The sequence below is a fragment of the Nocardia sp. NPDC055165 genome (genome assembly GCF_053606985.1).
The window spans coordinates 563,665-674,531 of the sequence record NZ_JBSGSS010000001.1 but is presented as its reverse complement, the minus strand read 5'-3'; the positions used below and the strand labels follow the sequence as shown (position 1 = coordinate 674,531).

Genomic DNA, 110,867 nt, shown 5'->3' with positions numbered 1-110,867 from the left:
GCCTGCCCGGTCTCATCCAGTCGATGACGCGGGCGATTCCGCAGACCGGGCCCGGCCTCACCTGCTCGCACGGTGACGCCACCGCACCGCCACCGCTGCAAGTGCTCATCGCCGGACAGGGGATCGTGCTGTGTCACCGATAACGCGCCGACGCGCCATCAACGATCCCCGCGCCGGTGAATTGCGCTGGGGGATAGCGGGAATGTGCGCCGCGGTACTGCTCCTGGTCGCGATCGGTGTCGTCTATGTCACCGGAACCACCTCGCAGAGAACCTATTCCGCCGACCTGACAGAGGCGGGTTCGGTCCGCGTCGGCGACGATGTGCGGCTCGCCGGGATCCCCGTCGGGAAAGTGACCTCGCTGGACCTGCTGCCCGACCGGGTCCGGATGAGGTTCACCGTCGCCGCCGACGCGTTCATCGGCGATCAGACCACCCTCGATATCCGGATGCTGACCTTTGTCGGCGGCTACTACGTGGCGGTACTGCCCGCGGGCACGCAACCGCTGGGTGATGCGGTGCTGCCCGCGCAGCGAGTGATCGTGCCCTACAACCTGACCCGGGCATTCCAGGACGCGGTGGAGCCGGTGCGCCGCATCGACGGCGAGGTCTTCCGGCGCGATCTCGCCGCGCTGTCCACCGCGATCGACACGAGCCCGGACGCGGTGCGCTCGGCCGTGCGCGCCGCCGGTGACGTGGTCGCGATCCTGGACGAGCAGAACGCGGACATCTCGCGCACCCTGTCCATCGCCGACGAGTACCTCAGCGCACTGCGGGCCAACGCCGATGTGCTGGCGAACCTGATCATCACCCTCGGCACGCTCGAGCAGATCATCCAGACCAACAAGGTGGTGGTCGCGGATTCCCTGATCGATCTGGCGGTCGTGCTGAAACAGGTCACGCCGCTCGGACGCGCGTGGGATGCCTCGATCCAGCAGCGGGTGGCCCCGCTCGCCGCGGCGGTCCCCGCGCTCGAAGAGCTCGGCACGCGCCTGGGCGCCCTGTTCGATTCCGTACGCGCACTGGAGGAGCGGTTGCTCCCGCTGCTCCCACCGGGCGGCGGGGTGAGTGTCGATCAGTCCGGGACGACGATCCAGCTGCCCGCCGTCTGCGTGCCACTGCCGGGGGGCGGCTGTTGATATCGAAACAGCTACTCGGATCGCGTGGGCTGATGTCGGTCGCGGTGGTTCTGACTCTCGTCCTCGCCGGTGCACTGGGTCTGCGACTGAGTACACCGAACCCGCCGATGCGGGCCTACTGCGCCGCAATGCCCGACAGCATCGGACTTTACGAAGGCAGCGCCGTCACGGTGCTGGGGGTGCAGGTCGGGCGGGTCACCGGCATCAGCGTCGACGGGGCCTCGGCGCGCGTCGAATTCACCGTCCGCGCCGATCGGAAGCTGCCGATCGAGGTCGGGGCGGTGACGGTCAGCGACACCTTGATCGCCGACCGCCGACTGGCCCTCATCGGCAACGAACCTGTCGGGCCGGGCTGGAATTCGAGCGCGTGCATCACCAAAACCCTGACGCCCAAGAGCCTCACGCAGACCTTCGACGCCCTCGCCGGTCTGGCCGACCAGCTCAACGGCGCGGGCGATCCGGCGCAGCGGACCGCCCTCGGCGCCGGGATCACGGCCCTGGAACGCGCAACGGCGGGGACGGGCGAGCAGATCAACGACGTCATCGTGGCGCTGAGCCGGGCACTGGCCGCACCCGATGCGGCGATCGGTCACCTCGGGCAGTTGCTCGACGCGCTCACCGAGCTCGCCCACCGCGCACGCGGTGGCTGGTCGCAGGTGGAGACGACGGTGACCGGGTTGCCGCAGACTTTCAACGACATCGTCACCATCGCCTTTCCGCCGGTCATCGCGATCGTCGCCACTCTCGCCGATCTGCTGCCCCAGCTCAACGATGTGATCATGATGTTCGGCTCGCCCGGACTGCGCGCACTGGACGCGGTGCCCGACCTGTCGCGGATGATCGCGGCGGGGGTCGGCTCGCTGGCCGACGTGATCGCGATGGCGCCTGCCGTCGCCGGTGGCTTCGCCGGTGCTGTCGACCCGGCCACCGGCGCGCTGACCATCGGCTACGCGCCGCCGAAACTCGCACTCGCCCAGCAGGACTCGGACCGGATCTGCGCGGCCGTGCAGGTCGTCACCGGGCAGCCGTGCCTGCCTTCGGACGGCGGTGCGATGACGATTCCCGCGATGCCCGTCCTACTGGGAGCGGTGAGCGCCCGATGAAACGTGTCGCCCTGTTCGTCCTCGCGGTGCTGTTCGCCGCCACCGGTTGCGGATTCCAGCCCGCCGATCTGCCCGTGCCGGGAGCCGATGTCGGCGGACCCACCTATCCGCTGCGGATCGAGTTCGCCGACGTTCTCAATCTCCCGCAGGGCGCCAAGGTGATCGCGGCGGGTGTCCGCGTCGGCGGGCTCACCGGCGTCACCCTGGTCGACCCCGTCCCCGGCACGGCGGAGCGGGCCGCCGTGCCCGGGTATGCCGTCGTCGATGTCGAGATCCAGCGGTCGGTCCGGCTCCCGGTGGGCACCACCGCCGAACTGCGCCAGGAGACGCCGCTGGGCGACGTCCACATCGCCCTGAGCGAGCCCGCCGACCCGACCGCGGGCGAGTTGACAGCGGGCGCGACCATCCCGCTCGAAGACACCACCCAGTCGCCGCCGATCGAGGACATCCTGGCCGGATTGTCCACCTTCATCGGCAGCGGTGCGGTGACCGACTTCCAGGACATCGTGCGCACGACGAACGGGGTATTCCCCGACGACCCGCGCGAAACAGCGCGAATCGCAGACACTCTCGGAGCCGACATCACCGACCTCGGCGACCACCTGAACTCGGTCGACGCCCTGCTCGACGGCCTGGAAGCCACCGTCGACGACGGGATGCGGCACAACCTGCCGATTCTCGACGAGCTACTCACCCCCTACGGCGTCCAGCACACCACCGATGCGGTGAACACCCAGATCAGCGTCATCTTCGTGCTGACCGCCCTCGGCCCGGTCGCGCCGAGCGTCCAGTGGCTCGGCCCGCTGCTGTCCTCCCTGGACGACACCACCCGCGCCGTGGTGCCCATGCTGCTCGGCAGCCGCCCCCTCGACACCGACGCGCCCTCGAACATGAAGGCGCTCATCGACCTGATCAACACCGACCTGGTCCCGTTCGCACAGCACGGACCCGAGATCGACCTGTCGATCACGCCCGGCGACCACACCGCCCGGATCGTCGACTCCCTGCGAATGATCGGTCTGGTGCGATGAACCTTCGTGCGACAGTGTCACTTTCGGCGATCATGGCGGTGCTGGTCTTCGGGGTCGGGTACATGTCGCTCGGTGTGCTCCGGCTCGATCCGCGCATCAGCTTCCGCACCGCGGATCTGCGGCTGGCGCACTCGGGCGGGCTGGCGCCGAACTCGCCGGTCCTGCTCTCCGGTGTCCAGGTCGGGCGCACCGAGTCGGTGCGCAAACAGGACGGGGGTGTGCTCGTCCGGTTGCGGATCGACAGTCGCTACCGCATCCCGGTGTCCAGCGATGTCCGCATCGAGCAGCTGTCGGCGCTGGGCGAGCCCTACATCGCCTTCGCACCGGAGTCAGGGGCGGGCCCGTATCTCGAGGACGGCCAGGTCGTCGCGGCGGACCGCGTCCACCTGCCGACGACCATCACCGCGCTCTCGGCCCGGCTGGTCGAGCTGCTCGACCAGCTCCGACCCGAGACGATCGCGAACCTGGTCGACACCTTCGATCGCGCGCTCGCCGGTACCGACGCCGCGATGGGGACGCTGCAGCGGTCATCGACGCTGCTCGCGGCGACGTTGCTCAGCCGCACCGAGGCGATCCGGCAGCTGTTCGCCGATATCCAAGCCCTCGGTGGTGACATGGCGTGGCTCGGGCCGTCGCTCGCCACGGCGGGCCCGCTGTTCGGCGAGTTCGGTGTCACGCTGAACGCGATCGTCGAGTCCGGTGCGGAGCTGGTGGAAAGCCGCCCGGTCGAGGACTACTTCACCGGCGACGGCCTTGTCCCCTTCCTCGACAACCTCACCGTCCTGATCACCGAGATCGGCCCGAGTATCGCCCCGCTGGGACAGCTTCTCGGGCCGGTGGTCACCGACGCGGTCCATCGGACGCCGGCCATCGACATCAGCACCCTGATCGACCAAGCACTGCAGAACGTGGACGCCGACGGCACCGTGCATTTCCGCCTCGGCGTCAAATAGCCGGACAAAGGACTGACCATGAGTACAGCGACCGAAGTAGAAGCCACCGCCGCCGACGAACAGACACCGCGCACCGTCTCCGTCCGGCTCTCGACCGTCCTGGTCAGCGGCACGATCGGGGTGCTCGTCGCCGCGGTCGTCACGTTCGCGGCGCTGTATTTCTCGGCGCGGGCGACGATCGCCGAGCGCGACGCGCGCGCGGCCGACGCCGAGCGCGTGGAGCAGATCGCGACCGGCTACGGCGTCGGCGCGTCCACGATCGACTACCGCGACGTGCCTGCCTGGTTCGCCCGGCTCAAGACCGGCACCACCGGGTCTCTGGCCGCCAAATTCGACGCCACCGCACCGCAGTTGGAGCAGATCCTGCTCCCGCTGCAGTGGACGTCGAAGGCGAACCCGCTCTCGGCGAAGGTGATCTCGGAAGCCGGCGGCATCTACAAGGTCAATGCCTACCTCGACGTGGTCTCCACCAGCGCCCAGACGCCAGAGGGAACGCGGACCACCGTCACCTATTCGCTCACCGTCGACCGGAATTCCGACTGGCAGATCACCGAGGTGGGTGGCCTGCAGAACGCCCTGCCGACGAAATGATCAGTAGGCGATGAAGAGGATCTCGTCCGGGGTGTAGTCGTGGCCGGGGTGGTTCGCGGCCAGGTGCTCTTGGGTCTGCTTGATCAGATCGGCCTCGTCGGTGCCGCGAATGCTGACGCCACAGGGGCAGTTGAGACGAGTCTTCATCGATGTTCTCCTTGGGTTCCGGCTATCCGAGCATCTTTCCGGACAGTAGTCCGGATTGTATTCCAGGTCATGTGTTAGCGTCACCCGCATGGGAGCTGTAGACGAGATCTCCGCCGGTACCAGCGACCTGTTCGCCCTCGCCGAACAGACCGTCGGATTCATGCCGCCGGAGGAGGGACAGGCGCTCTACACGGCCGCCCGCGCGTACGCGGGTGACGGAATCATCATGGAGATCGGCACCTACTGCGGCAAGTCGACCGTCTATCTCGGTGCCGCGGCCCGCGAAACCGGTGCCACCGTGTGCACCGTCGACCACCACCGTGGCTCCGAGGAGCATCAGCCGGGCTGGGAGTACCACGACACCAGCATGATCGACCCGGAGACCGGCGTCTTCGACACCGTGACCCCGTTCCGGCGCACCATGATTCGCGCGGGTCTCACCGACACGGTGACCGCGATCATCGGCTCGTCGAGTGCCGCCGCCCGCATCTGGCGGGCCCCGCTGCGCATGCTGTTCATCGACGGCGGCCACACCGAGGAGGCCGCCCAGCGTGACTACGACAACTGGGTGCACTGGGTGGCCGGTGGCGGGCTGCTCGCCATTCACGACGTCTTCCCCGATCCCGCCGACGGTGGTCGCGCGCCGTACAACATCTATCGACGCGCGATCGACAGCGGCAAGTTCCGCGAACTCTCGGTCACCGGTTCGCTGCGCATCCTGCAGCGAACCGCCGCGTGTAACTGAGCCGGATCACCGGGGGCGTGCGTCGCGGAAGATGCCGTTGCCCGCGGTGGTGCGGCTGAGGGCGTCGGCGGCGAGTACGACCGCCGCCGCGGTCCACGTGGTGCGCTCCTCGGGCCAGCGCTTGCCGTCGGTGAAAACGAGTCCGGTCCAATAGGATCCGTCCGATTCGCGCAGATGCTGCATCGCGGTGAACAGTGTGCTCGCGGCGGCGGTGTCGCCGATGGCATCGAGGGCGAGCACCAGTTCGCAGGTCTCGGCGCCGGTGACCCACGGTGCGTCGGACACGCAGCGAATGCCGAGATCGGCGACCACGAATTCGTTCCAGTGCCGCGCTATCCGGTCCGCGGCCGCCGCGCCGCGCACCGCGCCGCCGAGGATCGGGTAGTACCAGTCCATGGAGTAACGGCTCTTGTCCAGGAACGCTTCCGGATGATGGCGCAGGGCGTTGCCGAGCCGGCTGCGAGCCGCCGCCCAATCCGGTCGCGGGTCGCCCACCCGCTCGGCGAGGGTCACCGCACAGCCGAGGCTGTGGAAGATGCTGGAGCAGCCGGTCAGCAGAGCTTCTCCCGATGATCCGGATTCGCCGGCCGACCAATGGATCTCGCCGTGCTCGCCGCGTTGCAGCCCGAGGACGAAGTCGATGCCTGCGCGGACCGTCGGCCACATCTCCGCGGCGAACCCGGTATCGCCGGTGATCGTGAGGGCGTGCAGAACACCGGTCGCCAGGTAGGCGCAGAAGTTGGTGTCGGCGTCGTGGTTCTCGATCACGCCCGCGCGTACCTGCGTGGGCCACGACCCATCGGAGCGCTGCGATTTCGCCGACCAGATGTAGGCCTCACGGGCCACGTCCCACAACCCGCCCACGGTGAGCGCCATCGCGGACTCGATGTGATCCCACGGATCGGTGTGGCCGCCGCTGAACCAGGGGATCGCACCGTCGGGTTCCTGTGCGGCGGCGATGGATTCGGCGGTCTGCCGGATCTCACGCGCGGAGACGACCCCGGGAACGGCCGGTAGCTCAACGGGCATCGCCGCGCACCGCCGGTTTCGTGAAGTAGAGCGCGACCGACTTGCCGACCAGCGGATTCAGCACACGTTCGGCGGTGCGCGTGAGCGCGGGCGCCGACATCATGTCCCACACCAGCATGCGGTGATAGGCGCTCACCAGCGGGTGCTTGTCATTGCGCACGCCGACAGCGCATTTCAGCCACCAGAAGGGTGCGTGCAGCGCGTGCGCGAAGTCCTGGTGGTGGTAGCGCAGACCGCGCGCGGTGATCTTGTCGCGCAGCTCGTCGGCGCGATAGATGCGGACGTGACCGCCCTCGTTGGCGTGGTACTCGTCCGAGAGGGCCCAGCAGATGCGTTCGGGCAGCCAGCGCGGCACCGTGACCGCCAGCGCGCCCCCGGGTTTGACCACCCGCGCCAGTTCGGCGATCGCCTGTGTGTCCTGCGGGACGTGCTCGAGGATCTCCGAGGCGATGACCACGTCGAATTCGTCGTTGCCGTAGGGCAGGTCGAGCGCGTCGCCGCGCACGGTCTCGGCCTTGGCGTACTCCGGCGCCTCGCCCGCCGCGGCCATGGCCTCGAACATGATGTCGACATCGGCCAGGTCGGCGGCGTTCTGGTCGAACGCGACGACGTCGGCTCCGCGGCGGTAGGCCTCGAAGGAATGTCTGCCCGCGCCGCAGCCGATGTCGATCACCCGTGATCCGGGGCCGATGCCCAAGCGGTCGAAATCGACGGTCAACATGAGGCCTCCAGGTGCTGCGCGGGGTCGGGCGGTGCCGTCATCGGGCGGTGCCCGGCGGGGTAGGGGAGTGGCGGGTGATCGCCTGGTCATAGATCGCGAGTGTTTGCGCGGCAACGGCCGACCAGCTGAACAGTTCGAGAACGCGGACACGACCCGCCGCGCCGAGGCGCTCGCGCCGGTCGGGATCGTCGAGCAGTTCGCCGAGCACCCGGGTCAGTGCGTCCACATCGCCTGGCTCGACCAGCTCGGCGCACTCGCCGACGACCTCGGGCAGCGCGCCTGCCCGGCTGGCGACCAGCGGTGTCGCGCTGGCCATCGCCTCGACGGCGGGCAGCGAAAACCCCTCGTACATCGACGGAATGCAGGCGATCTCGGCAGAGGCGAGCAACTCGGCGAGCTGCTCGTCGCTCATTCCGCTGACCGGGGTGACGATATCGGCGATACCGAGTTCGGCGATCAGCTTCTCGGTGGGGCCGTTCGGTTCCAGCTTCGCGACCAGCCGGAGCTCGACATCGCAGGTATGGCGCAGCCGGGCCACGGCTCTCAGCAGGTGTGCGATGCCCTTGAGCGGCTTGTCGGCACTCGCGACCGCGACGATGCGCCCGCGCACCCGCGGTGTCTCGCGCGGCCGGAACAGGTCGGTGTCCACGCCGAGGGGGACGGTATGCAACTGTCCGGGCCGCACGCCGAAGTCCTGCGCGATATCGGCGGCCGAAGACGAGGACACCGTGATGAGGTCCGGAATCTGCTGTGCCACTTGCTGTTGCATGCCGAGGAAGCCGTACCATCGCCGCACGAACAGCTTGCGCCGCCACGGGGTCGCGGCCAGATCGACTGCGCGGTCGCGAGTGATCGGATGGTGGACGGTCGCCACCAGCGGCAACCGCTCGGCGATGGTGAGCAGACCGTAGCCCAGGCACTGATTGTCGTGCACCACATCGAATTCCGTGGCGCGCGCGGCCAGCAGCTTGGCCACCCGCAAGCTGAACGTGCGCGGTTCGGGGAACCCGGCCGTCCACATGGTGGCGAGCTCGAGCAGGTCGACACGGTCCCGGATCTCGCGGGGATGCGGTGTGCGAAAAGGGTCTTCGTCGCGGTACAGGTCCAGGCTCGGCACCTCGGTGAGCCGCACCCGCGGGTCGAGATCCTCGGGATAGGGCTGGCCGGAGAACACCTCGACCTGGTGACCGAGATCGACGAGCCCCTGACTCAGGTACCGGACATAGACACCCTGCCCGCCGCAATGCGCCTTGCTCCGATATGACAGCAGCGCGATCCGCATCAGTGCACCGTTCCCGACTCGTAGCTGACCTGCCAGTGTTTGATGCCGTTGATCCAACCCGATCGCAGCCGCTGTGGCTCCGAAATCTGGGACAGATCGGGCATCACGTCGGCGATGGCATTGAAGATCAGCTCGATCTCGAGCCGGGCCAGGTTCGCGCCGACACAGAAGTGCGCGCCGGTGCCGCCGAACCCCAGATGCGGATTGGGGTCTCGCGAGATGTCGAAGCGGAACGGGCTCTCGAAGGCATCTTCGTCGAAATTGGCCGAGCTGTAGAACAATCCGACGCGCTGACCGGCGCGGATGAGTTGCCCGCCGAGCTCGGTGTCGGCGGTCGCGGTGCGCTGGAACACCGTCACCGGCGTCGCCCAGCGCACGATCTCGTCGGGCGCGGTCCGTGGCCGCTGCCGCTTGTAGAGCTCCCACTGATCCGGATTGTCGATGAACGCCTTCATCCCGTGGGTGATGGCGTTGCGGGTGGTCTCGTTGCCCGCGACCGCGAGCAGGATCACGAAGAACCCGAACTCGTCGGAGCCCAGCGCCTCCCCGTCGAGATCGGCGTGCACGAGCCTGCTGACGATGTCGTCGGCGGGATCGGTGCGGCGCTGCTCGGCCATGTTCCAGGCGTAGCCGAGGATCTCCATCGCCGCGGTGGACGAGGCGTCGGTGGTCGTGGCGTCGCCGTACTCCGGGTCGTCGTAGTTGAGCATCTGATTCGACCAGTCGAACAGCTTGCGGCGGTCCTGCTGGGGGACGCCGACGAGTTCGGCGATGGCTTGCAGCGGAAGCTCACACGCCACCTGTTCGACGAAATCACCACCACCGGCCGCGCGCGCCGCGGCCACGATCGCGCCCGCTCGTTCGGTCAACGCCGCGCGCAACCCCTCGACCGCGCGCGGCGTGAACCCTTTGGCGATGATGCGCCGGATCTTGGTGTGTTTGGGCGGATCCATGTTCAGCAGCAGGGCGCCGGTGAGTTCGATCTGCTCGGGTGTCACCTCGCCGGGCAACCGGATCACCGAGCCCTTTCGCTCGGAGGAGAACAGCTCCGGATTGCGCGAAACCTCCTTGATGTCCTCGTGTTTGGTGATCACCCAGTAGCCGCCGTCGCGGAAGCCGCCCGATTGCTCGTCGGTCTGGGCGTTCCACCACACCGGTGCGGTCCGGCGGAGCTCGGCGAATTCCTGGACGGGGTTGCGGGATTCCCACAGGGCCGGATCGGTGAAATCGAATCCGGTGGGGATGGATGTCGCGGACACAGTGACCTCCGCTCGCGCTCAGCGCTGCCTGCGGCGGTAGCGGACGCGGCAGGGCTGCTGCAACTGCACCACCATCTTCGAATGGTCGTTGCGGTAGGTGTCCGACGGCTGTGCGAGCTCGAACTCCCAGTCCCGCAGCAGAATCGAGAAGATCGCCTTGAGCTGCATGAGCGCGAACGGCGCGCCGACACAGCGGTGCCTGCCCGCGCCGAACGGAATCCAGGTCCAGCGGTTGAGGATGTCGTCCTGGCGTGGGTCGAGATAGCGTGCGGGATCGAAGGCGTCCGGGTCGGGGAAGTCCTCCGGAATCCGGTTGGAGACCGCGGGGGTGGCGGCCACCATGTCGCCGGGCTCTATGCGGTGCCCGCACACCTCGAACTCACCGCGCGCCAGGCGCATGAGGATGATCAGCGGCGGATGCAGTCGCAGTGTCTCCTTGAGCGCGGCTTCCAGATTCGGAATCTGGCGCAGCGCATGGTGACTCACGTCGGCGCCGTCGGCGTAGAGCTCGTCGAGTTCGGTGACCACCCCGGCCAGTGTCTCGGGGTGGCGCAGCAGTTCGATGATCGTCCAGGCCGCGGTGCCCGAGGTGGTGTGGTGGCCGGCGAACATCATCGAGATGAAGATGCCGGTGATCTCGCTGGCCGAGAACCGCAGCGCCCCGTTCTCGTCCTTCACCGAGATGAGGACATCGAGCATGTCGCGATCGTCTTTGCTGGTGGGCGGATTCGCCTCGCGTTGATCCATGATCGCCTGCACCAGCTCGACCAGCGCCGCGCGCGCCGCGTCACGCCGGACGAAACTCTCGATCGGCGCGTACGGGTCCACGTAGGCCAGGGCGTCGGTGCCCTGCTCGAGCTCGTGATAGAGATGCGCGAAACGTCCGTCGAGCTGATTGCGGAACTTCACCCCGATCAGACACGCCGAAGAGGTGTAGATGGTCAGCTCGGCGAAGAACTCGAGCAGATCGATCTCGCCCTCGTCGTCCCACTGCGCGACCATCTGATCCACTTCACGGGCGATGGTGCCCGCGTGCCCGCGCATGTGATCCGCGCGCAGCGCCTGGTTGTGCAGCATCTCCTTGCGGCGCTCGGGGGGTGCGTCGAACACCACGCCCTCACCGAAGATCGGCTTCATGAAGGGGTAGGCCGCGCCCTGGTCGAGATCGTCGTCGCCGGCCCGGAAGAAGAATTCGTTGGCCTCGGCGCCGGACAACAGGACGACATCACGTCCGGCGAGCTCGAAGGATCCGACATCGCCGCACTCGGCGCGAACGCGTCGCATCAGGGCGATCGGATCGGTACGGAACTCGGCCAGGTGCCCGTGTTCGTCCTCGCCTCCGGACACGCGCTGCGGTTTGACCAGCGTCATTGGAAAGTCCTTCCCGGAATACTGTCCAGACACTAAATGGACATGTGTCTGGACAGTACTACGGTTTCCGGATGCGCGACAAGGTTCGCACCGAATCCGGCGGACGGTGTGTCAGCTGTCGGTGGCGGGCGTGGCCAGCAATCGTCGCGCGCAGATCTCGAGCAGATCGGCGACTTGCGCGTAGGACAGCAGGCCCATCCCGCCCTGGAGAAGCGCCCCGGAGTACAGCAATTCGAGCGCGGCCAGGCTCTCTGGATCCTTGGTGCCGAGGGCGTCGCCGAGCCGGTGGCGGATCTCGCGCCCGATGCGCACGCGGAGGTGCCGCACGTCGGGATCATCGCCGAGCATGGCGCTGCTGACCGCCCCGGCCAGTGCGGGTTCATCGGCCACCAGCATCGAGACCTGGCGAAGAACGGCGACCACGCGCGCGGTCTGGTCGGCCTCGCCGGTCTCCAGCGGTGGCATGGCGACCAATCGCCGCCAGAACACCTCGGAGATCAAGTGTTCCTTGGAGGAGAAATACGTGTAGGCGGTGGCGGTGCCGACGCCCGCCGACGCGGCGACGAGCCGGATCGTCGTCCCCGAATAGCCCTCGCGCGACAGCACATCGACGGCGGCGACGGTCAGGCGGTCCACCGTATCGGCCTGCTTTTCGGTCAAGCGTCGTCGAGTTGCTTCGATGCCGGTAGGCGCGATTTCGGACATGTGTCTGGATGGTACTACAGCCTGGTGTACGGACCAATGAACGAGCCATGGCCTTGCGTCTGATCGATAAACCGAACTATATTCCGTACACCTGTCCAGACACGTATCGGAGCCTCGCTATGAACGGCCTCGTCCCCGCCGAAGGCACACCACTGTTGATCGGCGGCAAGTTGATCCCGGGTGGCTCCGGTGTCTTCGCGACCATCAATCCCGCCACCGAGGAGGTGCTCGGCTACGCCGCCGACGCCTCCGGCGCCGACATGGAGGCGGCCATCGCCGCGGCGCGCACCGCCTTCGACGAGACGCAGTGGTCACGCGACCCGAAGTTCCGCGCGCACTGCCTGCGCCAGCTGCGCGACGTACTGGGCGAGCACCTCGAGGAACTGCGGGCGATCACGATCGCCGAGGTCGGCACACCGGTCATGCTCACCAGCGGGCCGCAGCTGGAAGGGCCGATCGCGGACCTGTCCTACGCCGCCGACCTGGCCGAGAACTACACGTGGGAAACCGATCTCGGCACCAGGGACCTGATGGGTATCGCCAGTCGCCGGGTGATCCGGCGCGAGGCCGTCGGTGTCGTCGGCGCCATCACGCCGTGGAACTTCCCGCACCAGATCAACCTGGCCAAGATCGGGCCCGCGCTGGCCGCGGGCAACACCGTGGTGCTCAAGCCCGCTCCGGACACACCCTGGTGCGCGGCGGTGCTGGGCCCGCTCATCGCCGAGCACACCGACATCCCGGCCGGGGTGATCAATATCGTCACCTCCTCCGATCACGGCCTCGGCGCACAGCTGGTCCTCGATCCGCGGGTCGACATGATCACCTTCACCGGCTCGACCCAGACCGGTCGCTCGGTGATGGTGGGCGCGTCGGCGACGCTCAAGCGCACCTTCCTCGAACTGGGCGGCAAATCCGCTGCGATCGTGCTCGACGACGCCGACATCGCTGCCGCCGCGAGCTACACCGCGTTCACCGTCGCCGTCCACGCGGGCCAGGGGTGCGCCCTCACCACGCGGCTGCTGGTGCCGCGCGAGTCCTACGACGCCGCGGTCACCGCCGCGGCGGGTGCGCTCCGCGGCCTGGCTGCCGGTGACCCGACCAACCCGGGAACCGTCTGCGGGCCCGTGATTTCCGAGCGTCAGCGAGCCCGGGTGGAGCGCTATCTCGAGATCGCCCGCACCGAAGGCGGACGGATCGAGGTCGGCGGCGGCAGGCCCGCGGACAAGGAACGCGGGTACTTCATCGAACCGACGCTGATCAGCGGACTCGACAACACCGCGACCGTCGCGCAGGAGGAGATCTTCGGGCCCGTGCTCGTCGTGATTCCACACGACGGCGACGACGACGCGATCCGGCTGGCCAACGAATCGCCCTACGGCCTGTCGGGTTCGGTGTGGGGCACCGACCCCGACCGGCTCGACCGGGTCGTCTCGGGGGTGCGCACCGGGACTCTGAGCGTCAACGGCGGCCTCTGGTACCACGCGGACGCGCCGTTCGGCGGTTACAAGCAGTCCGGCATCGGCCGGGAGATGGGCGTCGCCGGTTTCGAGGAATACCTCGAAACCAAGCTGATCGCCACCCCCGCCTGACCTCACCGACCCCATTCACACTCAGGAGCTGAACACCATGGCACGTTTCACCGGTCGCACCGCGATCGTCACCGGCGCCGCGCAGGGCATCGGCGCGGTCTACGCGAGCGCACTGGCCGCCGAAGGCGCCAATGTCGTTGTCGCCGACCTCAATGCCGAGCGCGGCGAGGAGGTGGCCAAGCAGATCGTCGCCGACGGCGGGGTCGCGGCCTTCCGTCGCGTCGATGTCGCCGATCCCGAATCCGCTGTCGCACTGGCGGAGTTCACCGTCGCCGAGTTCGGCGCGATCAACCACCTGGTCAACAACGCGGCCATCTACGGCGAGATGAAGCTCGATCTGCTGCTCACCGTGCCGTGGGACTACTACAAGAAGTTCATGGGCGTGAACTTCGACGGCGCGCTCAATGTGACGCGCGCGGTCTGGCAGCCGATGATCGCGGCGGGTGGCGGCTCGATCGTCAACCAATCATCCACCGCCGCATGGCTGTACTCGGGGTTCTACGGGTTGGCCAAGGTCGGTATCAACGGCCTCACCCAGCAACTCGCCACCGAGCTGGGTGGTTCGCGGATCAGGGTGAACGCCATCGCGCCCGGTCCGATCGATACCGAGGCCACCCAGACCGTGACGCCGGGAAACATGGTCAAGGACATGGTCAAGCGCATCCCGATCAAGCGGATGGGCACCCCGCAGGACCTGGTCGGTGCCTGCCTGTATCTGCTGTCGGACGAGGCGAGCTGGGTGACCGGCCAGATCCTCAACGTCGACGGCGGGCAGATCATCCGATGACGACCGAATCCGTCAGCGCCCCGGTCGGATTCATCGGACTGGGCAATATGGGCGCGCCGATCGCGCGGCGGCTGCTGGACTGGCCGGGCGGGCTCACGGTCTGCGATGTCAGGCCGGAGGTCATCGAGCCGTTCGTCGACGCGGGTGCGCGTGCGGTCGCCGAGCCGGCGCAGGTCGCGACGCACGCGCGGATCATCTGCGTGACGGTCATCGACGATGCGCAGGTGACCGAGGTGCTCACCGGCCCATCGGGAATTCTGCGTACCGCGGCACCGGGCACGGTGGTTGCCGTGCACTCCACCATCAGCGACCGGACGGCGCAGGAGCTGGCCGCCCGGTGCGCCGAGCACGAGGTCGAATTCGTCGACGCGCCCGTCAGCGGTGGCGCACCCGGCGCGACCCGGGGGAGCCTGGCCGTGATGGTCGGCGGTAGCGCCGCCGCGGTGGACCGGATCCGGCCGCCGTTCGGGTGCTTCGCCGACCTCGTCGTGCACGCCGGTCCGGTCGGCGCGGGAACACGAATGAAGCTGGCGCGCAATCTCCTTCACTTCATCTCGTTCACCGCGGCCACCGAGGCGCAGCGCCTGGCCGAGGCCGCCGGGCTCAGTCTCACCGCACTCGGCAAGGTGGTCCGCCACTCCGACGCGGTGACCGGTGGGCCGGGTGCGATCATGCTGCGCGACACCACCGCGCCGATCGACCCCGACGACTTCTGGTTCCCCATCCTGGGCCATGTGCGCGATCTCGGCGAGAAGGACCTCTCGCTCGCGCTCGACCTCGGCGACCGGCTCGCGGTCGACCTGCCGCTGGCGCAACTGGCCCTCGCCCGTCTCGCCGAGGGACTCGGCGTCGCCGAACCCGCGCTCGACAAGGAGATCTCATGACCGCCCACGGAGAAACCCCCGCCGACGTCCGCAAGCGCGGCCTGGCCAAGATGGCCGAGGTCTACGGCTGGGAATTCGAGGACGGCCCCGGCGAGCACTTCGCCGTCACCGCCGACCACCTGTTCGCCGACATCTGGTCGCGGCCGGCCCTGACCGTGCGCGAGCGACGGCTGCTGCTGCTCGGGGCACTCACCGCGCAGGGCAATGTCGATGTCGCCGAGATCCAGATCGGCGCCGCTCTGCGCAACGGGGAGCTGTCCGAGGAACAGTTGCGGGAGATCGCCCTGTTCCTGTGCCACTATGTCGGCTGGCCCGCGGGGACGAAGCTCGACGGCACCGTCGGCAAGGTGATCGCGCAGGAGCGTCGCAAGAAATGATCGACCCCGTTATCGCCGATCCGCGATCGCTGTAGCGTGCGGACGATGGTTATGCCGAAGAATCAGCCGAAAGGGCTGAACTCGCCGATGACGACCCGGATCATCCGATACGGGTCGCGCGCACAGGCGTGGGTCTATCGCCGCACCAACGGCCGCGTCGGCGGTACCTGGCGCATCGGTGCCGGGTTCCGCAGCCCGGTGCCGACGCTGCTGCTCGAACATCGAGGTCGCAAGTCCGGCAAGATCTTCGCCGCGCCGCTGCTCTATCTCGTCGACGGCGATGACCTGGTCATCGTCGGCTCCCAGGGCGGCCTCGCGAATCATCCGCAGTGGTATCGGAACCTGCTCGCGGATCCGAACGCCCATGTCCGGATCCGCAGCGAGCACTATCCGGTGCTGGCCCGCGTGGCCGACGCCGGCGAGCGTCAGCGCCTGTGGCCGTTGCTGACCGGTCTCTACGCCGATTTCGATGCCTACCAGTCCTGGACCGACCGCGAGATTCCGGTCGTGATCCTGTCGCGCACCTGAGCCCTCAGTCGGCCGCGAGCCGGTCGTCGTAGGCACGACGGGCATCGCGGTCGACATCGATGAAGGTGCGGTGCACGCCCAGCCGCCGAGCCATGAACTCACCGAACGGGCGCGGGGTCAGCTTGTTGACGGCGGCGAGAACACCTGCCGTGCGGGTGACCGAGACACGTCGGCGTGGCCGGGCGATCAGGGCGGCGACCGCGGCGGCGACGTCGGTGGGTTCGGCGAGCAACGCACGCGGAGCGCGAGTTCCGGCGATCATCTCGGTGCGGGTGAACGTCGGCAGCACCGCGGAGAACCGCACGCCGGTGCCGCGGTGTTCCAGGCGCATGGTTTCGGTGAAGCTGAGCACCGCCTGCTTGCTCGCGCAGTAGGTGGCCATTCCCGGCGTCGGGTTCTCACCCGCCATCGAGGCCATGTTCACGATGTGGCCGCGGCCGCGGGTGAGCATCGGGGGCAGCGCGAGCTTGGTCCCGAGCAGGACCCCGTAGACATTGATGCCGAGAATCCGGCGGGTGATCTCGTCGGACTCCTCGGTGAACCGGCCGACCGGCATGACGCCCGCGTTGTTGATCAGCACATCGACAGGGCCGCAGGTCTTTTCGACCTCGGCGAGGAAGCTCGCGAACGACGCGGGTTCGGTGACGTCGAGGTACCGCGCCATGGTCGCGCCTATCTCGGCCCCGGTACTCGCGACCGTGCTCGCATCGATATCGCCGAGGGCGACCACCGCCCCGGCCCCGGCCAGTTCGCTCGCCACCGCACGTCCGATGCCGCGCGCACCGCCGGTGACAACGACTACTTTGCCTGCGATGGACGGCGTGTTCGATGCATCAGACATGTGTCCAGATTGTATTCTGGACAGGGTTACGAATCAACCCCGGCCCCCGCGCCGCCATGGTCTGGTTCACCGACGCCGCGGGACTGGCGAGTAACATCCGGACGCATGTCTGAAAGCGATTCCATCAGCCTCGAAGCGACCCGGCGTCGATTGACCGGGAAGCAGGCCGACACCGTCGAACGGCTGACCAGGGCCGCGCTGGTGGTGCTGACACGCGATGGCTTCTCCGGCATGACGATCCGGCTGGTCGCCGCGGAGGCGGGCGTCGCCACCGCGACCGCGTACACCTACTTCTCCTCCAAGGAGCACCTGGTCGCCGAGATCTTCTGGCGGCGCCTGCTGGCCTCGCACTCGCCCGCGAGCGAGGACCCCGACCCGACGGTGCGAGTGCTGGCCGAGCTGCGCAACATCGCACTGCTGGTGGCCGAGGAACAAGAGTTGTCCGGTGCGGTCACCGGCGCGCTGCTGGGCTCGGACCCGGATGTCGAACACCTGCGCACCCGCATCGGCATCGAGATCCGCGGCAGACTCGCGCGCGCACTCGGCCCCGACGCCGACAACGAGGTCATCGAATGGCTCGAGATCATCTACGCGGGCGCGCTGGTGCGGGCGGGCATGGGCTACGAGTCGTACACCGAAATCGCCGACCGCATCGAACGAGCCGCACTGAGGATCCTGCGCACCGCCTGACAGTCAGGGTTCGAAGCTCACCAGCATCTGTTCCAGCGCGGCCTGATCGGGACCGACGAACGGCGCGGCCTGCGGCGCCTCGGCAAGCATGTCCCAGTACTGCGACGTGCGTCCCCCCGCGGGCGGAAGATGTGTACTGAGGATCCGTCGCGGGTCGAAGGCGCGCATCGCTGACACGGTGGCGAGGTATTTGCCCTCGTCCACGACGTGCACCCACGGGCTGTCCACCGCCGCCCAGAGATGCTGTGCCGCGCGAATCGCGGCCGACGGCGTGTAACCCACATCGTCGGCAGTCGCGAGTTCGGCGCTGGGCAGCGGAGCGCCGAAACAGTCAGAGGTGAAGCATGATTCGCTGCGTTCATCGTAGAACCCGACAGTGCTCGGATTGTCGAACAACGGTGGGCGAAACGCGGTGAGGCGTCGGTCGCCGACATCGAGGGACTGCCCCGGGTTCAGCAGGTACACACGATCCATCGGGACCGGTCGAGCGCACGACATGATGCCCAGGCCGGCGAATGTCGTGATCAGCCGGGCGTTCGGGGCGGCATCGAGCAGGTCGAACAGCGATCCGGTGTGGTCGCGATCGGGATGGGTGAGCCAGATCCATTCCACGTCGGCTGGATCCACGATCGAACTCAGTGCCGCCATGAACCCGCGGTCGGGAAGGCTGAGACCGGTGTCGACGACGACAGGTTCCGCCGCGTGCAGAACGTAGGCGTTGACCGGGATATGGCCGATGCCGGGGACCTCCAGTTCATCGGCGAGAACAGTGATGTCGTGCTGGATTCGATTGATACGCATGATGTTTCCTCAATCCTCGACATCGACCCGGATGATCGAGCGCGCGATGACGGCGAGGTCGTCGGCGGTCGGGTCGTAGCCGCGCGTGACCTTCAGCCCGAGTTCGAAGGGGCTGGCGCCGTCGTCCATGGCCGCTCGCATCGCGGCGCCGACTCGGGCAGGCGCGGCATCGAGGAGCACGGCGTGACCGTGGCGGATCTGCCCGCGATGGGTGATGGTGACGGGCGCGCCGCCGACCAGATTGTGGCGCCATGGTCGCTCGGTGAAGATCAGCGTCTCGTCGTCGACATGGTGCAGGCAGACCGGGATCCGCAGCGTGCGGCCGGTGCGGCGGCCGGTGAATTCGACCATTCCCTGCCGGCGAATGCGACTGCCGAGCAATCGCGTCGCCAAGATTCGCCGCACGACAGGATTGATCAGGCGCATCAATTGCGGTGGTGGCGGACTGAGGCGCACAGGTGTGGTTCCGGTATTCGTCATACACCGAGGCTAGGAATATCCCGGTCGCCGCGACATTCCACAAATCTGGTATTTCCCCTGGTCCGGCCGCGGCCTACCGTTGATCTGTGAGCACGGATGCGAGGCAACGCGCCGCCGACAAGATCGGGCGGTTGTGCCGAGAGCCGCACGATCTGGTGTCGCTGTGGCAGGAGACGACGGAGGTGCTGGCCACCGCCGTCCCGCACTACTGGACGCCGTGCTGGTACACCCTCGATCCCGCGTCGCTGCTGATGACCAGTCATTTCCATCTCGGCCTCGCCGAGTTTCCGCCGCAGTGGCTGGCCGCGGAATACGGCGAGGAACGCCACGGCATCGTCGATGTGGTCAGGTCGGCGACCGGACTGTCGACCTTGCACGAAACCGTCGGCGGCGACCCGTCGAAAAGTGAACGGTGGCAACGCAATATGACGATGGGTGGGGACCAGGAATTGATCGCGCGACTGCGCACCCGATCCGGCGAGGTGTGGGGAGCGCTCGCGCTCTATCGCGAGCCCGGCGCCGCGATGTTCGACGCCACCGAGAAGGAGTTCGTGGCCACCGTAGCGCCGACCCTGGCCGACGGCGTGCGCCGGGCGCTGCTGATCGGGCAGGCAGGCGAACCCGAATACGCGGACTCGCCAGGTCTGCTGGTGCTCAACTCGGCGTGGGAGGTCGAATCGGCCAGTGCCGGGGTGCGGCGCTGGCTGTCGGACCTCCCCGACGGCGACTGGGACCGGGAGAAACTGCCCAGTGCGGTGATCACACTCGCCGCCCGCGCGTTCCGCAACGCGGCGGACGACCGACCCGACGAGGTACTCGTGTCCCGAGCGCTGACCAGGTCGGGAACCTGGGTGGTGTTGCACGGCGCCCGCCTGACCTCGTCAGCACAGACCAGGGTCGCGGTGATCATCGAACCGGCCCACCCCAGCCGCATCTACCCGCTGCTGATGTCGGCCTATGGGCTCACCGAGCGTGAACGCGACGTCACCCGGCTGGTGCTCCAGGGTGCCTCGACCTCGCAGATCGCCCACGACATGACCGTGTCCGCCCACACCGTGCAGCAGCATCTGAAGAGCATTTTCGACAAGACCGGCGTCCACAGCCGGCGAGACCTGGTCGCCAAGGTGTTCTTCACCCACTACGAACCCCGCTTCCGGGACAACGAGCAGCGCGTCACCGTCACGAAACCGATCCGGGGTGGGCCCTGGCCGACGTACTGACCTAGGTGCCGACGGCGGTGGCGAGCAGGACGCGCAATTCTTCGACGACCTCGTCGAGCGCGGTAGTCGACCGGTGGACACGGCACAGGATCACCGCGCCTTCGACGCTCGCGATCGCCATCGTGGCCAAGCGTTCGGCGCGTGCCGGTGCGACGCCTTCCGCGGCGATCGCGACGGCCAGGGTGTCGTGCCAACGCTGCAGGATGGCGGCGACCTCGGGTTGCAGGTGGCGGTCCTCGGGTGCCCCGCCTACCGCCACCGACACCACCGGACAGCCCGCCTCGAAATCGGACGTCAGCAGGATCGCCGTCCAGAACTCGGCGATCCCGGCCAGCACCCCCGCGGCGCCCCGCTCGGCGGCCGCCTCGATGAGAGCGCTGATCGTATCGCCTGCGAGAGTGAGCGATTCGGTCATGATCTGGGCGCGCCCGCCGGGGAAGTGGTGATACACCGAGCCCCGCGGAGCGCTACTGCGGGCGAGTACCGCGTCGACGGTCACGCCCGCCGCGCCGCGTTCGCGCAGCAGTTCGATCGCGCTGCCCAGCATCTTCTGCCGAGTGTTGGTACGAGCTCCCACCGTCAGGCCTCCTTCACCGGCGCCGTCAGCACCTCGATACGGGCGGGAACGTTCTTGTGCCAGGGGCTGCCGAAGAACTTGTCGCGTCGCGACGTCGAGGTCAGCGTATTGAGCGCGACACCGACGACTGCGTCCGCGCCCGGATAGGCGACACCCATGCCGTTGGGGAGTGAAATGTGTCCTGCCTGCATCATCTCGCTGATCTCGATCGACGTGGTCGCCGAACCGGATTCGGTGACCACACGCACCCTATCGCCGGTGCTCAGCGCGAGCCGCTCGGCATCGGCCACCGCGATCCGCAGAGCGCCCTCACGGTCGCGGCGGCGCCAATCCGGGTTGCGGATGATCACGTTCGCCGTGAACGCGCGCCGCTCACCGGCGGACAGGGTGAACGGGTACTCCTCGCTGGTGTAGTCGGGGTCGACCGCGCAGACCGCGCGAAGTTCGTCGAGCAGTTCCGGGATGGCGGCGTGGATCTTGCCGTCGGCGTGCTGGATGTAGCGCCACGCGTCCTCGTAGCGGTCATCGGAGAACATCACCCCTTCCGGGTGCGCGCGCACAGCCTCGAACAACTCCTCGGCCTGCCCGAACCCGGATCCGGTGAACCCCGCCCTGGCCACGGCGTCGGGCTGGGAGATCACGCACAGCAGCGCGAATCCCCATGCCAGCGCCAGCGCGGCTTCCCCCTCCGGAAGGCTCGCGCCCAAGGTCCGGTACAGCAGATACGGTGTCAGCCCGGCCAGTTCGGGGCGCGCCTTCAGTGTGGAGAACAGTGCGAGCGCGAACGCCTCCCGGCTCACCCGCGCCGCCGCGGCCAGCTCCGCCAGCAGCCGGGGCTCGACCACACCGAGACGGTCGATCACCGCACCGTAGATCTCGGGTTCGGGACGGGTGCCCGGCAACGGCGCCATCAACGGCGCGCGCACCTGAAAGCTGTTGTGCGGGAAGTGCAGCGTGAACAGCGACGCCTCGTACTTCTCGAACTGGCTCGCCGCGGGCAGCACATAGTCGGCCTGGCGAGCGGTCTCGGTCATCGCCACATCGACGACCACCGACAGCTCCAGCGACCGCATCGCCGCCACGAATCGCGCCGAATCCGCCAGCGAGTGCGCGGGATTCGACGAATCGATCCACATAGCCCGCAACCGGTCGGGGTGGTCGGCGAGGATCTCGTCGGCGATGGAGTTGCACGGGATCAGGCCGTTGAGAATCCGGGCCCCGGAAACCGGTGTGCGCGTGGGGCTGTCGGCCATGCTCAGCTTGTCCGCGATCGTGCGGGCGATCGGCACCGCCACAGCGTCGAAGAACACGTCGAGCGTGGTACTCGCCGTCAGCCCGGCCACATTCCGCGAGATCGCGCCACGCCCAGCGGTAGCGGCGATCAACCGGCGCGCGGGCGTGGCACCGTAGCGCATCGCCACGGTCGCGACACCGCGCCGCACGCGCTGTGCCCTACCCGCCCCGGCCGCCCTCGGGATGGCGTGCCAGCGGCCGGCGAGCGGGAACATCCATGAATGAATATGGACCCCGCCGGGTTTGGCGAAGTTGCCGGTCAGGATCCACAGCATCTTGTTCAGGTAGGCGACCAGGGTGCTGTTGGGGGACTGCTGCACGCCGAGGTCCTCATAGGTGGCGACGCTCTTCGCGGCGGCGATCCGGCGCGCGACGGTGCGGATCAGCGTCTCGTCGAGACCGCAGCGGTGCGCGTTCGCGCTGATGTCGACCGCCCGCAACGCTCGCAACACTGGTTCGGCACCGGTCGTGTGTTCGGCCAACCACCCCTCGTTGTGCAGGTTCTCCTGCACCAGCGTCGCCGCGATCGCCGACACGCACCAGGCGTCGGTGCCCGGCTTGACCTGCAGGTGATAGTCGGCCAGCGCCGCGGTCTCGCTGACGCGCGGGTCGATGACGATCATCATCCGGTTCGGATCCCGCGCGATCTCGCGCAGTACCGGCCGCGCCTGCGCGATGCCGTGGGACTGCCAGGGGTTCTTGCCGACGAAGATCGCGACCTCGGTGTGCTCGAAATCGCCGGTGGTGTGATTGCCGTAGAGCTGGGAATCGACCCAGGATTCGCCGGTCTTCTCCTGCGCCAACGCATTCGACATATACCGGCCACCGACTGCGTGATACAGCGCCCGGCCGTAGGCGCCACCGAGGTGATTGCCCTGCCCGCCCCCGCCGTAGAAGAAGATCGACTCGCCCCCGTGCGCGTCACGAACCCCGGCGAGCTTGGCGGCGATCTCGTCGAGCGCGGTATCCCAGTCGATCGGCTCGTACGTGCCGTCGGCGGTGCGCCGCAGTGGAGTGTCGATGCGGTGCGCGCCCGCCTGGTACTTGTCGAGGCGCAGCGGCTTCTCACACGTGTAGCCCGCTGACCCCGGATGTTGTTTGTCGCCACGAATCTTCACCAGGTTGCGGCCATCTGTCTGGATCTCGAGGCCACAGTTGCATTCACAGAGAATGCAGGCCGTCTTGCGCCACTGCGCGGTCTCGGCGGTGTTGTCATCGGATTCCGGGCTGGTCAGACGCATGCTATGCAGTATTGCATAGAACAGGTCATCGGCGCGGGCTGCTGGCGATCAATACGGTCGATGACCTGGTCTTTCGCGTCGACCGACACGAATCGGTGGTCGTTACGCCGAACAGTCCGGTGGTAGAGATTTTGTGACGAGCGCCGCAAGTTTGCTAGGACTATTGCCGGGAACACAGTCCGCGTCTCATGATGGTCTTCTGACCAACTTGATGCCGAGGAACTGCTGTGACGCACTTCGCTGCCCGCCTCAACGAACTCTTCGACAACCCCTCGGGTCCGGACGTGCGTCAGTGCACAAACCGTCAAGTGGCGCGCATGCTCCAGGCTGCCGGTCACAGTATTTCCGCACCGTATCTGTCCCAGCTACGGTCCGGGAATCGCGAGAATCCCTCGGCGAAAACTGTTTCGGCGCTGGCGGAGTACTTCCAGGTCACGCCCGATTACTTCTTCCTCACCCCGCATCACGGCGTCGACGATCACACACTCATCCGAGCCCTCGAACTCGAGGAACCGCGCGCCCTGCTGCTGCGTGCTGTCGGCTTGTCGAGTGAGGCCATGGACATCCTCGTCGCGATGGCCGAGCGTCTCCGCGTCAGTGACAGATTGCTCGCCATTTGCCTCGACGATTGACCTAGCGGTCCGCGCACTGGATCACCGCAACCGCTCGTCCGAAGATCTTCCTGCCGTCCTGTGTGGCGGTGACCGCGATCGTCGCGGTCTTGCGGTCTGCGTCGACCGCCTTCACTCTGCCGGTGTATTCGACGATCGCTCCGCTGTCGCAGACATAGACCGGGCTGGTCAATCGCACCGCGTATTCGGTCACCACACCGGGACCGCCCGCCCATGAGGTCACGTACCCTGCGCCGATCCCGATCATCAGCATGCCCTGTGCGACAGGCGATTCCAGATTCACCGACGCTGCCGCCTCCTTGCTCCAGTGGATGGGGTTCGGGTCGCCGGCCACGCCCGCGTAGTTGACCAGGTCACCCAGCGTCACAGCCACGATCCTGGGCGGGAGCTCGTCGCCGACAGCGACGGTGCTGAACGGCACCATATTCCGGCCCGGGTCCGCGGTCGGTGCCGGGCGCGGTGGCGCGGCACGGTCGGGTGTGTGGTGTTGTCGCGGAATCGAGGAGCCATGACGGAAGTTCTGCATCAGCAGTCGGTCGCATATTCGCGCGGCGGCGAGGTTCATTTCCCGCCGGCCGACGAATGACGTGCGGATGGTGACGACTTCCTTGCCGTACTGGTCGGTGACCGCACACTTGAATCCGAACATGTCGCCCCCGAACGCTTTACGGCGCGATTCGAGTCCGACCTCGAAGCGCAACGAATCGCCCGCGAGGATCGGCCTGTTGACGATGAGGCCGTGGTCGGTCTGCATGATCTGGCTCAGGTCATAACCTTCGGCCACGCGATCGAACATCTCGATCTGGGCCAGAAACGCGGGGATCGAGACGAAGGTCAACGGCGCGACCAGGCCACCGTAACCGTGGTCTTCAGCCGCTCGCTCGCAGCGGTGAGCGGGATGATCATCCTGAACCGCACGGGCGAACTCCCGGATCTTCTCGCGCCCGACGACATAGCAGTCGCCGGTTCGATAGGACTGCCCGACCGTCGTCGCGGAGGCGACCGAATCGGCGGGTGAATCGAGCAACCTGGAGTCGTCTGGAGTTGTCCGCACACTCAGCAAAGTAACCAATAGTTAGCCTGGCGAGCGATATTTGCTGTTCTCAGAGTGTCGCGGTCTGATCGATCTGCTCGCGCAAGATGTCGCCGTGCCCTGCGTGGCGGGCGAATTCCTCGATCATGGCGAGCAGAGTCCACCGCATGCTGACAGTCCCCTCACGGGGATTGTGCTTGGTGTCGTCCAGGTCGAACCGGGCGGCGATCGCCCGTGATCGGCTGCTCGCACGCTCGAACTCCGCGATGACATCGGCCAGCGACTCGTCGTCGGCCACAGCGAACGTGCCCTCGTCGCGTTTCGAGTACCCGTCGCATTCGGCTTCGTCGAGCCCCGCCCAGAACCGCTGGAACCAGATCCGCTCCGCGGCGGCGGCATGTTTGATCAAGGAAATCGGTGTCGTTAGCGACGCGACAAGCCGTCGCCGAGCGTCGGCATCGGACAACCCGCATGCGGTCGCGATGAGCGCTTCACGGTTGCGATCGAGTGTGTTCTCGATGATCGTTCGCTCGGCGCCGGTGGTAATTATGTTGGTAACCATGGACTTTCACTCCATTCTCTTGCCGATCGAAGGCTCGGGGGTGTCTGGCAGTCGGCAGGGCACGGCTCGGTGGGCTCAACACGGCCAGTGACGGAGGCGAACCAGGGGAGGGGAAATCTGATGTGTTTCGTCGCGGAACGCGCGCTGACCAAGGCGATGCGGGTCGATCTTCACCGCAGCCGATACCGGTCGAGCGCCGAAGAGCTCGACGCCGCCTGCCGTCAGTCTGTCATGTCACTGGGGTTTCTGTGCGATTCGGCCAAACCACATCAAATCTCGGGACACAAGAAAACCCCCTCCGACCCAGGTCAGAGGGGGTTTTCACTGTCGGGCTGACAGGATTTGAACCTGCGACCACCTGACCCCCAGTCAGGTGCGCTACCAAGCTGCGCCACAGCCCGTTCTTGCCCCCGTCTCCGGGTGCTCGAAAAGATTACCTCACCTCTTGGTGAAGGTACTAATCGGCTGGTAGGGGCACCTTTTTGTCGATCCGGAAGAGTGTCGGCGTCTTGCGCCGAAGCCCACAACCGCGCCGAGTTCGTAGGGATCCCATAGAAGTCTGTGCGTGTCAGGAGCCCGACCTTGCCAGAGCGTTCATGGCTTGTGCGCGCGAGTCGGTTCGTGTGGCCCTCGGACGTGACGTGCGCCCGTTCGGCGCATTCTCGCGGCGGTCACGCCTCCGCCTGTGCACCGTGTTTCCTGGGCGTGGCTGTTGCCGCAAACTGCCCGCAGGCCATGGGCGTTCATCTGTCTATGGTGACAAGCAGGTGCGGTGTGCCGTCAGCGCACGCGGACCTTGGAGGTGGTGGGCCGGCAAGCGGCCAGCATGAGCATCAGCTGTTGGGCGAGATCGCGTGGTCGAGTTACCGCGAACGGCACGCGCGTCGATTCGGAATGGGCGCCGTCGATTTCGTGCCTGATCAGCCAACTATCTGACGCTTGCCGGCCCGGGAGTGGAGACGGCTGGCCGTGTTGGTGGTTTGTGGGTTCGGCAGTCGATGCTTCCGTCAGCTCGGTCGTGGCGGGTGCCGTGTCGGTTTGCCGTGGGGCCGTTGCCGCGATCGTATGATGACCCGACTTACTCACTTGTCCCGTCCATCGTTGGAGAGACCTGAATGTCAAACATGAAGTGGCGCGTGTTCGGTACGTCGGTGCTGATAGCGAGTGCCACGGCCATGATCTCGTCAGGGCCTGCGATGGCGGAGCCGCAGGGCTGCACACTGGACCGATCGTGGGGCGGAGCGAGTGCCCATTGTGGAGGCGATGGGACCTATATTCTGGAGGTCGACTGTTTCGGCGTGAGCGTGTCCGGTGGGCAGCCGTTCGGGCCGTACTACAAGTCAGTCGTCGGTCATACAGATCCGACTTTGGACCCGATCTTCACCTACCCGCAGCGGAACTGCATGAACCCTTTGACGCTCGGGCAGGTCGGTATTGCTACCGATGCGCGTATTACGTTGGTGCCCACTCGGCCCGCTCCGTCGAACGCTTACGAATAGTGATCAGCGTGGAACCTGGGTTTGCGTCACAACGTTTCGGCGTTCACAGAGGTAATCTTTTCGAGCACCCGGAGACGGGGGCAAGAACGGGCTGTGGCGCAGCTTGGTAGCGCACCTGACTGGGGGTCAGGTGGTCGCAGGTTCAAATCCTGTCAGCCCGACAGTGAAAACCCCCTCTGACCTCGGTCGGAGGGGGTTTCTTGTGTCCCGAGATTTGACGTGGTTTGGCCAAATCCCACAGAAACCCCACGTTTTGAACCTGAACGACTGTCCAGTCGTCTCGCGGGGCCGCTCAATCGGGGTCGCCGGAGAGGCGGTCGATGTGGTCGGTCGACGTGGCTGTCGCGGCTTTTATCCAACGACTGACCGCGCGCCGAGCTTCAGGGGATCGCCTCCTCCGGAGGAGAGAACGGACCACTGGATCGAGGGGAGTTGACACCGCAGCGCGGACCTCTTCGATGTGCGTTACTCGGATTGGGGGAGCACGGTGCATGGCGACCTTTTCAGACCGGCCGGACGATGGAGATGCCGGTCTGCGTCGTCGCACAGGAGATCAATGAACAACCCATTCGAATCAACAAACGGTGGCGCGTGCCAGCTCAGTCTTGAGTCCACTCACCGCCGGAGTACTCGGCGCGCAGATTCGCCCGCAGCTCGGCCTGCTCAGTCTCCCGCTCGGCGGCCAGCGGTGCGATCTGCATCGTGTAGTCGTCCTGGTCCTGCTCCGACCAGCTCATGCGACAATCAAGTGCTACTCCGGCGTGAGCTCTTCCGCCCAGCGGCGGCACTCCTCCAACGAGAACCCCGCACGGCGTCCCACAGGGTCAACGCCGTCGCGGTCGCGGGTCAGCCACCAGAACCCTTTCCGGAAGGTCGCGAACATCCCGTTGCCCACGGGGTGCGGGCCAACCGTGGCGGCCCACTGGCGGCACTCGTCTATGGTGGCGGCCAGGTATCGGCCTATCGGTTCCTTACCCTCGCGATCTGAGGTCACCCGCCACCAGCCGTGATACCGGTTCGCCCACATGCCATTTGCGAGGATGACCGGCCCAATTATGTCGACGAGCTCGGCCAGGCCAAGGCTGCGACAACATCCGCGTCCAGGGCCGCCAACTCCTGTGCTGTGCGATCATCGGTCACATCGACCCGTTCGCCGGTCGCGGAACGATACGACCCGCCGTGACGAGCAGTTCCCACGCCGCGGCCTTCCGCGCGCATTGCCACCGTTCACACGTCCGATGGTTTTGCATCACCGTGTGGGCTTGATCGTCTGTCAGCGGTCCGGCTGGTGCGGAGTGATCGAGCACCGGCGAGGGCCTGCCTTGTTGTTCGGCCTCTTGCGCCAGGCGGGCGATGATGTCCCACACCGTCGGCTGTTTCGGCACGGCCGTTGTCTGCCCCCACATGGTGGCCCTCTCTCTCAAGGGTTGGTGTCCCCCCGCCGCCGGGGATGAGGGTCACCCGGCGGCGCGGCTGAATTCAGCGTCCGCTGATCGGCGGGACGACGAAACCTCCTATGTTTCCCACTTTGGGACGTCCTACTGGGTGTACAACGTCCCTATGTCGAATGAGCGGTTGCGCGCCGCGATAGCCGCGCGCGGATGGACACACGCGAGGCTGGCTGAGGCGACGAGTGTGGATCCGAAATCGGTTGAACGCTGGGTGAACCTCGGTCGAGTTCCTCGGCGGCGCACAGCGATCCAGGCCGCCGAGTGTTTGGGCGAGGACGTCCACGCCCTGTGGCCTGCCCTGCGGCAGGCTCGCACGGCGCGTGCTGTGAGCACCGAACTCGTTGCCCTCTACGACCGGAGAGCAGATGTGTCGGCGTCGATGTTCGTCAACCTGCTCGCGCCGGCGCGAGACCACATCGACATCCTGGTCTATGCGGCGGTCTTCCTCCATGAGGCGTATCCGCGGCTCAACGATCTGTTGACCGAGCGCGCCGAAGCGGGTTGCGCGATACGGATTGCGGTAGGTGACGCCGACAGCGTCAACGTCCAACAACGTGGCATGGAAGAGAGATTCGGGCACGGCATCGAATCGCGCTGTCGTCTGGCCTTGATGCATTACCGGGCGTTGGAAGCAACGCCAGGCATCGAGCTGCGGACCCACGCAACGACCCTCTACAACAGCATCTTCCGCGCCGATGACGAAATGTATGTCAATGCCCACGTGTGGGGCGTGAACGCATACGGTGCACCCGTCTGGCATCTGCGCCGTACCGTCGACGGTGGCCTGTTCGACACCTACACCGACAGTTTCAACGCGGTCTGGCAAACCGGCCGACCGGTGAAAGACTGAGCCGATGGCGCGTACCGAATACTATGACGACCCAGCCGCACCGGAGCCGAACAGCCTTGTGGTCGCGGCGTCCGCAGTGGTGTGCGACGACGTCGGCCGCGTCCTGCTGCAACGCCGCACCGACAGCGGTCTGTGGGCGTTGCCCGGTGGCGGCATGGAGATGACCGACAGTCTGCCCGGCTGCGCGGTCCGAGAGGTCAAGGAAGAAACCGGACTCGACATCGAAATCACCGGTCTCGTCGGTACTTACACCGATCCGCGTCACGTGATCGTCTACAGCGACGGTGAGGTCCGGCGCCAGTTCAACGTGTGCTTCCTGGCTCGTATCATCGGCGGTGACCTTGCGATCTCCGATGAGTCCACAGAGCTGCGGTTCGTCGCCCCCTCCGAACTGGACAGCCTCGACATGCACCACACGCAGCGGCTCAGACTGACCCATTATCTCGCGGGGCGAAGCGCGCCATATCTCGGCTGACGATTCGGCGACAACCGCGCGTGAGTGCGCCAGATGGCCGAGCGCATTGCTCGCGACGGTAGAAGCTGCGCGTGTCAGCTGCCCGACCTCGCCGCCCGTGAAAGGTGGCCGGTGCGCGCGGGTCAGTTCGTGCGGCACTCGGACGTGATACGCGCCCGTTCGGCACATTTTTCGAGGTGGTCGATCGCTGTGTCCAGTAGCCGATTTCCAACCACTGATAAGTGGGTCTAATCGGCGGCCGGCACGAGTGGTGGGACACCACCGCAACCTGGAAACAATGGGCACTGAGGTCGCCACTCCCTGAGCGACGTCCGCTATGCACGGGTGGCGGTGCGACGGGTCGTGCGCTTGTGGCGAGACGACCGGCTGACGTCATGGCGCGGCCGATACAGCGGGCGTAGGAAACTTGCCGTTCGTTGTGGGCTCAGCGTCGGAGGGCGCGGAGTGCGGGGGCGACCCAGGTTGTGAGGTAGGCGCGCAGTTGCGAACCTTGCCGCGGCGGCCGACCGGGGTCGATGACGAAGGACTGCACGATCCGCAGCATGTGCTCCACGAGTTCATCGAGACGAGCGGCATCGATCCCCGCGCGGCCCCAATCGACAGCGAAGCGTTCGAGAATGGAGCGGCCGAAGGTCAACGCGGTATCGGAGGTGACACCGGGGGAGAATGCGCCCGCGCGGCCAGGGGTCAACAGCAAGCCGAGATACCGGTCGGTGGAGAGGCGTTCGAGGGTGTATGCGATCCCTTCGACCACGGCCTCGGCGGGATCGGTGAGATGGTCCAGATGCTCGGCGAGGACATCGAGAAATCGACCCGTTTCCGTCAGGGCCGTGGCGGTCAGCAAAGCGTCGGCATTGGCGAAATACCGGTACACGGTTTGACGGGTGACGCCGAGGTCGCGGGCGATCTCGGCCATGGTGAAATCCCCGCCGCTGCGTTCGATGGCCACACGGGCGGCGCCGATGATGCGCGCGATGGCTTCGGTGTCATCGGCGGGAGTGGTCCCCGACCAGCCGTGCGTGCGCATCGATTCCTTCCGGGCCGGTGATCGTGTTCTGCCGACCCTATCGTCTGCGCCGAGGTCGACGAGCGTCCCGTTCCGTCGAAATTGACCATACAGTTGGCTAGATATGTATGGTCAACTCATGACCACTCAGATCGAACCCGGCGCCGCCGGGCTGACCGAGGACCTGACCCGCCGCGCCTTGGGGTTGGTGCTCGACCACACCACCGATATGGCGCCCGCTCCGCTGCGAGTGCCGCTGCACTACTACAGCGACCCGAAAATCGCCGAGGTCGAGCAGACCCAGATCCTGCGCCGCACACCGCTGATGATCGTGCCCTCGGCGCGCATCCCCGCACCGAACGACTACGTGGTGCGCACCGTGCTCGAAGATTCACTGTTGGTCACCCGCGACCGTGATGGCACCGCGCATGTGTTCCTGAACTACTGCCGCCACCGCGGCGCGCAACCGGCATGCGGCTCGGGCAACGCCACCCGCTTCACCTGCCCCTATCACGCCTGGACCTACCGCAACACCGGCGAACTGGCCGGGGTGCCCGGTAAAGAGGGCTTCACCGGCATGGACCGCGCCGGCTACGGATTGGTCGAGCTACCCAGTCAAGAACGCCACGGGTTCATCTGGGCAGTGCTCTCTGCCGAGGGCTCGATCGACATCGACGCCCACCTCGGCGCGATGGGACCTGAACTGGCGCAGCTGAACTACGCTTCCTACGGCTACCACGACGAGCGGGAATTCACGTCCGAAGTCAGCTGGAAGGGCGCACTCGAGGCTTTCGCCGAGAGCTACCACTTTCCCTTCGTGCACGGCCAGAGCGTGATCGGCCAGAACACTGTGGCCAACACCTCCACCCACGACGCCTTCGGCCGCCATCACCGTATGGGATTCCCGTTCAACTGGATCACCGCGCTCGAGGCCGATCCGAGCGGATCCTGGGACCCGCTGATGAACATGGGCGTCATCTACTGGATCTACCCGAACCTGGTGCTGGCCAACAGCCCTGTCGGTGTCGAGATCCTCGACATGCTGCCTGCCGGCGCCCCGACCCGCTGTACCGTCCGCCACAGCTGGATGGCCAAGATCCCCGCCACCACCGACGAGCAACGCGCCGTCTACGACGACATCTACGCCCAAGTCCATGCCGCGGTCCGCGACGAGGACTTCGCCATGCTGCCCCAATGCGGCGAAGGAGTTCGCCGAGGCCAGCACGATCACATGATCATCGGCCGCAACGAAATCGGCGTCCAGCACATGATCAGAACCCTCGCCGCCGAACTCGGCATCGCACTGGACTAACGGCGAGACAGGAACGCCGATGACCACCCAAACCCACCCCGGCCTGTCAGAGGCTCATCCGGGCTCCGCGGCGGGCGAGGCGCTGGCCGAGGCTGTGCGCGCTGCGGCTTGGCGTGACGGTCGTCGGTATCGAGCGTGACATGGTGCGCCGGGCGGCACTGGCGAGCTCGGGCCGGTCGCGATAGGCCGAAGGTAGGCGGCGATGCCGGGCTCCGCCCTATCGAGGCCCGGGCATGCATGTCGTGGTCGGCTAGCCGAGGCGGAATCCGGCTCGTTTCGAGTTGCCCGGACGGCTGAGGTCTTTCGGGAGTTCGCCGAAGAACTCGGAGTCGACTCGTGGCCGATGTGTCTTGACGGTCAGGACGACTGCACGATGAGCGCCTGCGCTGAGTCGAGAGTCCAACGCGTGCATGCGTATCAGCGACCGGAGCAGCGGTATTGTCGCCGGCATGTGGGGGTGCGTGATCTGCGACAAACACAACGGGTCCGGGCCACTGGTGAGCCCGGTGATCCATATCGACGACTTCGTGGTGGTCACCCACCGGCCCGCCCATGGCGAGTGGGTCCGGCCGGGCTATCTGTTCGTCGAGCCTCGTCGTCACGTTGCGAGCCTCGATCTGCTGGATGACGCTGAGACGGTCGCGTTCGCTCGCGCTGTCCGCTCATCGATCGGCGCCCTGCGCCAGGTTCTCGAACCCGCCCACGTCTTCACGTTCGTCGCGGGACTGAGCGCGGCCGGTGTTCACCTTCACCAGCACATTTTCACCCGACCTGTCGGTACTGGACGAGATGTACCGTGGCACAACGTCGATTCTCCGGACGCGCCTCAAATCCCTGCCTCCGGACTGGATGCGCTCTGTGTAGAGCTGGCTGCGGCGGTGCGGGGCTAGGGGCGTACCCGAGGCCGGACGCAGCGCCCGCCGAACCTGTGTATCGCTTTGCGGGCGGCGCGATTCGAAGTGGAGACGCTCACTTCTGGTCTGAGGTATCAGACTACGAGCACCGAGGCTCAGCATGTATCGACCAATCGGGCGTGAGCCCGAGGCGTTCTCCTCCGGCGACGGATCGATCAGTCAGTTGCCGTCGGGCCCGGCTATGGCGGAGCCGACGGGTTTTCCGTGAGCGATGAGTTCAGCGCGGAGCGGGAAGGCGGTGGGCTTGCACCGCTCGAGGTACTGGATGGCCGACTCGTGCAATGTAGGCATGTGCACGAGGCCATGGGTCGTGAGCGAACTCGGCCCGGGTGTGATGCCAGTGCCTTGCGCATAGTTCGTCGAAGCTCATAGGTATCGGATTCGGCTGGTACTCGGCGTCGGGTTCGGCGGCGCGAGAGGCGCGAAGCAGTTCCTGCTCTGGTGTCCATCCGCAATGATCGAAAGCCCATGTGCCGTCCGATGCATACACGTGGCTCGGGTTATCAGCGCCGCTTGGCCACAGTCCGACCGGCCAGAACTTGCTGGTATGGATCTCCAGAAATGCGTAGGTGAGGATGTGGCACGCGCCGGCAGCGAAGAATGCCTGATCGTCTCGGTTCCACGACAGGTGTTGATCGGCTCGCTCCAGTGGGCTCCGCCGGAACACCGAGCACGGGACATACACGCCGCCAGTCTATTCCGCCGCTGCCAGCCGCTTCTCCGGTTCTCGATTCGAAACGGGTGATGACAACGAGCGTCGTATGTGACAGACGAGACCTGTCGTCACCGTTCTCCCGTTCGGCAATTACATTGCCGGACAGCGTGTTCGACCCGGAGAAGGACGCCGCCCGGCCGCTGCTTCGACTCGGCGGCAACCGATGTCGACTACCGCTGTGCGCTGAGTGTCGATATCGGAGGAAGCGCTGGCCTCTTGACTTTCCTGGTGGGAAAGTGGATCCTGGACTTTCCAGCTAGGAAAGTGAGACCACCATGGAGAACATCGCTCCGGACCAGGCACGAGCCGCGCTGGCGGCGATCGAACACGCGCGCCGCCGAGTGGCCGAGGAGGTCGGGCTGCCACGCGGGTACTGGTGGGCAATGGCCGCCGGGTGGGTCGTGCTCGGTGTGATCGGTGACCTCGGGCCATCATGGCTGATCATCGCCGCGACGCTGATCTTCGGTGCTGGGCACTCGTTCGTCGCCTCGCGGTTGCTCGGCGGGCGTCGGCGGACCGACCAGGTGCATGTGAGCGCGGCCGTGGCCGGACGCCGCACCCCGATTGTGGTTGTGGGCATGCTGTTCGCGCTCGTCGGCCTCACCATCGGCGTGGCGATGGCCCTGAACGCGGACGGTGACCGTAACCCTGGAATCTGGGCCGGAGTGCTGGTTGCCGCGATCATCGGCTTCGGCGGTCCGGAAATCCTTCGCGTCCTGCGGCATTGGTTCCGCGCGTGACGCAGGCCCGTTTCGACGAACTCATCCATCCCAGCACCAGGCTCTCGCTGGTCGCGACGCTCGCAGCCGCCGACTGGGCGGAGTTCGCCTTCCTCAAAGATCGCCTGGGGCTGTCGGATTCGGCCCTGTCCAAGCAGCTCGCGACCCTCGAGGCGGCCGGTTATGTCACCACCGAACGCCGGCTGGACGGCAGCCGCCGCAAAGTCCGCGCGCACCTGACCGAGCGTGGACGGGACGCCTTCGCCGGCCATATCGCCGCCCTGCAGGAAATCGTCGCCGCCGCGACACCGGCCACACCGTCCTGATCCGACGGATCTGACCTCGCAGGCCCCAGGTCCTCGCGTTCTGGCACTGTTTCGTCGGGCAGTCTTCACACCGCTGTTCGCGCTGGTTCCGGTATCGAGCCCTCCATCGAAACGGCCCTAGGCTTCGCCGGTCGCGGCACGATACGACCCGCCGCGACGAGCACTTCCCACGCGGCCTTCCGTGCGCATTGCCACCGCCCGCACGTCCGATGATTTTGCATCACCGTGTGCGCCTGATCGTCTGTCAGCGGCCCGGCCGGTGCGGAGCGTTCGAGCACCGGCGAGGGCCTGCCTTGCTGGTCGGCCTCTTGCGGGCAAGACGTCCACGCCCTGTGGCCTGCCCTACGGCAGGCTCGCACGGCGCGGGCCGCACGGCATGTGCGGATACAACACCGGTCAGCGCACGTTGAAGGCGCTGTAAGTCCGACGTGATCACATTCGTTGTGGTCGCCGATCATCAAGCCGGTGAGCACAAACGACCTTTTGCACACCTTTGCGCAGGTGTGGGATGGTGGTGGGTGAAAGGACGGACGTGACTGCGACGACGCACTCGACCACCGTCGGCCTCGGGCCGCGCGCACTGGCCAACCGGCGACGCATCGTCGCTGTGGCCGGGGACGAATTGTTGCGAAATCCCCTGGCGAGTATGGAAGACATCGCTGTTGCCGCGGGGATGGTTCGTCGCACCCTCTACGGTCATTTTCCCACCAGGGAAGCGCTGATCGACGGCATGCTCGACGAGGCCTTCGAACAGGTCGGTCGGGCACTCGACGGTATCGATACCGCGCAACCGCCCGCCCGGGCGACCGCGGATATGACGGTCGCGTTGTGGGCGGTCGGCGACGAGTTCCAGTTGCTGCTGCGCTTGGACGAAGCCGGGTCGAGGGCCCGGATGGCCGACCGGCTCGCGCCCGTCCGCGCCCGGCTGATCACGTTGATAGCGGCTGGTCAAGCTGACGGAACCTTCGCTGTTCACCTTCCACCCGCGGCGTTGGCCAGGGTACTCACGGCGCTGGTGCTCGAACTGCTGAACGCGCACAGCGATGGTGAATGGGTCGGTGCCGAAGCCGCGCGCGATGCTGCCGTGGCTTGCCTGATCGCGGTCGGCGTCGACCGTTCCGGTGCCGCGGAGATCGCCCGGTCCGCCGCTGAGGCCGCGCAGCACTGATCGCAGGTGCGCTCGTGGGGCGATCGCTCGTCGAGACATGTTGTCCCCGAACGGATCCAAGGTGTGCTTTCCGGCACGAACCCGGGTGGGTGTGAGTCCCTTCACGAGTTCTTGCACATCGGTGTGCAACGGACGTAGTTTCACAGGTACGTGCAATTGCACGAAGGTGTGAAAATGTCGAAGGAGCGGGATATGACCAGCCAGGTGGCAACTGTGCGCATGGCGTACGCGACCAAGACCTCCACCGGGGGCGCCCCCGTCGATGTGTCCTCGTGGACGCTGCGCGGTGTGGGCGCGATCCGCGTCCTGTACGGCCTCGTCCCGTTCACCGCGCTGATCCTGGGGACCGATGTCGGCACCGGAATGGCCGTCCCCGTCTTCGTCGTGGTCGGCCTGGTGTCCGTCCTGCTCGGCCTGGCCACCGTTGCGCTGACTCCCCGGCTGCTGGACCGCGACGACGCTGTCCTGGCCGCCGTCGGCGTCGACGCGATCCTCGTGGTCCTCGGCGTGGCCGCGCTCATGGTGGGCTGGGATCAGTTCACGATCGCCGCCGCCGTCGTCGTCCTCGGCGCGGTGGTGATCGGGGCGTTGTCCGCGGCGGTCGTCGCGATCGTCACGGCGGTGCGCGAAGCCTGATCCGCTGACGCGGTGCGAAGTGCACGAGCGGCGCCCCCGGAATTCCGGAGGCGCCGTTCGTGCCCACCGCTATCGGTGGGCCGGGGCATCGGCCTGTGCGTTCCTCGGTGTCAGGCGGTCGCCGCGACCGGGGCCGCGGCGATCATCCAGTTGCTGAACTCGTCGGCCAGGTGCCACTGGTGCTGGTGGATGAGCCGGTCGGGCAGATTGCCCGGGAACTGCACCGTCAGTAGGGCTTCGAGAGTGCCGTCGCGGTCGCGGAACTGGTGGCGGACGCCGCCGATGACCAGGCCGTCGTCGAGCAGGGCCTGGCCCGCCACCTGGATGGGGTAGTCGGGATCGACGGGGATGGTCAGCGCTTCGGTTCTGGTGTAGTCGACGAGGAACCGCGAGGCCGTGGGCGAGCCGCCGGTCGTTTCGACGACTTCCTGACGGCCGTCGGGCAAACCGCGCAACAGGTAGTGGTCCGGGGTGGCGGCCACCATGTCGACCTCGGCGTCGGTGATGGTCAGGTCGTTGAACCAGTCGGCGAATCGCTCTGCGGAGTAGTGGGGGACTTCGAGTCGGGTGACCGAGTACTTGGCTCGGCCCCGGCTGGTGGCGACCCCGATTCGTGCCATCCGGTCCGAGATCGCCAGATCGCGCTTGAGCATGGCGTAGATCCCCGCGTGACCCAGCTCGGTCTTCATGGCGGTGAGGGCCTCGCGCTGGACGTCGAGGGGCGCGTCGAGCGCCCTGCCGATCGTGAAATCGGGCAGGAGTTCGGCTACTCCGCGGTGTCCCAGGCGCGCGGCGAACCTCTTGAGCACCGCTTCGGCGCGCCGCGCTTCCCAGGCGCGCACCTGCTGGCGTGTGACGTTCTCTGCGCCGAGGAATGTTCGGATTTCGATGGGATCGTCCATGTCGACTACTCTCATTAAAGCTATTGAAACTTGCGTTAACACTGCCTTCCTGCGCCTGGAAACGCAAGTTCGTATGGCGTTAATTATGCGCAAACCGTTGACAACGTGACGGCGGTAACGGAAGCTGTGTTATCGCAAGTTGAGCTAGCTTTAAATCGAAGGGAATTGGTCAATGCTGACCAGAAGAAGTTTCATCGTCCGTACCGCCGGGGTGACGGCCGCCACCGCGGCGGTCGCCTATGCCGGTGCGGGAACCACTTTCGCCGACCCTGGTCCGTCGGCAGCCGGATTGCGGACATACATCGACGGCCGCTTGGTCGAGCAGGGCAGGGTCGTCGAGTGGGAACGACGGCGGCTCTCGGTCGCCGCGGCGCGGCTGCGCAAGGACTACGTCGGCCTGCTGACCGGTGAACTCGACTCACTGCTCGCCCGCTTCGCGATCGACGTCGACGACATACCCGCGGCCCGAGCGGTGCTGGCACAGGCTCGCGTGCTGATCGGCTCCAACGGATTGCGAGAGCTGCTCGCCGGTGAACTCGTCGCCTCCGAGGCCGCCACCCGTGCCACGCTCGCGGCCTCGGGTGGACGCTGGGCCGTGTCGACTGTCGAGATCGCCAGTGATCGTGGCACCGCCCAGGGCTTCATCGACACGTTCGACCGGGCGCGGGTGAGCAACGATCAGGCGTTCTGGACCGACGCCTGCCCGGACCACTACATCATCGCCACCATGCCCGACGGGCGGCAGGAGGTCGTCGAGGTGACCGGTGGGGCCATGCTCGCCAGCCGGTTCCTCGTCGAGTACACCGACCCGGCGAAGGTGGTGGTCGCCGCGGATCCGGCCTACCCGTTCGCGGTCGCCGGCGCGGCCAGGCTCGCCGACGGTGAACTCATCGGCGGGGTCTGCCATCAGTTCCGTGACGAACCCGGCGGTGGGTTCCGCAGTCAGCTGAAAGTCGCGTTTCCCGCGGCGGTGCCGGGTTTGTACATCAGCGAGCACCAGTGGCATCTCGCGACCGAATTCGGCAACTGGATCGAGGCATACCTGCGCTGACCCGGATGGGGCCGGACGCACCGGGCCCATCGATCGGCATTGGGCATACGGCACGGCCGTCGAGTAGAACTGGACCATGGATCAGAGTGGACTCGATGCCGACGAACAGTCGGTGACACCCCCGGCTCCGCGTAAGCGGACCGGGGGACGCTCGGCGCGGGTGCGCGACGCTGTTCTGACCGCGACCCTGGAGCAGGTGACCGAGCACGGCATCGAGGGGTTGACCATCGGTGACGTCGCGGCCCGCGCCGGTGTCGCCGAGACGACGATCTATCGCCGCTGGGGCACCCGGACGGCGTTGATCGCCGAGGCGGTCACCGAGCTCGCCGCCGTCGGGAATCCCGCGCCGGACACCGGCAACTTGCGATCGGATCTGGCGGTGCTGGCCGGACAGGTTTCCGACCTGATCTCGCGTCCGGGGATGGCGCGGCTGGTGGGCACCACCGTGGCGCTGTCGTCCGATCCGGAGGTCGACGCCGCGCGCCGCAAATTCTGGAACGATCGCTTCGAGCGCAGCTCCCAGGTGATCACGAACGCGGTGGCGCGCGGTGAACTCCCGGCATCGGTGAATCCGCGCGCTGTGCTCGAAACCCTTTCCGCACCACTGTATTTCAGGCTCTTGGTCGGAGAACAGGCGATCGACGACGTGTTCATCGCACGCTGCATCGACGACACCCTCGCCCTCCATGGCGAACGGACCTGAGGACAGTCACGCTTCGCGAACGGATCAAGTCGGTGTGAAGCCCGCACCCCCCTTCCGTGTGGGCTTCACACCGAATCTCATCGGGCGGGGGCGGTGGCGAGCGCGACCGTGAGATCTGCTCCGGTGGCGGCTCGAACGTCGGATTCGCTGACGCCCGGCGCCATTTCGACGAGTGCCAGCCCGTCGGGGCCGATGTCGAGCACGGCCATCTCGGTGATGATCCGGTGCACGCAACCCAACCCGGTCAGCGGCAGGGTGCACCGCTCGACGATCTTGGGTTCGCCGCCGCGGGAACGGTGTTCCATCATCACGATCACTCGTTTCGCGCCGTGGACCAGGTCCATCGCGCCACCCATGCCCTTGACCATCTTGCCCGGAATCATCCAGTTCGCCAGGTCACCGTGGGCGCTGACCTGCATCGCGCCCAGCACGGCGACGTCGACGCAGCCGCCGCGGATCATCCCGAAGGACTGCGACGAGTCGAAGTAGGAGGCACCGGGCAGGACGGTGATCGTCTCCTTGCCCGCGTTGATCAGCTCGGGATCGACTTCGTCCTCGGTCGGGTAGGGCCCGACGCCCAGGACGCCGTTCTCCGAATGCAGTACGACCGTGACATCCTCGGGCAGGTAGTTCGGCACCAACGTCGGCATCCCGATACCGAGGTTGACGTACTGGCCGTCACTGAGCTCGGCGGCCACCCGGGCCGCCAACTCCTGGCGTGTCCACGTCATGCGCGCACCGTCCTGTTCTCGATTCCGACCTCGACTGCGCCCACGTGCACCACACGCTGCACATGGATGCCGGGGGTGTGTACTTCGTCCGGGTCCAGTTCGCCCGGTTCCACCAGTTGCTCGACCTGGGCGATGGTGATCCGGCCCGCCGTGGCGGCAGGCGGATTGAAGTTGCGCGCGCTGCGCCGGTAGACGAGGTTGCCGTGACGGTCGCCCTTCCAGGCGTGGACCAGCGCGAAATCGGTGACGATCGCGTGTTCGAGCACATAGTGCACCCCGCCGAACACCCGCGTCTCCTTCGGGGGACTGGCCAGCGCGATCCCGCCGTCGCCGTCGTAGCGCAGCGGCAGGCCGCCGTCGGCGACCTGTGTACCGACACCCGCAGGGGTATAGAACGCCGGAATGCCCGCACCGCCCGCCCGCATCCGCTCGGCCAGGGTGCCCTGCGGCGTCAGTTCCACTTCGAGCTCGCCGGCGAGGAACTGACGTGCGAACTCCGCGTTCGACCCGACGTAGGAGCTGGTGGTGCGTCGAATCCGGCGTGCTTCGAGCAGCACGCCCAATCCGACGCCCGCCGTGCCGCAGTTGTTACTGACGACCTCGAGATCGGTGGCGCCGTGGGCGAATACGGCGTCGATGAGTACCTGCGGCACGCCGACTAGGCCGAATCCGCCGACCGCGAACGACGCGCCGTCCTGAATATCGGCGACGGCCTCGGCGGCCGTCGCAATGACTTTGTCCATCACACCAGCGATGCTAGCCGAGATGTTCGCAATGCGCACTCACGTTCGTATGGCGAACACTTGCGTAGGCTGGAGTTGTGGACGTAGCGTGTTCGCAATACGGACTTGTGTTCGCATCATGAACAAGCGTTCTTCGTGCATGCCGAGCCTCGTGCCGGGCCGTCGCGACGTAGCCTCGGGCCCGGCTCGGTGCACCGACGTTCGCCGCGGGGTGGACGCCATCGGGCCCAGTGGGAGAAGGAGTTACGGCAGCCATGACAGAACCGTCGCCGGATTACGTGCAGTCCCTCGCGCGCGGCCTCGCCGTCATTCGGGCCTTCGATGTGGAGCATCCACGGCGCACCCTCAGCGAGGTCGCCCAGGCCACCGATCTGACCCGGGCCACCGCCCGGCGTTTCCTGCTCACCCTGGTCGAGCTCGGCTATGTGCGCTCGGACGGAAACCAGTTCTGGCTCACGCCGCGCGTGCTCGAGCTCGGGTACAGCTTCTTGTCCAGCCTGAGCCTGCCCGATCTGGCGGGCCCGCACCTCGAGGCGCTGGCCGAGAAGGTTCGTGAGTCGACCTCGGTGTCGATTTTGGACGGCACCGACATCGTCTACGTGGCCCGTGTCCCCGTCAGCCGGATCATGACCGTGTCGATCAACATCGGGACCCGTTTCCCCGCCTACGCCACCTCGATGGGCCGGGTCCTGCTCGCCGACCTCGACACCGACGCGCTGGAGAACTACCTGGCGAAGGTCGACTTGACGCCCCTCACCGACATGACGGTCACCACGAAACGACAACTGCGCGCCGAGCTGGCCCAAGTCCGCGCAGATGGCTACTGCGTCGTCGACCAGGAACTCGAACACGGTCTGCGGTCGATGGCGGCGCCCGTGCGCGACCAGCACGGTGTGGTCGTCGCCGCGGTGAACATCTCCACCCAGGCCGCCCGATACACGCTCGGCGAGGTGCGCGACTCCCTGGTTCCCGCCCTGCTCGAGACCGGTGCCGCGATCGAGCGCGACCTCACCCGGATCCGATCCACCACCTGACACCTACGAGGAAGAGCTATGCCCGAAGCTGTTATCTGCGAACCACTGCGAACCCCGGTCGGACGATTCGGCGGGGTGTTCAAAGACATCGCCCCGCAAGACCTCGCCGCGGCCGTGATCACCGAACTGATCGCCCGCACCGGACTCGACGCCGCGACCGTCGACGACGTCATCCTCGGGCAGTCCTCGCCCAACGGCGAGGCGCCCGCGATCGGCCGCATCGCCGCGCTGGACGCGGGCCTGGGGATCGGCGTACCCGGCATCCAGGTGGACCGGCGCTGCGGGTCGGGTCTGCAGGCAGTGCTGCAAGCCTGCATGCAGGTGCAATCGGGCGGCAGCGATCTCGTCCTGGCGGGCGGCGTGGAATCCATGAGCCGCACCGAGTTCTACGCCACCGACATCCGCTGGGGCATCCGTGGCGACGGGCCGGTGTTGCACGACCGCCTCGCGCGTGCGCGAATCACCGCTGGCGGCAGGAACTTTCCGGTCGCCGGCGGCATGATCGAAACTGCGGAGAACCTGCGCGCGCAGTTCGCCATCAGCCGCGCGGACCAGGACGCGCTCGCCGTGCAGTCGCACCAGCGCGCCGTCGCCGCGCAACGTGATGGTCGCTTCGAGGCGGAGCTGGTGAGTGTCGCTGTGCCGCAACGTAAGCGGGAGCCACTGCTGGTGCGCACCGATGAGCATCCACGAGCCGATACCGACCTCGATACGCTGGGCAAGCTGCGCCCGATCCGTCTCGGCATCGATCCCGAATCCACGGTGACCGCCGGAAATTCCAGCGGTCAGAACGACGGCGCGGCCGTCTGTATCGTGACGACACCGCAGCGTGCACAAGCACTTGGGCTGCGCCCCATGGCTCGACTGGCGTCGTGGGCGGTCGCGGGCGTACCGCCGTCCACCATGGGCATCGGACCGGTACCCGCGACCGAAAAAGCGCTCGCACGACTGGATCTCACACTCGACGACCTGGACGTGATCGAACTCAACGAGGCCTTCGCCGCACAGACACTGGCCGTCCTGCGGACCTGGAAGATCGAACCCGACGACCCGCGCGTCAACCCCAACGGCTCGGGAATCTCCCTCGGTCACCCGGTCGGCGCTACCGGCGCCAGAATCCTGGCCACCCTGCTGCACGAACTGGCCCGCCGCGAAGGCCGCTACGGCCTCGAAACGATGTGCATCGGCGGCGGACAGGGGCTGGCGGCAGTATTCGAACGCCTCTGATCCACTCGGGACCCGGTCGCGACTAGCTCTCGCGGCCGGGTTTGACCGCGGGTGGTCGCACGATGTTGGCACCGAGGAGATCCAGTGCGTCGACCGCATTCGTCACGCGCAGGGGCGATTCGGTGTCGGTCTCACCGAGCTGTGCGGCGACCCATGCCCGCGTGGGGCCGGATTCGTGGCGGCCCGCGACGAACCACACGCCGCGCGCGGGTTCGCTCGACTGGTTGACGTACATGTGCGGCCGGGTGGAATCGAAGCACAGCGAGTCGCCCGCGCCGACGGTGTACCTGTCGAAATCGAGCAGCAGCGTCAACTCCCCGGTGAACAGGTAGGCGTACTCGGTTCCGGAGTGGCGCATCGGCATTCGGTCCACCGAACTCGCGGCACCCGGCTCGTAGGTGACCAGCAGGGCGTCGACGCCTGCGTCCGGGTCGACCGCGAGCTTTTCCCACCGGACCCCGTTGGCCATCTCGAGCACCGGGTTGTCCGCGGCGCGTTGAACCACTCCGGTGGATCGGCTCGTGCCCGAGTGTCCGGCCGGTTCGGCGGTGGACTCGGCGCGGCCGTACCGCAGGCCCAGGAGATCATCGAGGGAGACCTCGAGATGGTTGACGAGGGCGTAGAGGGTGCTCACCGACGGCTGGGACTTGTTGTTCTCGATCTGGGAGAGCTGGCTGGCGGAGATGCCCGCCGCGGCCGCCAACCCGCGCAGACTCGAACCTCGATCCAGACGCGCCTGCTTCAATGCCGGCCCGATCCTGTCCTGCATCAGCGCACCTCTGTTCACTCGCCGAAACGAAATCAACTATCAGTGAACACTACGGGTTCACTATGGATGAACACTACCTGTGGCGCGTGGTGGATTCGGATAGTCCCCGTCTCGACGTGCCGTTTCGCGGGAAACTTGCCTCCCGAAGTGCATCTTCTCGATGGTTCGAACATCGGCGGCGGGTCTCCCTCGATGTGGCGACCGTTGTTCCGTGGTTGACATCACTCTCTATATGTTTAATGATACTGAACACATTCACGGTGGCTTCAGCCCCGTTCCCCGTCATCGACGACGAAGGAGACTCGTGTCTTTCCCGATTGCGCGACTTCGGTCGACCTGCTTTTCTCCGCCTCTCACCACCGCTCACCGATTCGCGGCGACCGTCTGCGTAGCGGGGGAGGGGCCGTGCTGATCGGATTCGCGGGCCTGGGCCGAATGGGCAGGCCGATGGCCGCCCACCTGGCCGCGGCAGGGCACACCGTTCTCGCCTATGACCCCCATGTCGAGCAAGCGCCCGAGGGGGTCGGTCTCGCCGACTTCCCCGACGCGCTGGCCGCCGCCGCGTTGACGATCAGCATGCTGCCCGATGGTGAATCCACGCGCGGCCTGGTGATCGAGGGTCTGCGCACTGTCGCGCCCGGCCACCTGCACATCGTGATGGGTACCGTCGGCCCTGAGGTCGTGCGCGAACTCGCCGACCTGCCGCACCTAGCGGTGATCGATGCGCCGGTGTCGGGCAGTGTGTCGATGGCCGAAACCGCCGCCATCACCACGATGGTCGGCGCCACGCCGGAACAGTTCGAGCTGGCGCAGCCGGTCCTGGCCGCGATGACCACCGCCCAGTTCCATGCAGGGCCGGTCGGCTCGGGGTCCACGGCCAAACTCGCGGTCAACGCGGTCCTGGCCGGGTTGAGTCAGGCTGTCGCAGAGGGACTTCTGCTCGCCGAAGCCGGTGCCCTCGACCCGACCACGTTCTACGACATCCTGCGCAACAGCGCGGCGGGCGCACCCTATGTCGGTTACAAGCAGCAGGCCTACCTCGCGCCGGAGTCGACCCCGGTCGCGGCGCCGGTATCGCTGATCCGCAAAGACCTCGGCCTGGCTCTCGCGCTGGCCCACCGCCACCGGCTGATCCTGCCCGGGTCCGAAGCCGCGTTCGCCGTCCTCGACGATGCCGTGGCCACCGGGCTGGGACAGGCCGACATGGCCGAAGTCCTCACCGTCCTGCGCCGCCGCAACGGCGTGATGTTGCGCGAAACCCTGTCCACTGCACCACAGACCGGAGCCCTCTCATGACCGATACTTTCGCTACGGCCGAGATCGAATCGACCATCCGCTCGCTCGAGGACGCACGCTACGCCGCGGTGGTGGCAGGCGATGTCGACGGCTTCGCCGCGTTCGCGCACCCCGAGTTGCTCTACACGCACTCCAACGCCGTGGTCGACACCCTCGACAGCTACCTGGAGAAACTGCGCACCGGTTTCTACGTCTACCACCGGATCGAGCACCCGGTACACAAGATCGTCATCGTCGGCGACACCGTACTGGTCTCCGGTGAGATGCGCGCCGACATCACCGCCGGTGGGGTGCGCAAACAACTCGCCAACAGCGCGCTCGCGGTCTGGGTGCGCGACGGCGATCGGTGGCTGCTGCTGGGCTACGGACCCACGGTCATCCCGGGAGCGATCTGATGACCCAGTTCACCTATGACGGCCTGCCGGGGCGGGTCGTCTTCGGCGCCGGTGCCGCGCGCACCCAACTACTCACCGAGCTCGACCTGCTAGGCGCGCGCCGCGTTCTGCTCATCGCCACCGATGCCGAGAACGGCACCGCGACACAGCTGTGCGCACCGTTCGCCGATCGGGTGGTCGCGACCTTCTCCGAGGTTCGTCCCCATGTGCCCGCCGAGGTCGCCGAGCTCGCCCGCAAGGTCGCACTCGACGCCGACGCCGACGTGGTGCTGTCGGTGGGCGGCGGCTCGACGACGGGAACGGCCAAGATCGTCGCCCTGACCACCGGTCTGCCGGTGCTCGCTGTGCCGACGACTTATGCCGGCTCCGAAGTCACCCCGGTGTGGGGTCTGACCGAGCGTGGGCGCAAGACCACCGGGACCGATCGGCGGGTGTTGCCCAAGACCGTCGTCTACGACCCGGAGCTGACTCTTTCTCTGCCGGTGGAACTTTCGGTCGCCAGCGGACTCAACGCGGTGGCGCACTGTGTCGAGGCCTTCTGGGCGCCACGGCGAAGCCCGGTGTCCAGCGCGGTCGCCGAAGACGGCATCCGTCACCTGGTGAACGGGCTGACCACCATCGCGTCCACCCCGACCGGCCTGGCCAGTCGCGGTGAACTACTACTCGGCGCCTACTTGGCCGGATCGGCGTTCGCCGTCGCCGGATCCGGGCTGCACCACAAGATCTGCCACGTCCTCGGCGGGGCGTTCGACCTGCCCCACGCCCACACCCACGCCATCGTGCTGCCCTACGTACTGGCTTACAACGCTCCCAACGCGAGCGAGGCCACCGACCGGATCGGCCGTGCGCTCGGGCGAGTCGACATCGTCGCCGGACTGCGTGAACTTGGTGGTGAGGTCGGTGTACCGGCGGGGCTACGTGAGCTCGGCATGGACGAGTCCGGCATCGACGACGTGATCGACGACATCCTGGCTATCGCTCCCGCCGACAACCCCACACCCGTCACTCCGGACGGACTCCGCGCGATCCTGCACGGCGCGTGGGCGGGATCCGAACCCACCGGGCCGACGGCATGAGCGGCGACCCGGCTACCGCCGTCGACAAGGAACAAGCCGTCACCGAGGAGGTGCTGGCCAGCTTCGACGCCACCCCCGATCCTCGGCTGCGCGAAGTGATGCACAGTCTCGTGCGCCACCTGCACTCCTTCGCTCGCGACGTCCGGCTCACCGAACACGAGTGGGAGTCGGCTATCGAATTCCTCACTCGCGCAGGACATATCACCGACAGTCGGCGTCAGGAATTCATTCTGCTCTCCGATGTGCTCGGCCTGTCCATGCTCACGGTCGCCATCAACGAACCCGCCGAGCCCGGCGCTACCGAGTCGACGGTGTTCGGTCCGTTCTTCGTCGATTCCGCACCGGAGATTCCACTCGGAGGCGATATCGCCCGGGGCGCAAAGGGTCTGCCCTGCTACGTATCCGGCCAGGTCCGCTCGGTCGGTGGCGAACCGATCGAGGGGGCGCGCATCGAAGTGTGGGAAGCCGACTCCGACGGCTTCTACGACGTCCAGTACACCGACGACCGCTCGGCCGGTCGCGGCTGGCTGCGCTCGGGTGCGAACGGCGAGTACCGATTCTGGTCGGTACTGCCCGCGCCGTATCCGATTCCCCACGACGGCCCGGTCGGCGACCTGCTGACCGCGACCGCCCGCGGCCCGATGCGCCCCGCGCATCTGCACTACATGGTCACCGCACCGGATTTCCGGCCCCTGATCACCCATATCTTCGTCGCGGGCGACCCCTACCTCGACTGCGACGCGGTGTTCGGAGTGAAGGAGAACCTCGTCGTCGAGGCTGTCCACCACGCCGACACCACCGCTCCTGACGGGACGCATCCGCCGGACGGCTGGACGAGCATCACGTTCGACCTGGTGCTGGCCACCCACGACGGCAGCTAGCGCCCCGTCACACACACGACCGGACCCGTCGAGGTCCGGATCGAACGGCACCGCCGTGCCTTTCGCCGGATTACACACCGGCAGGCGATGACTCGGTGCCGGTCAACTGTGCAGCGAACACCCGTTCCCTGCAATTCGAAGATCACTGCTGCCCGGGCACGACCCCCAGCAGCTCACACTGGAGGTACAACGATGCGACGTACACGTTGGATCGTGCTCGGCGGGTGTTTCCTCGCCTACCTGTTCGACGCTTTGGAAATCGTCCTACTTTCCATGGCGCTTCCGTCCATTCGTAAGGACTTGGGCATCACGATCACCCAGGGCGGCCTGCTGGCGACCGCCACCCTGGTCGGCATCGGTGTCAGCAGCGTCCTCGGCGGCTATGTGGCCGACAACTTCGGGCGCAAGAAGGCACTGCTCGCCGCGCTGAGCATCTTCGGCATCTTCACCGCCGCCATCTACGTGGTCCCGAGCTACGAGGTTTTCCTGCTGCTGCGATTCCTTGCCGGTATCGGGCTCGGCGCTGTCTGGAGCGTGGTCTCGGCCTACGTGGTCGAGACGTGGCCCGAAAAGCACCGTGGTCGCGCAGCCGCATTCGTGATCAGCGCCTTCCCCGCCGGTGGTGCGATGGCAGCCACGATCTCGGGCTGGTTCCTGCCGGATTGGCGACTGATGTTCCTGGTGTCGGGCTGTGCGGTCGTGCTGCCGATCGCGATCGTCGCGATCTTCTTCTCCGAATCCGCCACCTGGGCAGCTCAAAAGGCCGACAACGCCAACGATGTCGTCTCTGTGCGCGATGTCCTGGGTTCCTCCCTGCGCCGCAGGACACTGCTGGGCACCCTCATGGCGGCTCTCGCGCTGTTCGGCTACTGGGGCTCGATGACCTGGCTGCCCACCTACCTCACCACTGAGCGTGGTCTGGCTACGACCTCGGTCGCGCTGTTCATCACGATGCTGAATCTGGGAATGTTCCTCGGCTACAACGGTTTCGGCTACCTCGCCGATCACATCGGCCGTCACCGGACGATCATCATCACCTTGCTCGGCGTCACGCTGACACTGCCGATCTACGCACTCACCACCCAGGAAACCGCCCTGCTGTGGATGGGGCCGCTGTTCGGCGCGTTCACCGCGTTCTTCGGCCTGTTCGGCTCCTACCTCGGGGAACTGTTCCCGACCAGGGCCCGCGCGACCGGTGCCGGCTTCTGCTTCAACGTCGGCCGTGGTGTGTCGGCGCTGGCGCCGTTCGCTCTGGCCGGACTGGCGGCGAGCATCGGATTCCAGGGGGGTCTCATCGTGTGCGCGGGCTTCTTCGGCCTTGCCGCGGTGGTGGCGTTGTTCCTGCCCCGCGGCAGCACTGTCACCGATGACGTTGTCGCCCAACCGGTTACCGACCCACGCGACGGAGAACCCGTCAAGGTGTGACACAGATGGTCTGGGTCGCCCATGGCGACCCAGACCATCTGTCGGCATCCGAACCCTGTCCACCATCTCGACGAGGAAGACACTGCTGTGCCATCGACGATGCAAGCCGCCGTCTACTACGGCCCCCGCGATATCCGGCTCGAAGAAGTCGACATCCCCGCTCCGGGCACCGGGGAAACACTCCTGCGGGTCCTGCGCTCGGGAATCTGCGGGACCGACGCCTCCGAGTGGACCGCCGGACCGAAAACCTTTCCCGTGCAACGCCGCCACCCCCACAGCGGGCACCTCGGCCCGATCATCCCCGGCCACGAATTCGTCGGCGAGATCGTCGAAGCCGACCCGGGTTCCGGCCTCACCGAGGGCAGCCTGGTCGCCAGTGGCGCCGGTGTCTGGTGCGGCAAATGCCGACGATGTGGCGAAGGCCGAACCAACCAGTGCACGCGGTACCGAACCCTCGGGCTGAACGTCCACGGCGGGATGGCCGAATTCGTCGCCGTCCCGACGAAGACACTGCGTCCGTTGCCCACCGGGTTGTCCCTGGACCACGCCGGACTCGCCCAACCCCTGTCTGTCGGCATCCATGCGGCTCGCCGGTCCGGTGCGCGCGAGGGCGACAACGTCGTCATCATCGGTGCCGGCGCGATCGGCTCGTTCGTCCTCGCCGGTCTGCGGCACCTCGGCGAGTTCGACATCACCGTCATCGATTTCCCCGGCAGCCGCCTCGACCGCGCGCAACGTCTGGGCGCCGATCGCACCCTCACTCCGTCGGAGTCCATCGCTGCCGATGTCACTGACGCACTCGACGGCCGCAAACCCGACGTCGTGATCGAGGCAAGCGGGGCGCCCGGCCAGCTGGCGGCGGCACTCGAGATGGTCATCGACGGCGGCCGTGTCCAAGCCGTCGGCATTCCCAAGGACAAGCCCGCCCTCGACATGCACTCGATGATCTTCCGCGAGATCACCCTCGACACGACGTTGGCCCACGTCTGCGACACCGACCTCCCTGCCGCATTGCACATCCTCGCGGCAGACCCGCTGCTCGGCACCGAATTCGCCGAAACCCCGGTAGGACTCGCGCATCTGGGCGCATCACTGGATCGGCTCGCCGCCGGGCAGGTGGAAGGCAAGATCCTTATCGATCCTGGCGCGTGACCGGTTCCGGACAAGCTTTGCGCCGGGATCAAGGCCCCGGCGTGGCGGCGGACCCGCAGGGATGGCAGGCAGATCGACTCGATCGCTGGCGGCCAGAACCAGTCGCCTCGCACCCGCCGGGATGCGCCGCCGTTGTTCGACGGGTGGACCGGCAACCTCCAGTTATCCCTGACCTACAGGGATCGTCCCAGACTCGATGACGCCGCCGGACCCGTCATCCATCCTGACCAGATGGCCATCCACGGTGACGTTTCAGGGGCCGCCGTTTCGCGGCCGTGTCGGAGCGCTCCCGTGCCGCGTATATTTCAGCCGATGCACGCGTCCGACGAGCGACAGCCATTGATCTCACGGTGGTCCGGCACAGGGCGCATGCGTCCCGGTGTACTCGAGATCGAGGGTCCGCTGGGAAGTTTGCCGGGACATTCTCACCACTCCGTGCAGGTGGCCGTCGCCCACCAGGGGACGTTCGTCATCGAGGATCTCCAGGGCCGTCAGCGACGGACGAACGCGGCGATCGTTCCCGCCGATCAGTCGCACGCGTTCAGCGCCGCCGGCGCCTGGGGCGTCGTGGCGCACGTCGAGCCCGAGTCGTCTCTGGGCGCCGAGCTGATCGAGCTGGTCGACGATCCGTCCCACGCTCGTGCCTGGGATCACGCGGGACAGACCCTGATCAAGGGGCACAGCGCGTACGTGGAGGGGCGCCTGCGCTCTCCCGGGAACACCTCGCACCCGCTTCATCCGGGAGTCGCCGCCGCGCGCAGCCACCTTCAGACCGAGCTGGACTCACGACCCATCCGGCTTCGCGACCTCGCCGCGACCGTTCATCTGTCGGAGAGCCGGCTGTCCCATCTCTTCGCCCAGGACCTCGGAATCACCTTCCGGGCCTACGTGAGATGGCTCCGGCTGCTCCGGGCGACCGCAGCGGTCGCGCAGGGCCGGACGCTCACCGATGCGGCTCACCTGGCGGGGTTCACCGACAGCTCCCATCTCACGAGGACGTGTCGCCGAACCTTCGGCGGCCCTCCCACCGCGTTCAGCACGATCCGCTGGGAGATCCTGCCGACCTAGCAGGTTGGTCCAATCCTGGACCGAGGCGAAGCGGCGAGGCTCGAGCAGACCCGAAAGGAACTGCTCGTGAACACATCACCCATCTTCGACTCCTTCACACCGGACGGCGGCGGCCCCCGACTCACCTCACTCCACTGGGTCCCGAGCGGGCCCGCGCGGGCCAGTGTCGTCATCATGCACGGTCTCGGCGAGCACGCCGCCCGCTACGACAGCACGGCTCGGTTGTTCACCGCGGCCGGCTTCTCCGTGCTTGCCATGGACTACGAAGGATTCGGGCGATCCGAAGGACGCCGCGGCGACGTCCGATACCAGTCGACGGCGCGGGCAGTGGACCATCTCATCGCACACGAGCGTGCGCGAACGGGCGGCGCGCCGGTCGTGCTGTACGGCCACAGCCTGGGCGGGCTCTACGCGTTCCTCTACGCAGCGGACCGGCCGGGGACGGACGTGGCCGCGGTGGTGGTGACCGGACCCGCTTTCGACTCGGAGCTGCGGAATCAGCGGCTGAAGGTGGCCGTGGTCAGGAGCCTCGGCGGCGCCTTCGCCACCCTGACGTTGCCGAACGGGCTGCGGTTCGAGCGTGTCAATCGCGACCCCGGCGTCGTCGCCGAACGGTACGCCGATCCCTTGGTCCATGGGCGAGCGACCGCACGCTTCGCGATCGATGTCTTGGCACAGATGGATCGCGTGGCATCGGCTGCCACCCGAGTCGCGGTACCACTACTCGTGGTTCACGGCGACGCCGATCTGATCAATCCGCTCTCCGCCAGCCGCCGGGTGGTCGACCTCGTGCCGTCGGCGACGCTGAGGACCTGTCCGGGCGTCTACCACGGGTTGGAGGAGGAAGCCGAGGGGCCGGCCATCCTGGCCGACGTCATCGCATGGATCGACCGGACGCTGGCGGCCTTCGCCGGCCAGGCGCCGGTGGTACCGGTCCAGCCCATCGACCCGCTCATCGAGCGCGAGGAGGAGCAGTCATGACGACAGTCCGTGCGCGCGGTAGTGCTACCGGATCGAATTTCCTCGAAGTCGCGTGGTTCTTAGCGATCGCCATCGTGCTGTGCTACACGCTGTCTGTTCCGATGGTCTTTCGGCTGGTCTCCACGGACTTCGACAACCTGATCGTTCCGATCCTGCAAATGACCCCGCTGCTCGCGGCGATCATCATGTGGCTCGCCCGACGACCCGGAACGTTCGGCGAAACTTTCGCCACCGGGTGGCGCGGCACACCCAAGTGGGCAGGCATCGGCATCGGCCTCATCACCGCGATCGCCGCCATCCAGGCCTGCATCGCACTGGCATCGGGGATCTGGCCGCTCAACCCGCTCGACCAGATCTTGGCGGCGACAGTATGGGTCGTTCCGGTCTTCCTCCTGCAGTCGGTCTTCGCTGTCGGAGAGGAGTTCGGCTGGCGCGGCTGGCTGGCGACCCGCGCCGCGTCATGGGGATTCTGGCCGCTGGCCCTTGCCAGCGGTGTGGTCTGGATCGTCTGGCACCTGCCGGTGATCGCCGTGATCAGAGACCGCCCACCGTGGGACATCGTCATCTATTTCGCGGGCATGCTGCCGTGGGCGCCGCTGCTTCTAGCACTTCGCTGGCGGTCGGGGAGTGTCTGGCCGGCAGTCATGACGCACGGAGCGATCAACAGCGTCCGGGTGTACCTGCTGCAATCCGTTCCCGATGCGACAGATCATCTGCTCATCGAAGTGATCGGCTGGGTGCTGACGCTCGCCGCTGCGCTGTGGCTGATGCGCACGAGCCCAGCGCCGGTCGTCCAGGGCGCCGTTGGAGCTCGCGCCCGTCCACAGTTCGGCGGCGGCGAAGAGCGGGTATCCCAGCGGCCCTGACCAAGCCTGCGGCGTGAGCGTCGTTCCCAGGCGGGGCCGGGCAGTCGCTGGTCGCACCGCGGCGCAGCGAGTGTGTCAACAGATCGGTAGTGGGAACGCGCACGGTAACTCGAACCGAAGGAGCCCTCGTGACCAGTCGCCCAGACCTCCCCGCACCCGAACAGGGTCTGATCCTCACCCATTTCCTGACCGTGCGCGATGTGGTCCGCTCGCGCGATTTCTACGCCGACATCCTCGGCGGCCAGGTCGTTCTCGCGGAAAATCCGGCTATCGTCAAGGTCGCCAACAGCTGGATCATCATGAATCCCGGCGGTGGACCAACCCCGGACAAGCCCGACATCACACTGGCACCGCCGACGGCCGGCGAGGTGGTCTCGTCGTTTCTCAACGTGCGGGTCGCCGACATCGCCGCTTTCTATGCCGACGTCACCGCCAAAGGCGCACAATTCTTGACCGAGCCGCTGGACCGCAAGGCCGAACTACGGTGCTACCTGCGTGACCCCGACGGCTACCTGATCGAGGTCGGTCAGGCCACCGGGATGCTGAAAGGCATCTTCGCCGACTGACCGACACGCCGCCGTCGCTCGTTCGCGACGAAATCCGCCGCGCTCCAGCGACTCGAGTGATCGAACAGTCACACCAAAGAGATGGGAGCACCAGTGCCGCACCACAACCCCCGCGACTACCACCGCCCACTGCTTTGCCGGGTGCTCGGCCTTCGAGTCGGGCCGAGGCGATGACCGGGCCCGAGGCGGTGACCGAACCGGGCCCGCGCTTCGACGATCTGCGCGCGCTGTTCATCAATTGCACGCTCAAACGTTCGCCCGAGCCCAGCAATACCGACGGGCTGGTGCGGTTGAGTGCGCAGATCATGCGTCGGCGCGGTGTCGAAGTCGAGGAACTGCGCGCGGTCGACCACGATATCGCGACCGGAGTGTGGCCTGACATGACCGAGCACGGAGCCCCGACCGATGAATGGCCGCAGATCTTCGCGCGCGTGCTCGACGCCGACATCCTGGTTTTGTGCGGCCCGATCTGGCTGGGCGACAACAGTTCGGTGATGAAACGGGTGATCGAACGCCTCTACGGATGCTCGTCGCTGCTCAACGATGCCGGTCAATACGCTTACTACGGGCGGGCAGCGGGGTGTCTGATCACCGGTAACGAAGACGGTATCAAGCACTGCGCGATGAATATCCTCTACAGCCTGCAGCACCTCGGATACACCATTCCGCCGCAGGCCGATGCCGGATGGATCGGGTCGGTCGGTCCGGGTCCGTCCTATCTCGATCCGGATTCGGGCGGACCGGACAACGATTTCACCAACCGTAATACGTCGTTTATGACCTTCAACCTCATGCACGTGGCGGCCATGCTGCGGCGCAACGGCGGAATCCCGGCCTTCGGAAACCAGCGCAGCGAGTGGGACGCCGGATGCAGGCCCGACTTCGACAATCCGGAGCACCGATGAATCACGCCGAGGAACTGGGATCCGGATCCGCGACGCTGGTGACAGTCAGGACCCGATGCGGTTGTCGAGACATTTCAAGACCCAGCTGAACCCGGCCGACGCGATGAGTTTGCCGGCGGGACCGAACACGAATCCGATACCCCGCACGGGTGAATCGAACTCCGATGTCCAAGTGACAAGGGTCGTGCCTGGCGAGGTCGACTCGAACTCGACCCGGCCGAGTTTGTGCTGCAACGGTGGCCGCGCCTTGCGGATCCTGTACTCCATCAGGACGGGCCGGTCGAAGGCGGTGATCTCCTCCCGGAACCAGGCGATGCCGGCGTTCACCTCGCGGATCGCGCCGAGCCCGTTCGGTTCGGTGTCGCCGGGCCGGACCACAGCGGCCGACACGATGCCGGGCACCAGCGCCAGCGCCGCATGGTCGGTGTAGGCGTCGAACACCGCTTCGATCGGGGCGTCGATGCTGCGTTGCACTTTCACGACGGTCATGGACAGAAATCCCTTCGGTTCACCACGGTCCGGCCTGGACCGGGACGGGTATCGCTGGCGCGGGTGGTTGCGCTTCGGCGGTGACCGTCGCGCGAGCATCAGCGCTGTGGACCGTGCGCTCGGCCGGCGCTTCCCTGACTATGCCAGTGCCCCGCCGCGGTGGACGACTGCGCCACGGGCGCTCCTGGGCTGAGAGACAACCGTGCCCCGGTGCCATCGATTGTGTCGGTGGCATCCGGGGCACGGAAGGGTGAATCAGCCCAGGTCCGGGTGGCCGACCCACTCGACAATCTTCCAGCCCTTCTGCGGGCTGCCCTCGAGGACGACGCGGCCGCCGTTGCGCATCGGATCGGTGCCGAGTTTGCTCTTGTCGGCGTTGGCGGCGTTCATCATCGACCAGAACATGATGGTGCCGCCGTGCGAGAAGATCACCGGGTTGGCGCAGCCGCGGCGCTGCACATCGAGCAGTGCCTGATCGACGCGGCCGTCGAACTCGTTGCCGTCGATGGAGCCTGGAATCCGTGCGCTCAGGTCGCCGGAGAGCCACTTGATCGGCGCCTGTAGGTACCCGGACATCGCCTCGGCCTCCGGGGTGCCCTCGTACTGGCCTGCCTCGATCTCCCGGAAACCGGGCTGAATGTCGAGGCTCAGGTCCTGCTTTGCGACGGTCGGTGCCGCGGTCTGCTCGGTACGCACCATGTTGGACGCGAAGGCGCAGTCGTAGTTCTTGTCGCCCAGCTGGATGGCCAGATTGTCTGCCTGTGACCGGCCACGTGAGGTCAGGTCGGGTCCGGGCACCTTGGTGTCGATCAGGCCGGAGGTGTTACCGAGGGACTCGGCATGGCGCACCAGGGTGATGACCATGTCGCCGCTGCTGCCGGAGCTGCTGCCGGAACTGCCGAAGTCGATATCGGCGGACGCGACGCCGCTGGTAGCGCTTGTGGCCGCGACCGCCATCACGGCAATGGACAATCGAAGAGGTCGAATTCGCATGGGTGGTAATGCCTTTCATTGTGGCGAACGCCAATTCCGGTATGTCGAAGAACCGGAATTCGGAGTGTCGCGTCTCACAGAAGCAGCTACTTGCCCGAATCAAAGACGGGGTATCCCGTTCATCGGGAGCTTTCGCGCACTGGACCGCGCAGGCGAAACCACCGGTAGCGGCGGTGCGAGCGGCATGTCGACTCACGCGACCCGCTCACCCGGCCGTTTCGATGCCGCCGATCCGGTGTGCACGGCGATTTCCACAACCTCGGTGCCGTGATATCCAACGCGGCGGCCATGTCATTGGAGGTGAGTGCGCGAGCGCGGCCCTGAGCCTGTTGCGATCAGCACCGAGGAGATCAGGTTGTGGATTGCCGCGATGTCGGGGTCGCTCTTTGCATCGGAAGCCGGTCACCGCACGACGAGGGCCGACTCGCCGCGACCCGGCCCTTCATGGATCTCGGCGTATACCGCTGTGGGGCGAGCCGTCCGTCTCGGTCGACAGCACCACGTCCGCGACCGTCGTCAAATGTGGACGGCCGCCGTCGGTGCTCATCTGCTCCAGCACGAGGCGGCTGGTCCGGCCGCGCAGATGCAGCGTCGCTATCTGGTTGCCGAAGAAGGGGCCGGTGACCCGACTCCACTCGACCGACACCGGGGGAACGGTGGACACCCGGTCCAGGAGGAAACGCGTCACCCGTTCGGCGGCCCGACTCCACGAGACCCGGAAGATCGCCTTCATGGCGGTCGGAACGTAGTTGTGCATCGGCGAACAGGTCAGCTGGTAGACCCGGGATCGCACGGCGTCGGGGAACTGCGCTTGCGCGGCATAGGCGTGGTGAACGTCGCCGGACAGCACGCAGATCGTGGCGGGCGCCCGTCCCCCCGGGCTGCTGCACTGTCCGCGCCCGACGCGGGCGACGAGTTGGGCGAGCCGGTCGAATGACTCTCGGAACGCGGCCCAGTGTTCCAGATCGGCTGAACGCCGCAATCTTTCGGACCATCCGGCCACACGTCGGCCGCGGACCCCTGAGGACATGCGCTCATTCCACGACTCCAGGTCGTGGAGGGCGCGCGGCAGCAGCCACGGGAGCGAGCTCCCCACCAGCAGGTGGTCGTAGTCGCCCTCGGTCTGTCGTTCGATCCACGAGAACTCGGGCTCGGAGACCATCGACCGCGTGCCGCCGCCGAGTATGCGTCCGCACCGGGAATCGATGACGAGCAGCCGGGTGGTGCCGAGATCGCGGCGATACGACCATTGCGCACCCTTGGCGCCGTCGGCTTCTTCGTCCGCTGCGGACGCGAAATCGCGGAGTAACTCCGCGCAGTCGCCGCCCTCGGATCGGATCCGCTGGTAGAGCTCGTCGTCGGCCAGGGCCGCGGGCGAGAGGTTGCCCAGGTGCTGGTAGATCCAGTACGACGACAACGCGCCCACGATGCGTTCCTCCCACCAGCCGGTGGCCTCGATCTCGTCACGCCACGATGTCGAGGTGTTCCAGTCGTCGATGACGTCGTGGTCGTCGAAGATCATCGACGACGGAACCGTGGACAGCAGCCAGCGCACCTGCGGGTCGGACCATGACTCGGAATAGAGCCACGTGTACTCCTCGAAGTTGCGGATCTGGGCGCCCGGCGGTTGGTCGAGGTCGTGCACCTCGTCGATGCGCCGGAGGATCTCCGGGGACAGCTCATCGGCGTAAACCTGGTCGCCGAGTAGCAACAATGCGTCGGGCAGATCTTCGGGCGGGCGTTGCATGACTCGCCGCGCATAGGCGTCGAGAGCGTCGGCGTCGAAGTGGTCGTTGTCCTGCGTCGCGGTCGGTGTGGCGAATCGGCACGAGCCGAAGGCGAGGATCAGATCGGCGTCGCCTCTGAGCGTGCGAATGACGGACGGGTACGGGGCGTCGGGCAGCGGCCAGACGCGCGTCCCATCGAGACTGACCTCGTACCGCGTGACGGAACCGGCCGCCAGTCCTGTAATCAGGACGAGAGCGTAATGGTGTCCGGCGATGGTCCAGGTGTGTTCGTGGTGGCCGAGGACCTCGACAGTGCACGGTGCGGAGGTCTCGACCCAGACGGTGGCGTCGCATTCGCCGACGTGACGCAGCAACGGACCCAGAACCAGCTCGCTCCTGAATTCCGGCAGCCGTGCCATCAGTCCAGACTATGTCGTGGACCGGCTGTCGAGCAGGGGCATTCTGCCCCCCAGGCGGGATTCGTCGGATTCCGATGAACGCTACGACGACACACTCGATCGCGTGATCGGCCTGCTTTCGCGACTTAGCTCGGTGTGGAAGCGCCCCACAGAAACCCACACTTGTGACCGGAATCGGTCGGGCACTCGACGGTATCGACACCGCGCAACCGCCCGCCCGGGCGATCGCGGATATGACGGACGCGCTGTGGGCTGTGGGCGACGAGTTCCAGTTGCTGCTGCGCCTGGACGAAGCCGGGTCGCGGGCCCGGATGGCTGTGATGCGATCGGTTGGACCACACGGTTGCTCGGCAATGCTTGAACGTGATGACAATATTTGTTCACGTTGTCTATCTCGGTAGGATCCCGATGAGTGCCCAGGGAAAGGTCTTGCAGTGGCTGAGGATCGTCGGACCCGTCGTACGCGTCGGCTGCTCAGGGAAGCTTTCGTCGCGCTGGTGCTCGAACGAGGCTTCTCCGGGGTGACCGTGGAGGACATCACCGAGGCGGCCGACCTGGGCCGGGCAACGTTCTACACCCACTACGCCGACAAGGACGCGCTGCTCGATCACCTCGTCACCGAGTTGATCGAAGAGATGCAGCGCAGGCTGCAGCCGCTGGTCGCCGGTTCGGTGAGAGGCTTCACCGGTAAGCCGGTATTGGAGTTGTTCCGGTACGCGGCCGAGGAACGTGATGCTTTCCGGGTGGTGCTGCGTGGGGCGGGGGATGGGCGCGCCTTGCGTCGTTTCTCCGACGATCGCAGTGGTGCCGCGGTGGAGATCTTTTCCGCGCGCGCGGCTGCTCAGGGGGTCGAGTTGCGTATCGATGCCGAGGTGCTGGCGCGTGCCTGGGTGGGGGAATTGGTCGCCACGCTGTCGTGGTGGCTCGAGTCGGAGAGCACGCTCAGCGCCGAGGAAGTCACCGATCAACTCCTGAATCTGTCGCTGCGCGGCCGGTATTGGGCGTCGGGCTTCGATGACGAACCGCCGCCGCGTCCTTGACCACGCGTCGCAGGGATGCGGACCCTTGTTTGTCGCCGGGTCCGCATCCTGGCAGCGGCGACTCAGCGGGTTTCTGGGGTAGCCCGCGGCATGGGGGAATTGATGGTGGCGAAGTACTGCAGGGCTGAGGCCAGCGCGACGGGTGCGGCGACGAACAGTGTTCCGCCCAACGCGCCGACCGGTGCCATCGCCAGTGCCCCCGCGACGCAGCCGGCGAGCGGCCCGAAGATCGCGGTCAGGACCGCGGTGGGGGCTGCGACGACACCGCCGACGACGCATCCGACGCCACCGGCGAGAACGCCGCCGATGATGGCGCCGACCATGACACTGAAGCGGATCTGACCGTCCATCTTGGTGAAAGCCTCGCGGTCGCGTTCCTCTCGGGTGCGTGCGGCGACATCCTCGAGGGAAGCGATCGCGGTGGCGGTGACCGCGCGAGCTGGGTCGGTGACCGGCGTGAGCGTCGCGGTGCGACCCTCGACGGTTGCCTCGATGGGCAGGATCTTGTCGTCGAGGTGGAACGACAGGGGCATGCTCGCCAATAGCTGCCCCTGCTGGCCTTTGACCTGCAACCGGTCTTGGTCGATGAGCAGCGAGCCTGCGTCGACGGTGACTACGGCCGACTTGCCGGACTGAGTCGCGGCGTAGTGCACCTCCGAGGTGGGGGTGGGCTCGGCATGGGCGATTCCGGTTGCCGCGGCGACAGCGCCGACAGTCAGTAGCGCAGCGGCTGCGGCTGTCCTGAAGTGCATGGTGTTCGAATTCCGTTCTCTGCGAGGGCAACTGAAGTACGCCCGACGGCCGTCGCCGCGATCCACTGTCTTGGACATAGTGTCGGTAATAGACGTGGTGTTTACTAACGGGCGACAAGCGCAAGACGCTAGCCGTGGGCCATGTCACTCGTCAACCCTGAATGTGTCGTGAGTCACGAATATCTGAGATCTGCACATTCGCTCGACACGAAGGCCAATTATGGGCAGTATGTCCAATAACTATTGGGTAGATGTGAACGAGGACGTGTGAACGTGGCGAGTGAGAACGCCGACCGAGACGAGTCGCCGAAGGGCAGCGCGATCGAGCCGCTGGACTACCGATTCAGCCTGGCCAACGAGCGGACGTTTCTGGCGTGGATCCGAACCGCACTCGGTCTGCTGGCAGGCGGGGTGGCGGTGCGGACCCTGGCAGAGCAGTTCTCGACGTCAGGGTTTCGTCGTGCCATCGCCGTTTCCTGCGCGGGCTTGGCGGTGGTGATCGCGGCGGTAGCCCTTCGGCAGTGGCGACGCGTCGAGACCGCGATGCAGCGCGGCGATCACCTGCCCGGATCCGCGTTGGTCCCGGTGCTGGCAGTCGGAGTCACCGGTGTCGCGCTCGCGGCGGGCACCGCGGTGTTGGTGTCATGACCGTATCGAGGGTGTGGGCGCCCGACGCGGGTCTGGCTGTCGAGCGGACCGTGCTGGCGTGGCGGCGCACCACGCTCGCGGCAGTTGTCGCGTTCGCCATCGTCACCCACGCCGCCATGACCAGCCCTACCGCTTGGCTGATTGCCGCAGCAGCGGCACTGGTGCTGGTCGTCGCCGCGATCGCCTGTCACCTGCGCGGACGTGCCCTTCGCGCACGCAGCCCCCGCCCCATCGGCGTGGTGGTCGCGACCACTGCTGTCACGGTTGCATTCTCCGCGGCAGCCACCACGATCGGACTGAACCTGTGAACTGCTGCGCTCCGAGGCCTGACCGGGACGACAACGTCATCCCACCCGCGAATCCGATCAGTGCGTCAGCTGCGGCCCTTGCGGGTACCGGCCCCGGCGATATCGGGACACTGTCACATCTGGTCGCGGTGGCCGGTGCGCAGTTCGCGATGGGTAGTGCGGGCCCGGAGTGCTACCGCGCCGATGGCGAGGGACCTGTGCGTCCGGTGCGGGTGCACAGCTTCGAGATCGCCGCGCACACCGTGACGAACGGCCAATTCGCAGCTTTCGTCTCCGCGACCGGCCATACCAGTGATGCCGAGCGCTTCGGCTGGTCCTACGTTTTCGCCGGGTTCCTGCCCGCGTCGCTGCGGCGCGTCGCTCGTCGCCCGGACGCCACGCCATGGTGGTGTGCCGTGCCCGGCGCGAGTTGGTGGGCGCCGGAAGGCCCTGGCAGCGATATCTCCGCACGCGCCCAGCACCCGGTCGTCCACGTGTCCTGGCGAGATGCGCAGGCCTACTGCCGATGGGCCGGGACCCGGTTGCCGACCGAAGCCGAGTGGGAATACGCCGCCCGCGGGGGCCTGGACCAGGCACGCTACCCATGGGGAGACGAACTGGCCCCGGACGGATCCCACCGCTGCAATATCTTCCGCGGACGTTTCCCGGCGCACAACACCGCCGACGACGGATACCGCGGAACCGCGCCTGTGGACGCCTTCGCCCCCAACGGTTTCGGGCTGCACAACATGGTCGGCAACGTGTGGGAGTGGTGCGCCGATCGCTGGAGCACCGATCACCCGCGCGGCCTCGTGGACAACCCGCGAGGCCCTGTCGACGGCACGACGAGGGTGCTGCGTGGCGGGTCGTACCTGTGTCACGACAGCTACTGCAACCGCTACCGCGTCGCGGCCCGCATCCACAACGAGCCCGACTCCACCAGCGGCAACACCGGATTTCGCGTGGCCCGCTGATCGATTTCCACCATGCCCGGGCGACCTCGGCCCTGGCCCAACCGAGAAAGAGAGGACCTCGCCGGTGTCCGAGCAACCGATGAACGTACTCGTCGTCATGTCCGATCAGCACAACCCGAAGATTCTCGGCGCGGACGGCAATGCGCTCGTCCACACCCCGAACATGGACGCTCTTGCAGCCCGGGGAACGCGGTTCGATTCCGCGTACTGCGCCAGCCCGATCTGTGTCCCGTCGCGGGCCGCCTTCGCCACCGGTCTGTACCCCCATCAGACCGGGTACTGGGACAACGCCATGGGCTACGACGGAGTCGTGCAAGGCTGGGGACATCAGCTCCAGCGCGCCGGGCGACGGGTGGAGTCGGTCGGGAAGCTGCACTATCGCAACAGTTCCGATCCGACCGGATTCGATGCCCAGCATGTGCCGATGCACCTCAAGGACGGTATCGGCCAGGTATGGGGCTCGGTGCGGGATCCGTTGCCGCGCCGCGACAATGCCCCGCTGATGGTCAGTATTTCCGGCGGCGCGGACTCCGACTACACCCGCTACGACGCCGCGGTCACCGACCGCACCTGCGAGTGGCTCGGCGACGCCGACAATCACCGCGAACCCTGGGTGCTCTACACCGGGCTGCTGGCGCCGCACTTTCCGTACCTGGCGCCGCCGCGGTTCTTCGAAATGTATGACCCGGCGCAGATGCCGGTGCCGACGATGCGCCCCGACCAGGGCAACCCTCGCCATCCGTGGGTGCAGACCTTCGCCGAGGTGCTGCCCGGACTCGACGACACCAACACCGAGGAAGAGCGCCGCCGGGCAGCGGCCGCCTATTACGGTCTGGTCAGCTACCTCGACCACAATCTCGGTCGTATCCTCGGCGCGCTCGATGCCAGCGGCCGAGCGGACAACACGCTGGTCATCTATACCAGCGACCATGGCGACATGGTCGGCAGCCGTGGGCTGTGGGGCAAGTCGCTGATGTACACCGAGTCGTCGGGTGTCCCACTCATCATGGCCGGTCCGGGGGTCGCGGCGGGAGCGGTCTGCCGAACCCCGGCCAGCCTGATCGATGTGTATCCCACGATCCTGCACGCGGCGGGTGTCGAGGACTCGGCCGGAACACGGCCGCGGCCGGGCCGCTCCCTGCTGGATCTGGCGGCTTTGCCCACCGATCACGGTCGCGTGGTGTTCAGCGAGTACCACGCGATGGGCGCACCCAGCGCGGCGTACCTGATCCGCAAGGGCGACTTCGCGCTGCACCACTATGTCGGTTTCGACTCCGAGTTGTACAACGTGAGCGACGATCCCGACCAGCGCGTCGACCTGGCCGCCGACCCCGATCACACTGCTGTGCTCGCGGACCTGGCCAGCGAACTTGCCGCGGTCCTCGACCCCGAAACCACCGAAACCGTCGACAAGCAGGCCAAGGCTGACCAGGCCGTGCTCGTAGAGCGTTTCGGCGGCCCCCTCGCCGCCGCGGCGATCGGCACCCCAGGTGAAACCCCGCCACCCGCGCTCACCGACTGACCCCCGCTCCGCTGTACTCCGGCTCACCGAAGGTGCTGATCCCGTGACCAATCCATCCGAATCCGATCCTCGATCGCACACCGGCGCCTCCGGTGTCTCCGAACTGCTCGCCAAGATCCGCGCCATGGGCGGTGCCCGCCACCTGATCGACGGCGCTGCCCCGATCCTGGGCTACCTCGTCGGCCTCCAGCTACACGGCATCATCGCCGGGGTCGTCGTCGCGATCGTCGCGGCGTTGATCGTCGCTGCGCTACGCGTACACCACGGCGACCGCCTCAAGGTCGTGGCCGCCTCGACCGCGCTGGTTCTGGTGTTCTCCGCGATGGCCGCTGCCACCGGCGAAGGACGTGACTTCTTCCTTCCGCCGCTGATCCTCTACGCCGCGTTGACACTGGCCTTCTCAGCGAGCCTGCTCACCTCCACACCGCTGACCTTGCCGATCTGCCGCCGGATCCGCTTCGAGCCTGCCGATCAATCCGATTCGGCTGCCCGGGTACAACTGCACCGCCGCATCACCGCCGCATGGATCGTCTTCTGCTTCGCGCACGTACTGATCATGGGCCCGGTCTATCTCGCCGACAATGTCGTGCTACTGGGCACACTCGCGCTGATCCTCAACAAACCCATGCTCATCGCGGCTTTCGCGGGCACCTGGGTCTGGGTGCGCCGACCGATGCGGATCAGCGAACCCAGTGCCGAGCACTGACCACATCGGCTGGTACCGAACACATTCGACCGAAGGAACCTGTCATGTGGACCCATACCACTTCCGCCACACAAGCCTGGTTCGATCAGGGCGCACATATCACCATCGACGGGATGCGCGTGTTCGTGTCAACGCGTGGATACCGCGACCGACCCACATTGCTGTTCATCCACGGCTTCCCGACTTCCAGTTTCGACTGGCGCGACACCATGGACCTCCTCGCTGACGAGTTCCATTGCGTTGCGGTCGATCTGCCCGGCTTCGGTCTGTCGGACAAACCTCTCGCCTACAGCTACTCGCTGTTCCAGCAGGCCGACATCGTCGAAGCTGTCGTCGGCGAACTCGGCATCACCGCCGCTCATGTGGTCTCCCACGACATGGGCACCAGCCTGCACACCGAACTTCTGGCCCGAAAGCACGCGGAGACACTGAAATTCGCGATCGTCGGCTCCACCTTTCTCAACGGCAGCATCCTGAAGACCCACGCCCAACTGACCGACTTCCAGCGCATGCTCGAGACACCCTCACGATTGCCGGAAGCGTTGGCACTGTGTGCCGAGATACTTCCTGACTACGTGCCCGGACTGCAGAAACTCATGTCCCGGCCGGGTCGGATCACCAGCCAGGACGCTCAGGTCATGACCGAACTGCTGGCCTACCAAGACGGTGGCCAACGGTTGCCGCACGTCTACGCCTACGTGCGGGAACGCTATCTGCACCAGGAACGGTGGCTCGACGCGCTGGTCGCCGAGACGCGTTCCACGCCGGTCCAGTTCGTGTGGGCTGACGCCGATCCCGTCGCGGTCATCGGGATGGGACGTGCCCTGGCAGAACTCGCGCCGCTGGCCCGGTTCACCGAAGTTCCCGAGATCGGGCACTTCCTGCCGATCGAGGCGCCAGACGCCGTGGCCACAGCCGTCCGAGCGCTGCCGTCCAACTGATACGAGGTCTCTCATGCACACGAAATGGCTCACCATTCCCGCTGTCGTCATCGCGCTGACGTCACCGGCGCTGCCCGCCGCGGCGGCGCCGACGGACACCGGCAACGTCGAGGCCGTCGAGGCGCTCTCCGACGTGGCGACCCTGCCCGGGTCGGTCGATCCCGCACGGATCATCTACACCACCACAACGGCCGGGGGAGCGCCGGCTACGTCCAGTGCTGCGGTGTACTTTCCGTCCGGATCGCCCCCGCCCGGCGGGTGGCCGATCATCGCCTGGGCGCACGGCACCATCGGCTTGGCGGATCAATGCGCGTACTCCGTCGCCGGACCGGGCTCGCCGCAGCGGGACTGGGAGTACCTGGGTACGTGGCTACGCCAAGGCTATGCGGTGGTGGCAACCGACTATGCCGGGCTCGGAACGCCAGGGCAGCAGCCCTATCTCAACGGCGCAGTCGAAGCCGCCAACATTGTCGACGGGGTCAAAGCTGTGACCCGCCACTTCCGGACGGTATCCAACAAATGGGTCGTGGTCGGTCAGTCCCAGGGTGGGGAAGCCGCGATGTTCACCGCCCGGTACGCCACCGAACTCGGCGGGGCGGAGTTGGACTACCGCGGAGCGGTCGGAACCGGTGTGCCCGCCTACAACGAGGAACTGATCGCCACGGTGGGTCCCGGATTTCCGCCGATGAAGATCAGCACCTACAACACCCAGGCAATTCTCTACATCCTCAACGGATTGCAGACCAGCCACCCCGACGTCGACATCGACTCCTACCTCACCGACAGCGGCCGGCACTGGTTCATCCGTGCCCAGCAGATCTGCCAACGTCAGTTCCACGGCGAACTCGCCGCGGCGAATGGCGTCATCGGTGACCTGCTGGCTCGCCCCCTCCGCGACCTACCGGAAGGCCTTCTCCGCAACTACCTCGCGTTGCCTGAAACCGGCTTCGACAAACCGGTATTCATCGGTCAGGGTCTTCGTGACACCAACATCATCACCCCGAACACGCTGCGCTATGCCGCGACCCTGACCGCCGCGGGTCAACCGGTGAGGCTACATACCTACCCGACCGATCACTCCGCGACGGTCAATGCGTCCTTGGTCGACTCCGTCCCCTTCGTCGCCGCCGCGGTTTCCTGACCATCGGCATGAAACCTTCACCGCGGCATGGATATAGCGATGCCATCCGCGGGTGAGGGGGCCGCTGATCGGCGGGCCGTGGCCGACACCACGGCCCGCCGATTCGTCAGTTGTCCGCGGCGGCCCGGCCTGCGGCGCGCCCGGAGAAAATGCACCCGCCGAGGAAGGTGCCCTCCAGAGCGTTGTAGCCGTGCAGTCCGCCGCCGCCGAACCCGGCGGCCTCTCCGGCCGCGTAGAGGCCCGGGATCGGGGTGCCGTCGGCGCCGAGGGCGCGGGATTCGAGGTCGGTCTGGATGCCGCCGAGGGATTTGCGGGTCAGGACATGGAGTTTCACGCCGATGAGCGGACCGGCGGCCGGATCGAGGATGCGGTGTGGTGCGGCGGTACGGGTGATTCGGTCGCCCAGGTAGCGGCGGGAATTGTGAATGCCCTGGAGTTGGGCGTCTTTGCTGAAAGCGTTGTCCACCTGCAGGTCTCGGGCGGCGATCTGCTCACGGAGGCCGTGCGTGGTGAGCAGGGGCTCTTCGGTGAGCGCGTTCATCTTCGCGACGAGGTCGTCGAGGGTATCGGCGACGACCCAATCGGCGCCGTGTTCCATGAACGCCGACACCGGTGCGGGGGCACCTTTGCCGAAGACGCGTTCGCGGATCATGCCGACCCGGTTCTTCGCGGTGATGTCGGGATTCTGCTCGGAACCGGAGAGAGCGAACTCCTTGGCGACGATGCGCTGGGTGGTGACGAACCAGGAGTGGTCGTGCGGGGCGAGTTCGGGGGTGGTGCGCAGATAGCGCAAGGTGCCCAGGGTGTCGTAGCCGGGAAGATATGGCGCGGGTAGGCGCCGTCCGAGGGCGTCGAACCACATCGAGGAGGGGCCGGGCAGGATGCGGATGGCATGGCTGGGCCAGAGCGGATCCCAATTCTGGATGCCCTCGGTGTAGTGCCACATGCGGTCGCGGTTGACCAGGCGGACACCCGCGTCGGCGGCGATATCGAGCATCCGGCCGTCGACGTAGGCGGGGACGCCGGTGATCATGGTCGCCGGTGGTGTGCCCATCTGTTCGGGCCAGTGGCGGCGCACGAGGTCATGATCGCCGCCGATCCCGCCGGTGGCGAGAACGACTGCGTCGGCGGATATTTCGAACTCTCCGACCACGTCACGGTTGGACGGTGCGCCGCGTTCGGCCTCGTCGTCGGCCAGGATCGCCCCGCGCACGCCGGTGACGGCGCCGTCGGTGAAGACCAGGCCGTCGACGCGATGCCGGTGCTGGAAGATCACCTGACCCGTCTCTTCGGCGCGCAACGCCGACGCGGTGAACGGCGCGACGACGCCGGTGCCGGTGCCCCACGCGACGTGGAATCGAGGCACCGAGTTTCCGTGACCGTCGGCACGCAGGTCACCGCGCTCGGCCCACCCGACCGTCGGTACGAAGCTGATACCGAATTCGGTGAGGTAGGACCGCTTCTCACCCGCGGCGAACTCGACATAGGCACGGGCCCAACGCTGTGCCCAACTGTCCTCGTCGGACAGGCGATCGAACCCGGCGCTGCCCGACCAGTCGTTCCAGGCCAGATCGAGTGAGTCGTGGATGCCCAGCCGGCGCTGTTCCGGACTGTCGACCAGGAAGATCCCGCCGAAGGACCAGAACGCCTGCCCGCCGAGATTGGCGGCGTTCTCCTGATCGACGACGATCACGCGCTTGCCCCTGCGGGTCAGCTCGTGGGTCGCGACCAGACCGGCCAAGCCTGCTCCGACAACGATGACATCGGCATCCATTCGGATCACCTCTACTTCCACTCGCCAGCACGATGAATACGTGCATGTATCCGATACATTATCGAATCTAATGCACATCTGTATTGTGTTGGTCTGTGAACGCCTCAGCAGAGACCACGGCTTCCCCGCCCCGCGTCACCCGTCGCCGAGCCGAGACGCGGGCGCGCCTGTTGGACGCGGCGTTCGCGGTGTTCGCGGAGAAGGGCTTCGGCCTGGTCCGTATCGAAGACGTGTGCGCTGCGGCCGGATACACGCGCGGCGCGTTCTACTCCCAGTTCGACAGCCTGGAAGAGTTGTTCTTCGTTCTCTACGACCAGCGCGCGAGCCTGATCACGGAGCAGGTGCGCGCGGCGCTCGCGTCGATCGAGAAGCCGTCGGACCTGTCGGCCTTCGCCGACAGGCTTTCGGCCACCTTGCTTCTCGACCGCGATTGGCTGCTGGTGAAAACCGACTTCCTCACCCACGCCGCCCGCCGTCCCGAGATCGCGACGAAACTCTTGGCCCACCGTGCTCAGCTGCGGAGCATGATCGAGGGCACGTTGACGAACAGTCAGCTCGGGCTGCCCAGGGAAATGGGGTCGGTCGGTGAGGCTGCCCGCGCGGTCGTCGCCGCATACGACGGTGTCACCGTCCAGCTTTTGCTCGACAACGATCCGGCCGCCGCCCGCGAATGGCTGGCCGGGCTGATCGGCCGGCTCGGGCTCACCACGTCCCGATCCTGACCTGGGCGGCGGTCGAGTCCGTGACGGAGTCGGTTTATGTCCTGGGGGCGCCGGTCAATGGCGACAGTTGGATGCGGACCTGAGCTGAACTGCGCACGTGGCGAACTGATGCGCGCGGCAGCTGACGTCTACCCGGTGGGCTGCGGGGGAGGAGTGAGATCGCGCGGCGGCGGCATCGGCCGACGGGGCGGGCGAATGATGACGCCTGGCCAGGAAACGCCGCGAACTCCATCGGGGCCGCGCGCGACGCGGATTCCTTCGGCGGTGATCCGAGGGCGGTAGATGGTTGCGCGGTGACCGAATGCCGGGTCGCGATCGATGGAGTTGAACAGCCCCATCCTCGTCAGCCACAGCGACGCGCGAACTACCTCGTCCTCGGTCAGCGATTCTCCCGGCCAACAGACCGACGCCCCGACGACGAAGGCACCAAGGACCGGCACCGGGTTGTCGAGGACATCTTCGTTGTGCGCCCATTTCAGCACTGCCTCACGCACCGCCCATTGCCGGTCGGAGCAGCCCGGTGTCGTTCGCGCGGCACTGTCCATCCGCAGCATCGCAGGCTTTTCCATCACGTCACTCCCTGTTTCCGAACCGAACGGCCCGTGTCATCACGGCCCGCCCATATCGCTGAGCCGACGGGCCCGGCCGGTTCACCGGCCGGGCCCGAATACGCGAGCTGTCAGTCCTGCTCGGCGGCGCGCTGACGTGCTTCATTGACCGATGCCTCGCGCCGTGCCTTCTCGGCTTCGGCTTCCTTCTCCGCGACCTCGCGCTGCGACTCGGCCTTGTCCTGCTGCGCACGGCCTTCGCGCAGCAAGGAGTCGTCGCCCACCACGGCACCCGCGACTTCCTTGGCTTTGCCCTTCACACCCTCGACGACGCCCTTGACTCCGGCCTCTACTCCACTGTCGTTCTCAGACACGACTGTCCCTTCGATCGGCCCAACGTTCCCCGTGTGACGCGAGCGCAACCCGGGGTGTGCAGCTCCATTGCTGACGTTTACAAGATAAACATATATCCGTTTACCTTGTAAACCACTGTGTCGAAATCTGCCGGGCGGGGTGCGTTGAAATCGGCCGGAACATCCCGGTACCCTGGGGTTATGGCGGCGTGGTGGAGTACCAGGGCCGGAAGATTTTGACAGGAGCTCTGCCCTGAGCGAGGACACGATCGACTCGGGCGCCGAGCTGCGCGACAACGGTTCACGGGACGGGGACGCTCGACGCGCCCCGCGCCTGGACCGGGTCCTGATCCTGGAATCAGCGATTGCGCTGATCGACCAGGAAGGCCTGGGGCATCTCACGATGCGCCGTCTGGGCTCGTGGCTGGGCGTCGAAGCCATGGCCCTGTATCGGTACGTTTCCGGGCGTGACGACCTGCTGGCCGGTGTGGTAGATCACCTCGTCGACCAGCTCTACGAGCAGAACCTGATGGAGCCCGACGAAGAGGGCGGCAGCTGGCAGGGGTATCTGCAGCGCCTCGCGCACGGCGTGCGCCGCGTCGCGATCGAGCACCCCGAGGTCTTCCCGTTGATGGCCTCGAGCCCACCGCAGGCGCCCTGGTTGTGCCCGCCGCTGCGCAGTCTGAACTGGATGGAATCCTTCCTCGAAACCATGCTCCACTATGGCTTCGACGATCGTCAGGCAGTCCAAATCTATCGGTCTTTCGCGACGTTCCTGCTCGGCCACCTCCTCCTCGAGGTAGCAACCAGGGGGGTCGAATTGAGCCCGATCACCACCGCCGAGCCCGGCCAGCACGAATCATCGGAGCTGGCCGACTACCCCCACGTCTATCGCCTGCAGAGCCACCTGGCAGCCAACCGCTCGGCCGATGAATTCGAAGAATCTCTCGAGGTATTGCTCGATCGGCTCGAAGGGATGCGCCGCGCTCGACAACGCCCGTGAGCGGTGGTTCGACATGTCGTGGCCGCTGTCGGATCGGTATGAATCAGTGGCTCCGGCGCAGGACAGCCTCGTAGAAGCGAATCCCCTGTTCGAGCGCGTCGACGGTGAGACGCTCGTCGGTGGCGTGGATGAGGCCCCGTGCTTCGGCGTCGAGCTCGAAAGGGTAGAAGCGGTAGACATAGTCGCTGATATTGGCGAGGTGGCGCGCGTCGCTGGCGCCGACAACGAGAAACGGTGATGTCACCGTGCCGGGAAATGTTTCGGCTACAGCCAGTTCGACCCGTTCGAACGCGGGACCTTCGGTGGGAGAGATCGGGGTCGGTTCGGAGGAATTGAGAATATCGAGCCGGACTTCGGGGTCGTTGATCAGCTTGCGGACGCGTTCGACGGTTCCGGCGACGGTTTCCCCGGTGAGGATGCGAATATTCAGTACCGCGCGCGCTGATTCGGCCATGACATTGGTGCCCTTGCTGCCTTCGAGCACCGTGGGCACCGCGGTGGTGCGGATCATCGCGTTCATCAGCGCACCGGAACGGGTCATGAAGGTGGTGGTCAGCCACTGCAGCCTGTCGGCTCGTGCGAGCACCGCGCCGAGTGGGCCACCGGAGTGTGCGCCGATGATGGCGAGCATCTGCCTGATCGGCGGCGTGAGCTGGGGCGGAAAGGTGAAGTTGTCCAGCTTTACCAGGGCACGTGCGATGCGGGTGGTCGCCGGATGCTTACCGGGCATGGAGGCGTGGCCGCCGGGGTCTACCGCGGACAGTTGGAGGTCGAGCATGCCTTTTTCGGCAGTGCCGACCGCGGCGATCTTCTCCTTGATCGGGAACAGGTCCCCCGCCACGCCGCCGCCCTCGTCGATGACCAGGCCGGGCACAATGTGCTGTCGGCGGAAGTACTCCACCACGGTGGGGACGCCGTCGCCGGCGACTTCCTCGTTGTGCCCGAACAGCAGATAGACGTCGCGATCGGGTGTGAACGCCTGGGCGAGAAGGTCTTCGACGGCTTCGCAGATGCAGACAAGCGGGCCTTTGTCGTCGATGGCGCCGCGGCCCCAGATCGCGCCGTTCGCGACGGTGCCCGCGAACGGCGGGTGCGTCCAACCGTCCGGATCGCCGGGGGAGACGACGTCTTGGTGCGCCATGAGCACGATCGGGTCCGCGGTGGACCCGGTGTCCCAGTGGTAGACCAGCGTGTGGTCGGCGAAGATCTGCTTGCGCAATTTTGTGGCAATCAGTGGGTACAGGGTGTCGAGTGTCTCGCGGAATGTCACGAATTGGGCCCAGTCGGTGTCCTTCTCGTCCTGGGTGGTGACCGTCGGGATCTGTAGCAAGGTGGCGAACCGCATTACCGCGCGGTCGATGTCGATGGTGCCTTCCGGCATACCGATGTCCTCTCCCGAGAATATGCACCCTCTGTGTGTCTATCCCGGCTCCGAGCCTATACCTCGACATTGTGCACAACCGCTGTTCCGCGGCGACCGACGGCGATATCGCCGGGTTCTGGCGGTGCGTGGGGTCGACCTCTTCCCTTGGTTCGGGAGGCGGAGCTACCGTAAATAGATGACCGAATCTGCTGACGTCATCGTCGTCGGAGCCGGACTCGCCGGATTGGTCGCCACGGCTGAGTTGGTCGACGCCGGCAAACGGGTGCTCGTCGTCGAGCAGGAGAATATCAACAATGTGGGCGGCCAAGCATTCTGGTCATTCGGCGGACTGTTCCTGGTGAACAGTCCGGAGCAGCGCAGGGTCGGCATCAAAGACTCATATGACCTCGCGATCCAGGACTGGATAGGCAATGCCGGATTCGACCGCGAGCGCGAGGACAAATGGCCACGCGCATGGGCGCAAGCCTTTGTCGAATTCGCCGCCGGTGAAATGCGCGGTTGGTTGGCCGAGCGCGGCTGGAAGGCGTTTCCGGTCGTTGCCTGGGCGGAACGGGGTGGCTACGGCGCGTACGGGCCGGGCAACTCGGTGCCCCGTTTCCATATCACCTGGGGAACCGGGCCACGGATCGTCGAGATCATCGAGTCTCGGGTTCGGGCCGGCGTCGACCAGGGGTTGGTGGAATACCGGTTTCGACACCAGGTCGACGAACTCGTCGTCACCGGCGGCACGGTCAGCGGTGTGCGTGGCACCGTCCTCGAGCCCTCGGACGCGGCGCGAGGCGTCGAGTCGTCGCGGAAAGCGGTGGGCGAGTTCGAGTTCAGCGCGCAGGCCGTGATCGTCACCTCCGGCGGTATCGGGCACAACCGCGAGCTGATCCGGCAGAATTGGCCCACGCGCATGGGCCGCGCGCCCGAGCACATGCTGGCCGGCGTTCCTGCCCATGTGGACGGTCGGATGCTGGCGATCTCGGAGTCCGCGGGCGCGAGCGTGATCAACCGGGACCGGATGTGGCACTACACCGAGGGCATCATCAACTACGACCCGGTGTGGCCCAACCATGGCATCCGCATCGGTCCGGGACCGTCATCGCTGTGGCTGGACGCGACCGGAAAGCGGCTCCCCCCACCGCTGTTCCCCGGCTTCGACACGCTCGGCACGATGCAGTACATCAACCGGACCGGATTCGACTACACCTGGCTGGTCCTGGACCAGAAGATCATCGAGAAGGAGTTCGCGCTGTCCGGTCAGGAACAGAACCCTGACCTGACCGGCCGCAACATCAGGTTGTTGCTGGAACGGGTGAAGAAGGGGGCGCCGGGTCCGGTCGAGGTGTTCAAGCGCAGGGGTGCCGATTTCGTGGTCGAGGACACCCTGGACGACCTGGTGCGACGGATGAATGAGCTGGCAGGCGACAACGTGCTCGATGTGGCGAGTGTGAAGCGTGAGGTGACCTCGCGGGATCGCGAGTTCGGCAACGCGTTCAACAAGGACCTCCAGATCGCGGCGATCCGTGCCGCGCGTGCCTACCTGCCCGACAGAATCACGCGAGTGGCCGCACCACACAAGCTGCTCGATCCCAAGGCAGGCCCGCTGATCGCCGTCCGGTTGCATCTGCTCACCCGAAAGACGCTGGGCGGCTTGGAGACAGACCTCTCGTCGCGAGTGCTGGGGCCGGACGCAGCGGTGGTCGAGGGCCTGTACGCCGCTGGTGAGGTCGCGGGGTTCGGCGGTGGCGGAGTGCACGGGTATCGCGCGTTGGAGGGCACTTTCCTGGGCGGATGCATCTTCTCCGGGCGTGCCGCAGGCCGGGCGGTTGCTGGTCGGCTGTGAGGCCACCTGGCGCGGCAAGAACTCGTCTCGGCCCTGCGCCGAGGCGAGTTGGAGCTGTCGGCAATTGCAGGGCTTCTCGCCGGGTCCGCTGACCGCCACGATCCGCCCAGCTCAGCAGGGCGAATCAACTCGGACCGGTAGGCGGTTGAGGTACGCCGCATCCGAAAAGTCTACCCGTCGCGGCACACAGAGGAGACCCGAAACTGCTGGCCGCCGACCGACAGCGGACAGAACCTTGAATTGAGGTGGCTGGCAGCGCAGTGTGCGAAACGGTTGTTCCACAGGGGTTCACACCGGCCCGGGAACGCGCGGAAGCCGCCTGATCACGAAGTTGTCACGCCGAAGCAGGAGTCTGTGCACCGGTGTCGGCCTCATGACATAAGCTGTGGCCCCGGCACCGTGATGTCCGTGCCGTGTTCTGTGCTCGACGGAGATGCCCGCAGTTTCGATTTAGATCTGTCGGGTCGAACATCACGCTCTTCTGCTCACGTTCCGCTGACAAGCGGTGTTGCGCTCCATCCGTGGCGATTGTGCTGTTCGGTTCGATAGCTGCCCTGGACGGATCACCTCGCACTAAGGATCGGTATGAAGAGCGGAAAACGCGCGTGGATTGCAGCACTCACGGGAACCCTGGTGGTCGTTGCCGCCGGGGTCGTGGCCACACCGACGGTAGGGGCCCAGCCGCCGCAGTTGAAGGTGGCGGGGGGTGACATCGTCCGTGCCGATGGTTCGGCGACGGCGGTCACGATTCCCGGCCCGGGCGGGCCGATACCGGCACGATCCACCCGCCTCGTCTACACCAGCAACGACACCCACGGCGCGCCGAAGACGGTGGTCGGCACCTATCTGGAGCCGACTCAGGCCTGGACCGGCCCCGGCCCGCGACCACTGGTGGCCTACGCGGGCGGCGCACAGGGGCAGAGTGCCGACTGCTCGCCGTCGGCGATGCTGGGGCAGGTGATCCGGTACCAGCCGCCTGCCGACGTGGTGTTCGAATACGACATCATCGCGATCTATCAAATCCTGGCGAGCGGGATGCCGGTGGTGATGACCGATTATCACGACTTCGCGGTACCGGGAGTGCACGACTTCCTCAACCGTAGGACGCAGGCGCACGCGGTGCTGGATTCCGCGCGCGCCACGCTGCGGCTGCCCGGTTCGGGGCTCGGCCCGGATTCACCGGTCATCATCTACGGCTACTCCCAGGGCGGGATGGCCTCCGCTGCCGCCGGCGAACTGCAGGCCGAGTACGCACCCGAACTCAACGTGCGCGGGGTGCACGTGGGCGGGCCGGTGGTGGGGCCGCAGGATTTCATCGTGCGCAGCGACGGTAACCCCGGCGTCGCGCCTGCGATCGCGTGGGTGCTCAACGGAATCGCCGCCGACTACCCCGACACACGCCCGGTACTCGACGCCGAGCTCAACGACACCGGTAAGGCGATCCTGCACGACTCCGTCGGCACGTGTGGGGGCGGTCTCTCCGAGACTTTCGTCCAGCCCCAGGACACGTCGCGGTGGACGACCAGCGGACGGCCGCTCACGGCCGTGATCGACGGTTCCCCCGAGTTGAAGAAGGCGTTCGACGAGCAGCGGCTCGGCGGGTCCGCTCCCGCGGCGCCGGTGCGCGTCTACTCGGCCAGGTACGACGACAAGGCCGCGTACCCCGCCGCGCGTGATCTGGTCGCGCGATGGTGTGGTGGTGGTGCGGCGGTACTGCTGGATGCGGACGACACGGTGCCCGCGATGTCGGGCGTCTTGGGCACCCACGATCTGGGCTTCTTCCCGTCGCTGACGAGCTCGCAGCCCTGGATGGTCGATCGCCTCGCCGGCGTGCCCGCTCCGGTGAACTGCGCGGCGCTGCCCTAGCCGCGCCGACCTCCATCGACCCTCGAGGCCACGCCAGTCGGCCGCATCGCCCCACTGTCAACTCCGGTGGCTGCGATGCGGTCAGGTGAGGATGCGGGTCGGGGGACCGGGAATTCGACGCCCATGAGTCCGGCCTCCGGGCCTTGGCTGCTCATCATGTGGCGTGCGGTGTGCTCGACGGCACCACCCAGTTCCCGCCGGGCGATCCTGAGCGGCTCGCGCGCAGCATGCGGATGGCGCGCAGTGCGTGGGGCGGTTCGCTTCCGAATCTTGCGGATCCGCCGAGGTAATGAGTGACCAGGTCGGGGGCGGAGTGGTCTTCGAGGCTGGTGAAGCCGAGGGCTCGCAGCTGTGCGGCAATATCGTCGGGCGTGAAGTAGCTGTATACGGGTTCGCCGACGTCGGCGAGTCGATCAGCACGTGCCTGCTGGTGCGCACTGTCTTCGTCGGTGTTCGCGGGCTGTAGGTAGTCGAAGACCACCTCGACCGGCTGGGCCTGACCGGCTATGTATTCGAGAGTGGTGTGGGCGGCGTTCGGAGTCAGATAGAAGACGACGCCGAGCCACACGAATACGGCCGGTTCCGTCCGGGTGAATCCGGTGGATGCCAATCCTGCTGCCAGTGTTTGTGTTTCGAAATCGACCGGCACAAAGGCCAATGTCTCAGGGCGGTCGATTCCGGCGGCGGTCAGACGTTCGCGTTTCCACGCTTGGGTGGCGGGGTGGTCGACCTCGAAGACACGCAAGTCCGGAAACGGATTGCGATAGGCGAACGTGTCCAGGCCTGCGCCGAGGACAACGACCTGCCGCACACCCGCGGCGACGGCCGCGGCCACGACGTCCTCGGCGAAGCGCGCGCGTGTGGCGAAGAACAGCCGACGGGGCCGATCGCTGGCCCCGTCACCGAGGTGATCGGTTGTGGGCGTGCCCAATTCGGCCAGTTCCTCGGCGGTGACGCCGAGCAGACGTGCCGCCAGAGGATCGGTGAAGATCAGCGGTCGGTCAACGACCTGGTGATAGGCGCGGGCGTAGGCGGTGATGAGCGCTGTCCGACTGGGTCCGTCGTTGTCCATGTTCAAGAACCTACTTGCGAAGGCGGCACACGCTCTATGAACTCACTCACGCAATCCGTGACAGTTCATACTGATCCGCTGCGTGCACTGGATCCACCTGCCAGGCAAAGACGCAGCGGCCGACCTCCACACCGAGGCCGACCGCCGCGAAGTTCAGCCCGAGATTCGTTTCTCGAGACCATCCAGACGCAGATCAGGCAGACGCAGTTCGGACCGACTGCCAACAAAGCGGATGCTCAACACCTCGTCCGTGACAACGACTTCCGGCTCACCACCCGGTCCAGCCCGGCAGCGCTGGTCGGGTGGTCCCAGGTGGCTACAGACCTAATCCGGTGCGTAGGGTCGGCCAGGAACTGTGGAGTGCGTCTTGCCAGTACGGCCATGCGTGGGTGCCGAACAAGGTGTAGCGCACGGTCGGTTTGAGGCCGGCGGTGCGCATGATCTTTTCGACGGTGCGGGTGCAGTTGAGTGCGCCTTCCTCGAGGCTGATCGCGCCGAACAGGTCGATGGGGTAGGAGAAGCTCGGGTCGAAGTCGACGTCGGCGGGGCCTGGGGTGCCGCTGCCGACCGACATGTAGATGGTGGTATCGCGGAGCGCGTCGAGGTGTTCGGTCGGGTCGTGGGCTGCCCATCCCGGGTCCAGCGATCCGCCCCACATGTTGTCGGGGTTGCCACCCCGGTTGTGGACGGTGGCGCGCACCATCGGTTGTCCGACGCCTGAGGTGAGCAGGCAGCCGCTGTAGACGCCGACGGCTCGGTAGAGTCCGGGGTTGCGGAAGGCCAGGGTGGCTGCCGCGTGGCCGCCCATCGACAGTCCCGCGACCGCGTTCTTGCCGTTGCCCCTCAGTTCTCGGTCGATCAGCGGTGGTAGTTCGTGGGTGAGGAAGGTTTCCCAGCGGTTGTGTCCGAGGACGGTGTCGTCGTCGAGCCAATCGGTGTAAAAGGTGCCGCCGCCGCCGATCGGCATGACCACGTTGACGTTCTTGTCGGCGAAGAAGCGGGTGGCGTCGGTGCGCAGGGTCCAGGTGCTCTGAGTTTGATTGTTGTCGGCGCCGGTGCCGTCGAGCAGGTACAGCGTCGGGCGTGGGGCTGTGCCGGTGGGGTGCAGGATGTCGAGTCCGACGACGCGGCCCATGGCGGGGGAGAAGACGTAGAGCTGCTCCCAGCGTTCGCTGCGGGTGATGCGATGATCCACTGTCGCGGTGGCCGCGGAGGCGACACCGGGTGCGGTGAGTGCGGCGACGATGCCGAGTGTGGTGACCAAGCCGAGTAGTCGGCGGTGCAGGGTGCGGAGTCGAGTTGGTGACGCTGTCATCAGGTCCTCCCGGCCACGGTCGGTTGCCGGGCCACAAGGCTAACCGGTGAAATCTCGAATCTTGTTACGGTAGAACAGGTTCCGGTGCTTCGTCGTGTTCTCGGCGACGTCGAATGGGATGCGCATCGTCACGTCTTCCGGCCGATCGGCGGTGTCGGTGCGGCTCATGGGCTCGCCGGTGATATCGGGGTGGTGGCGAGGCGGACGATCAGGTCGACTGTGAAGTCGAACTCGCGATCGCGGTCGAATCGGGCGAGAAACGGTGCGGCGAGTCCGATCTGCGGCAGTCCCGATCCTTCGAGCGTGGACTGACGCTCGGCGATTTGGGTGGGGTCTTCCGACCCGAACGTCGGTCCGGCTGCGGCCTCGCGCAGCAATGTTCCGATGAGCGTTGCCAGCAGCGTGCGCATGAGATGGACCGCCTCCTCGGGGCTGCGGCCCGTGCGTCGTAGCACGGTAAGGATTCCTTCGACGGGGGCAAGGCCGACTGTCGAGGAGAGTTGGCGGGTCAGCACCAGCGTCGCGGCCTGGGGGTGGGCGAGGGTGATTCGGCGGAATTCGTTGGCCCACGCGCGTACATCGCGCTCGATCGAGTCGGTCGCGTCCGGCGGGCGTAGTTGTTCGAGTACATGCTCGGCGACAGCGTCGAGCAGATCGCCTTTGTCCTCGACGTAGTGGTAGAGGCTTTTGGCGTCGACCCCCAGGACCCGGCTGACCGACCGCATGCTGACGGCGTCTGTGCCCTCGGCGTCGATGACCGAGAGCGCGGCCTCGCGGATCGCGGTGCGTGAAAGCTGGGCCTGAGTCTTCGGCGGACGGCCTCGTCGGGGCTGTCGCAGGCCTGTTGTCGCGTCGGTCATGGCGTTCATTAAACCCACTCTTGCATATTTCCACGGTGTGGGTTTAATCTGTCATTAATCCCACACCGTGGAATTAATGACGTGAGGTGAAATCGATGCGGATGCCCTGGCATCAAGGCGATGTGCTGGATCTGGCGAGTGTTGGTGTGCGGGTCGACAGCCTGACCGACCTCTCGGCGATCTCTGGTGGTCCGGGTGCCCGGCTCACCGCGATCCGGGCCCAGGCGGTGGCGTTCAGGCAAGAGTTCCTCGGAACCGGCACTCCCGACAGCGTCACGACCTGTGACCTGATCACCCTGCCGTATCCGACACGGTTCGGCTTGTTCCGCGCGTCCCGCGCGATAGCGCCGTTCCTCGCGATCACCAACCGGATGTTGGTCATCAGGTGGCGTGAGAGCGACGGGACGCCACGGGTGCTGCTCTTCGAGCCCAGCGATGTCGAACTCGGCCGCTACACGCCGTACTTCGACAAGCTCGTCGAACGGACCCCCGACATGGTGTCGAAACGGATGGTGACCGAACACGGCACTGTGGTCGAGCACCTGTCCCGCCTCGGAATCGATCCGGCCGAGGTCGATTACCTGATGTTCGACCACCTGCATACCCAGGACCTGCGCCGCTGGATCGGCACCACCACTCACCAGGCCGACCTCGGCGAGCAACCGAAACCCGTTTTCCCGCGCGCGAAGGTCATCGTGCAGCGTGACGAACTGGCCGCGATGGCGGATCTGCACCCGATACAGCGCCCGTGGTACCAGCCCGGGGCCTACCGCGATGTGTCGCCGGAGTCGTTCCTGCCCATCGACGGGTCGGTGGTGCTCGGTCCCGGCGTCGCGGTGGTGAAAACCCCCGGCCACGTCTTCGGTAACCAGAGCTTGGTGCTCCATACCTCCACCGGGGTCTGGGTCAGCAGTGAGAACGTCATCGCTGCGGAATGCCTCACCCCGGAGTTCTCCCGGATGCCCGGGATCGCGCGTTGGGCGCGGGAGTGGGGACAGGAGATCGTGCTCAATGCCAACACCATCGAAACCACTGTCGATCAATACAACTCGATCATCTTGGAGAAGACGCTGGCCGATCGAAGCCAACGTGATTCCCGCTTCGTGCAGTTCTTCCCGTCGAGCGAGCTGACAGCGGCGTGGACCAATCCTGGTACCTCACCGACATTCACCCACGGTGCGATCACGCACCGGTGACCTCAGGGCCAACCAGCCATTCCACAATGCTGTGAAAGGAATCCCGCACATGCGTGCACTCATCGGCGGCGCCGGACCCCACTGGCAGCTGCGCGATATCGATACTCCGCACCAACTCGGTGCGGTCCGCATTCAGGTGATGGCCGCCGGGCTGAACCGCGCCGACCTCTACGCCCTGGAAGGTACCTACTCTGCCAACTCCCAGCAGGCGGGTGAATTCACCGCGGGCATGGAAGTAGCGGGCATTGTGGAGACGTCGAGTCCGCTCGCGCCACATCTGTGCGCGGGGACTCGGGTCATGGGGATCACGATCGGCGGCTTCGCCGACTACGCGCTGTGTGATCCACGGTTACTCGTGCCCATCCCCGAGGGGCTGAGCTTCGAGGAGGCCGCGTCCCTGCCGATCGTGCTGATCACCGAACACGACGCGCTGGTCAGTCAGGCGGGTTTCGTCGCGGGCAACAGCGTGCTGATCGTCGGTGGGACCAGCTCGATCGGGCTGGTCGGCATTCAACTCGCCAAAGCACTCGGCGCGAGCACCGTCATCGCGACAACCACCAGCGCGGACAAGCGAGACGCACTCACCGCCGCGGGCGCGGACCTCGCTGTCGATACCACTGGTGAGGATCTCGCGGCAGCGGTGGCGTCCGCGACGAACGGCAACGGCGTCGATATCACCCTCGACCATGTCGGCGGTGAACTCTTCGCGCAGCTGCCCGCTGCCACCGCGATCGGCGGCGCCATCGTCAGTATCGGCCGACTTGCCGGCGCCACGACCACCCTCGATCTGGACACGATCGCTTTCCGTCGCCAGCGACTGCTCGGCACTACCTTCAGCATCCGCACCCGTGCCGAGCTGGCCGAGGTAGTCGCCGCGCTGACCTCGCAGGTCCTTCCCGCGGTCGCCGCGGGAACGATCAGCCCACGCGTGGACGCCGTTTTCGCCCCCGAACAAGCCGAGCACGCGGCCGAGCGGCTCCGGCGGAACTCGGCGGTCGGCAAGATCATCTTGTCCTTCGCCGACGCGCATACCGGGCCCGCTCCGGCACCGTCACCGCGGGCCAACATGTTCGGCACCATTCGCCAGATCGGTTATGTCGTCCGTGATCTCGAGTCGTCGCTGCGCGGATTCATCGACAGCGGAATCGGGCCCTGGTTCCATCTGCGCGGCCTGCGGCCGGGGAACTTCACCTATCGCGGTGAGCCGTCGGGCATGGTGATGGATGTCGCGGTCGCCAACAGCGGCGACATCCAGCTCGAGCTCATTCAGCCCGTGAACGCGGAACCGTCGATGTACAAGGACTTTCTCGACGCCGGCCACGAAGGCGTGCAGCACATCGCCTACTGGGCGGAAAACTATCAGGAACTCTACGACCGAGCGCTGGCCGCCGGGTTCACTGTCGGACAGGAAGGCGAAATCGGCGGTCCGACAGGTCGATTCGCCTACCTGGAGACCGAACATCATCCCGGCACCGTCGTCGAGATCTCGGATCTGAGCGGATCGAAGAAGTTCGTCTTCGACCTGATCAAGGTCGCGGCGGCGAACTGGGACGGCACCCACCCGATCCAGGTCATCGATCCGGCCTTGCTCAGCGGCGATCCCGCGGCGATGGACGAGATGAAGGCAGCACTGGGCGGATGAAGGTCCATCACCTCAACTGCGGAACCATGCACCCACCCGCGACTCCCGGCGGGCTGGTCTGTCACGTGCTGCTGGTGGAAACACCGCGAGGGCTCGTGCTCGTGGATGCGGGCCTGGGGTTACAGGACTCCCGTTCTCCGGGGCCGAGGTTCGGTGCGGGCCGCTGGTACGTCCGACCCGTCTTCGACCCGGCCGAGGCCGCGATCACGCAGATCCAGAGGCTCGGCTTCGATCCCCACGATGTGCGCCACATCGTGCTCACCCACTTCGACGCCGACCATGCCGGCGGTTTAGCCGACTTCCCTTGGGCCCGGGTGCACCTCACCGCGGCAGAGGCCTTCGCTTCCCGGCATCCGCGCACGCTGATCGAACGCGGCCGCTACCTCCCCGCACAGCGCTCCCACCACCCGGTCCTCGTCGAGTACACACCGGCCGCGGGGGAGTCATGGCGCGGGTTCGCCGGTGCGGAAGAGCTCACCGGCATCTCACCCGGGATCGTGCTGATCAATCTCCCCGGCCACAGCCGGGGTCACGCGGTGGTGGCGGTCGACGCCGGTGATCGCTGGATTCTGCATGTCGGCGATTCCTTCTATCACCACGGCCAGCTCGATGGGTCCCGTTCCGCGCCAAGGGCTCTCACCGCGATGGAACGTGTCATCGCCGCCGACTGGACCAGGGTCAAGGCCAACCACGAACGTCTCGCCGAGCTGTGGACCGCCGCCGACCCCGACCTGCTCCTGATCAATGCCCACGATCCGTACCTACTCGATCGGGCACTGGAACGCCGCTGAATCCAGCTCGCCGGGCGCATGCCTCGGCGAACCCTTCGAACAGAAAGCGAGATCGCTATGAGCCGGATCTTCGGCAGTGTCACCCAAATGGGCTATGTCGTACGCGACATCAACGCAGAGATGCACCGATGGATCGCACAGGGCGTAGGCCCCTGGTTCTATGTCCACGACGTAGAGACCGACTACTTCACCTATCGCGGCAGCGATTCGCCGATGAAAATGAGCGTGGCGCTGGCCAATTCGGGTGACGTGCAGATCGAGCTGATCCAGCCACGCAACGACGCGCCGTCGCTCTACCGGGAATTCCTCGACTCCGGGCGCGAAGGCTTGCAGCACATCGCCTACTGGACCGACAACTACCAAGCGCTCTACGACAAGGCGCTGGCGCTGGGCTACGAGGTAGGCCACGAAGGGTCGATCGGCGGTGACCTCGGCCGCTTCGCCTACTTCGACACCGAGAAGACCTTCGGCCACATCATCGAAATCTCCGACATCAGCGGCCCCAAAGGCCAATTCTTCCGCTACATCCGGGAAGTCGCGCAGACCTGGGACGGCAGTGAACCCATCCGCGGCGAAGTCGACAAGCTCGCATGACCACAGAAGAGAACACCATGACGACCATCAACTTCCCCGACCCCGCGACCCTGCCCGACGCGCTCCGAGAAGCGCTGTCCACCCACACGGCCAACATCTATCGTATGGTCGCTCACTCACACGGCATGGGCCTGAGCTTTCTGACCATGGCAGACGCCATGCTGCAAACCAACTCTGTCCCTTTCCCGCTGCGCGAGCTGGCGATCTTGCGCGTCGGCCACGTCTACGCAGCGCCCTACGAACTGCACCACCACGAGAAGTTCGCGCGCGCGGTCGGGCTCAGCGAGGACGCGATCGCCGCTGCCGCCACCGGCGGCGGCGAAGGACTCCGATCCGAGGAAGCTGCCGTGCTCCGCTGGACGGATACGATCCTCGACCGGCACACGCTCGGCGCGGTGGCTCGGACCGAAGCGCTGGAACTGTTCAGCGTCACCGAACTAGCCGATTTCGTCCTCACCGTCGGGTTCTACCAACTCGTCTGCAACTTCCTCAACACCTTCGAGGTCACCACCGAGGGTGAAGCGTAGGCGCGGCGAGGGCCGAAATGACGATGCCCCGAGCTCGATCGAGTTCGGGGCATTCGGCCGCAGAGCCGTTGTGAAGGCGGGGACTGCTGTCACAGTGACAGATCAGTCTAGACCCCGGGAGCTGCTCGCTGAGTGTGAGAATCAGCGACGTCGATCGTGACAACTCTCCGCGCGCCCGCGTCAGCGCAGGATCTCCCCCCCCATGTCCGAAAATGGGGGTAGCTGTCTCAGTCAGTTGGCGGCATTCTGGATCGGATCGGATCGGATCGGATCTTTGGAAGGTATTTGGCCGTGAAGTCGGGGGCATCTTGTGCAGAGTAGGGCTGGCACTGCCTTTTTGGGCAGTGCGCCCGCGCCTTAGCTGTCTGGGTCAATGAGCGGGAAATCCTCGTGAACCGTTGACTCGGGGCTCGCAGGCGGTCTAGTATTCCTACTCACACGTAGTAATACTTCTACGTAGTCGTAGAAAATGGATTGGAAACCCTGCAATGGCAACAATTGCTTCCTTGCGTGAGTGGCTGTCGCTTCCCCCACTGACGCCCGCGGAGGACTACGGTTTCTTCGGCCCGGAGTCGGTCGCGTGGCAAGTCTGGAGTTACCCGACCAGTTTGACGATCGGCTTCCAGCGTGCGGTGGTGATCGAGGAGCTGGATCCGGCGCTGGTGGCCTCGGTGGACGCCACCCATGCGATCTACGACCGTCCTCGTACCCGATACGACCGCACGCTGCGATATTTCGCTATGGTGCTGTTCGCCGACAGCCGGTCGACCGCGCACGCGGCCGACATTCTGGTGAAGATCCACTCCAAGGGTATCGGCGTCGACCCCGTCACCAAGCAGTCCTACGACGCGAACAATCCGCAGTCGCAGCTGTGGATCCACCTGACGGCATGGCATTCCATCCTCGTCGCCTACGAGAAGTACGGTCCCGGCCGGCTCAGCGAGGCCGACGAACTGCAGTACTGGGCGGAGTGCGCGCGAGCGGCGGAACTACAGACTTGTGACCCGGCGGACGTGCCGCGCACCAGGGCCGGGATCAGCGAGTACTTCGAGCAGATGCGCCCGCAGCTGATCGGGTCCGACATCGCCCGCAAGGCGATGCGCCACCTGTTACAGGCGGAGGTGATGATGCCGGAGATCCCGCTCCTGGTCCGGCCGATGTTCAAGATCGTGTACGCCTTCCTGCGCCGGGGCACCCTGGCCACCATGCCGCGATGGATGCGGGAGATGGCCGGATTGCCGAAGGGCAGGCTGCTCGACGCGCTCGTCACGACGCCGATGAGCGTTGCCTTCACTCTGGTGAGTCTCAACGCGCGCCTGCAAATTCAGCTGCTGCGCTTGATCTCGCCGATGACGGTGGCGGTGGCGGGTCCAGTGCTGCTGAAGATTCCGCCCGCGAGTACGACCACGATGACCCCTCGGCAAGCGCAAGAGCTCTACGGCTACGACATTCCCGCGCTCGCCCATCAAGCGCTGCGGGACAAGCAGCGGGCCCGGGTCTTCGGCCGCGGGGAAGCGCCGGACGATCAGGGCCTGATCGAGTCCCAGGCCGTGCTCGGCGAGATCGCGTGAGGGGTGCGTTCTGATGATCAAAGAACTGCTGGGCTATCGGATCAGCCTTCGCCAGCTCATCTTCCTCGGCATCGCCTTCGGAGTGCCGTACTTCCTGATCGGGCTGTTCTGGCTGGGGGCCCACCATGAGCACCTCGACGATCTGCACGGCTTCGACAAGCTGTTCTCGGCGATCGGTGAGATCATCGCCTGGCCGCCGTTGGTGATCTCCGATATCCAGCTACGCTGACGCCGGTCAGTCGGGAAGTGTCTCCGTGTTGTCGGCCTGCCAGGCCGAGACCACCGATCCGCCGGACGGGATGATCCGAGTTCCCTTGTCGTCCTTGGGCAAGGTTCGAGTCAGTGCCCGCACCGCGGGCCGAAGTGCTTGGGGAGAAGCGAGTTCTGGATTCGACAAGACCAGCCGGCCGAGCGATTCGATGAACCCGAGCATGACGCGACTGGCCAGTTCGACGTCCACGTCCTTGGGGCCACCGCGCCGCGCGATGCCCGTCTCGAGCAGTTGGGCGCAGCGTGCGATGACCTTCTCCCTGGCATCGGCGAGCAGTCCGCGATAAGAGGCAGGGGCTCCGTCGGCGGGCATGAGGATCAACCGCCAGCGAACCGGATCGTCCTGGACCGCGGTGAGGAAGGCGATGACCGCTTCCTCGTACTCCACGTCCGGGTCGGAATCGTCGAAATCCGCTGGTAATGCCTCGAGGACCTGCGCGATTCCCCTGGTGTGTTCGCGCCGCAACAGCGCGTCGAGCAACTGGGGCGCGGTGGGGTAGATCGCATACAGCACGGGTTTGGCGACGCCGGCTTGTTTGGCCACCGCTTGCATCGTGAGCTCGGCCAATCCGTCACGACCGGTGACTTCGCGGGCCGCGTCCAGCAGCTGCTCGCGGCGTTCCTCCGGCGGTAGTCGCGGGCCGTTGCGACGCCGCGGCCGGGCAGGTTGCGGCGGGGCGATCCGCCAGACGCCGTCGGTGCCCTCTTCGATGCTCATCAGGAAATGATCCCCCAAAGCTCTGGTGCCGCGTGAGCGGCGCTGTTAGTGTCCACATATCTACTTTAGCGTAGTAATTCATAACTACGGCAACGTAGAAAACTTCCGGGGAATCCAGGCGTCGCACCGAGCTCGTGCCTCGGAGCCGCGCCGGCAACAAATCGGTCCGACCCATCAGCAACCGGCGAGAGTGAACAATCGTGCAGCAGCCGTCGACCAGGATTTCTGGTGAATTCGGTACCGGGACAACAGCTCCGCCAGGAGGCGGTGATGCCCGTGATCAGGTCGTCACCTTCGGGCTGACCTACTGGCGCGAACACCCGCAACGCGCCGTCGAGACGGCCGGGCGCCAGGTACTGATGACCGGCCGGGCACTCGCCGAATTGGTCCGCGCCCTGTTCACCCGGCGGTTTCCCACCACTGAATTCGTCAAGCAATGCGCGTTCATGGCCAGTGTGTCGGCGACACCGACACTGCTGGTCGCGATTCCCATCGCGGTGGTGGTGTCGATCCAGGTCGGCTCGCTCGTCAGCCAGGTCGGGGCGACCACCTTCATCGGCGCGGTCAACGGACTGGGAATCATCCGTCAGGGCGCCCCGCTCGTGACCTCGCTGATGATCGCCGGCGCGGTGGGGTCGGCGATCTGCGCGGATCTCGGTTCGCGCACCATCCGGGAGGAGATCGACGCCATGGTCGTGATGGGCGTCGATCCGGTCCGTCGCCTGGTCGCCCCCCGCCTCGCGGCGGCGGTCGTGGTCAGTACCTTGCTGTGCGGGCTGGTCGTGTTCGTCGGCTTCGCGACCGGCTATGTGTTCAATGTCTATATCCAGGACGGGACGCCGGGCTCGTACATCGGCACCTTCGCCTCGTTCGCGGTGGCCGGGGATCTGGTCGTCGCCATGGTCAAGGCCACGGTCTTCGGCGCGCTGGCGGCGATCATCGCCTGCGACACCGGGCTGCACACCCGCGGCGGACCGGCGGGCGTGGCCAACGCGGTGAACTCGGCGGTCGTCAACTCCGCGATCGTCCTGTTCGCGGCCAACATCATCCTCACGCAGCTCTACAACGCTGTGTTCCCGTCGAAGGTGCTCTGAGATGGCCTCGGGTTACGTGCCACCCCTGCTGCGTCCGGTGCGCCGGCTGCGCGCCGCCGCCGCAGCGCCCGCGACCGTTCCGGTGCGCCTCGGTCATCAAGGACTGGTGTTCCTTCAAGCAATCGCCGCGATTCCGTTCGTGCTCAAGCACTATCGGAAGGAGCTGCTGCGGCTGATCACCGATGTGAGCTTCGGCAACGGCTCCTTGATCGTCGGCGGCGGGGTGATCGGCGTCGTGGTGATCCTGTGCGGGTTCGGCGGAATCACCGTCGGCATGGAATCGCACACCGCGCTGAACCTGCTCACCATGAGCCCGCTCACCGGCGCGATCTCCGGATTCGCCACGACGCGGGAACTGGCACCGCTGCTGGCGACGCTGGCGTTCGGCGCCCAGGCCGGCTGCCGATTCACCGCGCAGCTGGGTTCGATGCGGATCTCCGAGGAGATCGACGCCCTGGAGTCGATCGCCATCCGGCCGCTGCCCTACCTGATCACCACGCGCATGCTGGCGGCCGTCGTCGCCATCGTGCCGCTCTACACCGCGGGCCTGGCCATCGCCTACATCGCGACGAGGTTCACCGTGGCCTTTCTCGGCGGGACGACGCTGGGCACCTACGACCACTACTTCCACCAGTTCCTCGACCCGGTGGACGTGGCCTACTCGATCCTCAAGATCATCGTCTTCGCCGCCGTGGCGACCTTCATCCAGTGCTACTACGGCTACACCGCGGCGGGCGGACCCGAAGGTGTCGGAGTCGCGTCCGGCCGGGCGATCCGGATGACCATCGTCACGGTCGTGTTCATCAATCTCCTGTTCTCCCTATCGATCTGGGGGATCGACCCAGGCATCAGGATCACGGGATAGGCCTCGATCATGATCATCGACCCCAGCGGGCGTGGCCCGAGCGCGCTGCGCCTCGGCCTGCTCGGCGTGCTCATCGGCGTGCTCATCGCCACCACCGTCTACCTGCTCGGACTGCGCTACAACGGCAAGTTCCTCGACACCGTCGAGGTGACCGCAGCCATGACCAGCACCGGCGACGGCGTCCCCGCGCGCGCCGACGTCACCTTCCGCGGCGTGCTGGTCGGCCAGGTCGCCCGCACCGACATCGCCGCCAGAGGTGAACGCCAGAACATGCTGTTGCGCATCGAACCGCCGATGGCCCAGCGCATTCCCGCCACGGTCACCGCCCGGGTGGTGCCGAACAACATCTTCGGCGTCACGGCGGTGGAACTCATCGACAACGGACCCTCGCCGGACCGGCTGCGCGACGGAGCGACCATCGCGCAGGACACCAGCGAGGTGGGCGCCCAGTTGCAGACGACCCTGACCACCCTGCGGACCGTGCTCGACGCCATCGACCCGATCCGGCTGGCCACTGTCCTGGGCACGCTCGCCGACGCGCTCGACCCCAGCTACCGGATGCCCGGCTCCACCATCGAACGACTCGACACCTGGACCACACAGGTCAGGGCGACGCCGGGGATCGGCGACCTGCTCGGCGACCTCGGCGCCGCGGCGTCGGCGGTCAACGAGTCGGCGCCGCAGCTGGTCGACACTCTCGTCGCGTCGGTGACCGCGGCGCGCACCCTCACCGAGAAGCGGGCGAACCTGATCGCGCTGCTGACCGCCGCCCGCGGCGCGGTCGGGGTCACCAACACCCTGTTCGAACGCAATCCGGAGGCGGGCCCGGAACTGGTCGGCGGGCTGCACGAGACCTTCGGCGCGCTGGCCGCCGACTCCGGCGCCATCGGCGCCGCGGTCGCCAACCTCAATACCGCGCTGAGCAGGCTGGCGACGGTCTTCAACTGGGGACCCGACCGGCAGATGCGCTGGGCCGTCGACGTGAGCTTCACGCCCTTCACCCAGTACACCGCCGCGGACTGCCCCCGTTACGGCAACCTCGCCGGGCCGCGATGCGGCGGCCCCTCGGTGCCGTATACCGCGCCGGAACAACATATTCCGACCCAGCTGCTGCCGCGGCGGCTGGAAGCGGCGGGCCCGCCTGCCGTCGTTCCCGGTCTCCCCGCGCTTCCGGCGATTCCCGGCCTGCCCGCGATTCCCGGCCTGACGGCCCCGGCCTCCGCGCCGGCGTCCCTGCAGGGCGTCGAGGCCATCGAGGCGCTCGTCGGGCGGCCGCCGAACGCCGCGCAGCTGGTGCTGCTCACGCCGGTCCTGGCCGACGGGGCAGTGCAGCTCACCTACTCCAACCCAGCGCCAGGGGGGAACTGACATGATGAAAACCCGCACCGCCGTGCTGATCCTGACGCTGTTCGTCGGACTGGCACTGGTCGCGAGCTACACCATCTTCTCGACCTTGCAGCGCGGGGTCAGCGGCGACACCGTCCGCTACACCGCGACATTCGGCAATGTCCTCGGGCTGCGCGTGGGCGACGACGTCCGGATGGCCGGAATCCGGGTCGGCCGCGTAGATTCCATCGAACTCGACGCGGATCGGCGCGCATCGGTGGTGCTGCGTGTGCAGTCGCGCCAGCAGCTCACCACCACGACCAAGGCGCTGATCCGCTATCAGAACCTGATCGGGCAGCGATATGTCGCGCTGGCCGCCGGAGACCGAGGCGGGGACCGGCTGCCACCGGACGGGGCGATTCCCTACGAGCGCACCGAATCGTCCTTCGACGTGTCCACGGTGCTGGCGGGATTCGAACCACTGTTCGCCACCCTGGAGCCCGACGACATCAACTCGTTGTCGCACACGCTGATTCAAGCGCTGCAAGGTGACGGAGTGTCGCTGAGCGCGCTGGTCACCCAGGCGGCGCAGCTCGCCAGTACCTTCCGCGACCGCGACGAGATCCTCGGCCAGGTGATCACCAATCTCGGTGGCGTGGTGGAGGGTCTGGCCCATCGCAGTGGCGAGCTGGAAACGCTGATCACCCAGACCCGCACGCTGACGGTCGACCTCTACGAGCAGGGCACAACGCTCGCGACCGCGGTCGACCAGGCGTCGGGGTCGACCAGGCAACTGGCCGATCTCATCACCCGGATCAGACCCGGACTCGCGCAGGCGCAACAGTCCGCGAACGAAGGCGTACGCCTGCTGATCTCCAACGGCGCACGACTCGACATCACCGCCGCCGAACTGCCCTTCGTCCTGGCGGGTCTCGCCCGGATCAGCGGCAACGGCACCTACATCAACTCCTACGTCTGCAGTCTGGATGTCTCGCTGTGGGGTGTGCTGCTTCCGCCCGGGATGTTCAACCAGATCGGTGGCAATTCCCATTCGGAGGTATGCCGGTAATGAACTCCCCCCGACCACCCGAGCTTCTTCGACCGCTGGTGTCCGTCGTGCAGCGAATGTGGCAGGCGATACCGAGCTATTCGGGCAATCGCCATTGGTGGCTCGGCCTCTGCGCGGGCGCGGCGGTGGTAGTCCTGCTGTTCGGTTCGAGCGCGCTCACCCAGTTCGACCTGGGCAATCGGACCGTGTACGCCGAGTTCGCTCAGACCGCCGGGCTCCGCCAAGGCGACAGTGTCGATATCGCGGGCATCGAAGTAGGCACGGTGAAGTCGACGCGGCTGGCGGGCGACCGGATCGAAGCCGCGCTCTCGATCGACAACGGCATCCGGATCGGCGACGACGCCAAGGCCGCGATCAAGATGTCGACGATCCTGGGCCGGATGCATGTCGAGCTCGATCCCGGCGCGCTCTCGGCGCCCGAAAGCCGCCGAATTCCCCTGGACCGGACCGAGGTTCCGTACAACCTGGCCAAGGTCGTCAACGACGGGAAATACACCCACTCCTTCGAGCACCTCGAACGAATGGACCCCGTGGCCTTGCGGGCCTCGCTGGACGCGCTCGCCCGGCAGATGGGGGACTCGCCGCAATTGACCGCGGCGGCACTGGATTCGGTGGGGTCGCTGGCCGCGGTCATCAGCGATCGCCGGGACGAGGTCGAGCAGCTGCTGCGCAATATCGACAAGGTCTCGAGCGTGGTGTCCGACAACCAGAACGCCGTGCTCGTGCTGTTGACCCGTGGCCAGGCCATCGGTGACGCGGTCGCCCGACGACAATCCTTGGTCACCCAGCTCCTGGACAGTATCGCCGCGGTCTCGAAGGACCTGCAGGCGATGGGCATCGACAACGGGGGACAGCTCGCACCGTTGATCGCCGATCTGAACACGATGTCGACGGGCCTGCAGAACAACAAAGCCAATCTGGACAACCTGTTCCAGATCATGCCGGTCACGCTCCGGCAGTTCAACAACACTCTCGGAAACGGCCCCTACGGGGAGATCTATCTGCCATGGATGTTTCCCGACAACTGGCTGTGTGCCGTTCAAGCCGTGGAAGGTTGCCGCTGATGCGCACGACATTCGTCCGGATGGCTGTTCTGGCCGCCGTCGCAGTCCTGTTGTCGGGCTGCTCGGCGCTGCCACACAGCCTGACCTCGCTGCCGGACCGGCTGCTCGGCACGGAGAAGACGATCACGGCGGATTTCGAGAATGTCGCCGGCCTGTACGTCGGCAACGAAGTCTCCGTTCTCGGGATGCCGGTGGGCCGGGTGACCGAGCTGGTCCCCAAGGGCGAGTACGTGCAGGTGCACATGGTCGTCGATCCCGAGGTCGACCTGCCCGCCGACGTGATCGCGGCGCTGGTCTCCCCGCAGATGATCACCAACCGCCACATCGAACTCACCCCCGCCTACACCGGCGGGCCCACCTTGCTCGACGGCAGCCACATTCCGTTCGCCCGCACCAGGACACCCGTCGAGCTGGACCGGATTCTCCGCAATTTCGACGACATCGGAAAGGCGCTGGCGGGCAACAACTCCGACGGTCCGATGGCGAGCCGGGTGCTGTTCCCGCTGCTCGACGGCAACGGTGACCGCATAAGGGAGACCCTGGACGCGCTCTCCGGCGCCTTCGAGGTGACCCTGGCCAACAAAGACCAGATCTCCAACGCGATCGTCCGGCTCAACGACGTCACCCAGATCCTCGCCGACAACGACACGACGGTCCGCGACTTCAGCGCCCGGCTCACCCAGCTGGTCACCCTGATGCGCGAGCAGTCCCCGGGGCTGCAGGCGGTGCTCACCCAGATCAACGACTTCGTCGCCAACACCAGCGCTGTCGTCGGGGAGAACAAGCAACCGCTGACCGACGCATTGCTGCGACTGATCACGATCACCGCCCAGATGCGCGACCACGCGCGAGGACTCACCGAGATCGTCGACATCGCCCCGCTGTTCCTCGGCAACCTGGGTAACGCGGTGAGTCCCGAAGCCCGGGCCGTTCGCCTTCACCTGCTGACGGACAAGAGCCTGCTCGACAACGAGCTGCTCTCGCTGTTCTGCCAGCGGGTCGAGCTACGGGCCGACGGCTGCCGAACCGGCAGGCTGCAGGACTTCGGCCCCGATTTCGGACTGTTCGCCGCGCTGCTGGGACTGACCCGATGAGCCGGCGTCTGTCCCTTGCTGCGGTGCTGGCGGTGGCGGCCTGCTCGGTGGCCGGCTGCACGGTGACCGTCGACTCCATGCCCTTGCCCAAGCCCGGTCTCGACGGCCCCACCTACACGGTGCGGGCGCTGTTCGACAACGCGCTGAACCTGCCCGATCGCGCGCACGTGAAGACCGGCGGCACCGACATCGGCGTCGTCACCGGCCTCGACACCACCGATTTCGTGGCGACGGTCGAGCTCGAGATCCGCGCGGACGTGCGCCTGCCGCGCGGATCGCGGGCCGAACTCCGTCAGCCGACACCGCTCGGCGACATCTACGTCGCCATCGTGCTGCCCGAACTCCGTTCCGGCACACCGATGCTGGCCGAGGGCGACGTCATCGACAAGGACCACACCTCGGCGGGCGCCTCGGTCGAGGAACTGATGATGTCGCTGTCGATGCTGCTCAACGGCGGTGCGCTCAGCCAGGTCGCCCGGATCACCAGCGAGTCGAACTCGATGTTCGCGGGACGCGGGCCCCAGCTCTCGCATCTGCTCACCGAACTGACCGCGACCCTGACCGCTCTCAACGAAAGGACCGGCCAGATCGACGCCGTTCTGCACGGTCTCGATGCGCTCAGCGCCACGCTCAACCAGCGCAGGGCCGAGCTCGGCCAGGCCGCGGATACCTTCCCGCCGCTGATCTCGGTGCTCACCGAGAACAACCGGGCGATCACCGAGCTCACCACCGAGGTCTCGACCACCCTCGGCGCGCTGGGCGAGTTCACCTCCACCAGCAGCGCCGACTTCGTCGGGCTCTTCGACAGCGTGCAGGCTCTGATGACCGGCTTCACCCAGATGGGCGACAACCTGGCGGGCGCGCTCGACCAGCTGCACGCGCTGAACCCGTCGCTGCTGGCCACCACCCAGGGCACCAGCCTCGCCGTCGCGGCGACGATCTCCTACCTCAGCGTCGGCGCCCTGACCGACCCGAACGGGAGCAGGCTACCCGACGGATCGGACCCCGGCGCCTTCGTCGGCAGTCTCGCGGAGGTCCTCGCGCGGGTCCTCGGCCGGTTGCAGGGTGGCGGGCGATGAACGAATACCCCCGTGGCGGTGTCCGCTACACCGTGGCGCTCGTCCTCACCTTCGGCATCTGGTTCGCCGGGGTGGCGCTCGAAGTCGCCGCCGAATTGCTGCTCCGGGCCGCGGCCTGGGCGAACCGGCACGTCAACGGCATCGCGGCCGCGGGCCTGGTCACGACGCTGCTGGTCAGCGGCGGATATCTGCTCGTCGATGTCGTCCGGGTCGATCCACTGCGGGACACCTTCACCGTGCGGGTGGAACTGGCCGGGTCCGGCGGGCTGCTCGAGCATTCCGATGTCACGTTCCGCGGCGTGCGCGTGGGCACGGTGCGGTCCTTGGAGCTGTCCGAGACCGGCGTCACCGCCGTCGCCGACATCGATGCCGGCTATCACGTTCCCGCGGGCGGCGCGGTGGTCGTGGCCCGGTTGTCGGCGGCGGGGGAGCAGTACCTCGATATCCGGCCCGATTCCAACGACGCCCCCTATCTGGCCGACGGCGCGGTCGTCGAGCTGGACCGGACCTCGACGCCGGTCACCATAGACGAGTTCCTCACCAATACAGCCGATTTCATCGGCGGCTTGAATCCGCAGCGGCTCAATGTCATCGTCGCCGAACTCGACAAGGCGCTGGCCGGCGGGCCGAACCAGCTGCGCACCGTGATCAGCGGGATCAGTCAGGCCATGGTGGGGATGACGGAGTTGCTTCCGCAAACCCGCAATCTCGTCGAGAAGCTGTCCGTCATCGCGGAGACGACCTCGCACGCCCAGCCGGACCTGCGCACTCTCGTCGAGGGGTCGGGAGTGTTGTTCGGGCAGTTCGCCGCCGCCGACCAGGAACTGCGGCGCCTGCTCGACCTCGGACCAGGACAGCTGGCGACGCTCGGCGGCGTGGTCGCCGAGACCACCGACCCGATCACGAACCTGGTGACCAACCTGCGCGCCATCACCCGGGCCGCCCGGCTGCGCACACCGGCGCTGACGGCGCTGTTCCCGGCCCTGCGATCGGGCACAGCCCTGCTCGGAGTTCCGGCGCACGACAACGCCTTCCACACGATGGTGGATATCTGGCCGCGACCGTTCTGCGAGTACGACACCATCCCGGTCTCGCCCGCCACCGTCTCCGACGGCAGCGTCCGGCTCTACAACTACTGCATCACCAGCGATCCCGCGCAGCAGGTCCGCGGGTCGGCGAACGCGCCACGACCCGATACGCCCGATAACACCGCCGGACCGCCGCCGGGCAGCACCGGCGACGAGCGATCCGTGCCGCTGCCCGGCCGTTGATTCCCCTGCTACCGAAAGGAACTCCATGACAGACACCGACGAATCGACAGCCCCCGCACCGCCGGAATCCGAGGAAACCGATACCGCGGCACCACCATCCACCAGCCGGAACCGCACCACCGCGATCGTGGTCGCCCTGGCAGTCGCCCTCGGCATCGGCGGAACGGCCGCCGGCGGCTACTTCGGCTGGCAGAACCACCGCGCGAGCGAACTCGAGCGATCACGCACCGAGGCACGGGCGGCCGCCTGCGCGTACGGCTCGGTGCTGTCGACCTACAACGCCACCGATCTCGACGCCTACTTCGCCGCCGTGCTCGACCGGGCCACCGGCGCGTGGAAACAAGAATTCGAGTCCACCAGTGCCGATCTGCGCGAAGTCCTGATCCAGGGCCGAGTGCAGTCGACGGCGGGCACCGTCGACTGCGCGATCGCCACCAGCGGTACCGACACCGCCGAGGCGCTCGTCGTCGTCGACCAGTCCATCGCCAGCGTCGGCACCCAGCAGCAGCCCCGCCGTGGTCAGCTGTCGATCACGTTGTCGCTGGCGAAGTCCGGCGACCGATGGCTGACGAGCAAAGTCTCCTCGCCCATGCTGCGCACCACACCGTGAAACCGACTCCTCCACTCCCGCGACAAGGACTGCGCTGCACATGGTTTGGCTCGTTCTCCTCGGCACCGCACTCGGGGCCCTCGTTGTGGCCGCGGTCGGCGGTCTCGTCGTTCTGCTCGTCCTGCAGCGCCGCGCCGCACGGCTGCTCGGCGCCGAGACCCCGCCGGTCGACGACCACGCGATCCGGCTGATCGAATCCCGGCGCCCGACCTTCCAGATGTCGGTCGAGCAGGACTTCGCCGCCATGCCGTGGGAAGTGTGGTCCGCACTCGAGGACGGCGCCTTCACCTGGATTCCGATGATCGACGGCGTCACCTACCGTGACCAGGAACGTGGTCCGGGAACCGTCCGCACCCTCGACGCCATCGTCTTCGCCGCCGCGGAACAGGTCACCCGCCGCGATCCACACACCCGGCTGAGTGTGGCCGGGATCAAGACCTCGATCCCGCTGCTGGTCAAGTCCTACACCATGGACTTCCACCTTTCCGAAACGCCCGAGGGGACGACGGTTCTCCGGTGGACGATCGCGGGGAGACCAGCTGTCTTCGCTTTCCTCCGACTGAGCTGGACCGCGTTCTTCATCCGCCCGTTCGTCCGGGTCGTTCTCGGAAGATGGGCGAACTACTACCGCTGAAAGGCACGATGTGGAGCCGGTTCCGAATTTCGATGCCGGGGTCAGTCGGGAGATTCTCAACTACTTCGGCACCTGCGGCGCCTGTGGCTACCCGGCGCAAGCACACGCGGTCAGTATCTTCGCCGGCGGCCACATCGTGACAAGGGTCGTCGCGACCTGCGGATTGCCGTGTGGTTGGCGGGGAGTGTCCGACCGGACCACGATGACCTGACCGCCTGGCGTTCATCGGACTCGTGTCGTGAGCGAGGTACCTTCCGGCTCGGTGGGTAAGTCGAGCTGCCACACCTAGGCATTCTCGATCACGAGGTCGTCCTAGTCACAAGCCGCCAAAAGGTACGCCCGATGTCGTGGCGACCCACGCGCCAATGCCCCGTTCTTGCCGACATCGAGCAATTCCGCTCGGCGTTCGATCAGTCGGTCTCCCTGTAAGTCTGGCTAGAGGCGGGGCGACGCCTACATCGACTTGTACGGGCAGGGCTAGCGGAAGAGAAGTTTGTGGAGAGACTTCGCTGGCCGCATGTCGATTCAGGGGCGCAAGCTGCTGCGGAGCTGACGTGTTGCAAGTTACAGTAAGAATTACGGTAAGACCGTCGCGAGGCGGACGACGAAAGTGAGGCCGCATGGCGATCGACAGGGCAGCGGTGGTGGAGCGGAAATGTCGCGTCGTGCAATGGGCGACCGGGAGTGTCGGCAAGGCGGCGATCCGTCACTTCGCGGAGAGCCCGGCCTTCGAATTGGTCGGTGTGCTCGTCTTCAGTGCTGACAAGGTCGGCAAGGACGCGGGGGAGATCGCGGGCACCACGACGACCGGTGTGTTGGCCACCGCAGATGTCGAGAAGATCTTCGCGCTCGACGCCGACTGCGTCTTCTATACACCCCTGGTGCTCGACGTCGATACGATCTGTCGTCTACTTCGCTCCGGCAAGAACGTCGTCACCACCTCCGGCCTCTTTCACCGGACCGACGCCAACCAGACCGAGTTCGAACGCATCGAACAGGCGTGCCGCGACGGTGCGACCTCGTTCCATGGCGGCGGGATCCATCCCGGATTCGCCGGGGATCTGCTGCCGTTGACGCTGGCCAGAATCACCAGCCGGGTCGACCGCATCCATGTTCACGAAGTGGTGAACTTCCGGCAGAAGCCGTCGAAGTACATCGAGTGGATCGGCATGGGACGTGACCCGCGCGAATTGCTCGCGGGACCAACACTGCTGGGCGCCTCGGTCCCGGCTTTCGCCCAATCCATGGCGATGATCGCCGAAGGGTTGGGTAGGACAATCGAGAAGGTGACCGTCGACGAGATCGAAATCGCCACGGCCACAGCCGATATCCACTATGCGGGCACCGATAGCAGCGATGTCCCCGATCTGCGCGGCGTCGTGCGCGCGGGCACCGTCGCGGGCCAGCACCACACGTGGACCGCATGGTCCGACGGTGCACCGCTGATCGTCTTCCACGCGAAGTACACCATGGGCGACGAGCATCTCGAGCCTGCCTGGAACTATGGTGACAGCCACTACCGCCTGGTGATCGAGGGCGATCCGCCGACCGAACTCATTCTGCGCGCCGGGCCGGGCAGCGACGGTCGGCCCAGATACCTCGGCTACACCTGGACCGCCATGGCAGCTGTCAACGCTATTCCCGACGTCTGCGCCGCCGCCCCCGGCGCGGTCGGGCACCTCGACCTCGGCCTCGTTCGACTGCCTGGCGTCCTTCGCCCGAAGCTAGAACGCGCGAACCGATAACGAGCTAGGTCGCACAGACCCGTCATTCGCCGAAATTCTTCTCTGTACGTGATGTCGTCGAGCCTGGTCGACCGCCTCTCGGTCGACCAGGCAGTTCCTATGGAGGTTGGTTGATGCGGACCAAGGGTGCGTTGCTCTGGGATTTCCACGAGCCGTGGACGATCGAGGAGATCGTCGTCGACGACCCGCGCCCGGGGGAGCTGAAGGTGCGGATGGAGGCCTCGGGGTTGTGCCACTCCGATCATCACCTGGTGTCCGGTGACATTCCGATGGCGGCGTTCCCAATCCTGGGCGGGCACGAGGGAGCTGGTGTGGTCGTCGAAGTGGGTGCGGGCGTCGAAGATATCGTGGTCGGTGACCACGTCGCGATGTCGTTCATCCCTGCCTGCGGCACATGTCCGTCGTGCCTGGCCGGGCGCTCGAATCTGTGTGACCTCGGCGCCGGGCTGCTAGCCGGAGCAGCGGTATCCGACGGTACGTTCCGGGTTCGGGCCCGCGGGCGCAATGCCTACCCGATGTCGCTGCTCGGCACCTTCGCGCCCTACGCGGTGGTGCATCGCAGCTCGGTGGTGGTGATCGACTCGCGGATTCCTTTCGAGGTGGCCTGCTTGCTCAGCTGTGGTGTGACCACCGGCTTCGGCTCGGCTACACGATCCGCCGGGGTGCGCCCGGGCGACGACGTGGCGATCATAGGTATCGGGGGCGTCGGCGTATCAGCGCTGCAGGGCGCGGTACTCGCGGGTGCTCGATACGTGTTCGCCATCGATCCGATCGAATGGAAGAGAAAGCAAGCGTTGCGTTTCGGCGCCACCCACGTGTACCCCGATGTCGGATCCGCGCTGGCCGGTATCACCGAGGTCACTGCCGGTGGCATGGCCACGAAGGTCGTGGTCACCGTGGGTCGACTCGACGGGCGCGATATCGACAGCTACCTGTCCGTCACCGCCAAGGCCGGCACTTGCGTGATCACCGCGATGGGCGGAGTGCTGGACACCGAGGCGACGCTGAACACGACCCTCCTGTCCCTGCTGCAGAAGAACCTCCAGGGCACCATCTTCGGCGGCGGCAACCCCCAGTACGACATCCCGCGATTGCTCGGCCTATACACCGCCGGGCGGCTCAATCTCGATGACATGGTCACTCGCACCTATCGCCTGGAAGAGGTCAACGAAGGCTTCCGGGACATGCTGGAGGGACGCAACATTCGTGGTGTGATCCGATTTACCGAAGACGACTGGTGAGTCGAGTCTTCCGCTGAGTTCGGATCGCCACTCTGTCCGGGCGTCGTCGTATTCGGTGGCACTCAGGTCATCGAATAGCGGATCGGCAGGTGTTTGAGCCCACCGATGAAGGTCGTGGCGGTCAGCTCGGGCTCACCGGCCAGTTCGATCGTCCGCAGCCGCGGCAGTAGTTCGGTCAGGAATTTGTTGATCTCCATACGTGCCAGGCCCGCCCCGAGACAGAAGTGCACCCCGAATCCGAACGCTACGTGCTTGTTGGGCTCACGTGCGATATCGAAACGGAAAGGATCGGAGAACGCGTCCGCATCACGGTTTCCCGAGACATAGGACAGCAGCAATGAATCGCCTGCTGCGATGGGAACCCCACGCACCGTTGTGTCTTCAGCGGCCGTGCGCATAAACGCCTTGACCGGGGTGACCCATCGAATGATCTCCTCGACCGCGCGCGGCATCAGCGCCGGATCCTGGCGCAGGCGCTCGCGTTGGGTGGGATGCTCGATCAACGCGCGCAATCCGCCCGAGATGCTGCTACTGGTGGTGTCGTGCCCGGCGGTGGCGATGATGGCGTAGTACGACATGGTGTCGATGTCGTTGAGCGGTTCGCCGTCGATGCGAGCATTGGCGATGGCAGAGGCCAGATCATCGGTGGGATTCGCTCGACGCGCCGCGGTCAGCACTCGGAAGTATTCGAACATATCGATCAACGCGTTGGTCTTTTCGTCGATCGATACATCGCGTTTGAGTTCGTCGTCGTCACTTCCGACCAATTCCTGTGTGAGCTTGCGCATTCGAGGAAAATCGGATTCGGGCACACCGAGTAGCGACATGATCACATACAGCGGAAAATCCACCGCGACCGCCTCGACGAAGTCACACTCCCCGCCGGCCTCGCGCATCTGATCGACGTATCGCTTGGCGAGCTGTTCGACTCGGATCCCGAGGGCCTTCATCGCTTTCGGGCTGAACCAGTCCGCCGCGATCGCCCGCACCACGCGATGCTGCGGATCGTCCATGTGAATGAGCGTGCGCACACCGGCGGCCGCCTGTAGAGCATCCGACTCCGCTGTCATCAACACCGGCCGTGGCCAATTGGTGAAGCGACGGTTGGCACGTTCGACGTTCAGAATGTCGGAGTGCTTGGTGATTGCCCAGAATGGTTGGTACGCAGGCGAGTCCACACGCACGACGGGGGCATTGGCGCGCAGCTCGCCTAACGCGGCGTGCAATCTCGCCTCATCGGCGTAGGCGGTTGGATCCGTCAGTATCTTTGCGGCTTCGTCTACGATCGGCGTGCTCATCAGCAGCTTCCCTGTTCATTCCGTCTTCGGGTGATCCGCTGCGAAGCGCCACGGATCGTTGTATCGGTCCACCGGTGGGGATATACAGTTATCGTTACTGTCAAGCATTCTATAATGCTTACGGGCGCAACGGAACGGAATCTCCATGGAACCTGGGCAACGCAAGATCATCGTGGTGGGAGCTGGATCGGGGATCGGCGCGGCGACTGCCGCCCACTTCCACGAGCGAGGTGATCATGTTCTCGCCGTCGACCTCCTGCTCGGCGATACGCCCGCCACGCGGTACGAGCAGTGCGATCTACGGGACGCCTCGGCTGTCGCCGCGCTTCTGGGGCGGATCGGACCCGACTGGGATCTGCTGGCGCACGTAGCGGGGGTTCCGGGCACCGCGCCCGATCTCGATGTCTTGAAGGTGAACTACCTCGGCATGCGGCGCATGGTCGAGGGAATGCTCCCGCGGCTTCGGCGCGGCGGCGCGGTCGTCACCGTTGCCTCGACCGCGGCCATCGGCTGGCAAGAGCGCCTGGCGGACCTCTCCGGGCTGCTCGATGCCGACAACGACGAAATGCTCGAATCCTGGTGGGCAACGCAGGATCCCACCTATCCGGCCTACGTGACCTCGAAGCAGGCCGCGGTGATCTACACCAAGCGGCTCACATCGACCGCGTGGCAGAAGTATGGGGTACGGCTCAACACCGTCAGCCCGGGGCCGACCCTGACCCCGATCCTGCCCGACTTCGAGACGGCCTTCGGCAAAGGGGCCATGGACCACCTCGCAACCACTGTCGGCAGGCATGCGACCGTCGAGGACATCGTGCCCGCTATCGCGTTCCTCGGCTCACCCGAAGCGCGCTGGATCGCCGGCCAGGATCTTCAAGTCGATGGCGGGTTCATGGGGAGCATGTCGGCTGGTCCGCCGATCACGGCCTGAGTGGGTGTCGCGCCATAACGGCAGGATTCACACGATGTCGGTGGCATCCAGGAAGGCGGTAGCGAGTTCGTTATCGCCTTCGATGGCGATATCGCGAGTGCGCCAGTCGACTCGTCGGGTGCCCCATTCAGGGAATTCCAGTGCGCTACCTCGGATCTGAGTAGCGCTGTTCGTCGTGGGTCCGGGGCGGATGTTGCCGTCGGGTTCGATGCTCCATGTACCTCCGCCCGGACCGTCCAGGCGGATTGCGACCGTCCGGTCCAGCCAACTGTGGCGAGCGGTCCGGAGTTGATTGCTCAGTACCGCGATCATCCATTCGAGCACGGCCGACATGCGTTCTGCGTCGGTGTCGGGTGGGGGACGGTCCAGTGCTGGTGCGATGTCGTGACGCAAGTGCGTGTGATGGTCGAAAACCATGGCGCTGGTGAGCATCAGTGCGATCGGAAAACGACCCAGCTCGGCCAGGGGTGCTCGAGCTCTGCCCAGCGGGGTGCTGGTGATCAGGCGAGCGGTGGTGATGGCCCGTCTGCTCCATCGTTCGTACTCGGCGAGAACCTCCGAGGCCGACCACTCGCTGCGCTGGGCTACCAGGATTTCGTTCGCGTGCTCGATGTCGTTGCCGCGCATGACGTTCATCGCCGCTGGGCTGAACAGTGCTCGGCACGCCGATCCCATGTGGGCGACGACGTCTTGAATGCGCCAACCGTCGGCCGTACTGGGTAGCTGCCAGTCGCTGGGGCCGAGGCTGCCGATGAACAACAGCAGTTCGTGGCGTTCGCGCCGCAGTGCGGCAAGTCGGTCGACCATCGACGCTCCTGTGTGTTGGTGCCGGCTATGGCGAGAATCGTTTCGCCACAGCGGGTATCAGGCGTTGGTATCCGGGTCCGATGATTCTGGCCACGGCGTCGGCAAGGTACGCGTCGGGTCCGATCAGAACTCGTGCACGATTGTGCTGGATTCCTTTGATCACCTTCTTCGCCACGGTGTCAGCAGTCGTCCGCACTCGCGCGTCAACCATGTTCGCCAAAGTCTCGGAGTCGTATTCGGGTGCGCTGACGCGTGCCGACCGAACGAAATCGGTCTTGATGAAACCCGGATGAACCGACGTCACTCCGACGGCGTGACCGCCCTGCAGCATGTCCTGGCGCAGTGATTCGCTCAGCCCGCGAACGAAGAACTTCGACGCGCTGTACAGCGATCCCATCGGGCTTCCGACGATTCCCCACAGGCTCGACATATTGACCAGATGTCCGTCGCCGGACGCTTTGAGATGGGGGAGAAAGGCTTTGGATCCGGTGAGGACGCCGTTGATGTTGATTCCGGTGATCCAGTCGAGTTCCTCCCAGGACACGTCCGTCAGCTCGCCGACCACCATGACTCCGGCATTGTTGATGACGATATCGACACCGCCGAAGTCCTGAGCTACCTCGTCGGCATGGGCGATGAAGGCGGGACGGTCCGCGACATCGAGCCGATACGCGCGGGCCTCGGCCCCGATTCGGCGCGAGATATCGGCGGTCTCGGTGACCGCGTCCATGTCGATGTCCGATAGCGCGAGACGGGCGCCGAGCCTGGCGAAGTTCCGCGCGTACGCACGGCCGATGCCAGAACCGGCGCCTGTGATCACAACCACCTTGTTCGTGAAACTCTGCATGATCCCCCGCCTCGCGCCAATGGAATAACGGTATCAGTTACCGTAAATAATACGGTATGACCGGATTCGGCCGGGGTGTTGTCGGCGGAAATCCGAGAACCCGCACGTCGGGGTCATGCTCGTCGGAGGAGTGCTGTCTTTCGCGCGGTAAACGGAGGCCGGGCAATGGCGCTCAGGTCGGGGCCGCGGAGTTTTCGGAGCACCGCACGTTCGTGGCTGAAGGTTCGGATACTCCGTTCGCCGTGGTAGGCGCCCATTCCACTGGTGCCGACGCCGCCGAATGGCAGGCTCGACACACCGAGTTGCACCATCACGTAGCCGAACGCGATGCTTCCCGACGAGGTACGGGCCAGGAGATCCTCGCGTACCTCGGCGCGTTCGGTGAACGCGTAGAGCGCCAGTGGTTTCGGTCTGGCACGGATGAACCGGATCGCTTCGTCGTGATCGGCGACGGTGACAATCGGCAGGATCGGTCCGAAGATCTCGTCCTGCATGACCGGGGCGTCCACCGGGACGTCCACCAAGACCGTTGGTGCTATATAACGGTCGGCGATGTCCGCGGTGCCGCCGATGACCGTCCGCCCCGAGTTGAGAAGCTCGGCAAGACGTTTCGTGTGCCGCTCGTTGATTATCCTGCCGTAGTCCGGGGACGACTGGGGGTCGGTGCCGTAATACCGCTCGATCGCGGCGCCCAGCGCCGTCGCCAGCAGCGGCGCGACCTCCGGTGTGGTGAGGACATAGTCCGGAGCAACGCAGGTCTGACCTGCGTTGGCGAACTTGCCCCAGGCGAGAGACTTCGCAGCGTGCTCGATGGAGTACGAGTCGTCGACCCACACCGGCGATTTGCCGCCGAGCTCGAGGGTTACCGGTGTGAGGTGCCGGGCGGCGGCGGTCATGACGATCGACCCGACTGTCCCGTTGCCGGTGTAGAAGATGTGGTCGAATCGGCACTCGAGCAATTCCGTCGTCTCCGCGACGCCACCTTCGATGACCTGGATCGCCTCATGATCGAGATAGCGGGGCACGATATCGGCTACCAGCTTCGAGCAGGCCGGCGCGAGTTCGCTCGGCTTGAGTATCACCGTGTTGCCGGCTGCGATCGCGCCGATCAACGGCATCATCAACAGGTGGAACGGGTAGTTCCACGGACCGAGGATCAGGACAGTGCCCAGCGGCTCACGATGCACCGTTGCTCTGCTGGGGCCGACGACCCGAAACGACCCGCCCGCACGCTTGTCTTTCGTCCAATTCCGAAGGTTTTTCAGCGTGTGCTCGGCCTCGCTGACAACAGCGCTGACCTCGGTGAGGTAGGCATCGACACCGGCCTTCCCGAGATCGGTGCCAACGGCTTCTTCGATCTGGGGCGCGTGGTCGGTCATCATCCGGATGACGGCGTCGAGCTGCGCTCGCCGCCAGGCGAGCGTGTGTGTGCGTCCCGCGTCGAAGGCGGCTCGTGCTCGCTCGACACGTTCCGGCACGCTTGCCGAGATAACGGACCGTCGGACTTGCCCGGTCTCGGTGGACCCTGGTTGTTCCTGGCTGATCATCGGTGCCATCCCTACGATGCGATCTGCGGCGGGTCCGACCGCGGCGCGGTCGCCGGGGAGACGTCGCGGATTCGTTCTGCGGCAAGCGCCCGCTGGGTCCGCGCGGACTCGATGAGCTCGACGCCGTCGGGGCCCCACATCAGGCGCATGTAGTGCCTCTCGAACCGTCCACGCTGCATGATCCAGATGAGAGGCAACGAGAGTTTCGTGATGGCACGCGATACCCGCGAGCGCACCGGGCCCATGCCCAGCGACTTGCGCAAGTTCGCCGAGGACGCGCCCGCGGCGAGCTGGCGCAACAGTCCGTGGTCCAGGAATCCGGCGTACCACAGCGCGGGCCACTGCGAGCGATGCCAGTTCTTGACCATGGTCTTGCCCATCTGGATCGCGAAGTTGTCCCAGGTGTCGGGGTACAGCGCCATCGTCTTCGGGGTGCCGAACAGATCGGCGTACTTCTTGTAGAGGGCATCCATGTCGGCTTTCGACGCCGGAATCTCCGCTTCGTCGGCGCCGACGAGGCGGCAGTACTCGCCGACCTCGGCGAAGTACTGGTTGCGCTGTTCAGGAGTGAGCCGGTGTGGGAATTTGCCGTCGCGGAACGCGAAATTCTCGTACAGCCACAGCATGGAGTGCATCTCGGTGAGCGCGGCCCACATCGCCTCGCGGGGTTCCGTCGCCGCGTAGCCTCCGAGTCCGGGGTCGCCCGGGTCGATGACATCGCCGGCGACCTTCGTATGGATGTTGCGCAGGTGCTTGGCCATGCGGCGCGCGGTTTCCGTGTCGCCCAGCCACATCGGTGCGTGCATGCCGGAGTTGCGCTGGCCGCGTTCGAACAGGTCGAAGACGGTCACCGTCCCCTTCAGGGTCTTCCGCGAGAGGGGATCGTGATCGCGGACCCCCGCGATCACGGGTTTGTAGGTCGACTGCATCAAGCCCTGGAAGGCGTACTGGAACACGATCGTGGCGGGGTGCAGCAGCACCTGCCACACCACCGATTCCGGACCGAAGATGCCGTAATCCGGAGCGCCGTCCTCCCCGACGGACTGGCCTGCGGGCACCGGCTCGCCGAAGCGACGCCATCGCTGCGCCGTTCCTGCGATGCGCTCCTTCGTGACGATGCGGTAGTCGTTCTGCACGTCAGCTTCGGGGACAGCGCCCATGCTGTGCTCCTTGCGATCATTCTGAGTTCCCGGGCGGGAACTTGGTGAACCGAGCGTAAGCTCCATGCTGATCAATCGTCAAGACCCGACCGATAAGGCGATCTCCATGACCAAGGCTGAAGGAGTGGCACGCCCCCGCGCGCGTCGTGCCGTCGGCGTTCGCGCGGGCCTCAATCTGCCGCGGATCCTCGAAGCTGCGCGATCCCTCGACCCGGATCTGGTGACCATGCAGGCCGTGGCCGATGCGCTCGGCGTGGATCGCAAGGCGCTCAACCACCACGTCAGCGATCGCGACACGCTGCTCGCGCTGGTGGCGATGGATGCCTTCTCCGGCACCTTCTCGGCTGTTCGGATCGCCGAGCACGCCCGCTGGCAAGACGCTTGCCGGGCATACGCGCGCGGATTCACCAACAGCGTTCTCGCTGCGGGCAGTCTCATCGAGCACCTCCAGCTCGGCGACCCGTACGTCACCAGCGTGCTGGAGCCGAGCGAGGCGGTGCTCGAGAAGATGGTCGCTGCAGGTTTCGACGACGAAGCGGCCATGCGATCGCTGTCGCTGCTGACGAACATCTGTTTGGCCCACGCGCGCGACCTGGTCCTCGCCTCTCGTAGCGGCGTCGCACCCCGCCCGACCATCCTCCGCAAGGCTCTCGAGGAACGCGATCCGAGTGAGTTCGAGACGCTCACTCGGATCGCAGGGCTGTCCGTGACGACCTACGACGACGCCCAGTTCGATCTGGGCGTCGAGACTTTCATCCTCGGCACGGAAGCGTTGAGACTTCGCCGAACGTGACTCGCGCATCCGGCCACGTCGTCGATGGCGCCGTCGCGCCGGGCGGGCGGCGCACGGCGGTTCAGACCTCCGCCACATCCCGGCGCACCGTGACCGGTTCTGCGAGGCGCTGCTCATCGCAGACATGTTGAAGTTTCTCGAGCGTTTCGGCCAGGCCGGCGCCGAGGCGGGGGCCCGGGGTGAATTCCGCGGGGAGGTTCCGCATCCCCTGAATCACGGCAATGGTCTCGTAATGCACTGCCTCCTCGGGGATGCATCGATAATCGGGCATTCGGTCGAGTACGGCCAGCAGCATCCGTTTGAACACCGATCGTGCGACATTTGACCCGATGCAGCGGTGGATGCCGAGCCCGAAACTGTAGTGGCGGTTACCCTTTCGATCCAGTACCAGCTCGGTGGGATCCTCGAAGGCGGCCGGATCTCGATTTGCCATTGCCCAAGAAAGCCATATCCGGTCGCCCTCCTGGAATTCGATACCTGCCACCTCGCAATCCGCCGCGACGGTACGGCCGTCACCGGGGGCCGGGGTGTAGTACCGCAGAAACTCCTCCGTCGCGGAATCGAGCAGCACATCCCGCTCCCGACTGAGTTCTTCACGACGATCGGGATGTTCGGACAGCCATTCCAGCGAATGTGCCGTCAGTGCGGTCGTGGTGTCGAAGCCGCCGCCGATGATCAGGGCCATCATGCCGAGTACATCGGTATCGGCGAGGGGTTCGCCATCGATCGTCGCCTCGGCGACCGCGTGAAAGAGTCCGGGGCGCGGATTCTGTCTGATCTCCGCGAGATTGGCCAGTAGGTCCTGGCTCAGCATCTGATGCAATTCTGCGACGCGGGGGAAATCGGGTGAGTTCGGCGGTGTATACACCGCCGCGTGGGTCGGTTCGTTGTACAGCGACCACTTGTTCAGGGGGATCCCGAGCATAGCCAAGGTCAGCACGGCAGGAACGACATTGGCCAGATCGTCGACGAAATCGATACGGCCGCTGTCGATCTTCTCGTCGATCGCGGCGCGAATGACCTCATCGACGAACGGGATCCAGCGATTGACGGCTGCGGGGGACAGGTAGGGATTGAGCACTGACCGCAATGCGCGATGCTCGGGCTCGTCCATTTCCAGGATGCCGGCACGGGTTTGGTGAGGGCGATGTGATGACGGGATCGAGATGCCGCGGTATCCGCGCCGCACACCCTCCGGATCGTTGTCGCTGGACAGGTGCGGGCAGCGGGCGAGTTCGAACACTTCACGATTGCCCGCGGCGACCCAGTGCCCGTCATGGGTGTCGGTCCAGGCGAGTGGGCATTGTTCGTGCATCTGCTCGGTGATCGGCTGGAAGTCTTCGCGATATTCCGGGGCGAAGCGATCGAAATGAAATGTGGGCTGTTTCATGGCGGTACCTCTACTCGGCGATCGAGATGGCGCGTTCGGGACAGGAGTGGACGGCCTCGCGCACCCGATCGTGCTGGCGCTCGGGTACGACCTCGTCGATCGGTGACGAGTGCCCGTCCACATCGCTGAGTTCGAACGACTGCGGGGCGAGCATCGCGCACAGCGTGTGCCCCTGGCAGAGTTGCCGGTCGACTTGGACCTTCACCAATTCGCTTCCTCTCCGATTCGGCAGCCGCAGCTGACGCCGATAACCCGGTCCGTCAGTGACCGGGAAAACAACAGTTGGCGATACAGTATGTGCTTCAAGTCTGCCATACGTCCGTCGTGGCCGGAGGTTTTCAACTCGGATCGATGTGCGGAAGGTGCTGAGGAATGCGTATCAAATCCTCATGGGGGAGAACATGATTCGGTCAAAGGCTGTCCGCGCTACTGCCGGACGTCATCTGGTGAGGTCAGGGGCGGGAACTGATCACCCGGGACGCGGCCTCTACGGCGGCGGCGCGGTGACGCGCGACGAGAGTGGCGTCGTCGGTCGTCGCGTCGGGGTGGGGCGTCTGGGCCCAGGCCAGGCCGAGCGCCAAGAGCATGACCAGCAGATCTACGGGGTGCCAGGCGGTGTCGACATGGCCCTGCGACTGTGCTTCTCGGATGGCGGCAGCATGGTGGGCTATGACGGGTTCGCTGTCGGCATGGGGTTCGTCGAGCGTGATGCCTTCCAGCTGCGCCCACGTGATCATGCGATGGTGCTCGGGGTGAACGCGAGCCAAGTCGAAGATTTCGCCGACGAAATTCGGCACGGCGTCGGGGCGTAGCGTGACTGCGCCGAAGAATTCGGCGTTGCCGACGGCCACGACCTCGCGAAACAAGGTTTCCTTGTCGCCGAAGTGAGCGTACAGGCGTTCCTTGCTGGCCTGAGCGGTGCGGGCGACGCGGTCGATCCTTGCTCCGGCAAGTCCATATCGGGCGAACTCGGCTCGGGCCGCTACCAGGATCGCACCACGCAGCTCGATGGTATTTCTCACGGCATCAGTATAGTCAGACGAACTAGTTCGTTTGGCATGATGGTTGCCATCGGCGAGGCGCTGACGACGAGATGGAGATTCGAGCTATGAACAAGAAGATGTCGCGGCGTACCTTCCTCGGGGCATCGGGGCTGGTCCTGACGACGTCGGGACTGATGAATGTCCCGGCTTCGGGCTACGCGACCGAGGGCAGACTCTTCGCTTACGTAGGCAGGCAATGCTCTGCTGTGGGATCGATGGGAGCGCCACCACCGCCACCCGGGCCGATGGGGAGTGCCTCGACGCTCGGTTCGCCCGAAGGCGGCGGCATCGATGTCTTCCGCGTGAACATGGCTGACGGTTCGCTGGAACTGGTCAGTTCTACCGGCCCCGAGGTTGCCGATTTGAACAGCGACGGGATCTGCGCTTCCGCGGACGGGCGTTTCGTCTACTGCGTGAACCGCACCCCGGCGCTCGGGGGAATCCCCGGAACCGGTGGTGGGGTGTACGCCTTTGCCATCGATCGCCGGGATGGATCGCTACGGCACCTGAACACCCGCCCGTCGATGGGTTCCATGCCTGCCTCGGTCTGTATCGACACGACCAACTCACGGGTGGTCGTGGGAAATCATGGCGTCACCGCCAGGGTGGCAGTGGTCACGAAGAAGAACGGCGTGCCCGTGATCGAACGCCCGACCGACAGTGCGACCGTGGCGCTCTTTCCCGTGAACGTGGATGGCTCGCTCGAGGCAGCGTCCGACGCGGCTGTCTTCGCGGATCAGCCGGCGCCGGGGGATGAGAACCTTCCCTCTCGCTCGCTCTCGGCGCCGTTGGGGCCCGAGGCGGGATTCCAGATCGGACCCTCCTGTCACGCCGCCGTGTTCGACCGGACACAGCGTTGGGTCATCGCATCGGACAACGGTTACGACCACCTCTACGTCTATCGCTTCAGCCCAACCTCGCGCCTACTGGAGGACGGAAAGCGGTATCCGTTGCCGCCGGGAAGGTCGCCGCGACACTTTGCGGTGCACCCGCGCGCACCCTATTTCTTCATCACAAACGAAAGCCAGCCAAGTGTTTCCGCGTTCCACTTCGACTCCAGCACGGGCGTGCCGCGGCTTCTTCAAACGATCGCCACGATACCGGGAGGCGACACCGCGGCACCTCCTGTCGCGACCGCTGGGTCCGGCTCTCCGGCCGGATTCGGAAAGGGGGTCTCGCCCTCGGACATTCGCCTGCACCCGAACGGTAAATTCCTCTACAGTTCGAACCGAGCTTCGCAGGGCGCCGAGGATACGATTGCCGTTTTCGCTGTCGACGAGGTCACGGGGCATCTGACGATGGTCGATCTCGTAGAGACCGGCGGCAGCGGACAAAGAGAGTTCGATATCGAGCCCTCCGGGCGGTACCTGTTCTCCTGTAATCCTGGATCCGACGACGTCATTTCGTATGCCGTGGATGGCGATACCGGCAGGTTGACCCAGACTGCACGAATCGAGGTTCCGCGCGTTTCGGTGATCACTTTCGCGACGCTGTGAGCACCTAAGCGGAGAAACCGGACGTTGCGGTCCCATCGGAGGGCAGGCGGACCAGACCGAGGCTGTCGCACTGCCGTTCCAGCGGTGTGAGGATTCGGTCGGCCTCGGTCGCACGACCCGCCTGTCGCAGCGCGCTACCGAGGAGGACGCCCCCACGGATCGCGGCCAGCGGCCTGCGCTGCGCGTCGATGCTCGCGAAGAGGATCTCGGCACGCTCGATCGCGACCTCGTGCCTGCCTGTGGCCAGTAGCAGTCGGACTGCGGATTCCTCATCGAATTCGTCTATGGCGGTATGGATTCCGTTGTCGCGGCGAATCGCGCGCGGCCCGAGGAGT

General features: G+C 66.2%; 115 protein-coding genes and 2 tRNA genes (2 of these 117 only partly in view). 74 read left to right on the top strand and 43 right to left on the bottom strand.

All coding sequences use genetic code 11. The features are described from left to right. The 6 genes from ACWFRF_RS03340 to ACWFRF_RS03315 form a co-directional block, all read left to right on the top strand. Positions 1-143 carry the end of an MlaD family protein gene (locus ACWFRF_RS03340; protein WP_378992715.1) on the top strand. 856 nt of this gene lie to the left of the window's left edge, so 143 of the gene's 999 nt are visible here — the last part of the coding sequence; its start codon lies off the left edge, out of view; it ends in the stop codon at positions 141-143. Further along, the gene (locus ACWFRF_RS03335; RefSeq protein ID WP_452448734.1) at positions 131-1,138 is read left to right on the top strand and encodes an MlaD family protein; all 1,008 of its coding nucleotides are present in this window, start codon (positions 131-133) and stop codon (positions 1,136-1,138) included. Before ACWFRF_RS03340 ends, ACWFRF_RS03335 begins: the two co-directional genes overlap by 13 nt. Before the next feature lie 128 nt (positions 1,139-1,266). Further along, positions 1,267-2,241, top strand: a complete 975-nt coding sequence (locus ACWFRF_RS03330; protein ID WP_452448733.1) for an MlaD family protein — start codon at positions 1,267-1,269, stop codon at positions 2,239-2,241. After that, the gene (locus tag ACWFRF_RS03325; RefSeq protein WP_452448732.1) at positions 2,238-3,272 is read left to right on the top strand and encodes an MlaD family protein; all 1,035 of its coding nucleotides are present in this window, start codon (positions 2,238-2,240) and stop codon (positions 3,270-3,272) included. Before ACWFRF_RS03330 ends, ACWFRF_RS03325 begins: the two co-directional genes overlap by 4 nt. Before the next feature lie 14 nt (positions 3,273-3,286). Then, positions 3,287-4,225: an MlaD family protein gene (locus ACWFRF_RS03320; protein WP_452448731.1), complete on the top strand. Its 939-nt coding sequence runs from the start codon at positions 3,287-3,289 to the stop codon at positions 4,223-4,225. Between the two features lie 18 nt (positions 4,226-4,243). Next, on the top strand, positions 4,244-4,816 hold the full coding sequence (locus tag ACWFRF_RS03315) for a hypothetical protein (RefSeq protein WP_379312172.1): 573 nt from the start codon (positions 4,244-4,246) through the stop codon (positions 4,814-4,816). On the opposite strand, the gene ACWFRF_RS03310 is transcribed toward ACWFRF_RS03315, so the two are convergent. Next, positions 4,817-4,963 (bottom strand): DUF1059 domain-containing protein, encoded by a 147-nt coding sequence (locus tag ACWFRF_RS03310; RefSeq protein WP_378630312.1) that lies wholly within the window; start codon positions 4,961-4,963, stop codon positions 4,817-4,819. 88 nt (positions 4,964-5,051) lie between these two features. Here ACWFRF_RS03310 and ACWFRF_RS03305 point away from each other — a divergent pair, with 88 nt between their 5' ends. Next, a complete protein-coding gene (locus tag ACWFRF_RS03305; RefSeq protein WP_452448730.1) occupies positions 5,052-5,708 on the top strand; it encodes a class I SAM-dependent methyltransferase in 657 nt (218 codons plus the stop codon). Positions 5,709-5,714: 6 nt separating this feature from the next. On the opposite strand, the gene ACWFRF_RS03300 is transcribed toward ACWFRF_RS03305, so the two are convergent. The 6 genes from ACWFRF_RS03300 to ACWFRF_RS03275 form a co-directional block, all read right to left on the bottom strand. Further along, entirely contained in the window at positions 5,715-6,737 is a 1,023-nt protein-coding gene (locus tag ACWFRF_RS03300; RefSeq protein ID WP_452448729.1) for a prenyltransferase, read from the bottom strand. Further along, on the bottom strand, positions 6,727-7,458 hold the full coding sequence (locus ACWFRF_RS03295; RefSeq protein WP_387446582.1) for a class I SAM-dependent methyltransferase: 732 nt from the start codon (positions 7,456-7,458) through the stop codon (positions 6,727-6,729). Before ACWFRF_RS03295 ends, ACWFRF_RS03300 begins: the two co-directional genes overlap by 11 nt. A 37-nt stretch (positions 7,459-7,495) precedes the next feature. Beyond that, entirely contained in the window at positions 7,496-8,740 is a 1,245-nt protein-coding gene (locus ACWFRF_RS03290) for a glycosyltransferase family 4 protein (RefSeq protein ID WP_379312169.1), read from the bottom strand. Then, positions 8,740-9,999: a cytochrome P450 gene (locus ACWFRF_RS03285; RefSeq protein WP_452448728.1), complete on the bottom strand. Its 1,260-nt coding sequence runs from the start codon at positions 9,997-9,999 to the stop codon at positions 8,740-8,742. The genes ACWFRF_RS03290 and ACWFRF_RS03285 overlap by 1 nt, the downstream gene beginning before the upstream one ends. Before the next feature lie 18 nt (positions 10,000-10,017). Beyond that, positions 10,018-11,370: a cytochrome P450 gene (locus ACWFRF_RS03280; RefSeq protein ID WP_378630323.1), complete on the bottom strand. Its 1,353-nt coding sequence runs from the start codon at positions 11,368-11,370 to the stop codon at positions 10,018-10,020. A gap of 111 nt (positions 11,371-11,481) precedes the next feature. Then, positions 11,482-12,075, bottom strand: coding sequence for a TetR/AcrR family transcriptional regulator (locus ACWFRF_RS03275; protein ID WP_452448727.1), 594 nt, complete (start codon positions 12,073-12,075; stop codon positions 11,482-11,484). Between the two features lie 119 nt (positions 12,076-12,194). Between ACWFRF_RS03275 and ACWFRF_RS03270 the strand changes: the two genes are divergently transcribed. From ACWFRF_RS03270 to ACWFRF_RS03250, 5 genes are read left to right on the top strand one after another with little or no spacing between them, the layout of a single operon-like run. Then, a complete protein-coding gene (locus tag ACWFRF_RS03270; protein WP_378992733.1) occupies positions 12,195-13,664 on the top strand; it encodes an aldehyde dehydrogenase in 1,470 nt (489 codons plus the stop codon). 37 nt (positions 13,665-13,701) lie between these two features. Further along, entirely contained in the window at positions 13,702-14,451 is a 750-nt protein-coding gene (locus ACWFRF_RS03265) for an SDR family oxidoreductase (protein ID WP_378630328.1), read from the top strand. Continuing rightward, positions 14,448-15,335 carry an NAD(P)-dependent oxidoreductase gene (locus ACWFRF_RS03260; protein WP_387446586.1) on the top strand — a complete coding sequence of 296 codons (888 nt, stop codon included), beginning with the start codon at positions 14,448-14,450 and terminating at the stop codon, positions 15,333-15,335. The genes ACWFRF_RS03265 and ACWFRF_RS03260 overlap by 4 nt, the downstream gene beginning before the upstream one ends. Then, complete coding sequence (locus ACWFRF_RS03255; RefSeq protein WP_378992738.1) at positions 15,332-15,712, top strand: carboxymuconolactone decarboxylase family protein; 381 nt, start codon at positions 15,332-15,334, stop codon at positions 15,710-15,712. Before ACWFRF_RS03260 ends, ACWFRF_RS03255 begins: the two co-directional genes overlap by 4 nt. Before the next feature lie 51 nt (positions 15,713-15,763). Further along, complete coding sequence (locus tag ACWFRF_RS03250; protein WP_387447009.1) at positions 15,764-16,240, top strand: nitroreductase family deazaflavin-dependent oxidoreductase; 477 nt, start codon at positions 15,764-15,766, stop codon at positions 16,238-16,240. A gap of 4 nt (positions 16,241-16,244) precedes the next feature. On the opposite strand, the gene ACWFRF_RS03245 is transcribed toward ACWFRF_RS03250, so the two are convergent. Then, positions 16,245-17,081, bottom strand: a complete 837-nt coding sequence (locus ACWFRF_RS03245) for an SDR family oxidoreductase (protein ID WP_452448726.1) — start codon at positions 17,079-17,081, stop codon at positions 16,245-16,247. Positions 17,082-17,186: 105 nt separating this feature from the next. Here ACWFRF_RS03245 and ACWFRF_RS03240 point away from each other — a divergent pair, with 105 nt between their 5' ends. Next, positions 17,187-17,771: a TetR/AcrR family transcriptional regulator gene (locus ACWFRF_RS03240; protein WP_452448725.1), complete on the top strand. Its 585-nt coding sequence runs from the start codon at positions 17,187-17,189 to the stop codon at positions 17,769-17,771. Positions 17,772-17,774: 3 nt separating this feature from the next. On the opposite strand, the gene ACWFRF_RS03235 is transcribed toward ACWFRF_RS03240, so the two are convergent. After that, entirely contained in the window at positions 17,775-18,572 is a 798-nt protein-coding gene (locus ACWFRF_RS03235) for an MBL fold metallo-hydrolase (RefSeq protein WP_452448724.1), read from the bottom strand. 9 nt (positions 18,573-18,581) lie between these two features. Next, a complete protein-coding gene (locus ACWFRF_RS03230) occupies positions 18,582-19,052 on the bottom strand; it encodes a grhN (RefSeq protein WP_452448723.1) in 471 nt (156 codons plus the stop codon). Between the two features lie 86 nt (positions 19,053-19,138). Here ACWFRF_RS03230 and ACWFRF_RS03225 point away from each other — a divergent pair, with 86 nt between their 5' ends. Continuing rightward, a complete protein-coding gene (locus ACWFRF_RS03225; protein WP_452448722.1) occupies positions 19,139-20,272 on the top strand; it encodes a LuxR C-terminal-related transcriptional regulator in 1,134 nt (377 codons plus the stop codon). Between the two features lies 1 nt (position 20,273). On the opposite strand, the gene ACWFRF_RS03220 is transcribed toward ACWFRF_RS03225, so the two are convergent. Continuing rightward, on the bottom strand, positions 20,274-20,849 hold the full coding sequence (locus ACWFRF_RS03220) for a TetR/AcrR family transcriptional regulator (RefSeq protein WP_387446591.1): 576 nt from the start codon (positions 20,847-20,849) through the stop codon (positions 20,274-20,276). A 2-nt stretch (positions 20,850-20,851) separates the two neighbouring features. Beyond that, positions 20,852-23,383, bottom strand: coding sequence for a molybdopterin-dependent oxidoreductase (locus ACWFRF_RS03215; RefSeq protein ID WP_452448721.1), 2,532 nt, complete (start codon positions 23,381-23,383; stop codon positions 20,852-20,854). 227 nt (positions 23,384-23,610) lie between these two features. Between ACWFRF_RS03215 and ACWFRF_RS03210 the strand changes: the two genes are divergently transcribed. Continuing rightward, entirely contained in the window at positions 23,611-24,015 is a 405-nt protein-coding gene (locus ACWFRF_RS03210) for a helix-turn-helix domain-containing protein (RefSeq protein WP_378992752.1), read from the top strand. Between the two features lies 1 nt (position 24,016). Here the strand turns inward: ACWFRF_RS03210 and ACWFRF_RS03205 are convergent, their stop codons facing one another. The 3 genes from ACWFRF_RS03205 to ACWFRF_RS03195 all read right to left on the bottom strand — a co-directional run bounded on the left by ACWFRF_RS03205 (position 24,017) and on the right by ACWFRF_RS03195 (position 26,011). After that, a complete protein-coding gene (locus ACWFRF_RS03205) occupies positions 24,017-25,069 on the bottom strand; it encodes a fused (3R)-hydroxyacyl-ACP dehydratase subunits HadA/HadB (protein WP_452448720.1) in 1,053 nt (350 codons plus the stop codon). A 49-nt stretch (positions 25,070-25,118) separates the two neighbouring features. Continuing rightward, positions 25,119-25,610, bottom strand: coding sequence for a DinB family protein (locus tag ACWFRF_RS03200; RefSeq protein ID WP_452448719.1), 492 nt, complete (start codon positions 25,608-25,610; stop codon positions 25,119-25,121). Positions 25,611-25,937: 327 nt separating this feature from the next. Continuing rightward, positions 25,938-26,011 (bottom strand) — tRNA-Pro (locus ACWFRF_RS03195). 1,185 nt (positions 26,012-27,196) lie between these two features. Between ACWFRF_RS03195 and ACWFRF_RS03190 the strand changes: the two genes are divergently transcribed. Continuing rightward, positions 27,197-27,270, top strand: a tRNA-Pro gene (locus ACWFRF_RS03190). 438 nt (positions 27,271-27,708) lie between these two features. Here ACWFRF_RS03190 and ACWFRF_RS03185 read toward each other — a convergent pair. Further along, the gene (locus ACWFRF_RS03185; protein WP_449971194.1) at positions 27,709-27,846 is read right to left on the bottom strand and encodes a hypothetical protein; all 138 of its coding nucleotides are present in this window, start codon (positions 27,844-27,846) and stop codon (positions 27,709-27,711) included. An 898-nt stretch (positions 27,847-28,744) separates the two neighbouring features. Here ACWFRF_RS03185 and ACWFRF_RS03180 point away from each other — a divergent pair. Continuing rightward, positions 28,745-29,410 carry an XRE family transcriptional regulator gene (locus ACWFRF_RS03180; RefSeq protein ID WP_452448718.1) on the top strand — a complete coding sequence of 222 codons (666 nt, stop codon included), beginning with the start codon at positions 28,745-28,747 and terminating at the stop codon, positions 29,408-29,410. A gap of 4 nt (positions 29,411-29,414) precedes the next feature. Next, on the top strand, positions 29,415-29,885 hold the full coding sequence (locus ACWFRF_RS03175) for an NUDIX hydrolase (RefSeq protein WP_379316710.1): 471 nt from the start codon (positions 29,415-29,417) through the stop codon (positions 29,883-29,885). Between the two features lie 424 nt (positions 29,886-30,309). Here the strand turns inward: ACWFRF_RS03175 and ACWFRF_RS03170 are convergent, their stop codons facing one another. Continuing rightward, on the bottom strand, positions 30,310-30,912 hold the full coding sequence (locus ACWFRF_RS03170; RefSeq protein ID WP_452448717.1) for a TetR/AcrR family transcriptional regulator: 603 nt from the start codon (positions 30,910-30,912) through the stop codon (positions 30,310-30,312). A 118-nt stretch (positions 30,913-31,030) separates the two neighbouring features. On the opposite strand from ACWFRF_RS03170, the gene ACWFRF_RS03165 reads away from it, so the two are divergent. The 6 genes from ACWFRF_RS03165 (at position 31,031) to ACWFRF_RS03140 (ending at position 36,681) form a co-directional block, all read left to right on the top strand. Then, a complete protein-coding gene (locus ACWFRF_RS03165) occupies positions 31,031-32,203 on the top strand; it encodes an aromatic ring-hydroxylating oxygenase subunit alpha (RefSeq protein WP_378992761.1) in 1,173 nt (390 codons plus the stop codon). Positions 32,204-32,613: 410 nt separating this feature from the next. Beyond that, a complete protein-coding gene (locus tag ACWFRF_RS03160; protein ID WP_452448716.1) occupies positions 32,614-33,093 on the top strand; it encodes an HIT family protein in 480 nt (159 codons plus the stop codon). A gap of 1,014 nt (positions 33,094-34,107) precedes the next feature. Continuing rightward, positions 34,108-34,572 carry a hypothetical protein gene (locus ACWFRF_RS03155; RefSeq protein WP_452448715.1) on the top strand — a complete coding sequence of 155 codons (465 nt, stop codon included), beginning with the start codon at positions 34,108-34,110 and terminating at the stop codon, positions 34,570-34,572. Continuing rightward, the gene (locus ACWFRF_RS03150; RefSeq protein ID WP_452448714.1) at positions 34,569-34,877 is read left to right on the top strand and encodes a transcriptional regulator; all 309 of its coding nucleotides are present in this window, start codon (positions 34,569-34,571) and stop codon (positions 34,875-34,877) included. Before ACWFRF_RS03155 ends, ACWFRF_RS03150 begins: the two co-directional genes overlap by 4 nt. 532 nt (positions 34,878-35,409) lie before the next feature. Beyond that, entirely contained in the window at positions 35,410-36,045 is a 636-nt protein-coding gene (locus ACWFRF_RS03145) for a TetR/AcrR family transcriptional regulator (protein WP_452448713.1), read from the top strand. A gap of 192 nt (positions 36,046-36,237) precedes the next feature. Further along, positions 36,238-36,681, top strand: a complete 444-nt coding sequence (locus tag ACWFRF_RS03140; RefSeq protein ID WP_452448712.1) for a hypothetical protein — start codon at positions 36,238-36,240, stop codon at positions 36,679-36,681. A gap of 110 nt (positions 36,682-36,791) precedes the next feature. Here the strand turns inward: ACWFRF_RS03140 and ACWFRF_RS03135 are convergent, their stop codons facing one another. Continuing rightward, the gene (locus tag ACWFRF_RS03135; RefSeq protein WP_452448711.1) at positions 36,792-37,583 is read right to left on the bottom strand and encodes a hypothetical protein; all 792 of its coding nucleotides are present in this window, start codon (positions 37,581-37,583) and stop codon (positions 36,792-36,794) included. Positions 37,584-37,755: 172 nt separating this feature from the next. Here ACWFRF_RS03135 and ACWFRF_RS03130 point away from each other — a divergent pair, with 172 nt between their 5' ends. Next, positions 37,756-38,634, top strand: a complete 879-nt coding sequence (locus tag ACWFRF_RS03130) for a hypothetical protein (RefSeq protein ID WP_452448710.1) — start codon at positions 37,756-37,758, stop codon at positions 38,632-38,634. Positions 38,635-38,710: 76 nt separating this feature from the next. Beyond that, complete coding sequence (locus ACWFRF_RS03125; protein ID WP_378992807.1) at positions 38,711-39,337, top strand: TetR/AcrR family transcriptional regulator; 627 nt, start codon at positions 38,711-38,713, stop codon at positions 39,335-39,337. 77 nt (positions 39,338-39,414) lie between these two features. Here the strand turns inward: ACWFRF_RS03125 and ACWFRF_RS03120 are convergent, their stop codons facing one another. Then, positions 39,415-40,068 carry a CoA transferase subunit B gene (locus tag ACWFRF_RS03120; protein ID WP_452448709.1) on the bottom strand — a complete coding sequence of 218 codons (654 nt, stop codon included), beginning with the start codon at positions 40,066-40,068 and terminating at the stop codon, positions 39,415-39,417. Further along, complete coding sequence (locus tag ACWFRF_RS03115; RefSeq protein ID WP_452448836.1) at positions 40,065-40,811, bottom strand: CoA transferase subunit A; 747 nt, start codon at positions 40,809-40,811, stop codon at positions 40,065-40,067. Before ACWFRF_RS03115 ends, ACWFRF_RS03120 begins: the two co-directional genes overlap by 4 nt. A 254-nt stretch (positions 40,812-41,065) precedes the next feature. Here ACWFRF_RS03115 and ACWFRF_RS03110 point away from each other — a divergent pair, with 254 nt between their 5' ends. After that, positions 41,066-41,845 (top strand): IclR family transcriptional regulator, encoded by a 780-nt coding sequence (locus ACWFRF_RS03110; RefSeq protein ID WP_379311993.1) that lies wholly within the window; start codon positions 41,066-41,068, stop codon positions 41,843-41,845. Between the two features lie 18 nt (positions 41,846-41,863). Continuing rightward, positions 41,864-43,072, top strand: coding sequence for an acetyl-CoA C-acetyltransferase (locus ACWFRF_RS03105; RefSeq protein WP_452448707.1), 1,209 nt, complete (start codon positions 41,864-41,866; stop codon positions 43,070-43,072). A 22-nt stretch (positions 43,073-43,094) separates the two neighbouring features. On the opposite strand, the gene ACWFRF_RS03100 is transcribed toward ACWFRF_RS03105, so the two are convergent. Beyond that, positions 43,095-43,841, bottom strand: coding sequence for a helix-turn-helix domain-containing protein (locus ACWFRF_RS03100; protein WP_379311995.1), 747 nt, complete (start codon positions 43,839-43,841; stop codon positions 43,095-43,097). A 405-nt stretch (positions 43,842-44,246) separates the two neighbouring features. Here ACWFRF_RS03100 and ACWFRF_RS03095 point away from each other — a divergent pair, with 405 nt between their 5' ends. The 11 genes from ACWFRF_RS03095 (at position 44,247) to ACWFRF_RS03045 (ending at position 54,452) form a co-directional block, all read left to right on the top strand. After that, on the top strand, positions 44,247-45,137 hold the full coding sequence (locus tag ACWFRF_RS03095; protein ID WP_452448706.1) for an NAD(P)-dependent oxidoreductase: 891 nt from the start codon (positions 44,247-44,249) through the stop codon (positions 45,135-45,137). Then, a complete protein-coding gene (locus tag ACWFRF_RS03090) occupies positions 45,134-45,532 on the top strand; it encodes a nuclear transport factor 2 family protein (protein WP_452448705.1) in 399 nt (132 codons plus the stop codon). Before ACWFRF_RS03095 ends, ACWFRF_RS03090 begins: the two co-directional genes overlap by 4 nt. Further along, positions 45,532-46,608: a maleylacetate reductase gene (locus tag ACWFRF_RS03085; protein WP_452448704.1), complete on the top strand. Its 1,077-nt coding sequence runs from the start codon at positions 45,532-45,534 to the stop codon at positions 46,606-46,608. The genes ACWFRF_RS03090 and ACWFRF_RS03085 overlap by 1 nt, the downstream gene beginning before the upstream one ends. Then, a complete protein-coding gene (locus ACWFRF_RS03080; protein WP_452448703.1) occupies positions 46,572-47,489 on the top strand; it encodes an intradiol ring-cleavage dioxygenase in 918 nt (305 codons plus the stop codon). Before ACWFRF_RS03085 ends, ACWFRF_RS03080 begins: the two co-directional genes overlap by 37 nt. A 192-nt stretch (positions 47,490-47,681) precedes the next feature. After that, entirely contained in the window at positions 47,682-48,914 is a 1,233-nt protein-coding gene (locus ACWFRF_RS03075; protein WP_452448702.1) for an MFS transporter, read from the top strand. Positions 48,915-49,001: 87 nt separating this feature from the next. Next, positions 49,002-50,066, top strand: a complete 1,065-nt coding sequence (locus ACWFRF_RS03070; RefSeq protein WP_452448701.1) for a zinc-dependent alcohol dehydrogenase — start codon at positions 49,002-49,004, stop codon at positions 50,064-50,066. Positions 50,067-50,378: 312 nt separating this feature from the next. Further along, on the top strand, positions 50,379-51,134 hold the full coding sequence (locus tag ACWFRF_RS03065; RefSeq protein WP_452448700.1) for a helix-turn-helix transcriptional regulator: 756 nt from the start codon (positions 50,379-50,381) through the stop codon (positions 51,132-51,134). A gap of 66 nt (positions 51,135-51,200) precedes the next feature. Continuing rightward, positions 51,201-52,115: an alpha/beta hydrolase gene (locus ACWFRF_RS03060; RefSeq protein ID WP_452448698.1), complete on the top strand. Its 915-nt coding sequence runs from the start codon at positions 51,201-51,203 to the stop codon at positions 52,113-52,115. Further along, positions 52,112-52,981: a CPBP family intramembrane glutamic endopeptidase gene (locus ACWFRF_RS03055; protein ID WP_452448697.1), complete on the top strand. Its 870-nt coding sequence runs from the start codon at positions 52,112-52,114 to the stop codon at positions 52,979-52,981. Before ACWFRF_RS03060 ends, ACWFRF_RS03055 begins: the two co-directional genes overlap by 4 nt. Before the next feature lie 128 nt (positions 52,982-53,109). Continuing rightward, positions 53,110-53,547 (top strand): VOC family protein, encoded by a 438-nt coding sequence (locus tag ACWFRF_RS03050; protein ID WP_452448696.1) that lies wholly within the window; start codon positions 53,110-53,112, stop codon positions 53,545-53,547. Between the two features lie 170 nt (positions 53,548-53,717). Then, positions 53,718-54,452, top strand: coding sequence for a flavodoxin family protein (locus ACWFRF_RS03045; RefSeq protein ID WP_378992835.1), 735 nt, complete (start codon positions 53,718-53,720; stop codon positions 54,450-54,452). Between the two features lie 45 nt (positions 54,453-54,497). Here ACWFRF_RS03045 and ACWFRF_RS03040 read toward each other — a convergent pair whose 3' ends face one another. Beyond that, positions 54,498-54,941, bottom strand: coding sequence for an SRPBCC family protein (locus ACWFRF_RS03040; RefSeq protein WP_379314922.1), 444 nt, complete (start codon positions 54,939-54,941; stop codon positions 54,498-54,500). 255 nt (positions 54,942-55,196) lie between these two features. Next, entirely contained in the window at positions 55,197-55,805 is a 609-nt protein-coding gene (locus ACWFRF_RS03035; RefSeq protein ID WP_379314923.1) for a histidine phosphatase family protein, read from the bottom strand. Between ACWFRF_RS03035 and ACWFRF_RS03030 the strand changes: the two genes are divergently transcribed. Beyond that, complete coding sequence (locus ACWFRF_RS03030) at positions 55,804-56,205, top strand: hypothetical protein (RefSeq protein ID WP_452448695.1); 402 nt, start codon at positions 55,804-55,806, stop codon at positions 56,203-56,205. The two genes, ACWFRF_RS03035 and ACWFRF_RS03030, sit on opposite strands and share 2 nt — an antisense overlap. A gap of 171 nt (positions 56,206-56,376) precedes the next feature. Here the strand turns inward: ACWFRF_RS03030 and ACWFRF_RS03025 are convergent, their stop codons facing one another. Further along, positions 56,377-58,080 (bottom strand): alkaline phosphatase D family protein, encoded by a 1,704-nt coding sequence (locus tag ACWFRF_RS03025; RefSeq protein ID WP_452448694.1) that lies wholly within the window; start codon positions 58,078-58,080, stop codon positions 56,377-56,379. Between the two features lie 434 nt (positions 58,081-58,514). On the opposite strand from ACWFRF_RS03025, the gene ACWFRF_RS03020 reads away from it, so the two are divergent. Then, positions 58,515-59,120 (top strand): TetR/AcrR family transcriptional regulator, encoded by a 606-nt coding sequence (locus tag ACWFRF_RS03020; protein ID WP_452448693.1) that lies wholly within the window; start codon positions 58,515-58,517, stop codon positions 59,118-59,120. 62 nt (positions 59,121-59,182) lie between these two features. On the opposite strand, the gene ACWFRF_RS03015 is transcribed toward ACWFRF_RS03020, so the two are convergent. Continuing rightward, the gene (locus ACWFRF_RS03015) at positions 59,183-59,872 is read right to left on the bottom strand and encodes a hypothetical protein (protein WP_452448692.1); all 690 of its coding nucleotides are present in this window, start codon (positions 59,870-59,872) and stop codon (positions 59,183-59,185) included. Between the two features lie 273 nt (positions 59,873-60,145). On the opposite strand from ACWFRF_RS03015, the gene ACWFRF_RS03010 reads away from it, so the two are divergent. The 7 genes from ACWFRF_RS03010 (at position 60,146) to ACWFRF_RS02980 (ending at position 66,091) form a co-directional block, all read left to right on the top strand. Beyond that, a complete protein-coding gene (locus ACWFRF_RS03010; protein ID WP_452448835.1) occupies positions 60,146-60,520 on the top strand; it encodes a YidH family protein in 375 nt (124 codons plus the stop codon). Then, a complete protein-coding gene (locus ACWFRF_RS03005; protein WP_452448691.1) occupies positions 60,517-60,828 on the top strand; it encodes a DUF202 domain-containing protein in 312 nt (103 codons plus the stop codon). The genes ACWFRF_RS03010 and ACWFRF_RS03005 overlap by 4 nt, the downstream gene beginning before the upstream one ends. Then, positions 60,825-61,781 (top strand): formylglycine-generating enzyme family protein, encoded by a 957-nt coding sequence (locus ACWFRF_RS03000; protein ID WP_452448690.1) that lies wholly within the window; start codon positions 60,825-60,827, stop codon positions 61,779-61,781. The genes ACWFRF_RS03005 and ACWFRF_RS03000 overlap by 4 nt, the downstream gene beginning before the upstream one ends. A gap of 64 nt (positions 61,782-61,845) precedes the next feature. After that, a complete protein-coding gene (locus ACWFRF_RS02995) occupies positions 61,846-63,303 on the top strand; it encodes a sulfatase-like hydrolase/transferase (RefSeq protein ID WP_452448689.1) in 1,458 nt (485 codons plus the stop codon). A gap of 43 nt (positions 63,304-63,346) precedes the next feature. Continuing rightward, positions 63,347-64,009, top strand: a complete 663-nt coding sequence (locus ACWFRF_RS02990; protein WP_379315444.1) for a DUF3159 domain-containing protein — start codon at positions 63,347-63,349, stop codon at positions 64,007-64,009. 44 nt (positions 64,010-64,053) lie between these two features. Further along, positions 64,054-64,950: an alpha/beta fold hydrolase gene (locus tag ACWFRF_RS02985; RefSeq protein WP_452448688.1), complete on the top strand. Its 897-nt coding sequence runs from the start codon at positions 64,054-64,056 to the stop codon at positions 64,948-64,950. A gap of 13 nt (positions 64,951-64,963) precedes the next feature. Continuing rightward, positions 64,964-66,091: an alpha/beta hydrolase family protein gene (locus tag ACWFRF_RS02980; RefSeq protein ID WP_452448687.1), complete on the top strand. Its 1,128-nt coding sequence runs from the start codon at positions 64,964-64,966 to the stop codon at positions 66,089-66,091. A gap of 106 nt (positions 66,092-66,197) precedes the next feature. Here ACWFRF_RS02980 and ACWFRF_RS02975 read toward each other — a convergent pair whose 3' ends face one another. Further along, positions 66,198-67,865 (bottom strand): FAD-binding dehydrogenase, encoded by a 1,668-nt coding sequence (locus ACWFRF_RS02975; RefSeq protein WP_452448686.1) that lies wholly within the window; start codon positions 67,863-67,865, stop codon positions 66,198-66,200. Positions 67,866-67,960: 95 nt separating this feature from the next. Here ACWFRF_RS02975 and ACWFRF_RS02970 point away from each other — a divergent pair, with 95 nt between their 5' ends. After that, positions 67,961-68,587: a TetR/AcrR family transcriptional regulator gene (locus ACWFRF_RS02970; RefSeq protein ID WP_379316264.1), complete on the top strand. Its 627-nt coding sequence runs from the start codon at positions 67,961-67,963 to the stop codon at positions 68,585-68,587. Positions 68,588-68,715: 128 nt separating this feature from the next. Here the strand turns inward: ACWFRF_RS02970 and ACWFRF_RS02965 are convergent, their stop codons facing one another. Both ACWFRF_RS02965 and mbp1 read right to left on the bottom strand, forming a co-directional pair. Beyond that, positions 68,716-69,156, bottom strand: a complete 441-nt coding sequence (locus ACWFRF_RS02965) for a hypothetical protein (RefSeq protein ID WP_452448685.1) — start codon at positions 69,154-69,156, stop codon at positions 68,716-68,718. Between the two features lie 110 nt (positions 69,157-69,266). Next, entirely contained in the window at positions 69,267-69,509 is a 243-nt protein-coding gene (mbp1, locus tag ACWFRF_RS02960; RefSeq protein WP_379316266.1) for a microaggregate-binding protein 1, read from the bottom strand. A gap of 265 nt (positions 69,510-69,774) precedes the next feature. Here mbp1 and ACWFRF_RS02955 point away from each other — a divergent pair, with 265 nt between their 5' ends. After that, a complete protein-coding gene (locus ACWFRF_RS02955; RefSeq protein WP_452448834.1) occupies positions 69,775-70,491 on the top strand; it encodes a TetR/AcrR family transcriptional regulator in 717 nt (238 codons plus the stop codon). A 43-nt stretch (positions 70,492-70,534) separates the two neighbouring features. On the opposite strand, the gene ACWFRF_RS02950 is transcribed toward ACWFRF_RS02955, so the two are convergent. Next, positions 70,535-71,872, bottom strand: coding sequence for a M20/M25/M40 family metallo-hydrolase (locus ACWFRF_RS02950; protein WP_452448684.1), 1,338 nt, complete (start codon positions 71,870-71,872; stop codon positions 70,535-70,537). A 178-nt stretch (positions 71,873-72,050) separates the two neighbouring features. Here ACWFRF_RS02950 and ACWFRF_RS02945 point away from each other — a divergent pair, with 178 nt between their 5' ends. Next, complete coding sequence (locus tag ACWFRF_RS02945) at positions 72,051-73,706, top strand: FAD-binding dehydrogenase (RefSeq protein WP_452448683.1); 1,656 nt, start codon at positions 72,051-72,053, stop codon at positions 73,704-73,706. A 585-nt stretch (positions 73,707-74,291) separates the two neighbouring features. Further along, the gene (locus tag ACWFRF_RS02940; RefSeq protein ID WP_379315285.1) at positions 74,292-75,572 is read left to right on the top strand and encodes a lipase family protein; all 1,281 of its coding nucleotides are present in this window, start codon (positions 74,292-74,294) and stop codon (positions 75,570-75,572) included. A 154-nt stretch (positions 75,573-75,726) separates the two neighbouring features. Here the strand turns inward: ACWFRF_RS02940 and ACWFRF_RS02935 are convergent, their stop codons facing one another. From ACWFRF_RS02935 to ACWFRF_RS02920, 4 genes are all read right to left on the bottom strand, one after another. Beyond that, a complete protein-coding gene (locus tag ACWFRF_RS02935; protein ID WP_452448682.1) occupies positions 75,727-76,644 on the bottom strand; it encodes a class I SAM-dependent methyltransferase in 918 nt (305 codons plus the stop codon). Positions 76,645-76,960: 316 nt separating this feature from the next. Continuing rightward, positions 76,961-77,959 carry an alpha/beta hydrolase gene (locus tag ACWFRF_RS02930; protein ID WP_452448681.1) on the bottom strand — a complete coding sequence of 333 codons (999 nt, stop codon included), beginning with the start codon at positions 77,957-77,959 and terminating at the stop codon, positions 76,961-76,963. 39 nt (positions 77,960-77,998) lie between these two features. Continuing rightward, positions 77,999-78,127 (bottom strand): hypothetical protein, encoded by a 129-nt coding sequence (locus ACWFRF_RS02925; RefSeq protein WP_452448680.1) that lies wholly within the window; start codon positions 78,125-78,127, stop codon positions 77,999-78,001. Next, a complete protein-coding gene (locus ACWFRF_RS02920) occupies positions 78,124-78,828 on the bottom strand; it encodes a TetR/AcrR family transcriptional regulator (protein ID WP_452448679.1) in 705 nt (234 codons plus the stop codon). The genes ACWFRF_RS02925 and ACWFRF_RS02920 overlap by 4 nt, the downstream gene beginning before the upstream one ends. A gap of 86 nt (positions 78,829-78,914) precedes the next feature. Here ACWFRF_RS02920 and ACWFRF_RS02915 point away from each other — a divergent pair, with 86 nt between their 5' ends. The 7 genes from ACWFRF_RS02915 (at position 78,915) to ACWFRF_RS02885 (ending at position 85,369) form a co-directional block, all read left to right on the top strand. Further along, positions 78,915-80,015, top strand: a complete 1,101-nt coding sequence (locus tag ACWFRF_RS02915) for a hypothetical protein (RefSeq protein ID WP_452448678.1) — start codon at positions 78,915-78,917, stop codon at positions 80,013-80,015. 49 nt (positions 80,016-80,064) lie between these two features. After that, positions 80,065-81,657 (top strand): zinc-binding dehydrogenase, encoded by a 1,593-nt coding sequence (locus tag ACWFRF_RS02910; protein ID WP_452448677.1) that lies wholly within the window; start codon positions 80,065-80,067, stop codon positions 81,655-81,657. Beyond that, entirely contained in the window at positions 81,654-82,448 is a 795-nt protein-coding gene (locus tag ACWFRF_RS02905) for an MBL fold metallo-hydrolase (RefSeq protein ID WP_452448676.1), read from the top strand. The genes ACWFRF_RS02910 and ACWFRF_RS02905 overlap by 4 nt, the downstream gene beginning before the upstream one ends. An 87-nt stretch (positions 82,449-82,535) precedes the next feature. Then, positions 82,536-83,042 (top strand): VOC family protein, encoded by a 507-nt coding sequence (locus ACWFRF_RS02900; RefSeq protein ID WP_452448675.1) that lies wholly within the window; start codon positions 82,536-82,538, stop codon positions 83,040-83,042. Further along, positions 83,039-83,569 (top strand): carboxymuconolactone decarboxylase family protein, encoded by a 531-nt coding sequence (locus tag ACWFRF_RS02895; RefSeq protein ID WP_452448674.1) that lies wholly within the window; start codon positions 83,039-83,041, stop codon positions 83,567-83,569. Before ACWFRF_RS02900 ends, ACWFRF_RS02895 begins: the two co-directional genes overlap by 4 nt. Before the next feature lie 488 nt (positions 83,570-84,057). Continuing rightward, on the top strand, positions 84,058-85,140 hold the full coding sequence (locus tag ACWFRF_RS02890; RefSeq protein ID WP_378992862.1) for an oxygenase MpaB family protein: 1,083 nt from the start codon (positions 84,058-84,060) through the stop codon (positions 85,138-85,140). 13 nt (positions 85,141-85,153) lie between these two features. After that, positions 85,154-85,369, top strand: a complete 216-nt coding sequence (locus ACWFRF_RS02885; protein ID WP_378992864.1) for a hypothetical protein — start codon at positions 85,154-85,156, stop codon at positions 85,367-85,369. Between the two features lie 6 nt (positions 85,370-85,375). Here ACWFRF_RS02885 and ACWFRF_RS02880 read toward each other — a convergent pair whose 3' ends face one another. Continuing rightward, the gene (locus tag ACWFRF_RS02880; protein WP_452448673.1) at positions 85,376-86,128 is read right to left on the bottom strand and encodes a TetR/AcrR family transcriptional regulator; all 753 of its coding nucleotides are present in this window, start codon (positions 86,126-86,128) and stop codon (positions 85,376-85,378) included. 299 nt (positions 86,129-86,427) lie between these two features. Here ACWFRF_RS02880 and ACWFRF_RS02875 point away from each other — a divergent pair, with 299 nt between their 5' ends. The 12 genes from ACWFRF_RS02875 to ACWFRF_RS02820 all read left to right on the top strand — a co-directional run bounded on the left by ACWFRF_RS02875 (position 86,428) and on the right by ACWFRF_RS02820 (position 99,220). Further along, complete coding sequence (locus ACWFRF_RS02875) at positions 86,428-87,222, top strand: MlaE family ABC transporter permease (protein ID WP_378993009.1); 795 nt, start codon at positions 86,428-86,430, stop codon at positions 87,220-87,222. A 1-nt stretch (position 87,223) separates the two neighbouring features. Continuing rightward, positions 87,224-88,087 carry an ABC transporter permease gene (locus ACWFRF_RS02870; protein WP_378992868.1) on the top strand — a complete coding sequence of 288 codons (864 nt, stop codon included), beginning with the start codon at positions 87,224-87,226 and terminating at the stop codon, positions 88,085-88,087. Between the two features lie 9 nt (positions 88,088-88,096). Further along, positions 88,097-89,455, top strand: a complete 1,359-nt coding sequence (locus ACWFRF_RS02865) for an MlaD family protein (protein ID WP_452448672.1) — start codon at positions 88,097-88,099, stop codon at positions 89,453-89,455. A 1-nt stretch (position 89,456) separates the two neighbouring features. Beyond that, positions 89,457-90,482, top strand: coding sequence for an MCE family protein (locus tag ACWFRF_RS02860; protein ID WP_379312775.1), 1,026 nt, complete (start codon positions 89,457-89,459; stop codon positions 90,480-90,482). Further along, positions 90,482-91,546: an MCE family protein gene (locus ACWFRF_RS02855; RefSeq protein ID WP_452448671.1), complete on the top strand. Its 1,065-nt coding sequence runs from the start codon at positions 90,482-90,484 to the stop codon at positions 91,544-91,546. Before ACWFRF_RS02860 ends, ACWFRF_RS02855 begins: the two co-directional genes overlap by 1 nt. Beyond that, positions 91,546-92,640, top strand: coding sequence for an MCE family protein (locus tag ACWFRF_RS02850; RefSeq protein WP_452448670.1), 1,095 nt, complete (start codon positions 91,546-91,548; stop codon positions 92,638-92,640). Before ACWFRF_RS02855 ends, ACWFRF_RS02850 begins: the two co-directional genes overlap by 1 nt. Next, on the top strand, positions 92,637-93,719 hold the full coding sequence (locus ACWFRF_RS02845) for an MCE family protein (protein WP_379316448.1): 1,083 nt from the start codon (positions 92,637-92,639) through the stop codon (positions 93,717-93,719). Before ACWFRF_RS02850 ends, ACWFRF_RS02845 begins: the two co-directional genes overlap by 4 nt. Next, on the top strand, positions 93,716-94,990 hold the full coding sequence (locus ACWFRF_RS02840; RefSeq protein WP_378992875.1) for an MCE family protein: 1,275 nt from the start codon (positions 93,716-93,718) through the stop codon (positions 94,988-94,990). The genes ACWFRF_RS02845 and ACWFRF_RS02840 overlap by 4 nt, the downstream gene beginning before the upstream one ends. A 25-nt stretch (positions 94,991-95,015) precedes the next feature. Then, positions 95,016-95,600 (top strand): hypothetical protein, encoded by a 585-nt coding sequence (locus ACWFRF_RS02835; RefSeq protein ID WP_449960314.1) that lies wholly within the window; start codon positions 95,016-95,018, stop codon positions 95,598-95,600. Between the two features lie 40 nt (positions 95,601-95,640). Next, complete coding sequence (locus tag ACWFRF_RS02830; protein ID WP_379317280.1) at positions 95,641-96,234, top strand: SRPBCC family protein; 594 nt, start codon at positions 95,641-95,643, stop codon at positions 96,232-96,234. Between the two features lie 620 nt (positions 96,235-96,854). Beyond that, positions 96,855-97,979: an NAD(P)H-dependent amine dehydrogenase family protein gene (locus ACWFRF_RS02825; RefSeq protein WP_452448669.1), complete on the top strand. Its 1,125-nt coding sequence runs from the start codon at positions 96,855-96,857 to the stop codon at positions 97,977-97,979. Between the two features lie 113 nt (positions 97,980-98,092). Continuing rightward, positions 98,093-99,220, top strand: coding sequence for an NDMA-dependent alcohol dehydrogenase (locus ACWFRF_RS02820; RefSeq protein WP_452448668.1), 1,128 nt, complete (start codon positions 98,093-98,095; stop codon positions 99,218-99,220). 62 nt (positions 99,221-99,282) lie between these two features. On the opposite strand, the gene ACWFRF_RS02815 is transcribed toward ACWFRF_RS02820, so the two are convergent. Then, positions 99,283-100,518, bottom strand: coding sequence for a cytochrome P450 (locus ACWFRF_RS02815; RefSeq protein ID WP_452448667.1), 1,236 nt, complete (start codon positions 100,516-100,518; stop codon positions 99,283-99,285). A gap of 145 nt (positions 100,519-100,663) precedes the next feature. On the opposite strand from ACWFRF_RS02815, the gene ACWFRF_RS02810 reads away from it, so the two are divergent. Then, positions 100,664-101,449 (top strand): SDR family oxidoreductase, encoded by a 786-nt coding sequence (locus ACWFRF_RS02810; protein ID WP_452448666.1) that lies wholly within the window; start codon positions 100,664-100,666, stop codon positions 101,447-101,449. Between the two features lie 27 nt (positions 101,450-101,476). Here ACWFRF_RS02810 and ACWFRF_RS02805 read toward each other — a convergent pair whose 3' ends face one another. The 4 genes from ACWFRF_RS02805 to ACWFRF_RS02790 all read right to left on the bottom strand — a co-directional run bounded on the left by ACWFRF_RS02805 (position 101,477) and on the right by ACWFRF_RS02790 (position 105,810). Beyond that, the gene (locus ACWFRF_RS02805; RefSeq protein ID WP_452448665.1) at positions 101,477-102,256 is read right to left on the bottom strand and encodes a maleylpyruvate isomerase family mycothiol-dependent enzyme; all 780 of its coding nucleotides are present in this window, start codon (positions 102,254-102,256) and stop codon (positions 101,477-101,479) included. A gap of 25 nt (positions 102,257-102,281) precedes the next feature. Further along, positions 102,282-103,103, bottom strand: a complete 822-nt coding sequence (locus ACWFRF_RS02800; protein ID WP_452448664.1) for an SDR family NAD(P)-dependent oxidoreductase — start codon at positions 103,101-103,103, stop codon at positions 102,282-102,284. A gap of 113 nt (positions 103,104-103,216) precedes the next feature. Beyond that, positions 103,217-104,581 (bottom strand): aldehyde dehydrogenase family protein, encoded by a 1,365-nt coding sequence (locus ACWFRF_RS02795; protein ID WP_452448663.1) that lies wholly within the window; start codon positions 104,579-104,581, stop codon positions 103,217-103,219. An 80-nt stretch (positions 104,582-104,661) separates the two neighbouring features. Further along, positions 104,662-105,810, bottom strand: a complete 1,149-nt coding sequence (locus ACWFRF_RS02790; protein ID WP_452448662.1) for an oxygenase MpaB family protein — start codon at positions 105,808-105,810, stop codon at positions 104,662-104,664. Positions 105,811-105,916: 106 nt separating this feature from the next. On the opposite strand from ACWFRF_RS02790, the gene ACWFRF_RS02785 reads away from it, so the two are divergent. Continuing rightward, positions 105,917-106,603: a TetR/AcrR family transcriptional regulator C-terminal domain-containing protein gene (locus tag ACWFRF_RS02785; protein WP_452448661.1), complete on the top strand. Its 687-nt coding sequence runs from the start codon at positions 105,917-105,919 to the stop codon at positions 106,601-106,603. A gap of 61 nt (positions 106,604-106,664) precedes the next feature. On the opposite strand, the gene ACWFRF_RS02780 is transcribed toward ACWFRF_RS02785, so the two are convergent. The 3 genes from ACWFRF_RS02780 to ACWFRF_RS02770 form a co-directional block, all read right to left on the bottom strand. Further along, on the bottom strand, positions 106,665-107,993 hold the full coding sequence (locus ACWFRF_RS02780) for a cytochrome P450 (RefSeq protein ID WP_452448660.1): 1,329 nt from the start codon (positions 107,991-107,993) through the stop codon (positions 106,665-106,667). 10 nt (positions 107,994-108,003) lie between these two features. Then, entirely contained in the window at positions 108,004-108,198 is a 195-nt protein-coding gene (locus ACWFRF_RS02775; RefSeq protein WP_452448659.1) for a ferredoxin, read from the bottom strand. A 247-nt stretch (positions 108,199-108,445) separates the two neighbouring features. Beyond that, complete coding sequence (locus ACWFRF_RS02770; protein ID WP_452448658.1) at positions 108,446-109,015, bottom strand: TetR family transcriptional regulator; 570 nt, start codon at positions 109,013-109,015, stop codon at positions 108,446-108,448. Between the two features lie 86 nt (positions 109,016-109,101). On the opposite strand from ACWFRF_RS02770, the gene ACWFRF_RS02765 reads away from it, so the two are divergent. Continuing rightward, entirely contained in the window at positions 109,102-110,532 is a 1,431-nt protein-coding gene (locus ACWFRF_RS02765) for a lactonase family protein (RefSeq protein WP_452448657.1), read from the top strand. 4 nt (positions 110,533-110,536) lie between these two features. Here the strand turns inward: ACWFRF_RS02765 and ACWFRF_RS02760 are convergent, their stop codons facing one another. Continuing rightward, a protein-coding gene (locus ACWFRF_RS02760) for a protein kinase domain-containing protein (RefSeq protein ID WP_452448656.1) crosses the window boundary here: on the bottom strand, positions 110,537-110,867 show its final stretch. Its footprint extends 2,987 nt past the window's final position; 331 of the gene's 3,318 nt are visible here — the last part of the coding sequence; the start codon falls outside the window, past its right edge; the stop codon is at positions 110,537-110,539.

What these genes read in the sequence shown, in the direction of transcription:
- ACWFRF_RS03270 (WP_378992733.1), top strand. Translation starts at nt 12,195, where the DNA reads ATGAACGGCCTCGTCCCCGCCGAAGGCACACCACTGTTGATCGGCGGC.
- ACWFRF_RS03115 (WP_452448836.1), bottom strand. Translation starts at nt 40,811, where the DNA reads ATGGACAAAGTCATTGCGACGGCCGCCGAGGCCGTCGCCGATATTCAG.
- ACWFRF_RS03045 (WP_378992835.1), top strand. Translation starts at nt 53,718, where the DNA reads ATGACCGGGCCCGAGGCGGTGACCGAACCGGGCCCGCGCTTCGACGAT.
- ACWFRF_RS03025 (WP_452448694.1), bottom strand. Translation starts at nt 58,080, where the DNA reads ATGGCACGGCTGCCGGAATTCAGGAGCGAGCTGGTTCTGGGTCCGTTG.
- ACWFRF_RS03260 (WP_387446586.1), top strand. Translation starts at nt 14,448, where the DNA reads ATGACGACCGAATCCGTCAGCGCCCCGGTCGGATTCATCGGACTGGGC.
- ACWFRF_RS02880 (WP_452448673.1), bottom strand. Translation starts at nt 86,128, where the DNA reads ATGAGCATCGAAGAGGGCACCGACGGCGTCTGGCGGATCGCCCCGCCG.
- ACWFRF_RS03085 (WP_452448704.1), top strand. Translation starts at nt 45,532, where the DNA reads ATGACCCAGTTCACCTATGACGGCCTGCCGGGGCGGGTCGTCTTCGGC.
- ACWFRF_RS02805 (WP_452448665.1), bottom strand. Translation starts at nt 102,256, where the DNA reads ATGGTCGACCGACTTGCCGCACTGCGGCGCGAACGCCACGAACTGCTG.
- ACWFRF_RS03290 (WP_379312169.1), bottom strand. Translation starts at nt 8,740, where the DNA reads ATGCGGATCGCGCTGCTGTCATATCGGAGCAAGGCGCATTGCGGCGGG.
- ACWFRF_RS02945 (WP_452448683.1), top strand. Translation starts at nt 72,051, where the DNA reads ATGACCGAATCTGCTGACGTCATCGTCGTCGGAGCCGGACTCGCCGGA.
- ACWFRF_RS03265 (WP_378630328.1), top strand. Translation starts at nt 13,702, where the DNA reads ATGGCACGTTTCACCGGTCGCACCGCGATCGTCACCGGCGCCGCGCAG.
- ACWFRF_RS03215 (WP_452448721.1), bottom strand. Translation starts at nt 23,383, where the DNA reads ATGCGTCTGACCAGCCCGGAATCCGATGACAACACCGCCGAGACCGCG.
- ACWFRF_RS02980 (WP_452448687.1), top strand. Translation starts at nt 64,964, where the DNA reads ATGCACACGAAATGGCTCACCATTCCCGCTGTCGTCATCGCGCTGACG.
- ACWFRF_RS02985 (WP_452448688.1), top strand. Translation starts at nt 64,054, where the DNA reads ATGTGGACCCATACCACTTCCGCCACACAAGCCTGGTTCGATCAGGGC.
- ACWFRF_RS03035 (WP_379314923.1), bottom strand. Translation starts at nt 55,805, where the DNA reads ATGGTCATCACCCTGGTGCGCCATGCCGAGTCCCTCGGTAACACCTCC.
- ACWFRF_RS03125 (WP_378992807.1), top strand. Translation starts at nt 38,711, where the DNA reads ATGGATCAGAGTGGACTCGATGCCGACGAACAGTCGGTGACACCCCCG.
- ACWFRF_RS02800 (WP_452448664.1), bottom strand. Translation starts at nt 103,103, where the DNA reads ATGCAGAGTTTCACGAACAAGGTGGTTGTGATCACAGGCGCCGGTTCT.
- ACWFRF_RS02965 (WP_452448685.1), bottom strand. Translation starts at nt 69,156, where the DNA reads ATGGAAAAGCCTGCGATGCTGCGGATGGACAGTGCCGCGCGAACGACA.
- ACWFRF_RS03040 (WP_379314922.1), bottom strand. Translation starts at nt 54,941, where the DNA reads ATGACCGTCGTGAAAGTGCAACGCAGCATCGACGCCCCGATCGAAGCG.
- ACWFRF_RS02840 (WP_378992875.1), top strand. Translation starts at nt 93,716, where the DNA reads ATGAACGAATACCCCCGTGGCGGTGTCCGCTACACCGTGGCGCTCGTC.
- ACWFRF_RS03155 (WP_452448715.1), top strand. Translation starts at nt 34,108, where the DNA reads ATGGAGAACATCGCTCCGGACCAGGCACGAGCCGCGCTGGCGGCGATC.
- ACWFRF_RS02830 (WP_379317280.1), top strand. Translation starts at nt 95,641, where the DNA reads ATGGTTTGGCTCGTTCTCCTCGGCACCGCACTCGGGGCCCTCGTTGTG.
- ACWFRF_RS03160 (WP_452448716.1), top strand. Translation starts at nt 32,614, where the DNA reads ATGCGTATCAGCGACCGGAGCAGCGGTATTGTCGCCGGCATGTGGGGG.
- ACWFRF_RS02895 (WP_452448674.1), top strand. Translation starts at nt 83,039, where the DNA reads ATGACCACAGAAGAGAACACCATGACGACCATCAACTTCCCCGACCCC.
- ACWFRF_RS02865 (WP_452448672.1), top strand. Translation starts at nt 88,097, where the DNA reads ATGATCATCGACCCCAGCGGGCGTGGCCCGAGCGCGCTGCGCCTCGGC.
- ACWFRF_RS02930 (WP_452448681.1), bottom strand. Translation starts at nt 77,959, where the DNA reads ATGACAGCGTCACCAACTCGACTCCGCACCCTGCACCGCCGACTACTC.
- ACWFRF_RS03300 (WP_452448729.1), bottom strand. Translation starts at nt 6,737, where the DNA reads ATGCCCGTTGAGCTACCGGCCGTTCCCGGGGTCGTCTCCGCGCGTGAG.
- ACWFRF_RS02845 (WP_379316448.1), top strand. Translation starts at nt 92,637, where the DNA reads ATGAGCCGGCGTCTGTCCCTTGCTGCGGTGCTGGCGGTGGCGGCCTGC.
- ACWFRF_RS02815 (WP_452448667.1), bottom strand. Translation starts at nt 100,518, where the DNA reads ATGAGCACGCCGATCGTAGACGAAGCCGCAAAGATACTGACGGATCCA.
- ACWFRF_RS02835 (WP_449960314.1), top strand. Translation starts at nt 95,016, where the DNA reads ATGACAGACACCGACGAATCGACAGCCCCCGCACCGCCGGAATCCGAG.
- ACWFRF_RS03305 (WP_452448730.1), top strand. Translation starts at nt 5,052, where the DNA reads ATGGGAGCTGTAGACGAGATCTCCGCCGGTACCAGCGACCTGTTCGCC.
- ACWFRF_RS02885 (WP_378992864.1), top strand. Translation starts at nt 85,154, where the DNA reads ATGATCAAAGAACTGCTGGGCTATCGGATCAGCCTTCGCCAGCTCATC.
- ACWFRF_RS03130 (WP_452448710.1), top strand. Translation starts at nt 37,756, where the DNA reads ATGCTGACCAGAAGAAGTTTCATCGTCCGTACCGCCGGGGTGACGGCC.
- ACWFRF_RS03165 (WP_378992761.1), top strand. Translation starts at nt 31,031, where the DNA reads ATGACCACTCAGATCGAACCCGGCGCCGCCGGGCTGACCGAGGACCTG.
- ACWFRF_RS03065 (WP_452448700.1), top strand. Translation starts at nt 50,379, where the DNA reads ATGCACGCGTCCGACGAGCGACAGCCATTGATCTCACGGTGGTCCGGC.
- ACWFRF_RS03200 (WP_452448719.1), bottom strand. Translation starts at nt 25,610, where the DNA reads ATGGTTACCAACATAATTACCACCGGCGCCGAGCGAACGATCATCGAG.
- ACWFRF_RS02820 (WP_452448668.1), top strand. Translation starts at nt 98,093, where the DNA reads ATGCGGACCAAGGGTGCGTTGCTCTGGGATTTCCACGAGCCGTGGACG.
- ACWFRF_RS02855 (WP_452448671.1), top strand. Translation starts at nt 90,482, where the DNA reads ATGAACTCCCCCCGACCACCCGAGCTTCTTCGACCGCTGGTGTCCGTC.
- ACWFRF_RS03245 (WP_452448726.1), bottom strand. Translation starts at nt 17,081, where the DNA reads ATGTCTGATGCATCGAACACGCCGTCCATCGCAGGCAAAGTAGTCGTT.
- ACWFRF_RS03250 (WP_387447009.1), top strand. Translation starts at nt 15,764, where the DNA reads ATGCCGAAGAATCAGCCGAAAGGGCTGAACTCGCCGATGACGACCCGG.
- ACWFRF_RS03255 (WP_378992738.1), top strand. Translation starts at nt 15,332, where the DNA reads ATGACCGCCCACGGAGAAACCCCCGCCGACGTCCGCAAGCGCGGCCTG.
- ACWFRF_RS03140 (WP_452448712.1), top strand. Translation starts at nt 36,238, where the DNA reads ATGACCAGCCAGGTGGCAACTGTGCGCATGGCGTACGCGACCAAGACC.
- ACWFRF_RS03110 (WP_379311993.1), top strand. Translation starts at nt 41,066, where the DNA reads ATGACAGAACCGTCGCCGGATTACGTGCAGTCCCTCGCGCGCGGCCTC.
- ACWFRF_RS02825 (WP_452448669.1), top strand. Translation starts at nt 96,855, where the DNA reads ATGGCGATCGACAGGGCAGCGGTGGTGGAGCGGAAATGTCGCGTCGTG.
- ACWFRF_RS02860 (WP_379312775.1), top strand. Translation starts at nt 89,457, where the DNA reads ATGATGAAAACCCGCACCGCCGTGCTGATCCTGACGCTGTTCGTCGGA.
- ACWFRF_RS03015 (WP_452448692.1), bottom strand. Translation starts at nt 59,872, where the DNA reads ATGCACTTCAGGACAGCCGCAGCCGCTGCGCTACTGACTGTCGGCGCT.
- ACWFRF_RS02850 (WP_452448670.1), top strand. Translation starts at nt 91,546, where the DNA reads ATGCGCACGACATTCGTCCGGATGGCTGTTCTGGCCGCCGTCGCAGTC.
- ACWFRF_RS03315 (WP_379312172.1), top strand. Translation starts at nt 4,244, where the DNA reads ATGAGTACAGCGACCGAAGTAGAAGCCACCGCCGCCGACGAACAGACA.
- ACWFRF_RS02920 (WP_452448679.1), bottom strand. Translation starts at nt 78,828, where the DNA reads ATGAACGCCATGACCGACGCGACAACAGGCCTGCGACAGCCCCGACGA.
- ACWFRF_RS03135 (WP_452448711.1), bottom strand. Translation starts at nt 37,583, where the DNA reads ATGGACGATCCCATCGAAATCCGAACATTCCTCGGCGCAGAGAACGTC.
- ACWFRF_RS02900 (WP_452448675.1), top strand. Translation starts at nt 82,536, where the DNA reads ATGGGCTATGTCGTACGCGACATCAACGCAGAGATGCACCGATGGATC.
- ACWFRF_RS02925 (WP_452448680.1), bottom strand. Translation starts at nt 78,127, where the DNA reads ATGAGCCGCACCGACACCGCCGATCGGCCGGAAGACGTGACGATGCGC.
- ACWFRF_RS02765 (WP_452448657.1), top strand. Translation starts at nt 109,102, where the DNA reads ATGAACAAGAAGATGTCGCGGCGTACCTTCCTCGGGGCATCGGGGCTG.
- ACWFRF_RS03105 (WP_452448707.1), top strand. Translation starts at nt 41,864, where the DNA reads ATGCCCGAAGCTGTTATCTGCGAACCACTGCGAACCCCGGTCGGACGA.
- ACWFRF_RS03275 (WP_452448727.1), bottom strand. Translation starts at nt 12,075, where the DNA reads ATGTCCGAAATCGCGCCTACCGGCATCGAAGCAACTCGACGACGCTTG.
- ACWFRF_RS03030 (WP_452448695.1), top strand. Translation starts at nt 55,804, where the DNA reads ATGTCGCCGCTGCTGCCGGAGCTGCTGCCGGAACTGCCGAAGTCGATA.
- ACWFRF_RS03075 (WP_452448702.1), top strand. Translation starts at nt 47,682, where the DNA reads ATGCGACGTACACGTTGGATCGTGCTCGGCGGGTGTTTCCTCGCCTAC.
- ACWFRF_RS02870 (WP_378992868.1), top strand. Translation starts at nt 87,224, where the DNA reads ATGGCCTCGGGTTACGTGCCACCCCTGCTGCGTCCGGTGCGCCGGCTG.
- ACWFRF_RS02975 (WP_452448686.1), bottom strand. Translation starts at nt 67,865, where the DNA reads ATGGATGCCGATGTCATCGTTGTCGGAGCAGGCTTGGCCGGTCTGGTC.
- ACWFRF_RS03235 (WP_452448724.1), bottom strand. Translation starts at nt 18,572, where the DNA reads ATGCGTATCAATCGAATCCAGCACGACATCACTGTTCTCGCCGATGAA.
- ACWFRF_RS03230 (WP_452448723.1), bottom strand. Translation starts at nt 19,052, where the DNA reads ATGACGAATACCGGAACCACACCTGTGCGCCTCAGTCCGCCACCACCG.
- ACWFRF_RS02940 (WP_379315285.1), top strand. Translation starts at nt 74,292, where the DNA reads ATGAAGAGCGGAAAACGCGCGTGGATTGCAGCACTCACGGGAACCCTG.
- ACWFRF_RS03170 (WP_452448717.1), bottom strand. Translation starts at nt 30,912, where the DNA reads ATGCGCACGCACGGCTGGTCGGGGACCACTCCCGCCGATGACACCGAA.
- ACWFRF_RS03100 (WP_379311995.1), bottom strand. Translation starts at nt 43,841, where the DNA reads ATGCAGGACAGGATCGGGCCGGCATTGAAGCAGGCGCGTCTGGATCGA.
- ACWFRF_RS03185 (WP_449971194.1), bottom strand. Translation starts at nt 27,846, where the DNA reads ATGAGCTGGTCGGAGCAGGACCAGGACGACTACACGATGCAGATCGCA.
- ACWFRF_RS02790 (WP_452448662.1), bottom strand. Translation starts at nt 105,810, where the DNA reads ATGGGCGCTGTCCCCGAAGCTGACGTGCAGAACGACTACCGCATCGTC.
- ACWFRF_RS02785 (WP_452448661.1), top strand. Translation starts at nt 105,917, where the DNA reads ATGACCAAGGCTGAAGGAGTGGCACGCCCCCGCGCGCGTCGTGCCGTC.
- ACWFRF_RS03325 (WP_452448732.1), top strand. Translation starts at nt 2,238, where the DNA reads ATGAAACGTGTCGCCCTGTTCGTCCTCGCGGTGCTGTTCGCCGCCACC.
- ACWFRF_RS03055 (WP_452448697.1), top strand. Translation starts at nt 52,112, where the DNA reads ATGACGACAGTCCGTGCGCGCGGTAGTGCTACCGGATCGAATTTCCTC.
- ACWFRF_RS02915 (WP_452448678.1), top strand. Translation starts at nt 78,915, where the DNA reads ATGCGGATGCCCTGGCATCAAGGCGATGTGCTGGATCTGGCGAGTGTT.
- ACWFRF_RS02950 (WP_452448684.1), bottom strand. Translation starts at nt 71,872, where the DNA reads ATGCCGGAAGGCACCATCGACATCGACCGCGCGGTAATGCGGTTCGCC.
- ACWFRF_RS03175 (WP_379316710.1), top strand. Translation starts at nt 29,415, where the DNA reads ATGGCGCGTACCGAATACTATGACGACCCAGCCGCACCGGAGCCGAAC.
- ACWFRF_RS02905 (WP_452448676.1), top strand. Translation starts at nt 81,654, where the DNA reads ATGAAGGTCCATCACCTCAACTGCGGAACCATGCACCCACCCGCGACT.
- ACWFRF_RS03005 (WP_452448691.1), top strand. Translation starts at nt 60,517, where the DNA reads ATGACCGTATCGAGGGTGTGGGCGCCCGACGCGGGTCTGGCTGTCGAG.
- ACWFRF_RS03330 (WP_452448733.1), top strand. Translation starts at nt 1,267, where the DNA reads ATGCCCGACAGCATCGGACTTTACGAAGGCAGCGCCGTCACGGTGCTG.
- ACWFRF_RS03295 (WP_387446582.1), bottom strand. Translation starts at nt 7,458, where the DNA reads ATGTTGACCGTCGATTTCGACCGCTTGGGCATCGGCCCCGGATCACGG.
- ACWFRF_RS03240 (WP_452448725.1), top strand. Translation starts at nt 17,187, where the DNA reads ATGTCTGAAAGCGATTCCATCAGCCTCGAAGCGACCCGGCGTCGATTG.
- ACWFRF_RS03120 (WP_452448709.1), bottom strand. Translation starts at nt 40,068, where the DNA reads ATGACGTGGACACGCCAGGAGTTGGCGGCCCGGGTGGCCGCCGAGCTC.
- ACWFRF_RS03280 (WP_378630323.1), bottom strand. Translation starts at nt 11,370, where the DNA reads ATGACGCTGGTCAAACCGCAGCGCGTGTCCGGAGGCGAGGACGAACAC.
- ACWFRF_RS03310 (WP_378630312.1), bottom strand. Translation starts at nt 4,963, where the DNA reads ATGAAGACTCGTCTCAACTGCCCCTGTGGCGTCAGCATTCGCGGCACC.
- ACWFRF_RS02910 (WP_452448677.1), top strand. Translation starts at nt 80,065, where the DNA reads ATGCGTGCACTCATCGGCGGCGCCGGACCCCACTGGCAGCTGCGCGAT.
- ACWFRF_RS02810 (WP_452448666.1), top strand. Translation starts at nt 100,664, where the DNA reads ATGGAACCTGGGCAACGCAAGATCATCGTGGTGGGAGCTGGATCGGGG.
- ACWFRF_RS02935 (WP_452448682.1), bottom strand. Translation starts at nt 76,644, where the DNA reads ATGGACAACGACGGACCCAGTCGGACAGCGCTCATCACCGCCTACGCC.
- ACWFRF_RS02890 (WP_378992862.1), top strand. Translation starts at nt 84,058, where the DNA reads ATGGCAACAATTGCTTCCTTGCGTGAGTGGCTGTCGCTTCCCCCACTG.
- ACWFRF_RS03090 (WP_452448705.1), top strand. Translation starts at nt 45,134, where the DNA reads ATGACCGATACTTTCGCTACGGCCGAGATCGAATCGACCATCCGCTCG.
- ACWFRF_RS02780 (WP_452448660.1), bottom strand. Translation starts at nt 107,993, where the DNA reads ATGAAACAGCCCACATTTCATTTCGATCGCTTCGCCCCGGAATATCGC.